Raw genomic sequence first — 113,140 nt, forward strand, 5'->3', positions numbered from 1 at the left:
GGAGTGAGGGACCGGGCCCGGCGCCGTCACGGCGCCGGGCCCCGGTCACGTCCCCCGTCGGCTCCCCGCCTCGCTCCGCGTCAGTTGTGGCCGAACTTTCGTTCCTTGCGGTGGGACGCGTGCTCCACCAGCGGCATCGTGGTCTCGCGCTTCGGAGCCGCCGCGGTCTGCTCCTTCGCCGCCGCCTCGGTGCGGTGCTCATGACCGCCGGTACGGGCTCCCCGGTTCGTCCGGGTCTGTTTCTTGCCCACGATCGTGCCTCCCGTGAGGGGTGTCGGACTGTGGTCCGTATCCCCTCAGCCTGGCACGGGGGCGGGAAAGCCGCATGTCAGGGCGTGCGGCCGAGGACGCGGGTGAAGGCGGCGAGCGTCCTGGTGCCCGCGGAGCGGTCGAGGACGGCGAAGACGATCTCGTCGAAGTGGCCGGCGAAGCGTCCGCCGCCGGTGAGCAGTGCCTTGAACGACCCGGCGACCTCAGCCGGGTCGTTCATGAAGACGCCGCAGCCCCAGGCGCCGAGCACGAGCCGGCGGTAGCCGGTCGCGGCCGCCGTCTCCAGGACCCGCTCGGCGCGGGAGGCCAGGGCCGCGGGCAGCTCGTGGGCGCGGTCGGGGGTGGTGCGGCGGACGACGCCCGCGTTGGGCGCCGGCGAGGTGAGGAAACCGACCGTGAAGGGTTCGGCGAGCAGGGCGCCGTGGTCGTCGCGGAAGACGGGCACGCGTGGGGAGTGGATGACGCGGTCGGTGTAGAAGGCGTCCCGCTCGGCGCGGTGGTGGGTGTAGTAGGCGGGGGCGCGCAGCAGGGTGGCGTGGAGGGCGGAGGAGCGGCACAGGGCCTCTTCCTGGGCCTGGGCGCCGTTGAGGTATCCGCCGCCGGGGTTGCGGGCCGAGGCGAAGTTGAGGACGGCCACGGGGCGGGAGGCGTCGGCCCCGGTCATCCTGCGGGCGGCCGCCAGGCTGCTCTCGCCGGTGACGTCGAGGGTGGGTGTGCGGTCGGTGTCGGGGGTGACGGCGACGGGGTCGGGGCCGTGGAGGCGGGTTCCCGACAGGGCCGCGGCCAGGTCTTCGGCGAGGGAGACGGTTCGTCCGTCGGGGGCCTGGTAGTGGCCCGCGGCCACGATCTCCTCGGTCTGCCGCGCGATCGCGCGCAGTCGTGCGCTCATGCCGTCAGGATGATCGTTTCGTCGGCGGTGGGGCAACGGGATTTCGCCGGGTGCGGGACGGGGCGGGCTCGGGCGGGGCTGGGCGGGACCCGCGAGGGAAGGGGTTTCGGACGAACAGGGGCACAGGGGGAGCACGCGGTGCCTTTGAGGCGCTCTTGCATGCCGGTCGGAGGTGGCTTTAGGTGGAAGCAGCGACTTCCCGGGGCGTGTCCCCATGACCTGGAGGTGCACGGATGGACCCGAGCGGCATACCGCGCGGCGGGCCCCCTCTCACCGAGGGAGAGGCGGAGGACCTGCTGCGATGTATCTGCTTCAAGACCGGCCCGCCCCGCACGGTGGGGGCGGAGCTGGAGTGGCTGGTGCACGATCTGCGGGACCCGCGGACGCCCGTACGGCAACCGAGGCTCGCGGCGGCGGTCGACACCGTGCGGACGCTGCCGCTGGTGTCGCTCCTGACCTTCGAACCCGGTGGGCAGCTGGAGCTCAGCTCGCGCCCGGCCGGTTCCCTCATGGAGTGCCTCGACTCCCTCGCGGCCGACCTGCGGGCGGTGCGGGGCGCGCTGGGGCCGCTCGGTCTGACGCTCAGCGGGTACGGGGTGGATCCGTGGCTCGCGCCGCGCGAGAGGGTGCTGCACGAGCCCCGTTACGACGCGATGGAGACGGCGCTCGGCCGGACCGGTACGGCCGGGCGGGCGATGATGTGCGACTCGGCCTCGGTGCAGATCTGCCTCGACGCGGGCGTCGAGGAGCCGGGGCCGCTGGGCTACGAGCGGCGCTGGCGGCTGGCCCATCTGCTGGGCGCGGTGCTGGTGGCGGCGTTCGCCAACTCGGCCGTGCACGGCGGCCGCCGGACCGGCTGGCGTTCGACGCGGCAGGCGCTGTGGGCGGATCTGGACCCCGTACGGGCGCTGGCGCCTCCGCCCGACGGCGAGCCGCGCACGGAGTGGGCGGCTCATGTGCTCGACACCCCGGTGCTGTGCGTGCGGGCCGACGAGGGTCCGTGGGCGGTGCCGGAGGGGCTGACGTTCCGGGAGTGGTTGCGGACGGGCCTGCCGCGCCCGGCCGACGCGGACGATCTGCGCTACCACGTGACGACGCTGTTCCCGCCGGTGCGGCCCCGCGGCCATCTGGAGCTGCGGATGGTCGACGCGCAGCGGGGTGCCGACGGCTGGATGGTCCCGGTGGCCGTGACGACGGCCGTGTTCGAGGACGCGGCGGCGGCGGAGACCGTCTACCGGGCGCTCGAACCCCTGGGGAAGCGGGCCGGTTCGGGGCCCGCTCCGCGCAATCCGCTCTGGTCCGCGGCGGCCCGTGACGGCCTGACCGATCCCGAGCTGCACGCCGCCGCGCGGACCGTGTTCGCGGTCGCGCTCGACGCGCTGCCGCGGGTCGGGGCGAGCGAGACGGTGCGGCGCGCGGTCGCCGCCTTCCAGGAACGGTACGTGATCCCCGGGAGCTGCCCGGCCGACGAGCTCCAGGCGGTGACGTCATGACCGAAGGAACGGATCCGGAGGCCCTGCGCAAACGTGCCCTCGACGCGCTGACCGTGGCGCGGGCGCGGACGGCGCTCCTCACGTCCTGCGTGGAGGACGGCGAACTGACGGCGCAGCACTCCCCGTTGATGTCGCCGCTGGTCTGGGACCTGGCGCACATCGGCAATCAGGAGGAGCAGTGGCTGTGGCGGGCCGTCGCCGGGCGTGAGGCGCTGCGGCCCGAGATCGACTCGCTCTACGACGCGTTCGAGCATCCGCGGGCCACCCGCCCGTCCCTTCCGCTGCTCGCTCCCCGCGAGGCCCGCGCGTACGCGGCGGACGTACGGATCCGGGTGCTCGACGTGTTGGAGAGCACGCCCCTGGAGGGTCGGCCGCTCCTCGACGCCGGTTTCGCCTTCGGGATGATCGCCCAGCACGAGCAGCAGCACGACGAGACGATGCTGATCACCCACCAGCTGCGGAAGGGGCCTGCGGCACTGTCCGCTCCCCCGCCGCCGGTGCGGCGGTCCGGGCCGCTGCCGTCCGAAGTGCTGGTGCCGGGGGGCCCGTTCACGATGGGGACCTCGGACGAGCCGTGGGCGCTGGACAACGAACGGCCGGCGCATCCCCGTCTGGTGCCCGCGTTCCACATCGACACCACGCCGGTCACGAACGGCGCGTATCTGGCCTTCATCGCCGACGGCGGCTACACGGAGCGGCGCTGGTGGCGGCCGGAGGGCTGGGCGCAGATCCGGGAGCACTCCATCGGCGCGCCGTTGTTCTGGCGGCGTGAGGGCGGGCAGTGGCTGCGCCGCAGGTTCGGCGTGGCGGAGCCGGTGCCGGAGGACGAACCGGTGCTGCACGTGAGCTGGTACGAGGCGGACGCCTATGCGCGCTGGGCGGGCCGCCGGCTGCCGACGGAGGCCGAGTGGGAGAAGGCCGCGCGGTTCGACCCGGTGTCCGGGCGTTCGCGGCGCTATCCGTGGGGCGACGCCGATCCGGGTCCCGAGCACGCGAACCTCGGCCAGCGGCACCTGCGTCCGGCCCCCGCGGGGAGCTACCCGGAGGGCGCTTCGCCGCTCGGCGTACGGCAGTTGATCGGCGACGTGTGGGAGTGGACGGCGAGCGACTTCCTGCCGTACCCGGGGTTCACGGCCTTCCCGTACAAGGAGTACTCAGAGGTGTTCTTCGGCCCCGAGCACAAGGTGCTGCGCGGTGGTTCGTTCGCGGTGGACCCGGTCGCCTGCCGGGGCACGTTCCGCAACTGGGACCTGCCCGTGCGGCGCCAGATCTTCTCGGGCTTCCGGACGGCGCGCAGCGCGGAGCTGGACTGATGTGCCGTCACATCGCCTTCGTGGGCGATCCGGTGGCGCTCGGCGAGCTGATCCTGCGGCCGGAGCACGCGCTGCTGCACCAGTCGTGGGAGCCCCGTACGCAGGCGAGCGGGGTCGTGAACGCCGACGGCTTCGGCGTGGGCTGGTACGCGGAGGGCGATCCGGTGCCCGCGCGGTACCGGCGGGCCGGACCGATCTGGGGCGACCTGTCGTTCGCGGACCTCGCCCGGGTGGTGCGCTCGGGGGCGGTGCTCGCCGCCGTACGGAGTGCCACGCTGCCGGGCGCGGACGGGGAGGCCGCGGCGGCGCCGTTCGCCGGCGGGCCCTGGCTGTTCAGCCACAACGGGGCGGTCGCCGGCTGGCCGGGCTCCATGGCCCCCCTGGCGGCCACGCTCCCGGCCGGGGAGCTCCTGTCCCTGGAGGCGCGGACCGACTCGGCGCTGCTGTGGGCGCTCGTGCTGCACCGGCTGCGGGCCGGGGACGCGCCCGGCCGGGCGCTCGCCGACACCGTGCGGGAGGCCGCCGCCGCGGCGCCCGCGTCCCGGCTGAACCTGCTGCTGACCGACGGCGCCACGATCGCCGCGACGACCTGGGGGGACAGCCTCTGGTACCTGACGGGTCCCGACCGGGTGGTCGTGGCCTCCGAACCGTACGACGTCGATCCGCGCTGGCGGGAGGTGCCCGGTCACACGCTCGTGACCGCCACCTGCACCGACGTCACCCTCACCCCGCTCAAGGAGCCGTCCGCGTGAGCCCGTTCCAGCTGACCCGTACCCTCGCCCACGACGCCGCCGGCGCCGACCTGCGCGCCGACGTCCTGCACGGGCTGACGCGCTTCCCCAAGGAGCTGCCCCCGAAGTGGTTCTACGACGCCCGGGGAAGTGAGCTCTTCGAGGAGATCACCCGGCTGCCCGAGTACTACCCGACGCGGGCGGAGCGGGAGATCCTGGCGGAGCGGGCCCCGGAGATCGCCGCCGCCACCGGCGCGAGGACCCTGGTGGAGCTGGGCTCCGGCTCCTCGGAGAAGACCCGGTTCCTGATCGACGCGCTGCTCCCCGGTCTGGACAGCTACGTCCCCGTGGACGTGAGCGAGTCCGCGCTGACCGGGGCGGCCGAGTCGCTGCTCGCCGAGCGGCCGGGGCTGCGGGTCCACGCGCTGGTCGCCGACTTCACCCGGGGGCTCGGGCTGCCCGGAACGCCGGGGCCGCGTCTGGTCGCCTTCCTCGGCGGCACGATCGGCAACCTGCTGCCCGAGGAGCGGCGGACGTTCCTCCGCTCGGTGCGGGCGATGCTCTCGCCGGGTGACGCGCTGCTCCTGGGCACGGACCTGGTGAAGGACGAGGCGACGCTCGTCGCCGCCTACGACGACGCGGCCGGGGTGACGGCCGCCTTCAACAAGAACGTCCTGTCCGTGATCGACCGGGAGCTGGGCGCGGACGCCGACCCGGACGCGTTCGACCACGTGGCGGTGTGGGACGCGGATCGCGAGTGGATCGAGATGCGGCTGCGCGCCCGCCACGCGCTCACCGTGAAGATCCCGGAGCTGGACCTCGTGGTGCCGTTCGCGGCGGGCGAGGAGATCCGTACGGAGGTGTCGGCGAAGTTCCGTCAGGCGGGTGTCCGGGCCGAGCTCGCGGAGGCGGACCTCGACCTGGACCGCTGGTGGACGGACGGTGCGGGCAGGTTCGCGCTGTCGCTCGCGACGGCGCGCTGAGCCGCGGCGGCGAGCGACTTCCGGTCCGGGTGCCGGGCGGCGGGTATCCGCTCCGGCAGCCGGACCTCCGCGGTGAGGCGGCGGGTGGTGACGACCCGCCACAGCGAGGCGCCGAGCGGGTCGTCGCCGACGTAGGCCGCCGCCCCGGCGGGCCGGTAGTCGATCCGTACCGGCTGGACGTCGGCCCCGCCGTCGAGCGCCGCCTGGAACGCGGCCGGCCGGAAGCGCCCGCCGGCCCGGCCGCACCAGGTCGACCCCTCGGGGAAGACGACGACCCGGCCGCCCGCCCCGAGCACCCCGGTCATCGCGCGTACGGCGCCGGGCAGGGCCCGGAGCCCGTCCCGGTCGAGGAACAGGGTGCCGCCGAGGGCGGCGAGCACCCCGAGGACGGGCCAGCCCCGCACCTCCGCCTTGGCGACCATCCGGCCGGGCAGCACGGCGGCGACCAGGGGGATGTCCAGCCAGGAGACGTGGTTGGCGACGACGAGGAGCGGGCCCGCGGCCGGTGCGTCGCCCGCGTACCGGACGCGTACGCCGAAGGCGCGGACCACGGCCCGCACCCAGGAGCGGACGAGGGCGAGCCGGGCGGCGGGCGGGAGCAGCGCGGTGCCGGGAGCGAGGAGCAGGCCGAGGAGGACGGTGCCGGTCCCGGCGGCCAGCCGCAGGACGGCGAGGGCGGCACCGGCGGCCTCGTGGTCGCCGCCGGTGTGCGGGTGGGCGGCGCAGCGGCCCGGGGTGCAGGGCGCCGTGGGGAGCCACGGCGAGGGTGCCGTGGGCCCGTTCACCGCGCCGGGGCGAGCGACAGGAAGTGCTGGAGGTAGCGCGGGTTGGTGCGGCGCAGTGAGAGCAGGACGTAGAGGTCGGCGACGCCGAAGTCGGGGTCGTGCGCGGGGGCGCCGCAGACCTGGGCGCCGAGGCGGAGGTAGCCGCGGAGCAGCGGCGGGAGCTCGGTGCGGCCTTCGGGTCGGGTGATGCCGTCGGGGCTCCACAGTTTGTGCGGGGTGACCCAGTACTCCTCGGGCGCGAGGTGCTTGGCCTTGACGGTGTCCCAGGTGGCGGCGGCGAGGGCGCCGCCGTCGGCGAGGGGCAGGGAGCAGCAGCCGGCGAGCCACTCGTGTCCGGTGTCGGTCATGTAGCGGGCGAGTCCGGCCCAGATGAGGGCGATGACGGCGCCGTTGCGGTGGGCGGGGTGGACGCAGGAGCGCCCGACCTCCACGAGGTCGTGCCGGATGGGCGCGAGCCGGGTGAGGTCGAACTCGGACTCGGCGTAGAGGCGGCCGGCGACGGCGGCCCGCTCGGGCGGCAGGATGCGGTAGGTGCCGACGACTTCGCCGGTGGTCTCCTCCCGGACGAGGAGGTGGTCGCAGTACGCGTCGAAGGCGTCGATGTCGAGGCCGGGCTCGGGCCCGTCGATCCGGGCGCCCATCTCGCCGGCGAAGATCAGGTGGCGCAGCCGCTGGGCGGCCCGTACGTCCTCCTGGTGGCGGGCGAGGCCGACGACGTACCGGGGGGTGGGTTCCTGCTGCTCGGCGGGGACCGCGGGCTGCGCGGGGACGGCGAGCAGGGGCGTCGGTGCGGGGACGGCGGGCGGGGGTGTCGGGGCGGAGACGGCGAGCAGGGGCGTCGGTGCGGTCATGGCGGGCTCCTCCGGCGGACGGAAGCGGACGGGGCGGGCCGGGCCGCTTGCGCGGTGGCCCGGCTCCCTACTTCTTCCGTGACCGGCTGGATTCGAGTTGACCGTCCGGGGGATCGCCGGTGTGCGAACGCTGAATGCTATTCGGCGAGCGTGTCCGTGATGGCGCCCGAGGCCTCCTTGGCGGCCTTCAGGGGGTCCTCGCCCATGAGGACGGCCGTCATGTACGGCTTGATGGGGTTGTCGCCCTCGACGCTGGCCCACTGCGGGGAGTTGGGGGTGGCCCGGCCGCGCACGGCGCCCTTGGCCATGACCGCGGTGGCCTCCTGGTTGGCGACGACGGAGGCGAGGCTCTTCTTGTTGGGCACGTACCCCATGGTGCGGGCGAGCTCGGACTGCCACTTCTCGCCGGCGAACGCCTTGACGACGTCGATGGCGGCGGTGCGCTGGGGCGCGTTCTCCGGGATGATCAGGTCGGAGCCGCCGGTGAAGACGGCGCAGGGCTGGCCGGCCTTGGCGCCGGGTATCGGGAAGTAGCCGAGCTTGTCCTTGAGCGCCGGGTTGGCCTTGAGGATGGCGGCGACGGCGCTGGGGGTGGCGATGAGCTGGGCCACGTCGCCCTTGGCGAAGACGTCGGCCTGCGGCGGGTTCTGCTCGTCGGCGTTCTTGGGGCCGGCGCCGAGGGACTGGAGCTCCTTGTAGTAGGCCATGCCGCGCCGGGCGGCCGGCGATTCGAGCGCGCCGGTCCATTCGCCGCCCTTGTCGACGGCGAGTTCGCCGCCCTCGTCCCAGATGAAGCCGGCGAGGGTGTACCAGTCCTGTCCGGCGAGGTAGATGCCCTGGTTGCCGTCCTGGTTGAGCTTCTCGGTGTCGGTGAGCCACTCGGCGCGGGTGGCCGGCGGCTCGTCGATGCCGGCGTCCTGGAAGAGGTCCTTGTTGTAGATGACGATGCGGTTGGCGGCGTACCAGGGGATGCCGTACTGGGAGCCGCCGATGCTGCCGGGTTCGGCGAGGCCGGGCACCCAGTCCTCGCTGCCGAGGTCGCGCACCGACTCCAGGGTGAGGTCGAAGAGCTTCTCGGTGTCGGCGTACTGGGCGACCTGGGTGTTGCCGACCTCGATGACGTCCGGTCCGCCGGAACCCTCGATGGCCTCGGTGACCTTCTTCCCGATGCCGGTCCAGTCCTGGATGGTGACGTTGAGCTCGACGCCGTCGTGCTCGTCCTCGTACGCCTCCGTGAAGCGCGTGAGGAAGTCCTCGCTGACGCTGTCCCTCATCAGCCAGATGTTGACGGTCTTCGTCTGGCCGCCTCCGCCCGGCAGCATCCCGCAGCCGGCGAGGGCGAGCGCGGTGACGGCTGCCAGGGGGCAGGCGAGATGGCGGTTCTTCACGTGGGTCACCTTCTGCGGTTCAGCACAGGGGCGTGCGGCATGGGGGGCTGACCCGACATGGGGGGACCGAACGGGGTGTTCGCGCGGGTATGTGGCCTGGATTCTGGTCTGGACCAACGGGATGGTCAAGTCCTGGACCATCCCGTTCCGACCCGAGGTCGGGCAGGCCGAGCCCTTACCTCCGGTAGCCCTCGTGCGCCGCCCGGCCCTCGTCGTGTCGCGGGCCGACGCACCCTGGGGCACCGTGGAGGGAACGCACCGAGAGGAGCTCCGCCCCCATGTCGAACCACACCTACCGCGTCACCGAGATCGTCGGCACCTCCACCGAGGGCGTCGACGAGGCCATCCGCAACGGCATCCACCGCGCCTCGCAGACACTGCGGGGCCTCGACTGGTTCGAGGTCACCCAGGTGCGCGGCCACATCGTCGACGGCGCGATCGAGCACTACCAGGTCGGCCTGAAGGTCGGCTTCCGCCTGGAGGACGAGGTGGCCTGAGAAGCCCCCTCCCCCGTCCGCCCCTCCACCCGACCGTCCGACCGACCGCCGGCGGCGGCCCCGCTCAGGTACGGCCCTCCTTCTCCTGGGCCTCCCGCAGCGTCTCGGAGGGCTCCGCCCACCGGGCGCGCACGACCCGGAAGCCGGCCGCCTCCGCCGCGTCGCACACCGCCGTGTCGTCGTCGACCAGCATCCTCACCGTGCGGTCGGCGGCGAGTCGGCGCAGGATCTCCACCTTGGTCACCCGGGCCGGCCGGAAGTCGCGGTTGCGCCGCATGTGGATCGCCCCCTCGGGGAGACCCTGCTCGGCGAGCCACGCCACGGTCGCCCGCCGGCACCGCTCCGGCCGCCCGGTCAGGTAGACCACCTCGCACTCCTCCGCCGCCTCGCGGCACAGCGCGACGCCCTCGTCGAGCGGCGGATCGTCCGGCGCCGCCGCGAAGAACGCCTCCCAGTCCTTGGGCCTGCGCTCCAGGAAGTGCTGGCGGTGCGCGGTGCCCGCCAGGGTGTTGTCGAGGTCGAAGACGGCCAGCGGCCTGTTGTCCGATGTCACGGGCCCCAGCGTAGGAGCCGCACGACGAGGGCGCCCCGGGATTCCGTGGCGGTCCCGCACCGGGTTCCCTGGCGGGTCCCGGTGCGGGTGCCCGGGGTCAGCGGGCGCGGGGGTAGCCGAAGAGCGGCAGGTCGGTGGTGAGGGCGTCGGCGAGGATGGTCGTGCCGAGCTCGTTGGGGTGGAAGGACTGCTGACTCACCAGCGGGTTGAGGCCGGGGAAGCCGCCCTTCGCGCCTTCGCCGCGGGTGGGCTTGGGAATGCCCGCGTTGACCGCCTCGGGGTTTCCGCACACCCCTCGGGAGCCGAACCGCTCGATCGGATCGGTGAAGTGGACGTCCATCCGGTCGGGCCACTCGCGGAGCTCCTTGACCACCGCCGCGAGCGTGTCGCGCAGGTGAAGGGTGATCTTCCCCATCCACTCGACCTCTCCGGCCTCCGGATTGTAGAAGGCGGTCTGACCGGGCTGGGGCGTCGTGTCACAGGAGGCGGTGAACAGCTTCACGTAGCCCATGAGGACGATCTTCGCGTTGGGCGCGGCCTGGGCGATCTGTTGCAGCGCCGTCTTCACGGAGGGCCCGACCTTGTCCGTGATCCGCTTCCTCGTCGTGGCGTCCAGGTTCAGGACGAGGTTCTCGTGACAGGCGTCCGTTGCGAAGCAGGTGGCGAAGATGTCCGCGAATCCGGCGTCGTTGCCGCCGATGGACAGCAGGACCAGCGTGGTGTTCTCGTCGAGGAACCCCTTGTCCAGCTGCGGGGGTTCGAGGTGCTGGCCCTCGGCCGCCAGTCCGAAGGCGTTGCGCACCGGCTCCTGACCGGGCGCGGCCGTCGGCAGGAGCATCTGCGTGCGGGCGCCGCTGCACGCCAGGAGGTGCGCGTCGACCTCGGGATCCCAGACGTCCGTCCGGTAGCCGAGGGTGTGCAGGCTGCCGGGCAGCCGTGCCTTGCGCGACCAGGCGGCGTACGAGCGGTGGCAGGCGTTGGCGTAGGGCGTCAGGCCCATGCGGTCGGACTCGGGGTAGTACTTCGCGCCGTCGATCGGCGACGCCCCCTCGCCGGCCGCGAAGGAGTCGCCGAGGACGACGACCTGGTGCCGCGGCTTGCCGGGAAGCGGCTGGAACGCGACCGCGTCGAAGGCGATGTCCTCCTTGCCGTCCGGCGCGCCGCCCGTGATCGAGGTCAGCTCGACGCGCGGCCGCCCCGTGAACCGGAAGGCTCCCAGCGGCACCCAGCGGTTCTCCTCCGTGCGCTGGAGCAACGTGCGGCGCTTGGGCCCGTCGGCCGTATGGACGGTGTACGCGGCCTGCTGCGTGTGGGCGCCGTGGTTCGGCATGTGGACCATGACCCGCGCCCAGCCGTCCAACTCGCGTCCGAGTTCCCAGCGTCCGGTCACCTTCAGGCGGTCGCCGAGGGCCCCGGCGCGGCTGTGGGTGAACCAGAAGTGCCCGCCGAATCCGCCGCCGATCTGGTGGAGGTCGGCCTTGGAGAGGTAGTCCCCGGTCTGTCCGTCCTTGGCGAAGTCGAAAGCGAAGGTGCCGTCGCTGCGCCGCGGGCAGGCGGTCGGCGTGATCGCGGGCACGTCGGCGGGGACGTCGTCCACGACGAGGACGCCCTGGGGCAGGTCCTCGGCCTGGCAGTTCGGCTGATGGACCGGCACGTCGGGCGGGTTGCCGTGCACTCCCGCGTCGAACCGGATCTTCTCGTTGCCGCACTCGGTGGCGCAGTCGTCCTTCCATTCCACCGACCCGTGCCACCAGCACTTCAGGTCGTACTTTCCTGTGGCGGGGTTGATGTGCCCGCAGTGGCTGGGCGGTTCCGGCTTCTCCCCCGGCTTCGAGGGCATCACCGACGGGTCGTCGGGCACGAACGTGCGGCGCTGGTCGCAGTCGTTGGCCTCCACCAGGCAGAACAGGAAGCGCGGCGGCTTGACCTGGGCGCGCTGCTCGGGAGTGTTCCACCAGGCGGGCTGGAACCCGGCCCCGTCGTTCCCGGTGGTCTTGCCGATGGAGTTCGCGGCCCAGCCCAGGACCTTCTCCGGGTAGGGCCAGTCCTGGGGGTGGGAGGCGTCGCTGGGTCGGCCGTCGAGGAACGGGTGCCGGTTCTCGGCGTAGTGGGCGTTGGCCGGGTTGTTCAACCAGCCGAGCCCCCAGGGGACGCCCGCTCCCTCCCTGGCGTAGAAGCCGCTGTTGTACGCCCAGACCGCCATGAACCAGTTCTCGGGGCGGGCCGGGTCCCCGTCGTGGACCTTCATGCCGTACGCGGCCTGCTCGTTCCACTTCTCGGCCAGGATGCGCGCGCCCGCCGCGAGGTTCGCGGCGTAGTCCACGGCGATGGCCCGCTGCTGGTCGGGCGGCAGGGCGACCTCGCCGGGCTTGGTGCGGCCGGCCATCCGCATGCCGTCGGTGACCTGGGTGATGCCGTAGCCGCAGTCCGCGTGCGTCCAGTCGACGTCCCACTTGTTCTCGTCGGCGGCGACCTTGAACGGGATGCCGTAGTAGTTCCCGATCAGCGGGTTGCCGGTCAGCCCTTCCACGGTGTGGCGGGACGCCTGCCACATGTTGGATTCCTGCGCGGTGATGCCGAGCAGGATCTGCGCCGGGATCCGTCCGCCGCCCGCGAGAGGGACGGGAGGGAACATGCGGTTCGGCGCGTACGCGGGCAGGCCGGAGCCCTTCCAGTTCGCCGGCCGCTCCAGGTCGAGGTGCCCCTGGGCGAGCATGTCGGCGGCCCACTCCACCTGGTGGGGGGTCGGCTGGTAGACCTGCGTGCGGACGTCGCCCCGGGGGACGGAGCAGGTGCGGTCGGCGTCGACGGGATCGTGCGGGTCCTCGGCCGCGCGCGGTCCTGCCATGGGACGCCCCGCGGGGCGGGGGGACGGGGCGTGTCCCTGTTCCGATCGGGCGGGGGTCCGCCGCTCCACGGGGACGTGGGCCACGCTCTGCCGTCCGGTGCCCACGGTCACCGTCGTGACGCGCGGCCCGTCGGCGGTCCGACTGCCCGGTCCGAGCTCCGTGTCGGTCACGGCGATCGCGCCGGTCGAGGAGGGCGTCGCCGTGGCCGGCACGGCGAGCCGGGACGCGGTCGCCGGCAGTGCCCCTTCCGTCTCCCCTGGTACCGCGGCGGTCTTCGGAGCGCGCGTTTCGCCGGGAAGTCCCGTGAGGAACACCCGGCCCCCGGCCCCCGGGGAGAGGCCGACGCGGCCGGTCGCGCCGAGCGCGTAGGAGTGGGTGCCGCCCTGGTGGTGCCGGCGGACACGCACCTGATCAGCCGTGTGGTCCATGAACCAGACGGCGCCCTCGCGGTCGGGGTGGAGCTCGAACGGCGTGCCCGTCGAACGGGCCAGGGTGTGCAGGGATCCGTCGGGGTCGACCCTCACCACCCGGGGGCCCGACGCCGCCACCAGCCCCTGCGAGGTCGGCACGGCGGACGTGACCTGACCGGCCGCCGTCACGGGATCGCCGAGGGTGCCCGAGGCGGTGTCCAGGCGCATCAGCCGGGTCTGCCCGAGGTCGGTGTCGCCCGCCTGCGTGAGCACGGCCTCCTCGCCCGCGCCGCATCCCGGGTTGTAGTACGCGAGGGTCGTCCGCACCGGCAGTTTGCGCACGGCGCCGGTGTCCAGGTCCACGACCGCCGAGAAGCCGCCCCGCAGGAAGAGTTCGGACCGGTTGGTGAACGCCCGGGGCGCGTAGACGACCACGAGTCTGCGTCCGGAGGCCGTCAGGCAGGCGTTGCCGATCCAACGGTCGGTGTCGATCCCGGGCTCGGAGAGGGAGGTGACGGTTCGCCAGGCATGCCCCTCCGACTTCCGGGCCACGAGGACGTGGAAGCCTTCCTCGTCGCCGACGCCGGTCCACGCGAGGTCGCCGCCGGGCTCCACGGCCGTCACGGAGACCGGCCGTGGGCTGGCTCCGGGAGCGGCTTCGGGGATCGAGGGCGCGACGAGTCCGATCGCGGCCGCGCACGCGAGAGCAGCGGCGAACAGGCGCATGGGGACCTCCAGGGACGAGCACTGTGATCACCCATGACGTTACGCAGCGTAATCATCCCTGGCCATCCTCCACAGGAGTGGCCGTGTGGCGAGTTCTCGCCGCGCTGCGGCGGCGCGCCTCCCGGGAGCCGGCCCCGGCCCGCCGGTGGCTCAGAAGTCCCAGCTCATGTGGTTCGGAACGATGTAGGGAACCTCCCACTGCTGCGCCCGGGCCCCGTTGGCCCGCGAGCCGTCGGCGATCTCCAGGGCCTTGCCGCTGTTCCAGTTGTAGATCAGCGTCCGCCGGTAGCTGGCGTACGGGAAGTCCCAGATCTGGGAGGCGACGTTGGCGCACGTCCACTGCTGCGCGCGGGCGCCGTCGGCACGCGAGAAGTCCGCGATCTCCAGGCACTTGCCGCTCTCGACGTTGATCAGACGGTAGTTGTGGCGCTCCTGCTGCCACTCGTCGTACCAGACCCCCCTGAGCTCCCACCGCCAGGACTGGTGCCGGACCCCCACGCAGTCCCACTGCTGTGCGCGGGCACCGTCCGCGTGCGAACCGTCCGCGATCTCCAGGCACTTGCCCGTTCCGACGTTCACGAGGCGCCCGACGTGTCCGTCGGGCGGGAAGATCGACGGGAGCGCCCTCCCGCTCCTCGCCGAGCCGGAGTCGACGGGCTCGGCCGTCGCCGGGGCGACGGAGAAGGCGGCGAGCAGGGCGGCGCAGGCGAGTGCGCGCAGCACTCTGGGCAGCCGGACACGATGCGACACGGTGACTCCTCGGAGAGGGGGAGGCAAGATCGGGAACGGCGAATGTACTGACGCGAGGCGAGAAGGGGCATCGGCCGTCCGTGTGGGACCGGCGCGCGCCGGAACGTCCGGTTCTCGACCGAACGGGAACCGTGCGCCCCCCCGACGCCGCCACCCGAGGTGAGGCGGAACGACTACCCGCGGTGACGGGAGGCGGTGTGCGGACCGTCCCGGCGCACCGGACGGCCCGGGCGGGAAAGTCATCTAAAATTGCCGCGGGCTGCGGCCGACCTCGATCAGGGAATCCCGGGGAATCGCGTGACCACCGTGTGTCACAGGGGTGCGGGACACCGTCTCCCCCGCCCACGAACAGAAGAACCCCGGGGAGAAGTGAGGTATGCCGGTGATCTGCGTCGGAGGCATGATCGGAATCGGCAAGACGAGTGTGGCCGAGCTGCTGGCCAAGGAATTGGGCAGCGAGGTCTTCTACGAGAGCGTCGACGACAATCCGATCCTTCCGCTCTTCTACTCGGCCAGCCCCGAGGAGATCCAGGCGAACCGCTATCCCTTCCTGCTCCAGCTCTACTTCCTGCAGACGAGGTTCGCCGCCATCAAGGAGGCGTACAAGCAGGGCGACAACGTGCTCGACCGGTCCATCTACGAGGACTGGTACTTCGCCAAGGTCAACCACGAGCTGGGCCGGATCAGCACCCTCGAGATGCGGGTGTACGAGGGGCTGCTCGAGGAGATGATGCGCGAGATCGACGGCCTGCCGTACCGCAAGGCCCCCGATCTCATGGTCTACCTCAAGGCGGACTTCGAGACGGTCATGCACCGCATCGGGCTGCGGGGGCGCGATTTCGAGCAGGACGAGAGCCTCGTCGAGTACTACCGGACGCTGTGGTCCGGTTACGACGACTGGGTGCACAAGCACTACTCGGCCAGCGACGTCCTCGTCGTCGACATGAACAACACGGACGTGGTGAACAACCCGGACGACGCGGCCCGTGTGGCGCGCGAGGTCAGGGAGGCCCTGGCGGAGGGCGGGCGCCGCGTCGTCTGACCGGCGCCCGCCGGGGTGACGTCGGCTATGCCGGGGGGAGCCCCAGGAGGAGCGGCGAGCTCAGCCGGGCGTCCGGGTGCATCCGCAGGAGCTGGTGGACCACGCCGGACAGCCCGGGGAGCAGTCCCGGCGCGAAGGCCTCCTTGGCGAGGCCGCCGACGGGGCCGCGCTGCTCGATGCCGGTGAGGAGCTCCGCGTCGGCCCGCGCGGCGGACGGCCCCTCGTAGCCGTTCAGGCCGCGCAGCCGGTGGAGGACCTCCCAGAGTCCGAGATCGCCGTGGCAGAGGGTGTGGCTCCAGCCGAATCCCTCGCGCAGGCCGGCCGGGCCGGAGCGGAGCGCGGTGTCCAGGTGGCGGGGGTCGCCGGTGCGCTCGTGGAGGTCGACGGCGGCCAGGCCTATGCCGGTGCTGCCGTGACACCACGCGGTGGGATGGTCGACCTCTCCCCCGACCCGTGCGTCGGCCCAGGCCCGTTCGGCGGGCGAGTACAGCGACTCCTCGAAGTCGTGGGCCAGGGAGCCGAGTTCGTACCACCGGCGCCGGTCGGACGTGCTGCCGGCGGTGGAGAGGGCGAGCCTGGTGAGCGCCCAGCCGGCGCCGGTGGCGCCGTGGGCGAATCCGCCGATGCCCTCCGGGAACATCACGGTGGACCAGCGGGCCCCGCGGTCGTCGAGGACCGCGGTCGCCTCCAGTCGCCGCCCGGCCTCGGCGGCGACGTCCACCCACCGTTCCTGGCCGGTGAGTTCGGCGAGGTCGAGCAGGGGGACGATCACACCGGCCACGCCACCGAGCACGTCGAGCGCCCGGTCCTCGGCGATGAGCTCGGGAGTCAGCAGCGCGGCCCTGGCCCGGGCGCGGTCGAGCGGTCCCGACGTGCCGAGGACCCGGTGGAGGGCCGCCCAGGTCCACACCTGCGAGGCGATCCCGGTGAATCCGCCGAGCTGGCGGGTGGGCGTGGTGTCCTCGGTGGCGGCCAGCACCTCCAGGGCGCCGGCGAGCACGGACTCGACGCCGTCCACCGGGTCGGCCCGCCCGGCCCGGTGCTCCCGCACGTACTCCGCGAGGGCGAGGGCGACACCGCCCTGGCCGGTGTAGAGGTCCGCGCCGAGCGGGCGGACGGCCCAGCCGTAGTCCGTGAGCACCGGACTGATCCACGTCGCGGTGGCGTCGGCACCGCGTACGGCCGCCGCGCAGACGGTCTCCACGGCCGCGGCCGCCAGGGCGCGGCGGCGCCGGTCCAGGTCCTCGGTGCCCGGCGACCGGGCGGGCGTCCGCACCCGGTCGGGAAGCTGCCGTTCGTTGAGGTAGGCGCCGACCAGCGCGCTGCGGATGGTGTCGCGCTCGCGGGTGAGGTCCGCCTGCCGCCATCCGGTCAGGAAGGCGGACAGCCGCTGTGCGTCCACCCGCTCGCCGAACACGGGGACGTCGCCGATCAGCAGGTCCGCGATCTCCCCGTCGATCACGGCGGGTTCGCGGGGCGCGCCGGGCGCGGCGAGGGCGTTGCGGTGGAGGATGTCCCGTGCCCGCGCGAGGCCGGCGTCGGGGTCGTGGAGCGAGGCCGGGTGCCAGAGCATCCGGCCGATGTCCGTGTACGCCTGCGTGGGCCGGCGGATCCTGCGGACGAGGCATCCGTCGAAGGCCTTCAGCAGCGTGCCGAGTGCCCCGCTCGCGTCGAGTTCCGCCAGCGTCCCGGTGAGCGTGTCGAAGCCGGTCAGCACCTGGTCCCAGTGGCGGATCAGGACCGGCTCGGGGCTGGGGTGGTTGCCGGCCGGCGGCAGGTCCACCACGCCGATCTCCATGCGGGCGGTGTCGAGCCCTCCGTCCGCGATGAGGGGGACGCGGATCCGCGGCTGCTGGCCGGGCAGGCCGCCCGCGGCCGACAGGTCCACGCCGGCGAGGGCGTAGCCGTCGGTGCGGAGCGGCAGGATGCCGGTGCGGAGCACGGTGGTGCGGATGGTGCGGGCCGCCCGGTCGACGGCGTCGCCGCGCCCGCTCGGCGGGACGTCGACGTCGGGTGTGAACAGGGCCTCGGCATCGACCACGGCGGGCACCGGGCCGTGGGCCACCAGGTTCTCGGCGTGCAGGTCGGTCCCGCCGAGGAGGCGCATCACCGCCAGCCATCCGCCCAGGGCGCGGTAGAAGCGGGCGAGTTCCGCCTCGTCCCGGCAGTAGTGGTGGCCGAGGTGCTCGGCCCAGCCGTAGCCGTCCCGCACCACCGTCCTCGGTACGCCCAGGTCCTCGGCGCCGGGGAGGGCGGCGACGAAGGAGCGCAGTGCGGCGTCCACCTCCACCGGCCGCGGCTTGTACATGACGCTGCCCCGCTCGAAGAGCACCCGGGCCACCGCCCGCCCTCCGTGGTGCGTGTCGCCGCGCGCGAGCTCCACGGCGCGCAGGGGGCCCTGGTCGTCGCCGAGCAGGCGGGCGATGGCCTCCCGGTCCGCGGCCAGCCGGGTGCCGAGTTCCAGCGCGCCTTCGATCAGGAGGCGCCCGGAGGCGAAGGCCCGTTCGCGCAGCGCCGGGTACCGCCGGTGCAGGGTCTCGGCGAACTCGGGTGCGGAGGCGTGCCGGACGAAGGCGTCCCAGCGGGCGGCCGGGTCCGCGCCGGGCAGTTCGCCGGCCAGGGCGGCGGCCCTCAGTTCCAGCAGGAGCACCCGGTTGAGCCGGAGCTGCAGCGTGCGGCCGAGGGCCTCGCGGGTCGCCTCGCGCAGGACCGTCCGCTCGTCGGCGGCCAGCCCGGTGAGCTGCGGGATCCGGTCCGCCAGCTCCGCGAACAGCGGGGTCGCGAACGCGTCCACGGGTGCCGCGAACCATCCCTCGGGCGGTGCCCCGTCGGCCGAGCTCGCCGCTGCCACCGGTTCCACCATGCTGGTCCTCTCCTGACGACGGGTGCACGTGATCCGGCCCGGGCCGGTGGTGCGTCCCCGCGAGCCGCCCCGGCCGGCCGTACGCGTCCGGTCGCGGTCGGTCGGACCCCGGCCGCGGCGGGCCGGGGCGGCGTCGCGGGCCGGGGAACCCGTCAGGGCTCCCCGGGTGGTGCGTGCGGTGCCGTACGGCGGTGCGTCAGCAGCAGTAGCTGTGCCACGAGCCGGTACAGCTGCTGCACCCGGTGAGCAGCGCCTCGGTGGCGTCGGTCAGCGCGGCCTCTCCGGCCGCCCCGCCCACGTAGAGCGGGCCGGCCGGGTTGTCGGTGCCGAAGGCCGTCTCGGCACCCTGGAGCCAAGCGGTGACGATCTCGTCGGTACGACTGGCGGACATGACGGGCATGCGGTTCCTCCTACGAATCGCAGGGAATGCGCGGAGCTACAGAATCCACCGGAGGAAGTCCGTCCGAGACCTGCCAGAACCGGTCATTCTTCCGTCAGGTGTGCGGACGCGTCCGGAGGCCTCCGTCTCGCCGCCAGGCCCGTGCCCACCGATCGGCGCGCCGGGGCGCGAGCCGAGGTGAGCGGCGGTGCCCACCCCCGCGCGCCCCGTCCGGCGGACCCGCCCGGACGAGGGCGCCTCGGAGGGCGAGCGCGCCCGTCAAGGGGTGCGGCCTTCGCACATTCGGCCATTCACCGTCCGCGGGCGGCGGTCCGGTCCTCAGCGATCGGAGCCGTGCGCGCGCTCCGTCCCGCCGGATCCGGTGCCGAGGTAGGCCTCGCGCACGGCGGGGTCGGCGTGGATCTCGGCAGGGGTGCCTTCGGCGAGGACGCGGCCGAGGTCGAGTACGACGACGCGGGAGCAGAGGTCCATCACGAAGGCCACGTTGTGCTCGACGAGGAGCACCGCGCAGTTCCTCTCGGAGGCCGTTCGGCGTATGAGGGAGGCGAGGCGCCGGCGCTCGTCGGGGGTGGTGCCGGAGGCGGGTTCGTCCAGGAGGAGGACGCGGGGCGGATCGGCGAGGGCGCGGGCCAGCTCGACCATGCGGGCCTGGCCGACGGGCAGGCCGCCCGCGTAGGCGTCGGCGAGTGAGTCGATCCCGCAGTCGTGGAGGACGGCGGCGGCCCGCTGCCGGTGGCGGCGCGCGGCGGGGCGTACGCCGCCGCGCCAGTCCTGCGCGACGACGAGGTTGTCCGTGACGGTCAGCTGGCCGAAGAGCTGCTGGCGTTGGAAGGTGCGGCGGATGCCGTGCCGGGCGCGCCAGGACGGCGAGCGGCGGGTGACGTCCGTGCCGTCGTACGCGATGGCTCCGGCGTCCGGTCGCCGGATGCCCGACAGCACGTCGAAGAGCGTCGTCTTGCCCGCGCCGTTCGGGCCGATGAGACCGCAGATCTCGCCGGGGCGCACGGAGACGGTCACGCCGCGCAGGGCGTGGACGCCGCCGAAGCGGACGTCGATCCCGCTCGCGTGGAGCAGAGGGTGGTTCATCGGCGGGCTCCCGTCCCCAGGTAGGCCTCGGCGAGCCGGTCGCGGTCCACTGCGGATCGCGGGCCGGACCAGGCGATCTCTCCCTGCGCGAGGTACGCGACGGTGTCGGCGACGTCGAGCGCCTCGGCGGCCTTCTCCTCGACGAGGACGAGCGCGGTGCCGTGGGCGCGGAGTTCGGTCAGGAGGTGGAAGACCTCGTCGACGACGCGCGGCGCGAGACCGAGGGACGGCTCGTCGGCGACGAGGACGGCCGGTGGCCGCTGGAGGAGCGGGGCGAGGGCGAGGAGCTGCTGCTCGCCGCCGGACAGGGACCCGGCGGCGACGGTGCGGCGGGCGGCGAGCGCGGGGAAGCGCGCGAACACGGCGTCCCGGTCCTCGGCCTCCGTCAGCTGCAGGGCCAGGTTCTCCTCGATCGAGAGGCCGGCGAACACGCCCCGGCCTTCGGGGGCAAGCCGCACCCCGCGGCGGGCCCGGGCGACGGCCGCGTCGCGGGTGGCGTCCTCGCCCCCGACCCGTACGACGCCGCCGGTCGGCCGGAGCAGTCCCGCCGCCACCCGGCAGAGGGTGGACTTCCCGGCCCCGTTGGGCCCGAGCAGCACCAGCACCTCGCCGGGGCGCACCGCGAGATCGACGCCGTGCAGCACGGGTGCGCCGCCGTACCCGGCGCGCACGCCGCTCAGCCGGAGCGCACTCGGCGTCTCGGCGGGGTCGCCGCCCTCTCCCGGGTCGGTGCTCCCGGGGCCGGCGGCGTACGCCTCGGGCGTACGTGCGCGGGGCGGCGCGGCCGGGCGGTGGCCCGCCGCCTTCGCGGCGCGGCGGGCCGCGCGTCTGGACGGCAGCGCGGCGCAGTACCCGTCCGGGTCGTTCGCCAGCGCGAGCCCCGCCAGGCCGAAGAGGATCACCGGGAGGTGCGCGGACTCCGTCACGTACGTCGTCATCAGGTGCGGGACCACGGCGAAGACCAGCCCCGCCACCACCGCGAACTGCGGCCTGCGCACGCCGGCGGCGACCACCACCGCCAGCCACACCAGACCGGTCATCGCGGTGAAGTCCGTGGCCGTGATGCGGGTGTTGTACGAGGCGTAGAGCACTCCTCCGAGGCCCGCGAGGCCCGCGGACACGGTGAACAGGAGGAGCTTGGTGCGCACCACCGACACCCCCGACGCCGCGGCGGCCTCGGGGGCGGAGCGGACCGCGAGCATGGCCCGGCCCCAGCGGGAGCCGCGCAACCGGGTCAGCAGCGCGACGAGCACCGCGCTGAGCAGCAGGAGGGCGAGCCCCATCGCCCGGTCGTCGGCCAGGTCCACGGGGCCGGCCACCGGCCGGGGTATCTCCCATCCGGTGTCGCCGTTGCGCAGCCGGCCGAGTTGGAAGAGCACCTGGTCCGCCAGGAAGGCGAGCGCGAGCGTGGCCAGGGCCAGTGATCGGCCGCCGAGCCGCAGGGCGGGCAGCGCGACGACCGCGCCGAGCAGCGCCGCCACCGCCGTGCCGGCCGCCGCGGCGGCCACGAAGGGCCAGCCGTGGCTCATCAGCAGCCCCGCGACGAGGGCGGCGGCGGTGACGAACGTGGCCTGGGCCAGGGACACCATCGCGCCGAGGCCGGTGACGACCGTGAAGGACATGAACACGATCCCGATCGCGAGCCCTTGGGCCAGGATCCCGCTCCAGAAGGGGGTGGTGACGGTGTAGAACGCCGTGCCGAGCAGCACGCCGGCGACGACCCAGGCGCCCCAGCGGCGGCCCCACCCCTTCCCCGCGAGGTAGTCGACCGGGGGTGGGTCCGCGGCCGCCGTGCCCGCCGCGCGCTGCCGCCGCACCAGGACGACGAGCCCGGCGAAGAGGATGAGGAACGGCACGGCCGTGCGGAGGCCGGTGATGTCGTCGGTGAACGACGCGTACCCCGCCACCAGGTTCTGGAGGACGCCGAGCCCGAGGCCGCCCGCGAAGGCGAGCGGCACCGAGACGAAACGCCCGAGGACCGCCGCAGTGGCCGAGACGAACAGGAACAGCGTGTAGTCGTGCGCGGAAAGGCCGAGGAGCGGGGTCGCGAGGACGCCGGCGAGGCCCGCGAGACCGGAGGACAGCATCCACGCGATCGAGGACAGCCGGTCCGCGCTGATGCCCCGCAGCTCGGTCAGCGTGCGGTCGTCGACCGCCGCGCGCAGCCGCAGGCCGAGCCGGGTGTGCCGCATGAGCACCCACAGGCCGGCGGCCACGAGGGCCGTGGTGATCCAGGTGATCAGCTGGTCGGAGTCGACGCCCACGCCGTCGATCGGCTGCCAGGACACGGCGGGGCTCGGCCCGACGCCCGGCAGTCCGAACTGGTTCTCGGCGGGCAGGACGGGGGCGCCGGCCCGCTCCAGGAGTTCGACCGTCCACCGTCCGGCCGCCGGCAGCGCGACCAGCAGGCCGATCGTGGCCACGATCTGCGCCGTCTGCCCGACCCCGGCCAGCTTTCTGAACATGAGCCGGTCCAGGACTCCACCGAGACCGGGCGCCACCACGCACACCAGCAGCAGCGCGGTGGGCACGGCCGGCCAGCCGAGACCGGAGTGGAGCTCGTAGAACGCCAGCGCGCACAGGTAGGCGGTGGAGCCGTGCGCGAAGTTGAACACCCCGGAGGCGGAGTACGACAGCACGAGGCCGGTCGCGAGCAGCGCGTACAGCGCGCCGGAGACCAGTCCGCTCAGGACGAAGCCCAGCAGGTCACCCACCTGACGCGCCCCTCAGCCGAAGGGGATCGGCGGGTAGCACGTGAAGGGCACCGCCACCTCGTACCGCCCCTTCTCCAGCCGGACGAGCGCCCCGCAGCCGAAGCTCTCCTTCTTCCCCTTGGGCTCGGCGCGGTCGCCCACGAGCGTGCCGCTGTCGGAGAAGCCGTCGGCGGCCTTCTGGAAGGACTCCGCGGTGAGGTCCTTGCCCGCCTTCCGGGCGATCGAGAGGAAGAGGTCGGCGCTCATGTACCCCGTCATCATGTGCATGTTCAGGGGTACGTCCTTGCCGCCGGCGGCCTTCCTGATGTCGTCCTTGAACTGCCGCATCGCGGGGCTGTCCGACTCGAAGGGCTGGAACTGCAGGAGCACGTGCACCCCGTCGAGGGCCTGTTTCGTGGCGTCCTTGGCGAGCAGCCCCGGGTCGTAGTCCGTCGGGTCGGTGATGAGCCCCTTGTAGCCGGACCGCTTGAGCGCGGTGAACAGGCCGATGTTGTACGGCGTCTGCATGACGGAGACCACGGCGTCGGGCGCGCCGCCGCCGGGGCCGGAGCGGAGGATCTCCTTGGTGTACGCGGACCAGTCGCTGGGCATCGAGGTCGCCGGGACCACGGCCTTGGCGTACGGGACCTGGAAGCCGGCCGCCTTGAAGCCCTGGGTGAAAGTGCGGATGCCGAACTTGCCGGCGTCGTTGTCGCCGGCGATCAGCGCAACCGACTTTCCGCGCGCGCCGCCGAGGACGGCCGCGAGGCTCTCGGGCCAGGTCTGGTTGAGCGTGCCGCCGGGGGTCGGGACGAGGCAGCCGTTGAAGCCGTAGATGTGCGCGGGCCCACAGAACGAGGGGAGTGTCCCCCAGCCCACGGTCGGGACCTTCCGGCCGTCGAGGAAGTCCGCGCCGGCGAAGGTGACCGAGCTCATGGGCGCGACCGCGAAGACCTCGTCCTGCTGGACGAGCTTGCGGGCCGCCGCCAGGTTCCTGGCCGGGTCCTGGCCGTCGTCCTCGGCCCCCAGGTACCGGATCTTCCTCCCGTTGACGCCGCCCTCGGCGTTGGCCCGGTCGTAGCGGGCCCGGGCGCCGAGATCGGTGTCCTTCTTGGAGTAGCCGCTGGCGGTCGTCATGGAGACGATGCCGCCGACCTTGATCGTGTCGGCGGTGACTCCGCGTACGGATGAGGGCGTACTTCCTCCGCTGGACGCGGAGTTGCAGGCGGTGACAAGGAGCAGGGTGAACGCGGCGGCGATGACGCGCAACGGTCGAGGCACGGGCGATCCCTCCGTCGGGTGACCGCATTCTGTGAGCGAACCCATGAACCGTCAATAACTGATACAGCATCATTTGATGATCCGTCAGAACTTCTGCGGCGGCGCCCGGGAATCTCTCCCGGCCCCACGCGGTTCACCCTGCGTGAGCACCTTCCCCGACGGCATCCGCTTCTCCGTCCTCGACCGCTCCCGCACCCGGGAGGGCGAGGACGCCCCTCGGGCGCTGCGCGCCACCGTGGACCTCGCCCGGGAGGTGGAGGCCCTCGGCTACCACCGGTTCTGGGTGTCGGAGCACCACGGCGTGCCCGGGGTCGCCGGTTCGGCGCCGACGGTGCTGGCCGCCGCGGTGGCGGCCGCCACGTCCGCCGTCCGGGTGGGCACCGGTGGGGTGATGCTCCCGAACCACCGGCCGCTGGTCGTGGCCGAGCAGTTCGGCGTCCTGGAGTCGCTGTTCCCGGGCCGGATCGACATGGGCGTCGGACGTTCGGTGGGCTTCACGGACGGTGTACGGCGGGCCCTCGGGCGGGACAAGGACGAGGTCGACCGGTTCGGCGAGCAGCTCGCGGAGCTGCTCGGCTGGTTCACCGGCGAGCAGGCGGCGCACCCGCAGGTGCACGCCCGGCCGGCGGAGGGGCTGCGGGTGCCGCCGTTCGTCCTGGCGACGGGCGAGGGCGCGTCCATCGCCGCGTCCTCGGGCCTGCCGCTGGTCATCGGGGACCTGCGGAACCGGGAGCGGCTGCTCGCCGCCGTGGACGCCTACCGCTCCGGCTTCCGGCCTTCCCCGTGGGCCGCCGAGCCGTACGTCGTCGTGGCCGGCACGGTCGCGGTGGCGGCGACGGAGGCGGAGGCCCGGCGGCTGCTCGTGCCCGAGGCCTGGTCCATGGCGTACTCGCGCACCCGTGGCGTCTTCCCGCCGCTCGACGCGCCCGAGCGGATCGAGGCCCTGTCCATGACGGAGAAGCAGCGCGGCTTCTACGAGGCGGGGCTGCGCGGCCATGTGCACGGCACGGAGGAGCAGGTGGCCGCGGCCCTCGCGGAGGCCGTGGCGGAGACCGGGGCGCAGGAGGTGCTGGTCACCACCAGCACCTACGACCGGGCGGCCCTGGGCGCGTCGTACCGGGGGCTCGCCCGTGCCGTCGGCCTGACGCCGCGAGCGTGACGCCGCGCCCCCACCCACCAGGGCAAACGGTCACCAGTGGCTAAAATCGGACCATGCACGACAACCCCCACGATCCGTACGTCCGCGTCCGCGGTGCCCGTGAGCACAACCTCGCCGGGGTGGACGTCGACATCCCGCGGGACGCGCTCGTGGCGTTCACCGGCGTGTCCGGCTCCGGCAAGTCCTCCCTGGCCTTCGGCACGATCTACGCGGAGGCGCAGCGGCGCTACTTCGAGTCGGTGGCGCCGTACGCGCGACGGTTGATCCACCAGGTGGGGGCGCCCGCGGTCGGCGAGATCACCGGGCTGCCGCCGGCGGTCTCGCTGGAGCAGCGGCGGTCCTCGCCGAACGCCCGCTCCTCGGTCGGTACGGTGACCACCTTGTCGAACTCCCTGCGGATGCTGTTCTCCCGGGCCGGGCGCTACCCGGAGGGCGCGGAGCGGCTCGACTCGGACGCCTTCTCCCCCAACACGGCGGCGGGCGCGTGCCCTTCGTGTCACGGCCTGGGGCTGATCCACGAGACCAGCGAGGAACTCCTCGTCCCCGACCCGGAGCTGTCGATCCGCGAGGGGGCCGTCGCGGCGTGGCCGGGTGCCTGGCAGGGGAAGAACCTGCGGGACGTGCTCGACGCGCTCGGCCACGACGTGGACCGGCCGTGGCGGGAGCTCGACGCGAAGGACCGGGAATGGATCCTCTTCACGGAGGAGCAGCCGGTCGTCACGGTGCATCCGGTGCGGGAGGCGGGTCGGATCCAACGGCCCTACCAGGGCACGTACATGAGTGCCCGCCGCTATGTCATGCGGACCTTCTCCGACTCGAAGAGCCCGACCCTGCGGGCGAAGGCCGAGAGGTTCCTGACCAGCGCGCCCTGCCCGGTGTGCGGCGGCGGGCGGCTGCGGCCGGAGGCGCTCGCGGTCACCTTCGGGGGCCGGAGCATCGCGGAGCTCGCGGCGCTGCCGCTGACGGCCCTGGCCGCGCTGCTGTCGGCGGCGGCGGCGAAGGAAGCGGACGGCACGACGGACGGCACGACCGTCGGCTCGGCGGTGGACGACGGGGAGACCGCGCGGGTGCTCACGGGCGACCTCGTCGCCCGGATGGCCACCGTCACCGAACTCGGCCTCGGCTACCTCAGCCTGGACCGGGCCACCCCCACCCTGTCGAGCGGGGAGCTCCAGCGGCTGCGGCTCGCCACCCAGCTCCGCTCCGGGCTCTTCGGCGTGGTGTACGTGCTCGACGAGCCGTCCGCCGGTCTGCACCCCGCCGACACGGAGGCGCTGCTCGTGGTGCTCGACCGGCTCAAGGCGGCCGGCAACTCCGTCTTCGTCGTCGAGCACCACCTCGACGTCGTACGGCACGCCGACTGGCTCGTGGACGTCGGACCGCGTGCCGGAGTGCACGGCGGGCGGGTGCTGCACAGCGGTCCGCCGAGCGGGCTCGCGGGCGTCGAGGCGTCCGCGACCCGGCGGTTCCTCTTCGACCGGGCGCCCGCGCCCGCGCGGGAGGTCCGCTCCCCCGCCGGCTGGCTGCGGACCGGTCCGGTCACCCGGCACAACCTCCGGGCGGTGGACGCGGCCTTCCCCGTCGGCGTCCTGACGGCCGTCACCGGGGTCTCGGGGTCCGGCAAGTCGACCCTGGTCGGCGCGCTGGCCGAGGAGGTCTCCGGCGCGGGCCGGCTCGTGACGGTGGACCAGCGGCCGATCGGCCGCACTCCGCGCTCGAACCTGGCCACGTACACGGGCCTGTTCGACGTGGTGCGGAAGCTGTTCACGGAGACGGAGGAGGCGAAGGCCCGCGGCTACAAGGCGGGGCGGTTCTCCTTCAACGTGTCCGGAGGGCGCTGCGAGACCTGCCAGGGCGAGGGTTTCGTCTCGGTGGAGCTCCTCTTCCTGCCGAGCACGTACGCGCCCTGCCCGGACTGCCGCGGCGCCCGCTACAACCCGGAGACCCTCCAGGTGCGGCTGCGCGGGCTGTCGATCGCCGAAGTCCTCGATCTGACCGTCGAGTCGGCCGCCGCGTTCTTCGCGGACACGCCCGCGGCCGCCCGGAGCCTGACGACGCTGCTCGACGTCGGCCTCGGCTATCTACGGCTGGGGCAGCCGGCCACCGAGCTGTCCGGCGGCGAGGCCCAGCGCATCAAGCTGGCCTCCGAGCTCCAGCGGCCGCACCGCTCCCCCACCCTGTACGTCCTCGACGAGCCGACGACCGGACTGCACCCGGCCGACGTCGAGGTCCTGATGCGCCAGCTCCACGGCCTCGTGGACGCCGGCCACTCGGTGATCGTCGTCGAGCACGACATGGACGTCGTCGCCACCGCGGACTGGGTCGTCGACCTCGGCCCCGGCGGCGGCGACGAGGGCGGCCTGGTGGTGGCGGCGGGTCCCCCGGACCGGGTGGCGCGGGCGGCGGGCAGCCGCACCGCGCCGTATCTGGCCCGTGCCCTGGGGTTCGACGGACGGTCGTGAGACCCCTGCTACGGGATCAGGCGGCCGTGTCGAAGGTGTAGTGGCGGGTGTGGTCCAGCATGTCCGCCGGGGTCACGTCGTTCCACGGGCGCATGGTGTCGCCGAGGTCGACGACGTTCGGGGTGCCGGCGGCCGGGAGGTACGTCGACCGGGGGTGGCGGGCCTGCCAGTCGGCCCACAGCTTGTCGACGAACGCGTGGTGCAGCCAGAACACCGGGTCGTTGGGCGAGACCCCGGTGCCCATCTGGCCGCCGACCCAGACGTGGACGCGGTTGTGGAGGTTCACTCCGCGCCACCCCTCCAGGTGGTTGCGGAACCCGTCCGACGAGCTGTTCCAGGGCGCCGTGTCATAGGTCTCCATGGCGAGGACGGAGTCCACTTCGGCGCGGGTGGGCAGCTGGCGGCCGCCCGCGCCGAGGTCGCGCCGGAGGAAGTCGCGCCCGTCCACCCGGACGTTGATCGTCCAGCCGTTGCCGGAGCGGGCGAAGGGGCCGTCCGTCACGCGGCCGTCGCGGGCCCGCCCGGTGCCGCCGAGGAAGTCGGGCGCCCAGAGGGACGAGCGGGAGGTGCGGTCGGCCGTCCAGTCCCAGTAGGGGAGGGTGACGGCCGGGTCGACGGACCGCAGCGCCTCCTCGAACTGTATGAGGAAGCGCCGGTGCCAGGGCAGGAACGAGGGCGACCGGTGGCCGACCCGGTCGCCGCTGTCGGTGTCGCTCATGATGAAGGCGTTGTGCGTGGTGACGAAGGTGTCGTACCGCCCGGAGCGCTTCAGCTCCAGGAGCGCGTCGACGAAGCGCCGCTTCTCGTCGGCGGTGAGGGTGGCCTGGTTCTTGCGTACGGTCATGCCGGTGCCGCTCCTGGATCGGATCAGGTGAGGGTGAGGGGTACGAGCGGGGCGCCCTGGAGTTCCCGGACGGCCGCGCGGGCCAGCGCCTTGGGCGTGGCGACGGGCTCGTAGTGGTTGATCACGCTGATCCAGGTGCCGTCGGCGTTCCGCATGACGTGCAGTTCCCGACCGTCGATCGTCACGGAGTAGCCGCCTCCGTGGTGTCCTCCGTGGTGGCCGCCGCTGTGCGAGGGGCCGCCCTGGATGCGGCGGCCCTGGTAGACCTCGTCGAAGGAGGCCGGGTCGGGGCCGGCCGCGGGAGCGGCGGCCCGGGGTGCGGCGGCGGCGTGGCCGGCCAGGGCGAGGCCCGCGGCGGCGCCTGCCGCGCCGGCCGCGACGCCGAGGGCCCGGCGGCGGGTGATGCTGGACATGAAACCCCCAAATGGTCTGCGCGACCGGGGGGACTGGTCATGTACCCCCCGGCGGTCCTCATCAGTACCCGGGGGTGTCGGCGCGGCGGAAATCCCGTACGACCGGTTGGCCGCGAAGTGGACAACATGCCACGGTAAGTACAGGTTTGAACGGAGTTGATCTTGCTGCCATGCGGAACAGGAGCACCCCGGAGCGAAGATCTTACGGAGAAGATGATCATTTTGTGAACGATCTTCGGTTCCGGGGTGCGCGGTGTGGGCCGGCCCACGCGGCCAGACTGTCCTGAAACGGCCTCAGCCCCGAGGGGCCTTCCGCCGCGCCCGCAGCCACTCCCTGTTCATCGCCGCGATCGACGGCAGGGGAATCCCCTTCGGGCACGCCGTCGCGCACTCCCCCGTCAGCGTGCAGCCGCCGAAGCCCTCGGCGTCCATCTGGGCGACCATGTCGAGGACGCGGGTCTCGCGCTCGGGCGAGCCCTGCGGCAGGACGTTGAGGTGGTTGATCTTCGCCGAGGTGAAGAGCATGGCCGAGCCGTTGGGACAGGCCGCCACGCAGGCGCCGCAGCCGATGCACTCGGCGTGCTCGAAGGCGGAGTCCGCGTCGGCCTTGGGGACGGGAGTGGCGTGCGCCTCGGGGGCGGCCCCGGTGGGGGCGGTGATGAAGCCGCCGGCCTGGATCACACGGTCGAACGCGCCGCGGTCGACGACGAGGTCCTTGACCACGGGGAAGGCGGACGCGCGCCAGGGCTCGACGTCGATCGTGTCGCCGTCGCGGAAGGAGCGCATGTGGAGCTGGCAGGTGGTGGTGCGCTCGGGGCCGTGGGCGTCCCCGTTGATGACGAGGCTGCACGCCCCGCAGATGCCCTCGCGGCAGTCGTGGTCGAAGGCCACGGGGTCCTCACCGCGCAGGATGAGGTCCTCGTTGAGGGTGTCGAGCATCTCCAGGAAGGACATGTCGGCGGAGATCCCGTCCACCTCGTAGGTGGCCATGGCGCCCTCGGCGCCGCCGTTCTTCTGGCGCCAGACGCGCAGGTTGAGCCTCATGCGTAGCTCCGCTGGGTGGGGTGGACGTACTCGAACGCGAGGTCTTCCTTGTGGAGGACGGGAGCGCCGGCGCCGCCGAACTCCCAGGCCGCCACATAGGCGAACTCCTCGTCGTCGCGGGCGGCTTCGCCGTCGGGGGTCTGGGACTCCTCGCGGAAGTGACCGCCGCAGGACTCGGCCCGGTGGAGCGCGTCGAGGCACATGAGCTCGGCGAGCTCCAGGTAGTCGACGATCCTGTTGGCCTTCTCCAGGGACTGGTTGAACTCCTGCCCCGTGCCGGGGACCTTGATCCGGCTCCAGAACTCCTCCCGGATCTTCGGGATCCGGTCGAGGGCGGTGCGCAGCCCCGCCTCGGTGCGGGCCATGCCGCAGAACTCCCACATGAGTTCGCCGAGTTCGCGGTGGAAGGAGTCGGGCGTGCGGTCTCCGTCGACGGCGAGGAGGAGGTTCAGCCGGTCCTCGGTCTCGGCGAGCACCTCCCGTACGGCCGGGTGGTCGTCGGTGACGGGCTCGGCGTGGGGGTGGCGGGCGAGGTAGTCGTTGATGGTCGCCGGGAGGACGAAGTAGCCGTCGGCGAGGCCCTGCATGAGGGCGGAGGCGCCGAGCCGGTTGGCCCCGTGGTCGGAGAAGTTGGCCTCGCCGACGGCGAAGAGACCGGGCACGGTCGTCTGCAGGTCGTAGTCGACCCAGAGTCCGCCCATCGTGTAGTGCACGGCCGGATAGATCCGCATGGGGACCTCGTACGGGTTCTCGGCGGTGATCCGCTCGTACATGTCGAAGAGGTTGCCGTACTTCTCCTCGACCGCTCCCCGGCCCATGCGCCGGACGGCGTCGGCGAAGTCCAGGTAGACGCCCTGGCCGCCGGGGCCCACCCCCCTGCCCTCGTCGCAGACGTTCTTCGCGGCGCGGGAGGCGATGTCACGGGGGACGAGGTTGCCGAAGGAGGGGTAGATCCGCTCCAGGTAGTAGTCGCGCTCGTCCTCGGGGATGTCGGCGGCGGGGCGGGTGTCGCCCTTGGCCTTGGGGACCCAGATGCGGCCGTCGTTGCGCAGCGACTCGCTCATCAGCGTCAGCTTGGACTGGTGGTCGCCGGTGCGCGGGATGCAGGTGGGGTGGATCTGGGTGAAGCAGGGGTTGGCGAAGTACGCGCCGCGCCGGTGGGCGCGCCAGACGGCGGTGGCGTTGGAGTTCATCGCGTTCGTCGACAGGTAGAAGACGTTGCCGTAGCCGCCGCTGGCGAGGACCACCGCGTCCGCGTAGTGGGTGGAGATCTCCCCCGTGACCAGGTCGCGGGCGACGATGCCGCGGGCCCGCCCGTCGACCACGACCAGGTCGAGCATCTCCGTACGGGCGTGCATCTCGACGTTTCCGGCGGCGATCTGCCGGGACAGCGCCTGGTAGGCGCCCAGCAGCAGCTGCTGGCCGGTCTGGCCGCGGGCGTAGAAGGTGCGGGAGACCTGGACGCCGCCGAAGGAGCGGGTGTCGAGGAGTCCGCCGTACTCGCGGGCGAAGGGCACTCCCTGGGCGACGCACTGGTCGATGATCTCGACGGAGATCTGGGCGAGGCGGTGGACGTTGGACTCGCGGGCGCGGAAGTCGCCGCCCTTGACGGTGTCGTAGAAGAGCCGGTGGATGGAGTCGCCGTCGTTGCGGTAGTTCTTGGCGGCGTTGATGCCGCCCTGGGCGGCGATGGAGTGGGCCCGGCGCGGGGAGTCCTGGAAGCAGAACTGGACCACCTGGTAGCCCTGTTCGGCCAGGGTGGCGCCGGCGGAACCGCCGGCGAGGCCGGTGCCGACGACGATGATCCGGTGCTTGCGGCGGTTGGCGGGGTTGACCAGCTTCGCCTGGAAGCGGCGGGTGTCCCAGCGTTCGGCGACGGGACCGGCGGGGGCGGCCGTGTCGACGACCGGTTCGCCGGTCGTGTAGTCGAGGAAGGTCATGTCAGCTCACCACTCCGGTCATGACGGCGACGGGTACGGAGACGAAGCCGGCGGTCAGCACGAAGGCGAGGCCGTCGGCGAGGGCCCGCAGCAGGCGCTCGCGGCGGGCGTTGCCGACGCCGAGGGTCTGGGCGGCGCTCCAGAAGCCGTGGCGGACGTGCAGGCCGACGGCGAGCATGGCGACGATGTAGACGACGTTGCCGTACCAGGTGGAGAAGGTGTCGACGACGTTCTGGTAGGGCTTGCCCTCCTCGAAGCCGCCGGCGTGGACGGTGCCGGTGGTCAGGTCGAGGATGTGCCAGACGATGAAGAGGGCGAGGACGATCCCGCCCCAGCGCATGGTGCGGGTGGCGTACGAGGCGCGCTTGCGGCGGTGGACGTACGCCGTGGGGCGGGCCTTCAGGTCGCGCCGACTGAGCTGGTACGCGGAGACGGCGTGGGCCACGACGGCGGCGACGAGCACGATCCGGACGATCCAGAGGGCCCACGCGTGGTGGAGGACGGGTGCGCCCATGACCCGCAGCCAGTGGCCGTAGGCGTTGAACTCCTCGGGGCCGAAGAAGACCTTCAGATTGCCGGCGACGTGCGCGACGAGATAGCCGAGCATGATCAGCCCGCTGACGGCCATGACCGTCTTCTTGCCGAGGGTCGATGACCAGAATCCGCGTGACGGGGCGGGGGACGGCGGGCGGCCCGTCGTCCGGTCCCTCGTGGGTGCCAGAGCCATGCCCACGACGCTAGGGCCGAAGGGCCCGAGAGGTCCAAGACATGGTCCGGCTGATCTCGATAGGCCGCGCCTATCCACATCGCCTACGCTGGGCACATGCAGTTCCAGCAGCTCCTCTACTTCGTCGCCGTCGCCGAGACCCGGCACTTCACCCGGGCCGCCGAGCGCGTCCACGTCTCGCAGCCCTCCCTCTCCCAGCAGATCAAGGCGCTGGAACAGGAGTTGGGCGCGGAGCTGTTCAGCCGGGCCCGGGGGAACATCACCCTCACCGACGCGGGCGAGGCGCTCCTGCCGCTCGCCCGCCGCATCCTCGCCGACACGGAGACCGCCCGCCTCGAAGTACAGGAGCTGGCCCAGCTGAAGCGGGGCCGGGTGCGGCTCGGCGCGACGCCGAGCCTGTGCACGGGGCTCCTCCCGGACGTCCTGCGGACCTTCCACGACCTGCACCCGGGGATCGAGCTGCTCATCGAGGAGGGCGGCTCCCACGACCTCGTACGGGAGCTGGCGCGCGGGGCGCTCGACCTCGCGCTCGTCGTGCTGCCGCTGCCCACCCCCTCACCGGCCCTCACCACCGTCGAGCTGCTCCACGAGGACCTGGTCGTGGTCTCCGCCGCCTCGGCCCCGCCGCCGCGCCGGCCCGTGCGGATCACCGACCTGCGCAACCAGCCCCTCGTCATGTTCCGCCACGGCTACGACCTGCGGGAACTCACCGTCGGGGCCTGCCGGGCCGCGGGCTTCGAGCCCACCTTCACCGTGGAGGGCGGCGAGCTGGACGCGGTCCTCGGCTTCGTACGGGCCGGGCTCGGCCTCGCCGTCGTCCCCGCGATGGTGGCGGCGCGTGCGGGGCGGGACCTACGCGTGACCGCGCTCGCCCGGCCGGGGCTACGGCGGACGATCGCCCTCGCACACCGCAGCGACGTGGCGCCCCCGAGAGCCGCGCGCGAACTCCAACGCCTCCTCCTCCACCGCAACGGCTGACCACCGAGCCCGCGGCGTCGTGGGCGTACCTCCACCCGTTGCGGGCAGGCGTTCCCCAAGGGGCGGTCCAGGAACTGCACCCCCGCCCGTTGTGGGCAGGCGTTCCTCCCCCAGACTTCGTCCGGGGGGACCCCCAGGGCGGAACGGGTGGGCACAACGGACGACGCCCCGCCCGTTGTGGGCAATCGTCCGCCAGGGGCGGGACGGGTGGGCACAACGGACGGCGCCCCTTGCCGGGCCTAGGCTTCCGCGCCTGAACCCGCACCGGATGCGCGCCGAGCAATGGGTGCGGGTCAAGGCACAAGGGGCGGAGGCGCCGCCGAGGGCGCCGTCCCGTGTGCCCACCCGTCCCGCCCTGGGGGTCCCCCGGACGAAGTCTGGGGGAGGGACGATTGCCCACACGGGCGGTGGGCGACGGCGAGCGGGCGGCGGGCGCAGCCCGCACAGGGGCGGGCGGTAGCGGGCGCGGCTCCACGGCGGTGGGCGGGGCGGGGTGAGCAGGGGGCGCGGGCCACACGGTGGCGGGTGCAGGTCGCGCGAGGTGCGGGCGCGGCCCGTGGGGCAGGTGGGTGTGGCATGGGCGAGCCCACGCGGGGTCGGTAGCGCTGCCTGCCCGCGTGGCGCGGGGCCCACCCGGAGGCTCACGCGGGGCGCACCGGAGGCCCGCTTGGTGCGGGTTCGGTGGAGGCTCGCGCAGCGTGGTTCGGCCGGAGGTGTGGACGGTGTGGGGCCGCAGGGGGGCCGCCCGGTGCGGGACCGGTACGTCGGGTGGTGTGGGGTCAGCGGGCCAGGTAGCCGCCGTCTACGGGGAGGATGGCGCCGGTGATGAAGGAGGCTTCGTCGGAGGCGAGGAAGAGGATGGCGGAGGCGACCTCGTCGGGGGTGCCGAAGCGGGCCATGGGGTGCCCGCGGACGACGTCGGCGAGGTACTCGGGCCCGCCGGGCTCGTGGCGCGCGGCGGCGACGCGTTCGGTCTCGATGGTGCCCGGGGCGACGGCGTTCACGCGGATCCCGTGCTCGGCCCATTCCACGGCGAGGTGTTTGGTCAGCCCGGAGGCGACGAACTTCGCGGGGCCGTAGACGGCCTGCCGGGCCTGCCCGGCCACGCCGGAGATGGACGAGGTGCAGACGATGGCGCCGCCGCCGGAGACGAGCATGGCCTCGATCGCGTATTTGCAGGTGAGGAACATGCCGCGGCCGTCGACGGCCATGACCGCGTCGAAGTCGGACGCTTCCGCCTCCGTGACGGAGAGCAGGGGGATGACGCCGGCGTTGGCGACGAGGACGTCGAGCCGGCCGAATCGGTCGACGGCGGTGGCGATCATGCGCCGGGCGTCGTCGGGGCGGGAGACGTCGCCGGTCACCGGGACGACTCCCGCCAGTGTGGCGAGGCGTTCCGCGTCGCGGTCGGCGGCCACGACGCGGGCCCCTTCGCGGAGGAACCGCTCTGCCGTCGCCCGCCCGATACCGCTCGCCGCGCCCGTGATCACGCACACCCGGTCCGCGAGCCGTCCCCGAGCCGTTTCCGCACCATGATTCGCCATGCTTCGCCAACGAGCGCGCCCGGCCGGAGTGTCGGTGGGCGACAGTAGGGTGGGGGGTATGGCAGACCCCTCCAGCTATCGCCCCAAGCCGGGTGAGATCCCCGACGAGCCGGGGGTCTACAAGTTCCGCGACGAGCACCGCAGGGTGATCTACGTGGGCAAGGCGAAGTCGTTGCGGCAGAGGTTGGCGAACTACTTCCAGCCGCTGACGAGCCTGCACCCGCGGACGGCGACGATGGTGACGACCGCCGCGTCCGTGGAGTGGACGGTGGTGTCGACCGAGGTCGAGGCGCTCCAGCTGGAGTACACCTGGATCAAGGAGTTCGACCCGCGGTTCAACGTGAAGTACCGGGACGACAAGAGCTACCCGTACCTCGCGGTGACGCTGAACGAGGAGTTCCCGCGGGTCCAGGTGATGCGCGGCCAGAAGAAGAAGGGCGTGCGGTACTTCGGGCCGTACGGGCACGCGTGGGCGATCCGCGAGACGGTCGACCTGATGCTGCGGGTGTTTCCGGTCCGCACGTGCTCGGCCGGGGTGTTCCGGAACGCCGCGTCGGCGGGGCGGCCGTGTCTGCTGGGGTACATCGGGAAGTGCGCGGCGCCCTGCGTCGGGCGGGTGTCGCCCGAGGAGCACCGTGAACTGGCCGAGGATTTCTGCGACTTCATGGCCGGTCGGACCGGCACGTACATCCGCAGACTCGAGAAGCAGATGACGATCGCGGCCGAGGACATGGAGTACGAGAAGGCCGCGCGGCTGCGGGACGACATAGAGGCGCTGCGCCGGGCCATGGAGAAGAGTGCCGTCGTCCTCGCCGACGCCACGGACGCCGACCTGATCGCCCTGGCGGAGGACGAGCTGGAGGCCGCCGTCCAGATCTTCCACGTCCGCGGCGGGCGCGTCCGCGGCCAGCGCGGCTGGGTCACCGACAAGGTCGAGGCCGTCGACACGGCGGGGCTCGTGGAGCACGCGCTCCAGCAGCTGTACGGCGAGGAGAGCGGCGAGGCGGTCCCCAAGGAGGTCCTGGTCCCGGCGCTGCCCGAGGACGCGGCGGCGGTGACCGCGTGGCTGTCGGGCCGCCGCGGGTCCAACGTCTCGCTGCGGATCCCGCAGCGCGGCGACAAGAAGGACCTGATGGAGACGGTGGCGCGCAATGCCCAGCAGGCGCTGGTGCTGCACAAGACGAAGCGCGCCAGCGACCTGACGACGCGCTCCCGGGCCCTGGAGGAGATCGCCGAGGCCCTGGACCTGGAGTCGGCGCCGCTGCGGATCGAGTGCTTCGACGTCTCGCACCTGCAGGGCGAGGACGTGGTGGCCTCGATGGTGGTCTTCGAGGACGGGCTGCCCCGCAAGAGCGAGTACCGCCGCTTCCAGATCAAGGGCTTCGAGGGCCAGGACGACGTCCGGTCCATGCACGAGGTGATCAGCCGCCGCTTCAAGCGCTACCTGGCCGAGAAGGACCGGACGGGGGAGTGGGGGCCGGCCGGCGACGGCGAGGTGCCGGACGGCGGGGAGGTGCCGGCCGAGGACGACGGGCGGCCGAAGCGCTTCGCGTACCCGCCGCAGCTGGTGGTGGTCGACGGCGGGCAGCCGCAGGTCGCCGCGGCCCGCCGTGCCCTCGACGAGCTGGGCATCGACGACATCGCGGTGTGCGGGCTGGCCAAGCGCCTGGAGGAGGTGTGGCTGCCGGGCGACGACGACCCGGTGGTGCTGCCGCGGTCGAGCGAGGGCCTGTATCTGCTCCAGCGGGTGCGTGACACGGCTCACGACTTCGCCATCCGCTATCAGCGGTCCAAGCGGACGAAACGCATCCGGACCAGCCCCCTTGACGCGGTGGCAGGGCTCGGTGACACCCGGAAACAGGCGTTGATCAAGCATTTCGGCTCGGTGAAGCGGCTCCGGCAGGCGACAATCGAGCAGATCTGCGAGGTCCCCGGCATGGGCCGGAAGACCGCGGAGGCGGTCGTCGTGGCCCTCGCAGCGGCGGCTCCGGCCGCACCCGCCGTGAACACGGCGACAGGAGAGATCATGGAAGACGACGGGGGCGGCACGGCATGACCGCGCACGAGCAGGACCGGAACGAACCGCAAGACCAGCACGACCGAGAAGACGGAGCAGGACACGTGAGTACGGGCACGAAGGAGACCCCCGGCGACAACGGCGCCGAGGCGGCCATTCCCGAGCTGGTGATCATCTCCGGCATGTCCGGAGCCGGCCGGTCCACCGCGGCGAAGTGCCTGGAGGACCTCGGCTGGTTCGTCGTGGACAATCTGCCGCCCGCGCTGATCCCCACCATGGTGGAGCTCGGCGCCCGCTCCCAGGGCAACGTCGCCCGGATCGCCGTCGTCGTGGACGTCCGCGGCCGGCAGTTCTTCGACAACCTGAGGGAGTCCCTCGCCGACCTCGACGCCAAGCAGGTCACCCGCCGGATCGTCTTCCTGGAGTCGTCCGACGACGCCCTCGTCCGGCGCTTCGAGTCGGTCCGCAGGCCGCACCCGCTCCAGGGCGACGGCCGCATCACCGACGGCATCGCCGCCGAGCGCGACCTGCTGCGCGAGCTGCGCGGCGACGCCGACCTGGTGATCGACACCTCCAGCCTCAACGTGCACGAGCTGCGCGCCAAGATGGACGCCCAGTTCGCGGGCGACGAGGAGCCCGAGCTGCGGGCCACCGTGATGTCCTTCGGCTTCAAGTACGGCCTGCCGGTCGACGCCGACCTCGTCGTCGACATGCGCTTCCTGCCGAACCCGCACTGGGTCCCCGAGCTGCGCCCCTTCACCGGCCTCAACGAGGAGGTGTCGAACTACGTCTACAACCAGCCCGGCGCCAAGGAGTTCCTCGACCGCTACACGGAGCTGCTCCAGCTGATCGCCGCGGGCTACCGTCGCGAGGGCAAGCGGTACGTCACCGTCGCCGTGGGCTGCACCGGCGGCAAGCACCGCTCCGTGGCCACCGCCGAGCGGCTCGCCGCCCGTCTGGCGGCCGAAGGGGTCGAGACCGTCGTCGTGCACCGGGACATGGGGCGCGAGTGAAGCCGTACCGCCGGCGTACGTCCACCCTCGCGGTGCGGCGTACGCTCCGCAGGCGGGGCACCCAGCCCAAGGTCGTCGCGCTGGGCGGCGGCATGGGCCTCTCGGCGTCCCTCGCCGCGCTGCGCCGGATCACCGGCGACGACCTCACCGCCGTCGTGACCGTCGCCGACGACGGGGGCTCCAGCGGGCGGCTCCGGGAGGAGCTCGGCGTGCTGCCGCCGGGCGACCTGCGCAAGGCGCTCGCCGCGCTCTGCGGGGACGACGACTGGGGCCAGACCTGGGCCCGGGTGATCCAGCACCGCTTCCAGTCCAAGGGCGAGATCAACGGCCACGCCGTCGGCAACCTGCTGATCGTGGCCCTCTGGGAGCAGCTCGGCGACCCCGTCCAGGCCCTGGACCTGGTGGGGCGGCTGCTCGGCGCCCAGGGCCGGGTGCTGCCCATGTCCTCGGTGCCCCTGGAGCTCCAGGCCCTGGTCAAGGGCCACGATCCGGCGCGTCCGGACGACGTGGACACCGTGGCCGGGCAGGCGACGGTGGCGCTCACCCCGGGCGAGGTGCAGTCCGTGCACCTCGTGCCGCACGACCCGCCCGCCGTGCCCGAGGCGGTCGCCGCGGTCCTCGACGCGGACTGGGTCGTGCTGGGTCCGGGCTCCTGGTTCTCGTCCGTGATCCCGCACCTCCTGGTCCCGGAACTCCTCGACGCCCTGGTCGAGACGAAGGCCCGGAAGGTGCTCTCGCTGAACCTCGCGCCGCAGCCCGGAGAAACAGAGGGCTTCTCCCCGCAGCGTCATTTGGAGGTTTTGGGACGACACGCCCCTAAACTCGCCCTGGACGTGGTGCTCGCCGACGAGGCGGCCGTGCCCGACCGCGAGTCCCTCGCCGATGCCGCCAAGCGGCTCGGTGCCGCGGTCGAGCTGGCGCCGGTGGCCGGGCCCGACGGCTCCGCGAAGCATGACCCGGAGCTGTTGGCCGCCGCGTACGACCGTATTTTTCGGATGCATGGAAGGATCGGCCCATGGCGATGACGGCAGCGGTGAAGGACGAGATCTCCCGGCTTCCCGTCACCCGGACCTGCTGCAGGAAGGCAGAGGTCTCGTCGATCCTGCGGTTCGCGGGCGGGCTGCACCTGGTGAGCGGCCGCATCGTGATCGAGGCGGAGCTGGACACGGCGATGGCGGCCCGCCGCCTCAAGCGGGACATCCTGGAGATCTTCGGGCACAGCTCCGAGCTGATCGTGATGGCTCCCGGCGGGCTGCGGCGCGGCTCGCGCTTCGTGGTGCGGGTGGTGGCCGGCGGCGACCAGCTGGCCCGCCAGACGGGTCTCGTGGACGGCCGGGGCCGCCCCATCCGGGGCCTCCCGCCGCAGGTGGTCTCCGGTGCCACCTGTGACGCCGAGGCGGCGTGGCGGGGTGCCTTCCTGGCGCACGGCTCGCTGACGGAGCCCGGCCGGTCCTCCTCCCTGGAGGTCACCTGCCCGGGACCCGAGGCGGCTCTCGCCCTGGTCGGGGCGGCGCGCCGGCTGTCGATCGGGGCGAAGGCCCGCGAGGTGCGGGGGGTGGACCGGGTCGTCGTCCGCGACGGCGACGCGATCGGCGCCCTGCTGACCCGGCTCGGCGCGCACGAGTCGGTGCTCGCCTGGGAGGAGCGGCGGATGCGGCGCGAGGTCCGCGCCACCGCCAACCGCCTGGCCAACTTCGACGACGCCAACCTGCGCCGTTCGGCCCGCGCGGCGGTCGCCGCGGGTGCCCGGGTGCAGCGCGCGCTCGAGATCCTCGCGGAGGAGGTGCCCGAGCACCTGGCCGCGGCCGGCCGGCTCCGCATGGAGCACAAGCAGGCCTCCCTGGAGGAGCTGGGCGCGCTCGCCGACCCGCCGCTGACGAAGGACGCGGTGGCCGGCCGGATCCGCCGGCTGCTCGCGATGGCCGACAAGCGGGCACAGGACCTGGGCATCCCCGGGACCGAGTCCAACCTGACCGAGGAGCTCGACGACAGCCTCGTCGGCTGACCGGATCGATCACCCGTACGGAACGGTGAACTCCGCGCTGCCGGTGCCTTTCTGAGGCACCGGCAGCTTTTTCGTACACCCGGTGAGGCACCCTTGACAGGCCCATGGGCGCCCATGAGCCTGGCGTCTGTTCACCTTCGTGGCAGACAACAGCAAGGGGGGCTCATGAGACGCAGAGCGAGATCGATCCTCGCCGCGGCTTCACTGCTGATCGCGGGAGTGGCGGCGGCACCCGTCGCCGGAGCGCAGCCGAACGACCGGGACGGCGGCGACGCCCTGTCCGTATGGCGCGCGGTGGTCACCAAGGAGCAGGTGCCCCTGCTCCTCGACGCCGGTGCCGACGCGCAGGAGCTGACCGAGCAGGTGCCCGCGAAGGGCTCCGCGACGGTCGAGCTCTTCCTCACCGGCCGGCAGGCCGGGCGGCTGCGCGGGCAGGGCGTCGAGCTCGCCGAGCACAACCTGACCGCCCAGGCCGAGAAGCGGGTCGCCGCCGCCGGGGACGGCGTCTTCCGCCCGTACGGCGGTCCGAACGGCCTCAAGCAGGAGATCCTGGACACCGCCCGGGCCAACCCCGGGATCACCAAGGTCGTCTCCATCGGCAAGACCGTGAAGGGCCAGGACATCCTCGCCCTCAAGGTCAGCAAGGGCGCCCAGCGCGCCAAGGACGGCTCCAAGCCCGCCACGCTGTACATGTCGAACCAGCACGCGCGCGAGTGGATCACGCCGGAGATGACCCGGCGGCTGCTCCACCACTACCTCGACGGCTACGGCAAGGACGAGCGGATCACCCGGATCGTCGACTCGACCGAGCTGTGGTTCGTGCTCTCCGCCAACCCGGACGGCTACGACTTCACGCACGCCGACCCGGAGAACCGGCAGTGGCGCAAGAACCTCCGCGACAACGACGGCGACGGGCGGATCACCTCCGGCGACGGCGTCGACCTCAACCGCAACTTCGCCTACAAGTGGGGTTACGACAACGAGGGTTCGTCGCCCGACCTGGCCGACGAGACCTTCCGCGGCAAGGGGCCCATGTCGGAGCCCGAGACCAGGGCCCTCGACGCGTTCCAGAAGCGGATCGGCTTCGCGTACGGCATCAACTACCACTCGGCCGCCCAGCTCCTGCTGTACGGCGTCGGCTGGCAGGTCGCCACCGACACCCCCGACGACGTGGCCCTCAAGGCCCTCGCCGGCACCCCGCAGAAGTCGGCCGTGCCCGGCTACCGGCCGCAGGTCTCCTCGGAGCTGTACATCACCAACGGCGAAGCGGACGGACACGCCGCCAACGTCAACGGGATGCAGATGTTCACCCCGGAGATGTCGACCTGCGCCACCGCCTCCCGGGTCGACCCGAACGACGCCTGGAACGCGGCCGACTGCGCCTCCGTCTTCACCTTCCCGGACGACGAGAAGCTGATCCAGGCCGAGTTCGCCAAGAACATCCCCTTCGCGCTCGCCGTCGCCGAGACCGCCGTCCACCCGGACCGGCCCGTCTCCCCGGTCGGCATCGACGCCCCCGACTTCACCCCGAAGGCCTTCGCCACCTCCTACGCCCGCGGCGGGGAGCAGGAGGTCGCGGTCACCGCGCGCAAGTCGCTGCGCGGCAAGACCCTGAAGTACCGGATCAACGGCGGCCGCACCCGCACCGAGGAGCTCGACGCCTGGCAGGGCGGCGAGACCTTCGGCGGCGAGGACAACCTCTACTTCGACGAGTACCGCGCCGAGGTCGAGGGCGCCCGCCCCGGCGACTCCGTCGAGGTCTGGTTCGCCGCCCGCACCAGGGAGGGCAAGGCCACCGCCTCCGCCCCCTTCACCTACAAGGTGGCCGAACGCCCCCGCGGCGACGTGCTCGTCCTCGCCGACGAGGGCGGGACCACCGCCGCCCGGCACGCCGCCGCGTACGTCAAGGCGCTGGCCGACAACGGCCGTTCCGCCGCCGTCTGGGACGTCGCCACCCAGGGCTCCCCGGACGCCCTAGGCGTCCTCTCCCACTTCCGCACCGTCGTCTGGTACACCGGCGCCGAGCGGCCCTCCGGGCCCACCCAGCTCGCCGTCCGGAGCTATCTGAACGAGGGCGGCAAGCTGGTCAACGCCGGCGAGAAGTCCGGCGGGCTCACCCAGATCGGCCGGGCCGAGTCCAACGACTTCGCCCAGTACTACCTCGGCGCGTACCACCGCGCGGGCCTCAAGACCCCGCCCGCCTTCGCCGGCAGCCGCGCCCTCGCCGGCACCGGCGCGGGCCTCGGCGCGGCCGCCGACAACCCGCTCGACAACGCGGGCGCGTACACGGTCACCTCGGACACCCTGAAGCCGAAGGAGTTCCCGCAGTTCGCGAGCAGCGCCGCCGCGGGTGACTACCCGGGCATCCGGACCCCGTTCGAGCCCGCCGAGGGCGCGTCGTTCGCCGCAGTCAAGCACGCCGACGACACCTGGGCCCGCCTCGCCAGGACCGTCGACCTCACCGGCGTCGTGGCCGCGCAGCAGCCCCGCCTCGACTTCCAGGTCAGCTACGACACCGAGCCCGGCTACGACAACCTCGTCGTCGAGGCCCACACCGTCGGCCAGGACGACTGGACGACCCTGCCCGACCTCAACGGCGGTACGTCCACCGAGCCTCCGGCCGACTGCGGCGAGGGCTACTACGTCCGCGGCCACCCCTTCCTCGCCCACTACCTCACCGTCGGCGAGGACGGCTGCGCGTCCAACGGCACCACCGGCTCCTGGAACGCCTTCACCGGCCCCTCCAACGGCTGGCGCCAGGCCTCCGTCGACCTGAGCGCCTGGGCCGGCAAGCAGGTCGAACTCTCCGTCTCGTACGTCTCCGACCCCGGTACGGGCGAGATGGGCGCCTTCGTCGACGACACCCGGCTCGTCATCGGGTCCACCACCGAAGCGGAGGGCTTCGAGACCGCCTTCGGCGCCTGGACCGTGCCGGGCGCCCCGGCCGGCAGCCCCGGCAACGCCGCCGACTGGACGCGCTCCGCGGCGCTCTTCCACTCCCAGGCCGCGGTCACCACGCGGGACACCGTCCTCCTCGGCTTCGGCCTGGAGCACGTGCCCGGCGAAGCCGACCGGGCGCGCCTCGTCGGCCGCGCCCTCGCGGTGCTCCGCCGCTGACGGAGAGTAGTGGGGACAAAGGTCCCATGGCGGCCCGTACCCGTTGGTAGGTACGGGCCGTCGGCCGTTCTCCCTCACGTTCCGGGCACGCCCGGCTGCGCGCGATGTCACCGGCGGGCCCCTGGGGGGGTAGGGTCGTAAGCGGTCGGGGACATCCCAAAAAACAAAATCTCGCCGGCGTCGAGAACACCGGCGTACCTAACGAGGAGATCGGTTCGTGACGATCCGCGTAGGCATCAACGGCTTTGGCCGCATCGGCCGGAACTACTTCCGCGCGCTCCTTGAGCAGGGTGCCGACATCGAGATCGTGGCTGTCAACGACCTGGGTGACACCGCGACCACCGCACACCTGCTGAAGTACGACACCATCCTGGGACGCCTCAAGGCCGAGGTCACCCACACCGCCGACACCATCACCGTCGACGGCCACACCATCAAGGTGCTGTCCGAGCGCAACCCGGCCGACATCCCCTGGGGCGACCTGGGCGTCGACATCGTCATCGAGTCGACCGGCATCTTCACGAAGAAGGCCGACGCCGAGAAGCACATCGCCGGCGGCGCCAAGAAGGTCCTCATCTCGGCTCCGGCCACCGACGAGGACATCACCATCGTCATGGGCGTCAACCAGGACAAGTACGACGCCGCGCAGCACCACGTCATCTCGAACGCGTCCTGCACCACCAACTGCGTCGCCCCGATGGCGAAGGTCCTCGACGAGAACTTCGGCATCGTCAAGGGCCTGATGACCACGGTCCACGCGTACACCAACGACCAGCGCATCCTGGACTTCCCGCACAAGGACCTGCGCCGCGCCCGCGCCGCCGCGGAGAACATCATCCCGACCACGACGGGCGCCGCCAAGGCCACCGCCCTGGTCCTCCCGCAGCTCAAGGGCAAGCTGGACGGCATCGCCATGCGCGTCCCGGTCCCGACCGGCTCCGCCACCGACCTGGTCGTCACCCTCGACCGCGAGGTCACCAAGGACGAGGTCAACGCCGCGTTCAAGAAGGCGGCCGACGGCGGCGACCTCAAGGGCATCCTCTTCTACACCGAGGACCCGATCGTCTCCTCGGACATCGTCAGCGACCCGGCGTCCTGCACCTTCGACGCCTCCCTGACCATGGTCCAGGAAGGCAACACGGTCAAGATCCTCGGTTGGTACGACAACGAGTGGGGCTACTCCAACCGTCTCGTCGACCTCACCGTCTTCGTCGGCGGCCAGCTCTAAACTTCAGGGCAGGCCATCGATGTGAGCAGGGCTCGGGCAGCGCAACGCAGCGCTGTGCGAGCCCTGTTTGTGTGCTCCACCGCGTACCAAGGAGTCTGTGACAGATGAAGACGATCGACGAGCTTCTCGCCGAAGGCGTCTCCGGCAAGCGGGTGTTCGTCCGCGCCGACCTCAACGTGCCGCTCGACGGCACCACCATCACCGACGACGGCCGCATCCGCGCCGTCGTCCCCACGGTCAAGGCGCTCGCCGACGCCGGCGCCCGCGTCGTGGTCGCCTCGCACCTCGGCCGGCCCAAGGGCGCCCCGGACCCGGCGTTCTCCCTCGCCCCGGCCGCCGCGCGCCTCGGCGAGCTGCTCGGCGCCGACGTGGCCTTCGCGACCGACACGGTCGGCGAGTCCGCCACCGCGACCGTCGCGGGCCTCGCCGACGGCCGGGTCGCCGTCATCGAGAACCTGCGGTTCAACGCCGGCGAGACGTCCAAGGACGACGCCGAGCGCGGCGCGTTCGCGGACCGGCTGGCCGACCTCGCCGACGTGTACGTCGGCGACGGCTTCGGCGCCGTGCACCGCAAGCACGCCTCGGTCTTCGACCTCCCGGCGCGCCTCCCGCACGCCGCGGGCTACCTCATCGCCACCGAGGTGGGCGTCCTGAAGAAGCTCACGGAGGACGTCCAGCGGCCGTACGCGGTCGTGCTCGGCGGCTCCAAGGTCTCCGACAAGCTCGGGGTCATCGACCACCTCCTGGAGCGTGCCGACCGCATCCTGATCGGCGGCGGCATGGCGTACACCTTCCTCAAGGCCCAGGGCCACGAGGTCGGCAGCTCGCTGCTCCAGGAGGACCAGATCCCGGCGGTGCTCGAGTACCTCAAGCGCGCCGAGGACAAGGGCGTGGAGTTCGTGCTCCCCGTCGACGTCGTGGTCTCCGCGCAGTTCCCGGACCTCAAGACCAAGGCCCCGACCGAGCACCGCACGGTGCCCGCGGACGCCATGCCCGCCGGTTTCATGGGCCTGGACAACGGCCCCGAGACCAACAAGCTGTACGCGTCGAAGCTCGCCGACGCCGCCACCGTCTTCTGGAACGGCCCGATGGGCGTCTTCGAGCACCCCGACTACGCCGAGGGCACCCGGGCCGTGGCCCAGGCCCTCGTCGAATCCTCGGGCTTCAGCGTCGTCGGCGGTGGTGACTCCGCCGCGGCGGTCCGCACCCTGGGCTTCGACGAGAACGCATTCGGACACATCTCGACCGGTGGCGGTGCCAGCCTCGAATACCTCGAGGGCAAGACGCTTCCCGGCCTCGCCGCACTGGAGGGTTAACCACCTTATGACCACGCGTACCCCGCTGATGGCGGGCAACTGGAAGATGAACCTCAACCACCTCGAGGCCATCGCCCACGTTCAGAAGCTCGCCTTCGCCCTGACCGACAAGGACTACGACGCCTGTGAGGTCGCGGTCCTGGTCCCCTTCACCGACCTGCGGTCCGTCCAGACCCTGGTCGACGGCGACAAGCTGAAGATCAAGTACGGCGCCCAGGACATCTCGGCGCACGACTCCGGTGCCTACACCGGCGAGATCTCCGGCCTGATGCTGTCCAAGCTGAAGTGCGCCTACGTCGCCGTCGGGCACTCCGAGCGCCGCCAGTACCACGCCGAGAACGACGAGGTCTGCAACGCCAAGGTGAAGGCCGCCTTCAAGCACGGCGTGACCCCGATCCTCTGCGTCGGCGAGGGCCTGGACATCCGCAAGGCCGGTCAGCAGGTCGAGTACACCCTCGCCCAGCTCGACGGCGGCCTGAAGGACGTCCCGGCCGAGCAGGCCGAGACCATCGTGATCGCGTACGAGCCGGTGTGGGCCATCGGCACCGGCGAGGTCGCCACCCCCGAGGACGCCCAGGAGGTCTGCGGGGCGATCCGCGGCCGTCTCGCGGAGCTGTACTCGCAGGAGCTGGCCGACAAGGTCCGCATCCAGTACGGCGGCTCGGTCAAGTCCGGGAACGTCGCCGCGATCATGGCGCAGCCCGACGTGGACGGCGCTCTGGTGGGCGGCGCGGCGCTGGACGCCGACGAGTTCGTCAAGATCGTTCGCTTCCGCGACCAGTGAGTATGCGGTAGCGGAGTTACGTCGTACCCTTGCGGGGGTCGGGCAGGCGCCCGGCCCCCGTCCGTATAAGTCCGAGGAAGTTGGTCCAGCCGTGGTTATGGGGTTCTCGATCGCCCTGATCATCTTCAGCGCGCTGCTGATGCTGCTCGTGCTGATGCACAAGGGGAAGGGCGGCGGCCTCTCCGACATGTTCGGTGGCGGTATGCAGTCCTCCGTCGGCGGCTCCTCGGTCGCCGAGCGCAACCTGGACCGGATCACCGTTGTGGTCGGTCTGCTCTGGTTCGCCTGCATTGTCGTACTCGGTCTGCTGATGAAGTTGGACGGGTAACTCCAATCACTGGACGCGCGTTGGGCCTTACGTAGACTGGGGCATCTTCGAGCACCATCACGCAGGGAGTTACGACCGTGGCAAGTGGCAACGCGATTCGGGGAAGCCGGGTCGGAGCGGGGCCGATGGGCGAGGCCGAGCGAGGCGAATCAGCGCCGCGCGCCCGCATCTCGTTCTGGTGCTCGAACGGGCACGAGACGCAGCCGAGCTTCGCCAGTGACGCGGCGATCCCGGAGACCTGGGACTGCCCGCGCTGCGGCTTCCCGGCAGGTCAGGACCGGGACAACCCGCCGGACCCGCCGCGCACGGAGCCGTACAAGACCCATCTCGCCTATGTGCGTGAGCGGCGCAGCGACGCCGATGGCGAGGCGATTCTCGCCGAGGCGCTCGCCAAACTGCGCGGCGAGATCTGAGCGTGGTGTGACAATGTGACGAAAGGGCCCCGCCCGCGAACTCGATTCGCGGACGGGGCCCTTTCGGCGTTCGCGCCCGCCTTCGCGTCACCCGTCCCTCTGATCAATTAGGTTTGGGGGTGCAGCGGGGCAGACAAGCAGTACGAGAAGAAGTGGGCGATGTCCGAGATGACTACCGAAGGCCGTACCAGGCTCAACCGGCTGCCCGAGTGGGCGGCCCTCGGCAAGCACCGTGAGCAGCTGGGCGAGACCCATCTGCGTGAGCTGTTCGCCGCCGAGCCGGCGCGCGGCACCGACCACACCCTGCGGGTCGGCGACCTCTACCTGGACTACTCCAAGCACCTCGTCACCGGCGAGACGCTGACCCTGCTGCGCGAACTGGCCGCCGCCACCGGCGTCGCCGAGCTCCGCGACGCCATGTTCCGCGGCGAGAAGATCAACACCACCGAGGACCGGGCGGTCCTCCACGCCGCGCTGCGCGCCCCCCGCGGGGCCGTGATCGAGGTCGACGGGGAGAACGTCGTCCCGGGCGTGCACGCCGTCCTCGACAAGATGGGCGCCTTCGCCGACACGGTCCGCGCGGGCTCGTGGACCGGCCACACCGGCAAGCCGATCAAGAACGTCGTCAACATCGGCATCGGCGGATCCGACCTCGGCCCGGCGATGGCCTACGAGGTCCTGCGGTCCTTCACCCAGCGGGACCTGACGTTCCGTTTCGTCTCGAACGTCGACGGCGCCGACCTCCACGAGGCCGTCCGCGACCTCGACCCGGCCGAGACGCTGTTCATCGTCGCCTCGAAGACCTTCACCACCATCGAGACGATCACCAACGCCACCTCCGCCCGCGACTGGCTGCTCGCCGGTCTCGGCGCCGGCCAGGAGGCCGTCGCCAAGCACTTCGTCGCCCTCTCGACCAACGCCGAGAAGGTCGAGGAGTTCGGCATCGACACCACGAACATGTTCGAGTTCTGGGACTGGGTCGGCGGCCGCTACTCCTACGACTCCGCCATCGGCCTCTCCCTGATGATCGCCATCGGCCCGGAGCGCTTCCGGGAGATGCTCGACGGCTTCCACCTCGTCGACGAGCACTTCCGCACCGCCCCGCCCGAGGAGAACGCGCCCCTGCTCCTCGGCCTCCTCGGCGTCTGGTACGGCGCCTTCTTCGACGCCCAGTCGCACGCCGTCCTGCCGTACTCGCACTACCTGTCCAAGTTCACCGCCTACCTCCAGCAGCTCGACATGGAGTCCAACGGCAAGTCCGTGGACCGCGAGGGCAACCCGGTCGACTGGCAGACCGGACCCGTCGTCTGGGGCACCCCCGGCACCAACGGGCAGCACGCCTACTACCAGTTGATCCACCAGGGCACCAAGGTGATCCCGGCCGACTTCATCGGCTTCGCCCGGCCCGTGGCCGACCTGCTGCCCGGCCTCGTCGCCCAGCACGACCTGCTCATGGCCAACTTCTTCGCCCAGACCCAGGCGCTCGCCTTCGGCAAGACGCCCGAGGAGGTACGCGCCGAGGGCGTCCCCGAGGAGCTCGTCCCGCACAAGACCTTCCGGGGCAACCACCCCACCACCACGATCCTCGCCGACGAACTCACCCCGTCCGTCCTCGGCCAGCTGATCGCGCTCTACGAGCACAAGGTCTTCGTCCAGGGCGCCGTCTGGAACATCGACTCCTTCGACCAGTGGGGCGTCGAGCTCGGCAAGGTCCTCGCCAAGCGGATCGAGCCGGTCCTGACCGACGGGGAGGGCGGCGAGCACCTCGACAGCTCGACCGCCGGACTCGTCACCGCCTACCGGTCGCTGCGCGACCGGGGCTGACCGCGTGACGGGGGAGGGCGCGGTGCGGCTCCGGCCGCCCAGGAACGCCGTGGACGAACGGGCCGTCGCCTGGTGGCGGTGGCAGCTCCTGATCACCACCGCCGTACCGGTCGTGGTGCTCGCCGTCCTCGGCGTGCTCATCGGGCCCGCCCGGTCCTGGCTGCTGCTCGCGGCCGGGGTCGTGGCGGCCCTGGGCCTCGCCTGCACCGCGTTCCTCCCCGCCTGGTGGTTCCGGGTCCACCGCTGGGAGGTCACCGACGACGCCGTCTACGTCCGCACGGGGGCCTTCCGGCAGGAGTGGCGGATCGCTCCGATGTCCCGGATCCAGACCGTCGAGACCGTACGCGGACCACTGGAGCAGTACTTCGAGCTCGCCACGGTCACCGTGACCACCGCCTCCGCCAAGGGCGCGATCCGCATCGAGGGCCTCGACCACGAGCTGGCCGCCGGACTCGCCGAGCGGCTCACCCTCATCACCCGGGCGACCCCCGGGGACGCCACGTGAACGAGGCGGCGGGTACCGAGGAAGCGGCGGGCACGGAGGAGGCCGCGGGTACGGAGGAGGCGGCGGGCACGGAGGAGGCCGCGGGTACGGAGGAGGTCGGCGGCGCAGAGGCGGAGTGGCTGCGCCTGCATCCCCGTACCGTCCTCGTCCGGGTCGTCCTCTTCGCCGGCGTCCTCGCCGGCGCCGCACTGCCCATCGCCTTCGGCCTGGCCGGCGACCGCCCGCTGTGGCAGGCCTTCGCCTGGGTCGCCGCCGGGGTCGCGCTCGTCCTCGCCGCCGACCTCGTCACCGAGACGGTCCGCTTCCGCCGCACCCGCTACCGCGTCGGCCCCGAGCGGGTCGAGCTCCACACCGGGCTGCTCGTCGTGCAGCGCCGCTCACTGGCCCGCGAACGCGTCCGCAGCGCCGACCTGAGCGCCAACCCCGTCCAGCGCGTCTTCGGCCTCGTCAAGGTCCGCGTCGGCACCGGCGAGCACACCGCCGGCGGCGAGTCGACCCTCGAACTCGACCTGGTCACCCGGGCCGAGGGCGAACGGCTCCGGCGTGAACTGCTCGCCCGGGCCGCCGCACCCTCCGGGGACCCGGACGGCGACGACGCCCTGGCCACCCTCGACCCGAGCTGGATCCGCTACGCCCCCGTCTCCTTCCTCGCCCCCGCGCTCGGCGGCGCCGCCGTCGGGGCCGTCCTCCAGGTCAGCGAGTGGTTCGGCGCACAGGGGAAGGTCATCCACTGGATAGGGGACCGCTTCCAAGGCGTCTCCCTCCCCTGGATGATCGTCGACCTGGTGCTCCTCGCCACCGTCACCGGAGCCGTCGGGGCCCTCGGCCTCTGGGTGGAGATGTGGTGGAACTACCGCCTGGAGCGCGAACCGGGCGGCACCCTCCGGGTCGCCCGCGGCCTCTTCACCGCCCGCTCGGTCTCCCTGGAGGAGCGGCGGCTGCGCGGGATCGAACTGGTCCAGCCGCTCGGCGTCCGGCTGTGCGGGGCCGCCCGCCTCGACGCCGTGGCCACCGGCCTCGCCCAGGACGACGGCGACAAGCACGCCGACCTCAAGAACCTGCTCCCGGCCGTGGACCGGGCCACCGCCGACCGGGTCGCCGCCCTCGTCCTGCGCGAGCCCGAGCCGCCCACCGGGGCACCCCTGACCGCCCACCCCCGGGCCGCCCGCACCCGGCGCGTGCGCTGGGCCCTGTGGAGCGTCCTCCCGATCGTCGCGCTCCTCGCCCTCCTCGGCCTCCTCCTCACCCCGGTCCTGCTCTACGTGGCCGGGGGCTGCGCCGTCGTCCTCACCCCGATCGCCGTCCTCTTCGCCCTCGACGCCTACCGCGGCCTCGGACACGGCATCAGCGGCGCCTACCTGGTCACCAGGTCCGGCACCCTCCGCCGCGCCACCGTCGCCCTCCAACGCTCCGGCGTCATCGGCTGGACCGTCAAGCAGTCCTACTTCCAACGCAAGGCCGGCGTCCTCACCCTCACCGCCACGACCGCCGCCGGCTCCGGCGCCTACGCCATTCCCGACGCCGACGCCTCCGAAGCCCTCACCTTCGCCACCACAGCCGTACCCGACCTCCTCGCACCCTTCCTGGAGCCCGTGCGGGGCGAAGGGGAAGCCGGTACCGAACGGGCGATCGGGGCCCCGTAATATGTGCGGCTGATTCGGGGCCCGACCGCGGTATACCGGGCTCCTGCCGGACCACGGTCGAACGGAGCCCTTTCTTGCCGACGCTCATACGCGATGCGCCGCTGCCCGAAGCCCCGGCCGTCACTTCGGCCGGACGCGCGGGCGGCATGCTGCCCTCGCTCACGGGCATGCGCTGGGCCGCGGCGTTCCTGGTCTTCGCGTTCCACACGTACAAGTTCGGATATTACGGACCCGCGGACGAGAAGGTGGTGGCCTGGGCCGCCCGCTCGGGCAGCGTCGGGGTCATGTTCTTCTTCGTCCTCTCCGGATTCGTGCTGACCTGGTCGGCCCGTCCGAAGGATCGGTTCTTCTCCTTCTTCCGGCGGCGGCTCGCCCGCATCTATCCGATCCACGTGCTCACCGCGGTCCTCGCCCTCGTCCTCGCCTTCACCGTGCTCCCCTGGCTGAGGGACGGCGAGCGGACCGCACCCGAGGCGATCGTGGCGAACCTGCTCCTGGTGAGCTCCTGGAAGTACGAGTGGTGGCAGGCGGCCAACCCGGTCAGCTGGTCCCTCGTCTGCGAGGCGTTCTTCTACGCGTGCTTCCCGCTGGTCTACGCGGTGCTGCGCCGCGTGGGACCGAAGCTCCTGACCGTGGTGGCGGTGCTGTGCGTGCTCTCCGTCGCCTTCCAGCCGGACGACTACCACCTCTACAGCCTCCCGCCGGCCAGGCTCCCCGAGTTCGTCCTCGGCGTGGCGGTGGCGCGGCTCGTCCAGCTCGGCAAGTGGCGCGGGCCCGGCCTCGAAGGCGCCGTCGCTCTGACGCTGATCGGCTACTTCGCCGTCCCGCTCGTGCCCGGAGACCAGTACTGGACCGCGCTCATCGGCCTCACCCTCCTGATCGCGGCCGGCGCCGTCGCCGACATCGACGGAGAGCCGTCCATGTGGCGCCGTCCGGTACTCGTGAGGCTGGGTGAGTGGTCGTTCGCCTTCTACATGATCCACCTGCTGGTGATGCACTCCCTGCGGCTGTGGGTGGGGGACAAGCCCAAGCTCGACACGCTGCCGGCGTTCGGCCTCGTCGGACTGGCCTTCGCGGTCTCCCTCGCGCTGGCGGCACTCCTCTACACGTACGTGGAGGAGCCCGGACGCCGGCTGGTCCTGGGGAAGACGCGCCTGACGCTCCGCCGGCGCCGCTGACCGCGCGGCGACCCGTGGAACGACGGAGGCCCGGTTCACCGAGGGGTGAACCGGGCCTCCGTCGTCGTGCCTCAGGCCGAAGCGGGGGGGTACATGCTTCGGGGGAGTTCGGAGGCGGCGGCCGTGTCGAGGAGCCAGAGGGTGCGGGAGCGGCCGTAGGCGCCGGCGGCGGGGGCTTGGACCTCGCCCGCGCCGGAGAGGGCGATGGCCGCGGCCTTCGCCTTGTCCTCGCCGGCCGCGAGCAGCCAGACCTCCTTGGCGGCGCGGATGGCCGGGAGGGTCAGGGAGACGCGGAGCGGCGGGGGCTTGGGCGCGCCGTGCACGCCGACCACCGTCCGCTCGGTCTCACGGACGGCCGGCAGCTCGGGGAAGAGCGAGGCCACGTGCGTGTCCGGGCCGACGCCCAGCATCAGCACGTCGAAGTCCGGCACCGCGCCGTGCTCAGAGGCGGCCGCCAGCTCCGCCGCGTAGGCGGCCGCGGCGGCGTCGACGTCGCCGTAGGGGCCGTCCGAGGCGGGCATGGCGTGCACCCGTGCCGGGTCGAGCGGCACCCGGTCGAGCAGTGCCTCACGTGCCTGGGTGACGTTCCGCTCGGGGTCGCCCTCGGGCAGGAAGCGCTCGTCACCCCACCACAGGTCGAGCCGCGACCAGTCGACGGCGTCCCGCGCGGGCGCCGAACCGAGCGCCGCGAGCAGGCCGTTGCCGTTGCGGCCGCCGGTCAGCACGACCGAGGCCGAGCCGCGGGTGGCCTGGGCGTCCACGATCCGGGTGATCAGCCGGGCCGCGGCGGCCTGCGCCATCAGCTCCTTGTCGCGGTGGACGACCAGCTGCGGGGTGCTCACTTGGCCGCCGCCTTCTTGGCCGTGGCCTTCTTCGCGGCGGGCTTGGCGGCCGGCTCGGGGGTCACGACGGCCTCGGCCGCGGGGGCCTCCTGCTCGGGAGCGACGATCGCCGCCTCCTCGGCGAGGCGCTCGAGACCGTACTTGAGCGCCGTCGCGTACGTGTCGTCCGGGTCGAGCCGGCGCAGCTCCTCCGCGATCAGCTCGGCCGTCTCGCGGCGCTTCAGCGCCACGGCACGGTCGGGCTGCCCCTGGATGGAGAGCGTCGCCAGCGAGCCGTCCGGCCGGTCGAGGACGATCGGTCCCGTGCTGGTCTCCATGCGGACGGAGGTCAGGCCGGGGCCGGTCGACTTGGAGCGCCGCACCGGCACCTTCAGCCGCTCCGCGAGCCACATCGCGAGCAGTTCGACGCTCGGGTTGAACTCCTCGCCCTCCACCTCGGCGGAGGTGACCTGGCACGCGACCTGGTCGAGCGCGGCGGCCAGCATCGAGCGCCACGGGGTGATCCGGGTCCACGAGAGGTCCGTGTCGCCCGGGGTGTACCGGTCCGCGCGCGCGGACAGCTCCTGGATGGGCTGCTCGGCGGCGTACGTGTCGGTCACCCGGCGCTGGGCGAGGGCGCCCAGCGGGTCGTTCGCCGGGTCGGTCGGCGCGTTCACCGGCCACCAGACGACGACGGGGGCGTCCGGGAGGAGCAGCGGCAGGACCACCGACTGGGCGTGGTCGACGACCTCGCCGTACAGCCGGAGCACCACCGTCTCGCCGGTGCTGGCGTCGGCGCCGAGGCGGACCTCGGCGTCGAGCCGCGCCTTGGCGCGGTCCCGCGGGGAGCGCGAGACCCGCTTGATGACGACGAGCGTCCGCGAGGGGTGCTCGCGGGACGCGTCGTTGGCCGCCTTGAGGGCGTCGTAGGCGTTCTCCTCGTCGGTGACGATCACGAGGGTGAGCACCATGCCGACGGCCGGCGTGCCGATCGCCCGCCGCCCGAGCACCAGCGCCTTGTTGATCTTGGAGGACGTGGTGTCCGTCAGGTCGGTCTTCATGGCCGGCGCCAGCTCCTGCCGTCTCGTGCGAGCATCTCGTCCGCCTCGACCGGACCCCAGGTCCCGGACTGGTACTGCGCGGGCTTGCCGTGCTTGTCCCAGAACTGCTCGATCGGGTCGAGGATCTTCCACGACAGCTCGACCTCCTCGACCCGCGGGAAGAGGTTCGAGTCGCCGAGCAGGACGTCGAGGATGAGCCGCTCGTACGCCTCGGGGCTGGACTCCGTGAAGGACTCGCCGTACGCGAAGTCCATGGACACGTCCCGGATCTCCATCTGGGTGCCGGGCACCTTGGAGCCGAACCGCATCGTCACGCCCTCGTCCGGCTGGACCCGGATGACGATGGCGTTGCGGCCGAGTTCCTCGGTCGCGGTGTGGTCGAAGATGGAGTGCGGGGCGCGCTGGAACACGACCGCGATCTCCGTGACGCGGCGGCCCAGGCGCTTGCCGGTGCGCAGGTAGAAGGGGACGCCCGCCCAGCGGCGGTTGTCGATCTCCAGCTTGATGGCCGCGTAGGTGTCGGTCTTCGACTGGGGGTCGATGCCGTCTTCCTGGAGGTAGCCGACGGCCTTGGCGCCGCCCTGCCACCCGGCCGCGTACTGGCCGCGGACCGTGGACGCGCCCAGGTCCTTGGGCAGCTTCACCGCGCCGAGGACCTTGGTCTTCTCGGCGGCGAGCGCGTCGGCGTCGAAGGAGGCGGGCTCCTCCATCGCGGTCAGCGCGAGCAGCTGGAGCAGGTGGTTCTGGATGACGTCACGGGCGGCGCCGATGCCGTCGTAGTACCCGGCCCGGCCGCCGATGCCGATGTCCTCGGCCATGGTGATCTGCACGTGGTCGACGTACGACCGGTTCCAGAGCGGCTCGAAGATGGTGTTGGCGAAGCGGAGCGCCAGGATGTTCTGGACGGTCTCCTTGCCGAGGTAGTGGTCGATCCGGAAGACCGCCTCGGGCGGGAAGACCTCGTGGACGACCTCGTTGAGCTCCTTGGCGGAGACCAGGTCGTGGCCGAAGGGCTTCTCGATGACCGCGCGGCGCCAGGAGCCGTTCTTCTGGTCCGCCAGGCCGTGCTTCTTGAGCTGCTGCACGACCAGGGGGAAGAACTTCGGCGGCACGGACAGGTAGAAGGCGAAGTTGCCTCCGGTGCCCTGCGCCTTGTCGAGCTCCTCGATGGTGTCCTTGAGCTGCTCGAAGGCGTCGTCGTCGTCGAAGTCGCCCTGGACGAATCGCATGCCCTGGATGAGCTGCTGCCACACCTCCTCGCGGAACGGGGTGCGGGCGTGCTGCTTGACCGCGTCGTGGACCTCCTGCGCGAAGTCCTCGTCCTGCCACTCGCGCCGGGCGAAGCCGATGAGCGAGAAGCCCGGCGGCAGCAGGCCGCGGTTGGCCAGGTCGTAGACGGCGGGCATCAGCTTCTTACGGGACAAATCGCCCGTGACGCCGAAGATCACCAGGCCCGACGGCCCCGCGATGCGCGGGAGCCGTCGGTCTGCGGCGTCACGGAGCGGGTTGGCTCCGTGGACTGCGCTCAAAGTGCTTACGCCTCCGAAGGTGCGAGGCGCTGAAGCTCCGCCTCGGTGGACTTGAGCAGGTCGTTCCAGGACGCCTCGAACTTCTCGACGCCCTCGTCCTCCAGGAGCTGGACGACGTCGTCGTAGCCGATGCCCAGCTTCTCGACGGCGGCCAGCTCGGCGCGGGACTGCTCGTAGGTGCCGCGGATGGTGTCACCGGCGACCTCGCCGTGGTCGGCGGTGGCCTCCAGGGTGGCTTCCGGCATCGTGTTGACGGTGCCGGGGGCGACCAGGTCCACGACGTACAGGGTGTCCTTGTACGCCGGGTCCTTGACGCCGGTCGAGGCCCACAGCGGACGCTGCTTGTTGGCCTGCGCCTTGTCGAGGGCGGCCCAGCGCTCGGAGGAGAAGACCTCCTCGTACGCCTCGTAGGCCAGGCGGGCGTTGGCCAGCGCGGCCTTGCCCTTGAGCGCCTTGGCCTCGTCGGTGCCGATGCCGTCCAGGCGCTTGTCGATCTCCGAGTCCACGCGGGACACGAAGAAGGAGGCCACCGAGTGGATCTTGGAGAGGTCGAGGCCGCGCTCGCGGGCCTTCTCCAGGCCCGCCAGGTAGGCGTCCATGACCGCGCGGTAGCGCTCCAGCGAGAAGATCAGCGTCACGTTGACGCTGATGCCGAGGCCGATGACCTCGGTGATCGCCGGCAGACCCGCCTTGGTGGCCGGGATCTTGATGAGCGTGTTGGGCCGGTCCACCAGCCAGGCCAGCTGCTTGGCCTCGGCGACGGTGGCGGTCGTCTCGTGGGCGAGACGGGGGTCGACCTCGATGGAGACCCGGCCGTCCTGGCCGTCGGTCGCGTCGAAGACCGGCCGCAGGATGTCGGCGGCGTCGCGGACGTCCGCCGTCGTGATCATGCGGATGGCCTCGTCGACGGTCACCTTGCGGGCGGCGAGGTCGGCGAGCTGCTGCTCGTAGCCGTCACCGGACGAGATGGCCTTCTGGAAGATCGACGGGTTCGTGGTCACACCGACCACGTGGCTCTGGTCGATGAGCTCGGCCAGGTTGCCGGACGTGATCCGCTTGCGCGAGAGATCGTCCAGCCAGATCGCGACGCCTTCGTCGGAGAGGCGCTTGAGAGCGTCTGTCATGAGAGTTGCATCTCCATTAAGTCGTACGTATGGGCGTCAGCGTGCGGCGGCGTCGATCGATTCCCGGGCGGCGGCGACGATCGCCTCGGGCGTGAACCCGAACTCGCGGAAGAGGACCTTCGCGTCCGCCGAGGCGCCGAAGTGCTCCAGGGAGACGATCCGGCCGGCGTCACCGACGTACTTGTGCCAGGTGAGGCCGATGCCCGCCTCGACGGCGACCCGGGCCTTGACCGACGGCGGCAGGACCGAGTCCTTGTACGCCTGGTCCTGCTCCTCGAACCACTCGACGGACGGCATCGAGACCACGCGGGTCGGGACGCCGGCGGCCTGGAGCTGCTCGCGGGCCTCGACGGCCAGGTGCACCTCGGAGCCCGTGCCGATCAGCACGACCTGGGCATCGCCGCCTTCGGCGTCGAAGAGCACGTAGCCGCCCTTGACGGTGTCCTCGTTCGGCGTGTACGTCGGCACGCCCTGGCGGGTGAGCGCGAGGCCGTGCGGGGCGCCCTTGCCGAAGACCTTGGTGTGGCGCTGCATGATCTCGCGCCAGGCGATCGCCGTCTCGTTGGCGTCGGCCGGGCGGACCACGTTCAGACCCGGGATCGCGCGCAGCGAGGCCAGGTGCTCCACCGGCTGGTGCGTCGGGCCGTCCTCGCCCAGACCGATCGAGTCGTGGGTCCAGACGTACGTCACCGGGAGGTGCATCAGGGCGGACAGGCGGACGGCGTTGCGCATGTAGTCGGAGAACACCAGGAAGGTGCCGCCGTAGATGCGCGTGTTGCCGTGCAGCGCGATGCCGTTCATCTCCGCGGCCATGGAGTGCTCGCGGATGCCGAAGTGGATCGTGCGGCCGTACTTGTCGGCCTCCGGCAGCGGGTTGCCCTCGGGCAGGAACGACGAGTCCTTGTCGATCGTCGTGTTGTTGGAGCCGGCGAGGTCGGCCGAGCCGCCCCACAGCTCCGGGATGACCGCGCCGAGCGCCTTGAGGACCTGGCCCGAGGCGGCACGGGTGGCGACACCCTTGCCCGGCTCGAAGACCGGGAGCTTCTCGGCCCAGCCGGCCGGCAGCTCGTTCGCCTGGATGCGGTCGAACTCGGCGGCGCGCTCCGGGTTGGCCGTACGCCACTCGGCGAGCGACTTCTCCCACGCGGCACGGGCCTCGCGGCCGCGGTCACCGAGCGAACGGGTGTGCGCGATGACCTCGTCGGTGACCTCGAAGGTCTGCTCCGGGTCGAAGCCGAGGACGCGCTTGGTGGCCGCGATCTCCTCGTCGCCGAGCGCCGAGCCGTGCGCGGCCTCGGTGTTCTGCGCGTTCGGGGCGGGCCAGGCGATGATCGAGCGCATCGCGATGAACGACGGCCGCTCGGTCTCGGCCTCGGCGGCCTTGATCGCCGTGTACAGCGCGGCCGGGTCCAGGTCGCCGTTGGCCTGCGGCTCGACGCGCTGGACGTGCCAGCCGTACGCCTCGTACCGCTTCATCGTGTCCTCGGACACGGCCGTCTCGGTGTCGCCCTCGATCGAGATGTGGTTGTCGTCCCACAGCAGGATCAGGTTGCCGAGCTTCTGGTGGCCGGCCAGCGAGGACGCCTCCGCGGAGATGCCCTCCTGGAGGCAGCCGTCACCGGCGATCACGTAGATCCGGTGGTCGAACGGGGAGGTGCCGGTCGTGGCCTCCGGGTCGAACAGACCGCGCTCGTAGCGGGCGGCCATCGCCATGCCCACGGCGTTCGCGACACCCTGGCCCAGCGGGCCCGTGGTGGTCTCGACGCCGGCGGTGTGGCCGTACTCCGGGTGACCGGGGGTCTTCGAGCCCCAGGTGCGGAAGGTCTTCAGGTCGTCCAGCTCAAGACCGAAGCCACCCAGGTAGAGCTGGGTGTACAGGGTCAGGGACGAGTGGCCCGCGGAGAGGACGAACCGGTCGCGCCCGACCCACTCGGGGTCGGCCGGGTCGTGCCGCATCACCTTCTGGAAGAGGGTGTACGCGGCGGGCGCCAGGCTCATCGCCGTACCGGGATGGCCGTTGCCGACCTTCTGTACGGCGTCCGCGGCCAGGATGCGGGCGGTGTCGACGGCCCGCTGGTCCAACTCGGTCCACTCGAGGTCTGTGGTGGTCGGCTTAGTGCTCACCCTGGGTCAGGGCTCCTCTCCACATGTCTTGGGCCGGTGACTGAGGGTGTACCGGCGTTGTCGAGCCTACCCCCGCCGGAACGCCCCTCTTTTCGTGTGCATGCCCCTCAAATGAGCAGACACAGCAAGACTGCCGCCGGGTGTGGGACTTCGCCTCCCGAACGGCGTCCACCCCTTGGGACGTACCCCTCCAACACGACCCCACCCCCGCGAAGATCGGCGTCTGGGCAACGTCTACAGTGGCGTGGTACGCGCAAGCTTCACCCCGCCTTCATCCGGGGAGCTTGCTGGGAATTTCTCTGTCAGGGGTGTGCGTGACGGCCGTCGAGTCCCGACCCGCAGGGGTCGTCTTGACTCCCAGCCCGGGGGGCCATCGGCCGTTCGGGGCCCGCGTCAAGGCATTCGTGGCGCTGACCAAGCCGCGGATCATCGAGCTTCTGCTCATCACCACCGTCCCGGTGATGTTCCTCGCCGAGCAGGGCGTGCCCGACCTGTGGCTGGTGCTCGCCACCTGCTTCGGCGGCTATCTGTCGGCGGGCGGCGCGAACGCGCTGAACATGTACATCGACCGCGACATCGACGCACTGATGGACCGGACCTCCCAACGACCGCTGGTCACCGGCGTGCTCACGCCCCGCGAGGGACTGGTCTTCGGACTCACCCTCGCGGTGGTCTCCACGCTCTGGTTCGGCCTGCTCGTCAACTGGCTGTCCGCCGCCCTCTCGCTGGGCGCCCTCCTCTTCTACGTCGTGATCTACACGATGATCCTGAAGCGGCGCACCGCCCAGAACATCGTCTGGGGCGGCATCGCGGGCTGCCTGCCGGTCCTCATCGGCTGGTCGGCCGTCACGAACTCGATGTCGTGGGCCGCGGTCATCCTCTTCCTCGTCATCTTCTTCTGGACGCCGCCGCACTACTGGCCGCTGTCGATGAAGGTGAAGGACGACTACGCACGCGCGGGCGTGCCCATGCTTCCGGTGCTCGCCTCCAACAAGGTCGTCGCCAAGCAGATCGTGCTCTACAGCTGGGTCATGGTCGCCGTCTCGCTGCTGCTCACCCCGCTGGGCTACACGGGCTGGTTCTACACCGCCGTGGCGCTGCTCACCGGCGGCTGGTGGCTCTGGGAGGCGCACGCCCTGCTCAACCGCGCCAAGAACGGCGCCACCGGCGCCAAGCTCAAGGAGATGCGCCTCTTCCACTGGTCCATCACCTACGTGTCGCTGCTCTTCGTGGCGGTCGCGGTGGACCCGTTCCTGCGCTAGCGCGCTCCGCTCGTTTGAGATCTCCGGTCGACGGCCGGGTCACGTGGGATAGGCCACGTGGCCCGGCCGTCGCCACTCGATCTACCCCTCGGTAGCATCCCTGTCATGGCAGAAACGAAGCAGGCAGAGCGCAAGGCGGCCAAGCTCGCCAAGGAGATCCAGGCCTTCTCCAAGGAGCACGGCGGCTCCGAGGGACACCTCGCGCACATCGGCCAGGCCGGCACCCGGATCGTCCTCGTCGGCACCGACGGCGGCTGGGGCGACCTGGTGGCACCGACCTACGAGGTCGCGCGACAGGCCGCCGAGAAGGCCGGCCTGACCCTCCACGAGGAGTTCGACGGCGAGTTCGCCGCGAAGGTCGCCACCGGCCCGTACGAGTGGACCCGGATGGCCGGTATCCAGATCGGCGGACCCTCCAACAGCTGAGGCAACAACCTCGCGCGGGGCTCACCCGTTAGGACGTGTGGAGACACGTCCACACAGGGAGCCCCCCGAGATGATCGACACGCCGAGCCTGGTCGACCAGTACTGCCACGGGGTGCTCCGCACCGAACTCGGCCTCGGCACCTTCGAGGCCCGGCTCGGCGCCCAGCACGGCGGTACCGCCGTGCTGCCCGCCGCCGGCACCACCTTCTTCGACACCCAGACCGGGTTCGCCGTACGCCGCTGGTGCCCGCCGCTGCTCGGCCTCGAACCGCACTGCCCGCCCGCCCGCTACCTCGCCCGGCGCCGCGAACTCGGCGCCGCCGAAGCGGGCCGCCGGCTCCTGCGCGCCTCCGGGATCACCACCTACCTGGTCGACACCGGGCGCCCCGGCGACCTCACGGGGCCGGCCGAGATCGCCGCCGCCGGCGCCGCCGAGGCCCACGAGATCGTCCGCCTCGAACCCCTCGCCGAACAGGTCGCCGACACCTCGGGGACCGTCGAGGCCTTCCTCGCCAACCTCTCCGAGGCCGTCCACGGCGCCGCCGCCCACGCCGTGGCCTTCGCCTCCGGGACGGGCGTGCGCCGAGGGCTCGCGCACACGCCCGAAGCGCCGGGCCCCGGCGAGGTGCGCGGCGCCGCCGGCCGCTGGCTGGCCGGGCGCGCCGCCGGCGACCGCCTCACCGACCCCGTGCTGCTGCGCCACCTGCTCTGGATCGCCGTCGCCGCCGGGCGCCCCCTCCAGCTGCACACCGGGGAGCGGGACCCGTCCGTCGTCGACGGCTTCGCCGCCGCCACCGCGGGGCTCGGCGCCGACCTCGTGCTGCTCCACGCGTACCCGTACCACCGCGAGGCGGCGTGGATGACCGGCGTCCACGCGCACGTGTACGCGGACCTCGGCCCCGTCCTCGCCCACACCGGGGCCAGGGCGGCCGCCGTGCTCGCCGAGGTCCTGGAACGGGCGCCGTTCGGCAAGCTGCTCTTCTCCAGCGGCGCCCACGCGCTGCCCGAACTCCACGTGGTCGCCGCGAGCGCCTTCCGGTCCGCGCTCTCCCGGGTGCTCGGCGAATGGGTCGCCGACGGCGCCTGGTCCCGGACGGACGCCCGGCGCGTCGCCGGCATGATCGCCGCCGACAACGCCCGCCGCGTCTACCGGCTGGGCCCCGCTGTCAGCCCCCGTTGGTAGCGTGCGCGGCAGATGGAAACGATCATGGGGGAGGCGGCAGCCGTGGGAGAGACGACCGTGCACGAGGTCGACGGGGCGAGGATCGAGCGGGCGCTCGACGGCATCAGGAGGCGGACCTTCGGCCGCTGGCACGACCTCCGGTACGGCAGCGGCATGTCGCTGACCGGCCTCGCGGAGGCCCGCGACGAACTCCTCGACCACGTCGGGGCGAGCACCCTGGAGGACCCCGAGCTCGCCGCGGACCCGTCCCGCGCGGCGCTGCTCACCGCAGCCGAGTGCGCCCTCGGCATCCTGGGCATCGGCTGCTTCCCCGAAGGCGACTGGGACGTCCCGCTGCCCCTCGCCGGGGAGACCCTGAGCAGCGACGACCAGCTCTTCGACGAGAGCTGGGACCGGGGACACCGGGTGCCCACCGCGCGGACCTGGGTGGACGCGTTCGCGCTCTGCCTGATCAGCGGGCTGGCCTGGGAGCGCCGCCGGGTGATCGGGCCGCTGCTCCACGAGGACTACGCGCCCGCGATCCGCTCCGGCGTTCCGTACTCGCGCTTCGACTCGGTCTCGGAGCCGGCGGACCTCGCCGAGATGGACGCCCTGTGCGCCTACCTCACGGTGGAGCACGGCCCGGTGCCCGGTGCCGTGCCCGGCGAGGTGCCGCTGCGCCGGCCCGGTGCGGAGGAGCTGGCGGCCGCGGCGGCGCGACTCGACGCGGCCGGGGCGCTGAGCCCGGACCAGCGGCTGCTGCGCGTCCTGCTCGACGACGACCGCGCGGCCTTCGACCGGGCCCTCGCGGAGCGGCTCGACGCGCACCGGGCGGGCGTCGGCGCCGATCCCGAGCCGAGGAGCCTGCTGCCGGTGGGGACCGTCGCCCTGGCCGCCCTCGCCCACCTGGCGCACGGCTGGGAGCCGGCCGTCCGCTCGGGCTACCTGCCGGGGGCGCTGCTCCGCGCGCCGGTGTCCGCATAGCCGAACCGCCCGGACCCCGAAGCCGAACCGCCCGGACGCCCGCCGGTGGGGCGGGGGTCCGGGCGGTCCGGGGGGTTCTCAGGCGCTCGCGAGTGCGGAGTCGGCCTGCGCCGGGATCTCCGGGGTGGGGACCGGGCGCTCGCGCAGGCTCAGGGCGAGCCGGACCACCGCGATCCACATCAGCGAGGAGCCGAGCATGTGGACGGCGACGAGCAGCTCGGGGACGCCGGTGAAGTACTGGACGTATCCGATGGCGCCCTGGGCGAGCAGCACGACCAGCAGGTCGCGGGCGCGGGCCCGGGTGTCGTCCGGGGCGTCCACCACGCGCAGGACCAGCCACATGGCGAGCGCCAGCGCGCAGACGACCCAGGCGGCGATCGCGTGGACGTGGGCGGCGTTCGTCCAGTCCCACGGCATGCGCGGGACGTCGCTGCTGTCGCCGGCGTGCTTGCCGGCGCCGGTCACCGTCGTGCCGAGCACGATCAGCAGACCCGCGGTGATCGTGATCGCCCAGGACAGCTTGCGGACCGGGCGCGGCACGCGCGGCCGCGGGGCGGTGTCGCCCTCGCCGGCCCGGTGCCAGGTGATGACCGCCACGGTGAGCAGCGAGTTCGCGGCCAGGAAGTGGCCGGCCACCGTCCACGGGTTGAGGCCCATCCACACCGTGATGCCGCCGATCACGGCGTTGCTCATCACGATCCAGAACTGCGCCCAGGCCCAGCGGGTCAGGTTCCGGCGCCACGGCTTGGTGGACCGGGCGGCGACGATCGCCCAGCCGACGGCCGCCGACAGGACGTACGTCAGCATCCGGTTGCCGAACTCGATGGCGCCGCGGTAGCCCTGCTCGGGCGTCACGATGAGGCTGTCGTCGGTGCACTTCGGCCAGGTGTCGCAGCCGAGACCGGAACCGGTCAGCCGGACCGCGCCACCCGTGACGATGATGAGGACGCTCATCACGACGGCGGAGAGCGCGGCGCGCCGGAGCGTCCGGGGGGACGGCGTCCAGCGCCGGGCGATGGAGGCGAGGGGGGTCAGCACGGGCTCCATCGTAGGCCGGGGCTTGTGCACGCTTTCACGAGGGGGTGCCTTGTCGGGAAACGTCACCCTCTGAGCCGCTTCGGCTACTCCCAGCGGAAGAACTTCGCCGCCGCGCCGAGGCCGAGGACCGCCCAGACGGCCAGGACCAGCGCGTCGCCCCAGGGCATCGCCGCGCCGTTCTGGAGGACGTCCCGCAGGCCGTCCGAGAGGGCGGAGATCGGGAGCAGCTCCAGGACCGAGCGGGCCGGCTCGGGGAACCTGTCCAGCGGCACGATGACCCCGCCGCCCACCAGGAGCAGCAGGAAGACCAGGTTGGCGGCGGCCAGCGTGGCCTCCGCCTTGAGGGTGCCCGCCATCAGCAGGCCGAGGCCCGAGAAGGCGGCCGTGCCGAGGACCAGGAGCAGCAGGACGGAGGCGGGGTTGCCCTCCGGGGACCAGCCGAGGGCCAGGGCGATCGCTGTCAGGAGCGCTACCTGGAGGACCTCGGTGACCAGGACGGCGAGCGTCTTGGACGTCATGAGGGCCCAGCGGGGGAGCGGGGACGCTCCGAGGCGCTTGAGGACCCCGTACCGGCGCTCGAAACCGGTCGCGATGGCCTGGCCCGTGAAGGCGGTCGACAGGACGGCGAGGGCGAGGACGCCGGGGGCGAGGAAGTCGACGGCCTTGTCGGCGCCCGTGTCGATGATGTCGACCGTGGAGAAGAGGACGAGCAGCAGCGAGGGGATGATCACCGTGAGGAGGAGCTGCTCGCCGTTGCGCAGCAGCATCCGGGTCTCCAGGGCCGTCTGCGCCGCGATCATGCGGCCGACGGGCGCCGCGCCCGGCCTGGGGGAGTAGGTGCCCGTGCTCATGACCGCAGTTCCTTGCCCGTGAGTTCCAGGAAGACGTCTTCGAGGGTGTGGCGCTCGACGGAGATGCCGTCGGGCATGACGCCGTGCTGGGCGCACCAGCTGGTGACCGTGGCGAGCAGCTGCGGGTCGACGGAGCCGGTGATCCGGTACGTGCCGGGGAGCGGCTCCGCCGCGGCGGAGCCGTCGGGCAGCGCCTTGAGCAGGGAGCCGAGGTCGAGGCCGGGGCGGCCGGTGAAGCGCAGGGTGTTCTCGGCGCCGCCGCGGCACAGCTCCTCGGGGCTGCCCTGGGCGGCGACCCGGCCGGCGTCGATGATGGCGACGTCGTCGGCGAGGTCCTCCGCCTCCTGCATGAAGTGGGTGGTGAGGACCACGCTCACTCCGTCGGCCCTGAGCTCGCGCACGAGGTCCCAGGTGGCGCGTCGGGCCTGCGGGTCGAGGCCGGCGGTGGGTTCGTCGAGGAAGACGAGTTCGGGGCGGCCGACGACGGCCATGGCGAGCGCGAGGCGCTGCTGCTGGCCGCCGGAGAGGCGCCGGTAGGCGGTGCGGCCGCAGGATCCGAGGCCGAGCCGCTCGATCAGGGCGTCGACGTCGAGGGGGTGGGCGTGCAGTTTCGCCATGTGGCGGAGCATTTCGTCGGCGCGGGCGCCGGAGTAGACGCCGCCGGACTGGAGCATCACGCCGATCCGGGGGCGCAGCGCGGCCGCGTCGGCGATCGGGTCGAGCCCGAGGACGCGGACGGTGCCGGCGTCGGGACGTCGGTATCCCTCGCAGGTCTCGATGGTGGTGGTCTTGCCGGCCCCGTTGGGGCCGAGGACGGCGGTGACGGTGCCCGCCCGCACGTCGAGGTCGAGGCCGTCGACGGCGGTCTTGCTTCCGTACCGCTTGACCAGGCCACGTACCTGGACGACGGACTCATTTCCCATGGGCGGAAGTCTAGAGAGGGGGTGGGGGTCCTCCTGGCGCGGGGCCGTCCATTCGTCCTACGAATGATCGTTTTCGCAGGTCAGGTAAGCCTTACCTGAGTGATGCACGGCACCGTCGTCGATTCGGGCGCGGCTTGTCAGTCCCTGATTAATTACGCAACAATGGCGTTGTGAAAAACGTTGGCGCGGCTCCGGTGGAGGAACTCGCGACCCGAGAGCGTTCGACGCGCAACCGGGTCGCGCGGTCGATCCTGGACCATGGTCCCTCGACCGTCGCCGACCTGGCCGAACGGCTCCGCCTCACCCAGGCCGCCGTCCGCCGCCACCTCGACTCGCTGGTCGCCGAGAGCGTCGTCGAAGCCCGGGAGAAGCGCGTCTACGGGACCCGCGCCCGCGGCCGCCCGGCGAAGGTCTTCGCGCTCACCGACGGCGGCCGCGACGCCTTCGACCAGTCGTACGACTCCCTCGCCGTCGAGGCGCTCCGCTGGATCGAGCGCAACGCCGGAGGGGAGGCGGCCGTCGCCGCCTTCGCCCGCGACCGGATCGAGGCCCAGGCGGGCGCCTACCGCGAGGCCGTCGAGTCGGCCGAGCCCGCGCAGCGGACCGAGGCGCTGGCCAAGGCCTTGACGGCGGACGGGTACGCTGCCACTGCGCGGAACGCGCCGGTCGGCGAGCAGCTCTGCCAGCACCACTGCCCGGTCGCCCACGTCGCCGAGCAGTACCCCCAGCTGTGTGAGGCGGAGACGGAATTCTTCTCCCGCCTCCTGGGAACGCACGTCCAGCGTCTGGCCACCATCGCGCATGGTGACGGCGTCTGCACCACGTTCATCCCGCACAGCACCCCACAGACCAGTTCATCAGCATCTGTCAGCACGGCCGGGAGGAACCCCGCATGACCACCGAGATCAGCCACCCCGAGCTTGAGGGCCTGGGTCGGTACGAGTACGGCTGGGCCGACTCCGACGCGGCCGGTGCCACCGCCAAGCGTGGACTCAACGAGGACGTCGTCCGCGACATCTCCTCGAAGAAGAACGAGCCCGAGTGGATGCTGAAGCTCCGTCTCAAGGGTCTGCGGCTCTTCGACAAGAAGCCCATGCCGACCTGGGGCTCCGACCTCTCCGGCATCGACTTCGACAACATCAAGTACTTCGTCCGGTCCACCGAGAAGCAGGCCGAGTCCTGGGAGGACCTGCCGGAGGACATCAAGAACACGTACGACAAGCTCGGCATCCCCGAGGCGGAGAAGCAGCGCCTCGTCGCCGGTGTCGCGGCCCAGTACGAGTCCGAGGTCGTCTACCACCAGATCCGCGAGGACCTGGAGGAGCAGGGCGTCATCTTCGTCGACACCGACACCGCGCTGAAGGAGCACGAGGAACTCTTCCGCGAGTACTTCGGCACCGTCATCCCGGTCGGCGACAACAAGTTCGCCTCCCTGAACACCTCCGTGTGGTCCGGCGGCTCGTTCATCTACGTGCCGAAGGGCGTGCACGTCGAGATCCCGCTCCAGGCCTACTTCCGCATCAACACGGAGAACATGGGCCAGTTCGAGCGGACGCTGATCATCGTCGACGAGGACGCCTACGTCCACTACGTCGAGGGCTGCACCGCCCCGATCTACTCCTCGGACTCGCTGCACAGCGCCGTGGTCGAGATCATCGTCAAGAAGGGCGGCCGCTGCCGCTACACGACCATCCAGAACTGGTCGAACAACGTCTACAACCTGGTGACCAAGCGCGCCGTCGCCTACGAGGGCGCCACCATGGAGTGGGTCGACGGCAACATCGGCTCCAAGGTCACCATGAAGTACCCGGCCGTCTACCTGATGGGCGAGCACGCCAAGGGCGAGACCCTCTCCATCGCCTTCGCGGGCGAGGGCCAGCACCAGGACGCCGGCGCCAAGATGGTCCACATGGCCCCGAACACCTCCTCCAACATCGTCTCCAAGTCGGTGGCGCGAGGCGGCGGCCGCACCTCCTACCGCGGTCTCATCGAGATCGGCGAGGGTGCCCCCGGCGCCAAGTCGAACGTGCTCTGCGACGCGCTGCTCGTCGACACCATCTCCCGCTCCGACACGTACCCCTACGTGGACGTGCGCGAGGACGACGTCTCCATGGGCCACGAGGCCACCGTCTCCAAGGTCTCCGAGGACCAGCTCTTCTACCTCATGAGCCGCGGCCTCACCGAGTTCGAGGCGATGGCGATGATCGTTCGAGGCTTCGTCGAGCCCATCGCCAAGGAGCTGCCGATGGAATACGCCCTGGAGCTCAACCGGCTGATCGAGCTGCAGATGGAAGGCGCGGTCGGCTAGCAGCCCCGCCCCACCCACGCAGCGACTGATTTTCTTTTACGCAGGAAGAGAGCAACACGACAGCCATGGCTGAGGCTCAGAACATCCCCGCGGGCTCGACCACCGCGGGCTCGATCGCGGTGGCCGCAGAGTCCACCGTCGCCACGCGCATGAGCGCGCCCCCGTCCTTCGACGTCGCGGACTTCCCCGTCCCGCACGGCCGTGAAGAGGAGTGGCGCTTCACGCCGCTGGCGCGCCTGCGCGGCCTCCACGACGGCACCGCGGTCGCCTCCGGCGAGGGCGTCAAGGTCGAGATCGAGGCCCCCGAGGGCGTCACCGTGGAGACCGTCGGCCGCGACGACGAGCGGCTCGGCAAGGCCGGCACGCCCGTCGACCGCGTCGCCGCCCAGGCGTACACGTCCTTCGAGAAGGCCTCGGTCGTCACCGTCGCCAAGGAGGCCGTCCTCACCGAGCCGATCCGCATCGCGGTGCACGGCGTCGGCGGGGTCGCCTTCGGCCACCAGGTGATCGAGCTCGGCGCCTTCGCCGAGGCCGTCGTGGTCATCGACCACACCGGTGACGCCGTCCTCGCCGCCAACGTCGACTACGTCCTCGGCGACGGCGCGAAGCTCACGGTCGTCTCCGTCCAGGACTGGGACGAGAACGCCGTCCACGTCGCCCAGCACAACGCGCTGGTCGGCCGCGACGCCTCCTTCAAGTCGGTCGTCGTCACCTTCGGCGGCGACGTCGTCCGCATCCACCCGCGCGTCTCCTACGCGGCTCCGGGCGGCGAGGCCGAGCTCTTCGGTCTGTACTTCACCGACGCGGGGCAGCACCAGGAGCACCGCCTCCTGGTCGACCACAACACCCCGCACTGCAAGTCCAACGTGGCCTACAAGGGCGCGCTGCAGGGCCAGGACGCGCACGCCGTCTGGATCGGCGACGTGCTCATCCAGGCCGCCGCCGAGGGCACCGACACGTACGAGCTCAACCGGAACCTGGTCCTCACGGACGGTGCCCGGGTCGACTCCGTGCCGAACCTGGAGATCGAGACCGGCGAGATCGCCGGCGCCGGTCACGCCTCGGCCACCGGCCGCTTCGACGACGAGCAGCTCTTCTACCTGATGGCCCGCGGCATCCCGGAGGGCGAGGCCCGCCGCCTCGTCGTCCGCGGCTTCTTCGCCGAGCTGGTCCAGCAGATCGGTCTGCCCGACGTCCAGGAGCGCCTGATCGCCAAGATCGAGGCCGAGCTGGAGGCCTCCGTCTGATGGCCTTCGTCCGAGTCTGCGCGCTGAGCGAGCTGGAGGCCGACACCCCGAAGCGGGTCGAGGTCGACGGCACGCCGATCTCCCTCGTGCACACCGAGGGCGAGGTGTTCGCGATCAACGACATCTGCTCGCACGCGAACGTCTCCCTCTCGGAGGGCGAGGTGGAGGACTGCGCCATCGAATGCTGGCTGCACGGGTCCAGCTTCGACCTGCGCACCGGCAAGCCCTCCGGCCTTCCCGCGACGCGCCCCGTCCCCGTATACCCCGTACAGATCGAAGGGGACGATGTGCTCGTCTCCGTCACCCAGGAGTCCTGAGTCACCCATGGCTACGCTTGAAATCCACGACCTGCACGTCTCCGTCGATGCGGAGAACGGCCCCCGCGAGATCCTCAAGGGCGTCGACCTGACCATCAAGCAGGGCGAGACCCACGCCGTCATGGGCCCCAACGGCTCCGGCAAGTCGACCCTGGCGTACTCCCTGGCCGGCCACCCGAAGTACACGGTCACCGGCGGCACCGTCACCCTCGACGGTGAGGACGTCCTGGAGATGTCGGTCGACGAGCGCGCCCGCGCCGGCGTCTTCCTCGCCATGCAGTACCCGGTCGAGGTCCCCGGCGTCTCGGTCTCCAACTTCCTGCGCACCTCCGCCACCGCCGTCCGCGGCGAGGCCCCCAAGCTGCGCACCTGGGTGAAGGAGGTCAAGTCCGCGATGGAGCAGCTCCAGATGGACCCGGCCTTCGCCGAGCGCAACGTCAACGAGGGCTTCTCCGGCGGTGAGAAGAAGCGCCACGAGATCCTGCAGCTGGAGCTCCTCAAGCCGAAGATCGCGATCCTCGACGAGACCGACTCCGGCCTGGACGTCGACGCGCTCCGCATCGTCTCCGAGGGCGTCAACCGCGTCCGCGAGACCGGCGAGGTCGGCACCCTGCTGATCACCCACTACACGCGCATCCTGCGCTACATCAAGCCCGACTTCGTGCACGTCTTCGCGAACGGTCGCATCGCCGAGTCCGGTGGCGCCGAGCTCGCCGACCAGCTCGAGAACGAGGGCTACGACAAGTACGTGAAGGGTGGCGCGTCCGCGTGACTTCTGCCCATCTGGGGCTCTCCGGCCTCCTCGACACCGAGGCGATCCGCAAGGACTTCCCGCTCCTGGATCGCGTGGTCCACGACGGCAAGAAGATCGTGTACCTCGACTCCGCGGCGACCTCGCAGAAGCCGCGGCAGGTCCTCGACGCGCTCAACACGTACTACGAGCGCCACAACGCCAACGTCCACCGCGGCGTCTACACGGTCGCCGAGGAGGCGACGGCGCTGTACGAAGGCGCCCGTGACAAGGTCGCGGCCTTCATCAACGCGCCGAGCCGCGACGAGGTGATCTTCACCAAGAACGCCTCGGAGTCGCTCAACCTCGTGGCCAACATGCTGGGCTGGGCCGACGAGCCCTACCGCGTGGACCACGAGACCGAGATCGCCATCACGGAGATGGAGCACCACTCCAACATCGTGCCGTGGCAGCTGCTCTCGCAGCGCACGGGCGCGAAGCTGAAGTGGTTCGGCCTCACCGACGACGGCCGTCTCGACCTCTCGAACATCGAAGAGGTCATCACCGAGAAGACCAAGATCGTCTCGTTCACGCTGGTCTCGAACCTGCTGGGCACGATCAACCCGGTGGAGACGATCATCCGCCGCGCCCAGGAGGTCGGTGCGCTCGTCTGCATCGACGCCTCCCAGGCGGCCCCGCACATGGTCCTGGACGTGCAGGCGCTCCAGGCCGACTTCGTGGCCTTCACCGGCCACAAGATGTGCGGTCCGACCGGCATCGGCGTGCTGTGGGGACGGCAGGAGCTCCTGGAGGACCTCCCGCCCTTCCTCGGCGGCGGCGAGATGATCGAGACCGTCTCGATGCACTCCTCGACGTACGCGCCGGCCCCGCACAAGTTCGAGGCGGGTACGCCCCCGATCGCCCAGGCCGTCGGCCTCGGCGCGGCCGTGGACTACCTGTCGGCGATCGGCATGGAGAACATCGCGCGCCACGAGCACGCGATCACCGAGTACGCCGTCCGGCGCCTCCAGGAGGTGCCCGACCTGCGGATCATCGGCCCCACCACGGCCGAGGACCGCGGCGCGGCGATCTCCTTCACGCTGGGCGACATCCACCCGCACGACGTGGGCCAGGTCCTCGACGAGCAGGGCATCGCGGTCCGGGTCGGCCACCACTGCGCGCGGCCGGTCTGCCTGCGGTACGGAATTCCTGCGACCACGCGGGCGTCGTTCTATCTGTACTCCACCCCGGCCGAGGTCGACGCCCTGGTCGAGGGTCTGGAGCACGTACGGAACTTCTTCGGCTAGGGGACGGCTCGTGAAGCTCGATTCGATGTACCAGGACGTCATCCTGGACCACTACAAGCACCCGCACGGGCGCGGTCTTCGGGACGGCGACGCCGAGGTGCACCACGTCAACCCGACGTGCGGCGACGAGATCACGCTCCGCGTGAAGTACGACGGCTCGCGCATCGAGGACGTGTCGTACGAGGGCCAGGGCTGCTCGATCAGCCAGGCCTCGGCGTCCGTCCTCAACGAGCTGCTCGTCGGCAAGGAGCTGGCCGAGGCGCAGAAGATCCAGGGCACCTTCCTGGAGCTGATGCAGTCCAAGGGCCAGATCGAGCCCGACGACGCGATGGAGGAGATCCTGGAGGACGCGGTCGCGTTCGCCGGAGTCTCCAAGTACCCGGCCCGTGTGAAGTGCGCGCTGCTCAGCTGGATGGCGTGGAAGGACGCGACGGCCCAGGCGCTGGGCGACGCGGAGAGGAAGTCGGCATGACCGAGAACGCCGAGGCCACGATGAAGCCGGCCTCCGAGGAAGAAGTCCGTGAGGCGCTGTACGACGTCGTCGACCCCGAGCTGGGCATCGACGTCGTCAACCTGGGCCTGATCTACGGCATCCACATCGACGACTCGAACGTCGCGACGCTGGACATGACCCTGACGTCGGCGGCCTGCCCGCTGACCGATGTGATCGAGGACCAGGCGAAGTCCGCGACGGACGGCATCGTCAACGAGCTGAAGATCAACTGGGTCTGGATGCCCCCGTGGGGCCCGGACAAGATCACGGACGACGGTCGCGAGCAGCTGCGCGCGCTCGGCTTCAACGTCTGACCCGTCCGCGGGTGAACGGCCGTGCCCTTCGGGGCACGGCCGTTTCGCGTGCTCAGAGGAGTCCGGCGGCCCGGGCGAGCTCCGGGGCGAGGTTCTCCTTGCGGATGCGCTGGTCGACGTAGAGGAGGCCGGTGACGAGCGGCGGGAACAGGGAGACGATCGCCTGGCTGACGAGCTGGCCCACGGCGAGGAAGACGAAGAGGACGGCGAAGGCGGCGATGAGGGCGCCGGGGTCGTCGCCGGAGAAGTCGAGGGCCGCCATGGGGACCGAGAGCAGCAGGGAGAGCAGCTGCTGGATCACCCAGCTCGCCACGGACGCCATCAGGCCGACGAGGAGCAGTGTGCCGAAGATGCGCCACCAGGAGCCGCGGACCAGGAACGAGGAGCGGCGCATCGAGGCGATGGCGCCCTGACCCTCCATCACCGCCGCCGCCGGGGCCAGGCTGAACTTCACCCAGATCCAGAGCGCGAGCGGGGTGATGAGCAGGGCCGCGACGACGGCGACCACGGGGATGATCCACAGCCCGTTCTCGGGGTTGTCCGAGGAGTCGGCGGCGGTCGCGAGGAGCGCGGCGAACGTGCCGACGAAGGCCACCACGACGAGTGCGACCGGGATCGCCACGGCCAGGCTCGTCAGCAGTACCGTGCCCAGGACGGACGGCATCCGGGCCCAGGAGCGGCGCCAGAGCGTGCCGAAGGCGAGGGGCCTGCCGAGGACGGCCTCCTGGAGCACGGCCGGGACGGCCGCCGCCACGACGCCGTTGGCGCAGACCATCACGAGCATCGCGACGAGCCAGACGCAGACGAAGGCGACGATCAGCGGGCGGACGTCGTCCCAGTGCGGGTCCTGGCCCGACGGCACGTCGAACACGGCCGAGAAGAGGTCGCCGACGGCGGCGTACGCGATGCCGAGCGCCGCCCCGACGACCAGCAGCGCCGCGCCGTAGACGGCCCCGGTCACGCCGAGCAGCTGCTTCCAGTGCCGGCCGAAGGTGGCGAAGGCTCCGGACAGGATGGTCCCGAGGGAAAGCGGCGCCAGGGGTATCACGCCGGGCTTCGGCGGCGGGGGCGGCGGCGGGTAACCGTAGCCGTAGGGCGGACCTGGGGGATACGTCATGCGGGACACCGTATCGGTCCCGTGCGCACGCCCGTGCGAATAAATGCGTACGGGCGTACGCAGCGGTGTGTACGGTCGTCCACATGGGATACGGACTGCTGGCGGGCGCCATCGTGGCGGAGATCCTCGCCACCACCTCGATGAAGTACAGCGACGGCTTCACCAAGCTCTGGCCCTCGCTGGTCACCGGCGCGGGCTACGTGATCGCCTTCGCGCTCCTGGCGCAGGCGCTCAAGACGCTCCAGGTCGGCACCGCGTACGCCATCTGGTCCGGCGTCGGCACCGCCGCCGTCGCCGCCATAGGCTTCCTCTTCCTCGGCGAGAGCCTCACCCCGGCCAAGATCGCCGGACTCGTCCTCATCATCGCCGGGGTCGCCGTCCTCAACCTCGGCGGGGCGCACTGATGGCCCGCGCGCGGCGGTACGATCCCGAGCGGCGCGAGCGGATCGTGGACGCGGCCCTCCGGGTCGCCGGACGGTCCGGCATCGCCGGTCTGAGCCACCGCACCGTGGCCGCCGAGGCCGACGTGCCGCTCGGCTCCACCACGTACCACTTCGGCTCCCTCGACGAACTCCTCGTCGCCGCGCTGCGCAAGGCCAACGAGGGCTTCGGGCGGCTGCTGCGGGAGAGCCCCGGCATCACCGCGCCGGACGGGGACCTCGCCGCCGCCCTCGCCCGGCTCCTCGGCGAGTGGCTGGGCGGCGAACGCGCGCGCGTGGAGCTGGAGTACGAGCTCTACCTCGCCGCCCTCCGCCGGCCCGCGCTGCGCCCGGTCGCCGCCGAGTGGGCCGAGGACGTCGCCGCGGCCCTGGCCCCGCGCACCGACCCGGTCACCGCCCGCGCCGTCGTCGCGCTCATGGACGGCATCGGCCTCCAGGTGCTGCTCACCGACCGCGCGTACGACGAGGCCTTCGCGCGCGAGATGCTGGCGCGGGTCCTGAACGAAGACCCGAAAGGCGTCGCGGGGGGTTCGTCGGAACCCCCCACGCGCTCGACCGACACCTGAGACCGGTTGGCCCGGGCGGGGGCCCGACGGTTAGGTTTTCCGTCATGACCACTGCTCCTCGTACCACCGGCGCCGTCGCCGCCGGCCTCGCCACCATCTCCGGCGACGGCACCGTTCTCGACACCTGGTTCCCCGCTCCCGAGCTGACCGACGCGCCCGGCCCCGCCGGCACCGGGCGGCTCACCCCCGACGAGGCCGTCAACGCCCTCGGCGAGGGCGCCGCCAAGGCCCTCGGCGTGGACGCCCGCCGCGGCGTCGAGGTGGTCGCCGTCCGCACCGTGATCGCCTCGCTCGACGACAAGCCGCTCGACGCCCACGACGCGTACCTGCGTCTGCACCTGCTCAGCCACCGGCTGGTCAAGCCGCACGGCCAGAGCCTGGACGGCGTCTTCGGCCTGCTCGCCAACGTCGCCTGGACCTCGCTCGGCCCGGTCGCCGTCGACGACATCGAGAAGGTGCGCCTCAACGCCCGCGCCGAGGGCCTGCACCTCCAGGTGACCTCGATCGACAAGTTCCCGCGCATGACCGACTACGTCGTGCCCGCCGGCGTCCGCATCGCCGACGCCGACCGCGTCCGCCTCGGCGCCCACCTCGCCGCCGGCACCACCGTCATGCACGAGGGCTTCGTCAACTTCAACGCCGGCACCCTCGGCACCTCCATGGTCGAGGGCCGGATCTCCGCCGGTGTCGTCGTCGGCAACGGCTCCGACATCGGGGGCGGCGCCTCCACCATGGGCACCCTCTCGGGCGGCGGCAACGTCGTCATCTCGATCGGCGAGCGCTGCCTGATCGGCGCCGAGGCGGGCGTCGGCATCGCGCTGGGCGACGAGTGCGTCGTCGAGGCCGGCCTGTACGTCACCGCCGGCACCCGGGTCAGCATGCCCGACGGCCAGGTCGTGAAGGCCCGCGAGCTCTCCGGCGCCTCGAACATCCTCTTCCGCCGCAACTCGGTCACCGGCGCCGTCGAGGCCCGCCCGAACAACGCGGTCTGGGGCGGCCTGAACGACATCCTCCACAGCCACAACTGACGCAGGTGACTCTGCGTCGACGGAGGTCGTTAGGCATGACGCAGAGTCACTGCACGCAGACAAGGCGAGGAGTCGACATGAGGACGAAGCCCACGGTCGTCGGGGTGCTCACGATGGCGGCGGTCCTGCTGCCGGCCGGTACGGCCCTGGCGGACGAGACGCACACGCACCACGGGCCCACCGTGACGAACGGGCCCAGCCTCTCGCTCCACACCGGGCAGATCGACGACCCGCTGGAGGACGTCCTGGAGCACGCCGCGATCCTCGGCAGGACCTACACCACCGACTCCGCCTGAACCAGCGCCTCGTACGCCGCCCGCAGCCCGTCGACCGCCTCCCGGTCGGCGGGCTGCAGCGGTTCCCGCACCGGGCCGCCGAGCAGCGCCTTGGCGGTGACCGTGCCCGGCAGGCCCGCGTTCATCATCAGCTCGGTGAGCGGCAGGAGCCGGGCGTTGAGCCGGGCCGCCCCCGCGGTGTCGCCCGCGTCGAAGGCGTCCAGGACCGCCCGCAGCTGACGCGGCACCACGTTCGCCACCGTGCTGACGTAGCCCGCGCCGCCGACCGCGTACAGCGGCAGGTTGAGCTCCTCGGAGCCCGAGTAGTACGCGAGCCCGCCCTCCGCGATGACCCGGGCCGAGCCGAGCAGGTCGTACGCGCAGTCCTTCACCGCCACGATCCGCGGGTGCGCGGCGAGCCGCAGCATCGTCGCGGGCTCGACGCGGGTGCCGGTGCGGCCGGGGATGTCGTAGACCATCACCGGCAGGCCGGTCGCGTCCGCCACCTTCAGGAAGTGCGCCTCGACCGCCGCCTGGGGCGGGCGGCTGTAGTACGGGGTGACGACGAGCAGCCCGTCCGCCCCGGCCCGTTCGGCCTGCCGGGCCAGTTCGGCGGTGTGCCGCGTGTCGGAGGTGCCGACGCCCGCGACGAGCGACGGGCCGGGACCGACCGCCGCCCGGACGGCCCGCACCAGCGCGGCCTTCTCGGCGTCGCTCGTGGTCGGCGACTCGCCGGTGGTCCCGCTGAGGACCAGCCCGTCGCAGCCCTCCGCCACGAGCCGCACGGCCAGCTCGCCCGCGGCGTCGAGGTCGAGCGCGCCGGAGGGGGCGAACGGGGTGATCATCGCGCAGAGGGCGCGGCCGAAAGGACGTGCAGGAGTCATGCGACCAGTCTGGGCACACCCGACCGTGTAGGTCCACTTAGACCTTCTTGGTTCGAGGAGTAAGCACTGCTGAAGGACGGTGGGGCGGGTCATCGGTGTCGGCGAGGTGCTCCTGGTGGACGGCGGCGGACGCCTCCTCGGCCGGCGGGGGCTCAGAGCGCCCGCTTGAATCCGTCGTGGCTCGGGGCGAAGCCCAGGGAGGCGTAGAAGCGGTGGGCGTCCGCCCGCCGCTTGTCGCTGGTCAGCTGGACGAGCGCGCAGCCGCGCTCCCTCGCGCGCGCCACGGCCCGCTCCATCAGCTCCCGGCCGAGACCGCCGCCGCGCCGGTCGGCCCTGATCCGGACCGCCTCGATCAGGGCCCGTTCGGCGCCGCCCTTGCCGAGACCCGGGATGTACGTGGCCTGGAGGCAGCCCAGGACGAGGCCGTCGTCCGTCAGGACCAGCATCTCGTTGCGCGGATCGGCCTCGATGTCGGCGAAGGCCCGCTCGTACGCCTCGGTCACGGTGATCGACGCGGGGTCCACGACCGCCTCCTCGTCGGCGAGGAGGGCGAGGACGGCGGGGAGTTCGGCGCGGGTGGCGGGGCGAAGGATCACGGGGTCGAGTCTCGCACGGAGGACTCCCTTGACCTCAAGCATGGTTGAGGGAGGAGGGTCGGACCATCCGCACCGAGCAGGAGGAGACCCCCCCATGAACGCCGTCGCACGCCCCGATGCCCGTCCCGACCTCCACCGCCCCGGAGTCGGCGCCGTCCTCGTCAGCACCTGGCGGGTCGGCACCCCCGAGCGCCAGCGCGCGGCCGTCGAGGCCATCAGGACCGCCTGGGAGAGCCGAGGGTGGCCGGACCTCGGCCTGCTGTCGTACAGCGTCGCCGTCGGGACCGACGGGGACACGCTGCTGCACTACTCGCAGTGGACCGAGCAGCAGGCCTACGACGACTTCGTCCGCACCTACCGAGACGACCGGAACGCCGAGATCGACGCCGCCGTGCCCGGCATCGAGCGGGTGGAGCTCCGCCGCTACGGGCCGATCCATCGTTCCGCCGTCCGCGGCGGGACGGGCACGGGGGAGCTGCCCGGGGTCGTCGTGATCGTCGAGGCCGACTTCGACGGGCCCGCGGAGGGGCGCAGGGAGGACTGGGTGGACAGCGTGTTCACCGCCCTGGACGAGGACGCGGCGGCGGGGCGGGTGTCCGGCGGGATCGGCGGCCGGTTCCATCTGTCGGTCGACGGCGGCCGGGTCCTGAACTACGCCGAGTGGGAGAGCGAGGAGGCCCATGAGGAGTGGCTCGCGGACGACGGCCGGCAGAGCGGGGCCTGGAAGCGGGTGCACGCGTACCCGGGGCTCGTGGGCGCCCGGGTGCGGCGGTACACGCCCGCGCTCAGCCTGAGCGCGGGCGTGTGACCGGTCGGGCCGTCAGGGACGGAAGCGCAGGACCTGCGGGTCGTGGTCGCTGTCCTGGTCGGCGAACTCGGCGTTGATGTGCACGCTGTCGTACTCGAAGTGGTGCACGCCCGGGCTCGTCAGGATCTGGTCGAGGACCTGGCTGTTGCCCTGGTAGACGTACGAGTAGCGCTCGCTGAGGGGCAGCGACTTCACGGCCGGGTACAGCGCGCCGCCGTCGGTCAGCGCCTGCGTCGTCCCGGAGAACTCGAAGTCGTTGATGTCGCCGACGACGAGGACGTCCGCCTGCTTCTCGACCGCGACGATGTCCTTCACGAAGGCGTTGACGGCCTGCGCCTGGAGGAGTCGCTTCGCCTCGGAGGAGCGGTTCGGCGGCTGGTGGTGCGAGACGATGGACTCGTCGCCGCCCTTCGAACCGAAGTGGTTGGCGATCACGAAGACCGTACGGCCGCGGAAGACGAACTCGCCCGCGAGCGGCTTGCGGCTGGCGTCCCAGGCGGCGTTCGCCGGGTCGATGCGGCCGGGGGAGAGGGTCAGCGCGGCGCGGCCCTTGGTGCCCGTCACGGCGGTGGCGGTGGTCGCGTCGCCGCCCGCGCGGTCCGTGAAGGAGACCCGCTCGGGGTTGAAGAGGAAGACCTGACGGATGTTGCCGCCGGGCTCGCCGCCGTCCTTGCCGTTCTCCGGGTCGATCGAGCGCCACTCGTACGCCGGGCCGCCGGCGGCCACGATCGCGTCGGTGAACTTCTTCACCGTCACGTCGGCGGCGACCGTGCCGTCGTTCTTGGCGCCGTTGTTGTCCTGGATCTCCTCCAGGGCGACGATGTCGGGCGAGGCCAGGTTGTCGACGACCGCCTTCGCGAGCGCGTCGAACTTCTTCTGCGGGTCGGTCGGGTCGAGGTTCTCGACGTTGTACGTCGCCACGGCCAGCTCGTTCTTGTGCTGCTTGTCCGTGCTCTCGCGCTCCAGGCCCTCGTCGACGACCGTGCCCAGGGTGCGGGCCGTCAGCGTGTAGCCGCCGAACTGGTTGAAGTCGAGCGGGCCCTCGGTGGTGCCGGTCAGCCGGTCGCCGACGTTCGCCTTGGGGAACGGCTGCTGGGCGAGCGGGGTCAGCGACTGGATCTGGAGCCGGCCGGTGTTCTGCGACTCGTACGAGCCGTAGACCGTGCCGCCGCGGCGGTTGTCGTTCTCCCAGGGCTTCACCGTCACCCAGAGCTCCGCGTACGGGTCGGTGGCGCCGACCACCCGCGAGGAGCCGATCCGGACGTTGGTGCCCTCCAGGGACTCGTAGTAGTCCAGGGCGTACGTCTCGGGGTCCAGCGTCAGGCCGTTGATCGAGCCGCCCGCGGCCGGGTCGCCCTCGGGCGCGTACTCGTCGGGGACCGACCAGGGCGAGATCGTGACGGGGGCCGGGACGGCGTTGCCCTTCGAGACGACCGTGACGACCGGCTTGGAGATCTGGGTCAGCGACTGGTTCCCGGAGTTCAGACCGCCGGGGACGTACTCCGTGACCGTGCCGTTCACGCTGACCGCGTCGCCGACGGCGACGGTCGGGACGGAACTGGTGAAGACGAAGACGCCCTCACTGGTCGCCGGGTCCGCGTCGGCCTCGGGGTCCTGGATCCAGAAGCCGCGCGAGCCGTACGTGCGGACGCCGGTGACGATGCCCGTGACGCCCGCGACCTGCTTGCCGACGAGAGGCGAGACGCGCGTCGTGCCCTGGATGTCGTGGATGCGGACGCCGGCGGCGGCGTCCTCGGCGGCGGCGCTCGACGAGCTCGCGAGCAGACCGGCGGCGAGGGCGGCGGCGACGACGGCGGAGACCGCGGCGGATCTCGGTATGGAGGAAGACATCAGAGGACTCCGAGGGTGCTTGGACGATCGGCAGAAAGATCTACGCGCGTCAATCTCTTGCGAGAGCGGTGGACTTGTCAAGAGTCGACGGGTGTACGAAGGCTGACGGATCCGTGAACCGGCGGACGGCGCCCCGGATGCGTCTACGCTGAGGACCGCTCTTTGAGCCCTTTCGCCTTCACCCACGCACGCGTCGAGGAGACCCCCCAGATGTCAGCGGAGCACCCCACCCTTCCCCCCGTTCGGCTCCGTGCGGACGCGGAGCTGGCGCGGGACGCCCTGGCCGCCCCCCTCCTCGTCCAGGCCGTGCGGCTCGCCCGCTGGGCCGGGCCCGACACCCGGGTCGACGCCGGCGGCGAACTCGTCGACGAGCAGCTCCCCGAGGCCGTCGAGCTCCTGGGCCTCACCGGCGAGGAGGACGCCGGGATCCTGGCCGGCGACGCCTGGCGGCTCGCGGTCGACACCGGTCTCGTCGACGTCGAGGACGGCGAGGAGGACGCGGAGGGGGCGACCGCCGGGCGCGCCGCCGCCGGCGAGAACCTGGCGCTCGTCACCGGCGGTTCGCCGCAGGACGTCCTCGCGCTCTGGCTGGACGGCTTCGACGCGGTCTTCGCCGACGCCGTCGCCCCCGTCCTCGACGACCTCGACGCGGTCGTCGGCGACGACGGCGAGATCGACTTCGAGGCGCTGGACTGGGACCCCGAGGTGGAGGCCGACTTCCTGGAGGGCGTCCTCGGCAACCTCTACCTGCTGACCGTCAGCGAGGGCGGCGCCGGCGAGGGCCCGGTGCCGCTGCCCGCGCTCGCCGCGTCCATGGTCGTCCCCGACGACATGGGCGAACCGACCGACGACGTCCTGGAGCAGGTCTCCGACGCGATGATGCGGCTCGACGAGCAGTTCCGGCTCCTGGAGCCGATCGGGCTCGTCGAGTACCAGCCCGTCGACGAGGCCCTGATGGCCGAGGAGGGCGAGGAGCCCGCCCCGCCGGTCGACGACGAGGACGTCTCCCGGTACGGCATGGTGCGGCTCACCCCGCTCGGCCTCTACGGCGTCCGGGCCCGCATGCTGGAGGCCGGCGTGGACGCGCCCGCCGTCGGCGACCTCGCCGAGAAGGGAGCCGACGCGCTCCTCGACGGCATCGCCGGCTACCCGGAGGGCGCCGCCCGCGAGGAGACCGCCGCCTGGCTGGCCGGCCGCGACGCGCTCACCGCCGCCCGCGAGCTGCTCGCCGCCGCCCGGGGCGCGGACGCCGGCTCGCCGCTCCGCCGCCTGCACTGCCAGCAGACGCTCTCCCTGGTGGGCGCCGAGGCGGAGCCCGCGGTGCGGGAGGTGCTCGACGATCCGGAACTCGGCGGCCTCGCCCGGGTCTGGCTGGCCGAGCGGGGCGCGGCGGACGTGCCCGCGCCCTCCGAGACGATGATCTTCTGGCTGGCCATCGACACGATCGCGGCCCAACTCGGCGCGGACGGCGACCTGGAGGAGCTCCAGGAGCTGATCGAGGGGCTGACCGGACGCCACAGCGGCTTCTTCGAGACCGCCTGGCGGGTCGAGCACCCGGCGACCGCGGAGGTCCTGGAGGCGATGGGGCGCCTGCACCCGGACAAGGCCGCCGCCAAGGACGCCCGCAAGGCCGCCTTCAAGGCCCGCTCCCGGTCGGGCTCCTGACACGGTGCCGGGTGCGCGGCGGCGCGGCCGTCGCGCACCCGGTGGCACCCGCCGCGTGAGACCGGCGGACGGTGGTCCCGTGGTGTGAGGCGCGGGGCCGGTGTTCCCGTGGCGTTCAGCCGCCGTTCGCGGGGGCGCGCAAGGGTGGCCCGCGAGATCAGGCCACCACAGGGAGACGCCACGCCATGCCCCTCAACCGCAGAGAGTTCACCAAGCAGTCCGCCGCCGCCGGCGCGGGCCTCGCCCTCACCGGTGTCGTCGGGGCTCTCGCCACCGCGCCCGAGGCGCTCGCGTCCGACGAGCCGGAGGCGTACGGTGCCGGCCACGGCCACGGCCACGGTCACGGTCACGCGCTCGGGTACGGGCCGCTCGAAGCCGACCCCGAGGGCATGCTCGCCCTGCCCGCCGGGTTCTCCTACCGCGTCGTCACCCACAGCGGCGTGACCCGCCTGGAGAGCGGTGAGTTCACCCCGTCCAACCACGACGGCACGGCCGCCTTCGCCGGCCCGCGCGGCAGCACGTACCTGGTCAACAACCACGAGCTCAAGGGCCCCCGCGCCAAGTGGGCCCACCCCGTGCCGCTCGTCGAGGGCCTCGTCTACGACCCGGCCGCCGCCGGTGGCTGCACGGTCGTCGAGGTGCACCGCGACGGCACCGTCGCCGAGTGGGTCGGCGTGGCCGGCACCTCCACCAACTGCGCGGGCGGCCGCACCGCCTGGGGCACCTGGCTGACCGGCGAGGAGAACTCCGACCGCGCCGGCGTCAACGGCATGACCAAGGACCACGGCTACATCTTCGAGGTCGACCCGCGCGACCGCCGCGCCAACCTCGACCCCAAGCCGGTCAAGGCCTTCGGCCGCTACGACCACGAGGCCGTCGTCGTCGACCCCAAGCGCGGCCACGCCTACCTCACCGAGGACGCCTCCAACCCCAACGGACTGCTGTTCCGCTGGACGCCGCCGGCGGGCTTCGAGCACGGCCGCGGGAAGCTCCGCACCCTCGCCGACGACGCCGGTGTGCTCCAGGCCTTCAAGTGCACCGACTCCGCGGGCCGGTTCGTGGACGACCTCTCCCGGGCCACCCGGATCGGCACCGTCTACGGCGTGGACTGGGTCGACGTCCCCGACCGCGACGGCCGCACCACCGCCGTCCGCAAGCAGTTCGCGGACGGCCAGGTCACCCGCGCCCGCAAGCTGGAGGGCATGTGGTGGGCGGACGGCGGCACCTACGTCGTCTCCTCCTACGCGCGCGAGGAGAGCCCGGGCGCCGCGCACGACGGCCAGGTCTGGTTCTACGACCCCAAGCGCCGCACCCTCACCCTCAAGGTGCTGCTCGGGGTGAACGCGGCCCCCGGTGAGGACGGCGCGTTCGACGGCCCCGACAACATCACCGTCTCGCCGTACGGCGGGCTCGTCATCGCCGAGGACGGCGAGGGGGTCCAGCACCTCTTCGGCGCCACGGACTCCGGCCGGACGTACCCGATCGCCCGGAACGACTTCAACGACAGCGAGTTCACCGGTGTGACCTTCTCGCCCGACGGTGACACGCTGTTCGCCAACATCCAGGACCCGGGCATCATGGTGGCGATCACCGGTCCCTGGCGCCGCCAGCCCCGCGGCTGAACGCCCCCGGGCCGAAACTGATCCCTGGTCGGTGCCATGGGTTGACATCTAACATGTCAACCCATGGACGCACTGAGGCCCGTGGGCCGGACCCTGCTGCGTGACCGGGCGTACGAGGCGCTGCGCGAGGCCATCGTGCGCGGCGAACTCGCACCCGGCGCCCCGCTCAAGGACGCCGATCTCGCCGAGCGGCTCGGGCTCTCGCGCGCACCCGTGCGCGAGGCCCTGGCCCGGCTCGGCGACGAGGGACTCGTCGAGTCCAAGCCGCAGAGCTACACCCGCGTCACCCGGCCGGTCAGCCGGGTCGTCCGGGACGCCGCCTCGGTGGTCCGGGTGATGCACGAACTCGCCGCCAGGACCGGCGTGCCCCTCCTCGGCCCCGAGGGCATCCGGGCGATGCGCGAGGCCAACGAGCGCTTCGCCGCCGCCGTCCGCGTCTCCGACGTGGAGGCCGCCCTCAGCGCCGACGACGAGCTGCACGAGGTCCTCGTCGTCGCCAGCGGCAACCACGCCGCGGCCGCCACCATCGCGCGGTACACCCCGCTCATCCGCCGCGTCGAGCGGAGGCTCTTCGGCGACGCCGGGAGCTGCGGCTCGGCCGAACTGCACGCCCGGCTCATCGAGGCGTGCGCGGCCGGCGACGCGGAGGAGGCGGTCCGGGTCACCACGGAGATCTGGGCGGCCCTCGAACAGCTCGCCGACGACGCCATCGAGGTCGCCGAGGTCACCGGCATCCCCGCGCCGCCCACCGAGGGCCCGACGCCTGCCGAGAGCTCCGCGTCCGGTCGGGTCGAGTGCCCGGCGCCTGCCGAGAGCTCCGCGTCCGGTCGCGTCGAGGGCGCCGAGCCCGCCGGGATCCCCGCGCCGCCCGTACCGTCCGGACGTCCGTAGCGCGTCCCGGACCGCCGATCCGTCGCCGTCACCCACCGGGAGCCGCTTTGCCGATCACCGATTTCGACCGCTATCCGCTCCTCTTCGGGCCGTCGCCGGTCCATCCCCTGGAGCGGCTCACGCATCACCTCGGGGGCGCCACGCTGTGGGCCAAGCGGGAGGACTGCAACTCGGGGGTGGCGTACGGCGGGAACAAGACGCGCAAGCTGGAGTACCTGGTCGCCGACGCGCTCGCGCAGGGCTGCGACACCCTCGTCTCCATCGGCGGTGTCCAGTCCAACCACACCCGCCAGGTCGCGGCCGTCGCGGCGCGGGCCGGCCTGAAGTGCGTCCTCGTCCAGGAGAGCTGGGTCGACTGGCCCGACGCGGTCTACGACAAGGTCGGCAACATCCTCATCAGCCGCCTCGCCGGCGCCGACGTGCGCCTGGTGAAGGCCGGTTTCGGCATCGGCTTCAAGGAGAGCTGGGAGCAGGCGCTGCGGGAGGTCGAGGAGGGCGGCGGGAAGCCGTACGCGATCCCGGCCGGCGCCTCCGACCACCCGCTCGGCGGCCTCGGCTTCGCGAACTGGGCGTACGAGGTGGCCGAGCAGGAGCGCGCGCTCGGCGTCCTCTTCGACACGGTCGTCGTCTGCTCGGTGACCGGCTCCACCCAGGCCGGCATGGTCGCGGGCTTCGCCGCGCTCGCCGAGGAGGGCGGCCCGGCCCGCCGGATCATCGGCGTCGACGCCTCCGCGAAGCCCGGACCGACCCATGAGCAGATCACCCGGATCGCCCGGAACACCGCCGCCCTCATCGGCGTCGAGCGCGAGGTGACGGCGGCCGACGTCGAGCTGGACGAGCGCTACCACGGCGGGGTGTACGGCATCCCGGACGAGGCCACCCTCGACGCGATGCGGCTCGCCGCCCGCACCGAGGGCATGGTCACGGACCCCGTCTACGAGGGGAAGTCGATGGCGGGGCTGGTCGACCTGGTGGACCGGGGAGAGATCGGCCGGGACTCGACCGTGCTCTACGCCCACCTGGGAGGCCAGCCCGCCCTCAACGCCTACAGCGCCCTGTTCTAGGGGTCCCCGGCCGGTCGCTCAGAGTGCCTGGGCGGCCGGCTTCACCATGCCGCGGACGGTGCGGGACTTCACGAACTCGCCCATCGCCGTCATCTCCCACTCGCCGGAGAACTGCTTGATCAGCTTGGCCATCATCACGCCGGTCTGCGGCTCGGCGGTCGTGAGGTCGAAGCGGACCAGCTCCTCGCCGGTCGCCGCGTCGATCAGCCGGCAGTAGGCCTTGGCGACCTCGGTGAACTTCTGGCCGGAGAAGGAGTTGACCGTGAAGACCAGGCCGGTGGCGTCGGCCGGCAGCCGGCCCAGGTCGACGACGATGACCTCGTCGTCGCCCGCGCCCTCGCCGGTGAGGTTGTCGCCGGAGTGCTTCACCGAGCCGCCCAGGATGGACAGCTTGCCGAAGTAGCAGCTGTCCAGGTGGTTGCGCTGCGGGCCGTACGCGATGACGGAGGCGTCCAGGTCGATGTCCTTGCCCCGGTAGGCGGGCTCCCAGCCGAGGCCCATCTTGACCTGGGACAGCAGCGGGCGGCCGCCCTTGACCAGGGACACCGTCTGGTTCTTCTGGAGGCTGACCCGGCCCTTGTCGAGGTTGATCTTGCCGGTGGAGACGGGGGCGGCCGGGGCGGCGGGGGGAGCGGGCGGCGCCGGCGGGGCGGCGAGCCGCGGGTCCACCGGGGCGGCGGCCGGCGCGGGCGGGGCCGGCGGCGCGACGGCGGCCGGTGCCGGGGCGGCGGCCGGCTCGTCGTCCACCGAGACGCCGAAGTCGGTCGCGATGCCGGCCAGGCCGTTCGCGTATCCCTGGCCCACGGCGCGGGCCTTCCAGGCGCCGTTGCGCAGGTAGATCTCGACGACCACCAGGGCCGTCTCGGTGGCCAGGCGCGGCGGCGTGAAGGTGGCGAGGACGCTGCCGTCGTCCGCGTTGCGCAGGGTCGCCGTGGGCTCGATGCCCTGGAAGGTCTGGCCGGCGGCGTCGGGGCTCGCCGTGACGACGATCCGCTCGATGCCGGCCGGGAGGGCGCCGGTGTCCACCAGGATGGCGTCGGGCGCGGTCCCGCCGCCGGAGCGGTAGGTGACGCCGGGCCCGGCCGGCTGGTTGTAGAAGATGAAGTCGTCGTCCGAGCGGACCTTGCCGTCGGCGCCGAGCAGCAGGCCCGAGACGTCGAGCCGCACCGGGGCGGCGACGTCCACCGCCACGCGCGCGGCGGTGAGAGGGATGTTCGAGCCGGGGGTCATAGCGGTCATGCCAGGGCTAACGATCCGAGCCCCTTTGCCGTTCCCTTACCCGCGCCGGGTTCGGCCACCCTGGTTACGCGGATGGTTCCTGGCCTGCCGTTCGTTGCCGAAGCGGTACGAGCCCGTCCAGCGGGCCATGACCAGCTGGGCGTCGCCGGCCTCCACCTCCGCGAGGAACTTCTCGGCCCGCCCGCCGCGCAGCACGCCCGCGGCGCGCCCCTGGTGGGTGAGGACGACGGTGCCGTCGCGGCGTTGCTCGTACGCGAATCCCTGAGGTCGTGGCATGCCGCGCATCCTGCCGTTCCCGGTCAGATCCGTCATATGAATATTCTTTCGGTCCATGGGTGCAGTGCGGTCCGCGGGTGCGGTGGGTGGGAGTTCGTTCCGTACGGGGGACGTGGACGAGGCGCGCGTGGAGCTCGACGCCCGCTACTACGCGAACCGGATGGACGTGCTCGACGGGGAGCGGCGGCCCTTCGCGGCCCGCTTCGACACCGTCGTGCTCGGGCCGCTGGTCATCGGCGACCTGAGCTGCGGCGCCGACGTGCGGATGAGCTTCGGCGAGCTCGGCGCCTACCACCTGAACGCGCCGCTGAGCGGGACGATGGAGATGCGCCAGGGCGGCGGCCCCACGATCGTCGCGACGCAGGCCGAGGCGCTGCTGCTCGATCCGGCGGGGGACACCTTCCTCGACCGCTGGAGCGGCGACTGCCGGACCCTGTCGGTGAAGGTGGGGGCGGCCGCGCTGCGCGACCGGCTGGGGGAGCTGACCGGCCGTCCGCCGGGCGGCCCGCTGGCCTTCGCGCCCCGGCTGGACATCACGCGCGGCCCCGGTCTGAGCTGGGTGCGCTTCGCCCGGCAGGTCGCCGCGGAGACGCTCGCCGGGGACGGGCTCGCCCGGCACGAACTGGTGGCCCGACCCTTGCAGGAGGCCCTGCTGAACGGGCTGCTCCTGGCCGCCGACCATCCCTGGCGTGAGGCCCTCGCCCACCCCGCGGAGCCGCGCCGCCCTGCGCCGGTGAAGCGGGCGATGGACGCGGTGCGGGAGCGCCCCGAGCACCCGTTCACCAGCACCGAGCTCGCGGCGCTGTCCCGGGTGAGCGTGCGACGCCTCCAGGAGTCCTTCCGGGAGTACGTGGGGATGTCGCCGATGGCGTACGTGCGGGAGGTGCGCCTCGACCGGGTGCGGGAGGAGCTGCGGGCCGCGGGCCCGGACGAGGTGAGCGTGAGCGAGGTGGCCTGGCGCTGGGGCTTCGCCCACCAGGGCCGGTTCGCGGCGCGCTACCGCGAGAAGTTCGGGGAGTCGCCGTCCCGGACGCTCCGGGCGGCCCGCTGACCGGGTTCCGGGCCGGGGCCGGGTCGGGTCCGGGGGCGGGGCAGCGTCCCGCCCGCTCACCGGGTCCAGGCCGGGGCCGGGTCGGCGGGCCGCCGCTCACCGAGTCCAGGCCGGGGCCGGATCGGCGGGTCGCCGCTGACCGGGGTCCGGGCCGAGGTCGGGCCGGGGCCGGGTCGGGTCCGGAGTCGGGGTTTCAAGCCAGAGTTCGGGTCGGCACGCCGGGCGCGTGCGGGCGGGCTCGGGGGCGTGTCGTGCGCCGGGCGTGCGCCGGGTGCTCGCCTCCGTGCGTCGACTCGTCGCGCATTCCGGACAGGCGTCGCGTTCCGCGGCTCGCGATGATCTTCGCCCGGGCCTACGGTGAGGAGGTCCGGTCTGCCAGCGCGCGCCGTGACCCGGGCCCCGGCCGGCTCCCCCGTATCAGTCCGGCCGGGTCCTGCGTATCACCGCACCCCCGTCCCCCCGGTCGGTGCCCCGTGGGCCCGCCCCCGGTCGCTCAGTGCGGCCAGCGGGGCGGGTCCACGCAGAAGTGGCCGCCCAGGTAGAGGTCGTCGGCGCTGCCCTCCGGCGGGACGCCCTTGTCGGCGACGAGCTTCTCCGCGTACGCCTCCGAGTCGTCCCGCGGATCGAAGCCGAGCGCGCGGGCCGTGCCGAGGTCCCACCACGCGCGCGTGTTGGCGGAGGAGCCGTACACGACCGTGTGGGCCACGTCCGGGGCGGTGAGCGCGGCGTGCAGGAGGCGGGCGCAGTCGGCGGGGCTGAGCCACATCGAGAGCATCCGCACGGAGGTGGGCTCGGGGAAGCAGGAGCCGATGCGGACGGAGACGGTCTCGACGCCGTGCAGGTCCCAGTAGAGCTGGGCCAGGTCCTCGCCGAAGCACTTGGAGAGGCCGTAGAAGGTGTCGGGGCGGTGCGGGGTGTCGACCGGGACGAGGGGTTCGCCCTCGCGCGGGCGCCGGGTGAAGCCGACGGCGTGGTTGCTGGAGGCGAAGACCACGCGCCGGACGCCCTCCTCGCGGGCGGCCTCGTAGAGGTGGTGGGTGCCGGCGATGTTGGCGGCCATGATCCTGTCGAAGTCGGCCTCCAGGGAGATGCCCGCGAGGTGCACGATCGCGTCGACGTCCCGGACCGCCTCGCGCAGCGCCGCGCGGTCCGCGAGGTCGGCGACGATCGCGTCCGGTTCCCCGGGCACCGGGACGGCGTCCAGGAGGCGGAGGTCGTAGCCGTACGGGGGCAGCAGCTCCCGCATCAGCGTGCCGACGCCCCCGGCGGCGCCGGTGAGCAGGACGGTGCGGGGTGCGGCCATGGAGCGGGTCTCCTCCGTCGAGTGCCATGCGGCTGAGTGTCGTTCACAACCATGGACACGCTAGGGAGCGGTCCGACGGAGCGTCAAGGGTCGGTGGTGCGGCGGGCTTTCTCCTTGACCCGTGTTCCGGGCTGATCTAGCGTGCGTCACGGCATCGTTCAAGAATATGGATGACAGTCAGAACTGTGCACAGCGTGTCTGTGTGCGACGGACTTCCCTGGGAGCCCCCGTGACCCCTGCCCCGCTCGCCGGCCGGCTCGACGGCCTGCTCTTCTTCCCCGTCACCGCCTTCGCGCCGGACGGCTCCGTCGACCTCGACGCCTTCCGCGCCCACGTCCGCGCCGGCGTCGACGCGGGCGCCGCGGCCGTGTTCGCCTGCTGCGGCACCGGCGAGTTCCACGCCCTCGCCCCCGAGGAGTTCCGGGACTGCGTCGCCGCCGCCGTCGAGGAGGCGGCCGGCCGCGTCCCCGTCGTCGCCGGCACCGGATACGGCACCGCGCTCGCGATCCGGTACGCGCGCCTCGCCGAGGAGGCGGGCGCGGACGGGCTCCTCGCCATGCCCCCGTACCTCGTCGTCGCCGACCAGGCCGGACTCCTCCGCCACTACACCGAACTCGCCGCCGCCACCTCGCTCGACGTCATCGTCTACCAGCGGGACAACGCCATCCTCACCCCCGCCACCGCCGTCGCCCTCGCCCGCACCGACGGCGTCATCGGCCTCAAGGACGGCCACGGCGACCTCGGCCTCATGCAGCGGATCGTCAGCGCCGTCCGCGCCGAGGGCCTCGACCTGCTGTACTTCAACGGCCTGCCGACCGCCGAACTCACCGGCGCCGCCTACCGCGCCATCGGCGTCACCCTCTACTCCTCCGCCGTCTTCTGCTTCGCCCCCGACCTCGCCCTCGCCTTCCACCGCGCCCTCGCCGCCGGCGACGACGCCACCGTCGACCTGCTCGTCGACGGCTTCTACCGGCCGCTCGTCGAACTCCGCGACCAGGGAAGGGGATACGCCGTCTCGCTCGTCAAGGCGGCGGTGCGGATGGGAGGCCTGGACGTCGGCGCGGTACGGCCGCCGCTGAGCGAGCCCGCACCCGGACACCTCCGCGAACTCGCCCTGCTCGTCGAGCGCGGCCGGGCCCTCCTCAAGGAGGCCGGCGCGTGAGGGCGGGCGCCTTCGCCTACCCGTGGGACGTCGACGGCGACCCCGCCGCGCCCGGACTCCTCGCCGGCCTCGGCCTCGCCCAGGTCACCCTCGCCGCCGCCTACCACTCCACCCGGGCGCTGAGCCCCCGGCACCCCGCCCACCGGATCGTCACCGCCGAGCACGCCGCCGTGCTCTACCCGCCGGACCCCGACCGCTGGGCCGGCCGCGCGCTGCGCCCGTACCCGGCGGGGGAGTGGGCGCCCGGCGACGCCTACGGGCGGGCCGCCGACGCCCTCGCCGGCACCGGCCTCGACGTGCACAGCTGGGTCGTCCTCGCGCACAACTCCCGCCTCGGCGCCGAGCATCCGGAGACCTCCGTCGTCAACGCCTACGCCGACCGGTACCCCTGGGCCCCCTGCGTCGCCCGCCCGGACGTGCGCGCGCTGCTCGTCGACCTGGCGGCCGAGGCCGCCGTCCGGCCCGGCGCGGCCGGCACCGAGCTGGAGTCCTGCGGCTGGTACGGCCTCGCGCACCTGCACGCCCACGACAAGACCGGCGGGATCGCCCTCGGCGAGCGGGAGCAGTACCTGATGTCGCTCTGCTTCTGCCCCGCCTGCCGGCAGGGATACGGGGACCGTGGCGCCGACCCCGACGAGCTGGCCGCCGCCGTGCGCGCGGCCCTGGCGCCCGTCTGGGCGGGCTCGGGACCGGCGGGCGGCCTCGGCGCCCTGGAGGCCCCGGCCCGGTCCCACCGCGCCGGGACGGCCCGCGCCTTCCAGGAGGCCGCCGTGGCCGCCGTACGGGCCGCGGCCCCGCCCGGCTTCCGGATCCTGCTGCACGCCGACCCCGACCCGTACCGCTGCGGCGCCGACGCCGGCACCGACCCGGCGCACGTCCTGGGGCTCGCGGACGGCGTCGTCGCCCGCCCGCCGAAGGTCGCCGCCTTCGCCGCCCACGCCCGCCCGGAGACCGTCGTCGCCGCCAACCTCTCCGTCGTCGGCGGCATGGGCGGCGCCCCCGCGCACCTCGCCCGGGACGCCGGCTCGGCCCGTGACGCGGGCGCGACCGAACTGCGGCTCTACCACGCCGGGCTGGCCTCGGACGAGGACCTGGACGCGGTGCGCACGGCGCTGCGGAAGCTCGGCTAGGCCGTTTCCTTCGGATCAGGACCGGGGGCCGTGGCGGCGGCTCCCCGGTTTGCCCGGTCGGCCGGGTCGGCCGCGTCCGCCGTCCGCCGCTCCGCGCGCCGGCGTCGCCACGCGAGCGCGAAGCCGACCGCCGCGACCAGGGCGGGGGCGGCGGACTGCGCGGTGAGGGAGGCCAGCCACTCGGGAGTGAGCAGCGACGTCGTGCCGCTGGTGTAGCGGCAGGTGGCCTGGGGCGGGAAGAAGGAGTACGCCACCGTCGTGGGCGCGTTCTCGCCCCAGTCGCCGCCCGTGGAGCAGGCCGACGAAGGGCCGGCGAGCAGCTTCCAGCCGGCCAGCGCGTACAGCATCGCGAACATGGAGCCGGTCACGAAGAGGGCCGTTCCCGTCCGGTTCAGCTTCTCGGCCCGGGACATCGGCCGCACCCAGGGGGCGCCGACGCGCGGTTCGAACCACTCCGCGAGCAGCGCCGCGAACAGGCAGACGACCAGGACCGCCAGGGCGAGCCAGAGCAGCGGGCCGAGGACGCTCCAGTCGTCGAGCGAGGAGACCTCCCCGCGCGCGAACTCGCAGACCGTGGCCGGGGGAAAGGCCTCGTTCCGCGTCCGCAGCAGCGGACCGGGACCCGCGACCATCCCCTGCATGCACCGCTCGTCGTACTCCAGCATGCCGAACGCGGCCACGCCCGAGCCGATCACCACCACGCCGAACGAGATCCCCGCCGCGGCCCACAGGCCGCCCGTCCGGTAGCCGCCGTGCGCACGTGTGTCCGACATCCGGCCAGGCTAGTGGGTGTCCTCGTCCGGCAGGGCGGCCAGCAGGCGTTCCGTCGAGGCGCGGGTGTCCGCGACGTGGGCGCGCGCCAGCGTCTCGGCGCCGTCCTCGTCGCGGTCGCGGACCGCCGCGTAGAGCCGCTCGTGGGCCCCGCACATCGGTTCGCCGTCGGACTGGGCGGAGGTGAGCCGGAAGAGGCGGCGCAGGCGGGAGTCGAGCGGGGCCATCAGGTCGGCCAGGAGCGGGTTGCCGGAGAGTTCGACGATCCGCCGGTGGAAGTCGGCGTTGAGGGAGACCGCCTCGCGCAGGCGCCCGGACTCGGCCGCCGTCCTGGCACGGGCCAGGAGGCCCTCCAGGTCGCGGAGTTGCGCGGGAGTGGCGTGCCGGGCGGCGAGGCGGGCGGCCAGGCCCTCCAGGTTCTCCCGGACGTCGAAGAGGTGGGCGGCGTCGCGCGGGCCGAAGTCCGCGACCACCGAGCCCCGGCGCGGCCGCACCGAGAGGAAGCCCTCCGATTCGAGCCGCTGCATCGCCTCGCGCACCGGCACCCGGGAGACCCGCAGCTCCTCGGCGATCTCCCGCTCCACCAGCCGGGTGCCCGCCGGGTACTCCGCCTCGATGATCCGCTCGCGCAGCTCCACGTACACGCGCTCGCGCAGGGACGGGTGGCCGTCCCCGATGGCGGAGCTGCCGGCGGCGGGGCGGGGCGTGGTCATGGGGACGGCTCCAGTCGGGAGGTGCGGGGCGGTGGTCCTCCGATCTTCGCAGACCCCGTCGGCCCCGTCGGCGGAGCAGCTCGCCGCCGTCCGGACCGGCGCCTTCCCCTCGTCGCCCTGCGCATCCGGCGCAGGGACCCGGTGCGGTACGCCTCGCTGACGACGGTGGACGCGGAGCGCGACCGAGGGCGTACGGGGGTGTGTACGGGGGCGGGGTTCGGCCCCGCCCCCGTACGTCACACCAGGCGGCCGTCCCGGGCCACCACCCGGCCCGCGCGGACCACGAGGTCGCGGGCGGGCAGGTCCACCACGGCCTGGGGGAGGCACTCGCCGTCGAGGAGCATGAAGTCGGCGGGGGAGCCCGGTCGCAGGTCGGCCGCCGGGAGGCCGAGCAGCTCGGCGCCCCCGTCGGCGGCGAGCCGGAAGCAGGCCTCCAGCTCCTCGTCGAGCCGCAGGTCGAGGGCCCAGGCGGCGAGCCAGGCGCGGTGCAGCATGTCCGCGTTGCCGAACGGGCTCCAGCTGTCCCGCACCCCGTCCGAGCCGAGTCCGACCCGCACCCCGCGCTCGGCCAGCCGGCGGAAGGGCAGGATCGTGGTCACCGAGAGGGCGACCGTGGTGAGCGCGATCCCGGCGTCCGCGAGCAGGTCGGCCGTCTCGTCGAGCTCCCGGCCGTCCAGGCCCGCGACGGCGAAGGCGTGCGCCACGCTCACCCGGCCCCGGAGCCCGAGGGCCCGGGTGCGGGCGGCGATGTCCCGCAGCGGGGCGAGGCCCTGTTCGCCCCGGTCGTGGAGGTGGATGTCGAGCCCGAGCCCGTGCCGCTCGGCGAGGGCGAAGACCGTGCCCAGCTGGTCGCCGTCGTGGTCGCCGGCCGCGTCGAAGCCGGCCGGGTCGATGCCGCCGATGTGGGTGATCAGCCCGCTCGCCGCCGCCTCCGCGAGGAGCCCGGCCACCTCCGGGGTACGGACCACGCCGTGCTGCGGGAAGGCGACCAGCTCCACGTCGAGGACCCCGGCGAGCTTCCCGGCGGCCTCGGCGACGCCCTCGATCCCGGCGAGCCCGTACGCCGGGGCCACGTCCGCGTGGGCGCGCATCGCCCGGGTGCCCCGCGTCACCGCGTGGGACATCAGCCGCAGCGCCCGTTCGCCCACCGGGGTCGGCAGGGCGCGGGCGAGCTCCACGTCCCCGGCGACGTACTCGGCGATGCCGCGCGCGGGGCGCCTGCTGTGCCAGGGCTCGCCCCAGGAGGTCTTGTCGGGGTGGATGTGCGCGTCGACCAGGGTCGGCAGGGCCAGCCGCCCGCCGCCGTCGATCCGCTCCACGACGGCGCCGTCCGGGACCTCCGCGGCCAGCAGTCCGTCCACCGCGATCAGGTCGCGGGCCGGGCCGCCGTAGGGCCGGACGTCGTGGAACAGGGTCGCGGTGCGGGGCGGCGGCGGGGTCACGGGGTCTCCTCGGATGCGGACGGGGTACGGGAACGATGCGAAGATCTGGTATACCACGGACTTCCGAGGGGCCCGCCGCACCGCCCCTCACCAGCCCAGGTCCTCCAGCGCGTCCAGGTCCGGCACCGCCACCGCCACCGGCTCCGCGTCGTCCGTGCCCACCCGCAGCTCGGCCCAGATCGTCTTCCCCCGCCGGGCGTACCGGGTGCCCCACCGATCCGCGTACTGGGCGACCAGGTACAGCCCGCGCCCGCCCTCGTCCGTCGTCGCCGCGTGCCGCAGGTGCGGAGACGTACTGCTGCCGTCCGACACCTCGCAGATCAGGGACCGGTCGTGGAGCAGCCGGACCCGCACCGGATCCGCCCCGTACCGCACCGCGTTGGTGATCAGCTCGCTGAGCACCAGCTCCGCGGAGAAGGCCAGCCCGTCGAGCCCCCACTCCGCCAGCTTCGCCGCCGCCGCGTTCCGCACCGGCGAGACCGCCGACGGGTCCCGCGCCACCTCCCACTCCGCGATCCGCTCCCGGTCCAGCAGCCGGGTCCGCGCCACGAGGAGCGCGATGTCGTCGCGGGGTGCCGGCGACAGCAGCGTCGCGAGGACGTCCGCGCAGGTCTGCTCCGGACTCCGGTCCGGACGGGCCAGCGTGGACCGCAGCAGCCCGATCCCCGCGCCCAGGTCCCGCCCGTGGTCCTCCAGGAGCCCGTCCGTGAACAGGACCAGCTTGCTCCCCTCCGACAGCCGCAGCTCCGTCGCCTCGAACGGCACGTCGCCGAGCCCGAGCCCGAGCGGCAGCCCCGGCGCCAGCTCGGGGAACTCGACCCGCCCGTCCGGACCCACCAGCGCCGGCCCGGGATGCCCCGCGCTCGCCACCGTGCACAGCCCCGACGCCGGATCGTAGATCGCGTACAGGCAGGTCGCGCCCGTGATGCCCTCGTCGCGCCGCCGCCCCTCGGCGTCCGGCTCCTCCGGCTCCCGGTCGTCGATCCGGCCCGTCAGCTCGTCGAGATGGCCGAGGATCTCCTCCGGCGGCACGTCCAGGGTCGAGAAGTTGTGCACCGCCGTCCGCAGCCGCCCCATCGTCGCCGCCGCGTGCAGCCCGTGCCCCACCACGTCGCCCACCACGAGCGCCACCCGCGCCCCCGGCAGCGGGATGACGTCGAACCAGTCGCCGCCGACCCCCGCCTTCGCCGGGAGGTAGCGGTACGCCACGTCCACCGCGCTCAGCTCCGGCAGCCCCCGCGGCAGCAGGCTCCGCTGGAGCGTCACCGCCATCGCGTGCTCCCGGGTGAACCGGCGCGCGTTGTCGATCGCCACCGCCGCCCGCGCCGCCAGCTCCTCCGCGAACGACAGGTCCTCCTCCCCGAACGGCTCCGGGGTGTCCGCCCGCCAGAAGTTCGCCATCCCGAGGACCACCCCACGGGCCAGCAGCGGCACCGTGAGCAGCGAGTGCATCCCGTACGCCAGCGCCCGCGCCGCACCCTCCGGGTCCTGCGCCCGCCAGCCCTCCGCCGACGCCAGCTCCGCCTGCACCACCGCGTGCCCGGCGTTCAGGGCCTTCGCCATCGGCGTGCTCGGCACGTCGAAGTGGATCGTGTCCCCGACCGCCTGGAGCGGCTGGTCGGGCCGCAGCCCGTTCATCGCCGTCCGCCGCAGCTCCGTGGTCACCACCCCGGCCTCGGGCGGCTCCTCCCCGCGCAGCACCGGCTCCAGCAGTTCCACCGTGGCGAAGTCCGCGAACCGCGGCACCGCCACCTCCGCCAGCTCCTCCGCCGTCCGCACGACCTCCAGCGTCGTCCCGATCCGCACCCCCGCCTCGTACAGCAGCTGGAGCCGGCCGCGCGCCACCGCCGCCCGGCCCGTCAGCGCCGCCAGCTCCGTGGTGTCCCGCATCGTCATCACGCACCCGGACTCCGCCCCGCCCGCGACGGTCGGCCGCACGCTCACCGCGAGCAGCCGGTCGCCCGCCCGGTGCACCTCGTCCGTCGCCGACCGCCCCGACTCCAGGAGCTCGACCGTACGGGGATCGAGACCGAGCTCCGAGACGTGCCGCCGCTCCGCGTCAGGACCGAGCCCCAGCAGCCGGCGGGCCTCGTCGTTGGCGAGCAGCAGCCGGCGGTCGGCCCCCACGATCAGCACCCCTTCGCGGACCGCGTGCAGCACCGCCTCGTGGTGCTCCTTCATCCGGGTCATCTCGGCCGGCCCGAGCCCGTGCGTCTGCCGCCGCAGCCGCCGGCTCACCAGCGCCGCCCCGCCGACCGCCAGCGCCAGCGCGCCGCCCGCCGCACCGATCAGCAGCGGCAGCCGCCCCTGCACCGCGTGCGTGATGCTCTCCACCCCGATACCGCTGCTGACCATGCCGACGACCCGGCCCCGCTCGTCCACCACCGGGACCACGGCCCGCACCGCGTCGTTCGGCTCGCCCCGGAAACGCTCGGTGAACGACTCGCCGTCCACCGCCGCCCGCGACAGGTCTCCCGTCACCACCTGGCCGATCAGCTCCGGCCGCGGGTCGGTGTACCGCAGCCCGGACGGGCTCAGGACCGCGATGAAGTCGACGCCCGTGGCCCGCCGGGTCGCCTCCGCCCGGCTCTGGAGCGCCGCCGTCGGATCGGGCGACGTCAGCGCCGCGTCGATGCCCGGGGCGTGCGCGAAGCCCTCCGCGACGGCGAGCGAGCGGATCCGGGCGTCCCGCTCGGTGTCCGCCTGCGCCTGGTGGAACGTCACGAACACCGCCGCCGCGATCACCAGGAGCGCGATCAGGGCCTCCAGGGCGAACACCTGCCCGGCGAGGCTCCGCAGCCCCGTCGCCCGCTCGCCCGGCCCCCGTCCGCGCGCCCCGCCCCGCCCCCGGTTCCTCCACCGGCCCGCACCGGAGCCGTTCCGGGCCGTCATCCCGTGCTCCGTGCGATGAGCAGCGCCACGTCGTCCGGCGCACCCGGCCGGCGCAGCGCCCGCAGCAGCAGGTCGCAGGTCTCCTCCAGGGGCCCGCGCGCCTCGTCGAGCAGGCCCACCAGCAGCGCGAGCCGCTCGTCGATCCCCTCGTCACGGGTCTCGATCAGACCGTCCGTGAACAGCACCAGCCGGTCCCCGGGCCGGAACGGCACCCGCGCCGTGTGGAACGCGCCGCCGCCGACCCCCAGCGGCACCCCCGTCGACAGCCGCACCAGCTCGGCCGGCCCGTCCGCCGGGACCCGTACGGGCGGCAGATGGCCCGCGTTCGCGATCCGGCACCGGTCGCGGACCGGGTCGTGGACGGCGAACAGGCACGTCGCGATGTAGTGCTCCAGGCCCGCCGTGATCCGGTCCAGATGCCGCAGCACCTGCGCGGGGGACAGGTCCAGGTCGGCGAAGGCGCACGTGGCGGTGCGCAGCCGGCCCATCGTCGCCGCCGCGTCGATCCCGCTGCCCATCACGTCCCCGACGACCAGCGCCGTCTTGTCGTCCGGCAGCTGGATCACGTCGTACCAGTCGCCGCCGACCTCGCTCGACGCCTGCGCCGGCTGGTACCGGGCGGCGATCTCCAGCCCCGGCAGATCGGGCGGCGCGCCCGGCAGCAGACTGCGCTGGAGCGTCACCGCCGAGTTCCGCACGCTCTGGTACCAGCGCGCGTTGTCGATGCTCACCGCGGCCCGCGCGGCCAGCTCCGTGGCGAGCAGCACGTCGTCGCCGTCGAACGGCAGCGCGTTCCGGTCCCGCTTCAGGTCGAGCGCCCCGAGCACCTCGCCGCGCGCGATCAGCGGCACCGCCAGGTACGAGTGCACCCCGGCCCGCGCGAGCAGCTCCGCCGCCTGCGGGCTCCGGGCGATCCGGGACAGGTCCCCCGGGCCGACGTGCTCCACCAGGACCGGCAGCCCGGTGTGCACGCACCGGGTGACCAGCCGGTCCGCCCCGTACATGGCGACCGCCCCGGGCGGGTCGGCGGCCGGCAGCGCCTCCGTCCGGCCCGCGGCCTTCACCGCGAGCGCGCGGAACAGCTCGGGCCCCTCCTCGGGCGCGCCCGGCCTGCGCAGCGCGAGGACCGAGTCCAGGACGTCGACGGCGGCGATGTCCGCCAGCTCCGGCACCACCACCGCGGCCAGCTCGTCGGCGGTCCGCTCGACCTCCAGGGTGGTGCCCACCCGGGCCGAGGCGTCCGCGATGAGCGCGAGCCGCCGCCGGGACCGGTCCGCCGCCGCGTCGGCCCGGTGCCGCTCGGTCACGTCGATCACCGAGACCGCGACCCCCAGGACCCGGCCCTCGGTCCCCTCCAGGCGGGAGAGCGACACCGACCAGGCGTGGTCGTGGTCCGGGTCGGCGGGGGTCCGGCCGGTCGTGGCGTGGTCGAGCAGCGGCTCTCCGGTGGCGAGCACGGCGCGCAGCGCCGCCTCGAGCCCTCCGGTGTCGAGCATCGGCAGCATGTCGCCGATCCGCCGCCCCACGTGCAGCGCGGCCGGGATGCCGTTGATCCGTTCGAGGGCCGGGTTCACCAGGACGTACCGCAGCTCGGTGTCGAGCAGGGCGAGGCCGATCGGCGACTGGGTGACCAGCCGGTCGGAGAGGGCGAGCTCGGTCTCGACCCGCTCGACGGCGGAGCGGTCGGCGGCGATCCCGAGCGCGTACAGCGACCCCCGGTCGTCGGTGAGCCGCATGTTCCGGAACTCCACCTGCCGGTCGGTGCCGTCCTTGTGCCGTACGGGAAAGGTGCCCGACCAGGTCGTGCCGCCGCGCAGCACCTCGCCGAAGAGGCGCATCGCCTCCTCCCGGTGCTCCGGGCCGACGATCAGCCGGGCCACGTACCGGCCGAGCGCCTCGTCCGCGCGGAAGCCGAAGAGGTCCTCCGCCTGGGGGCTCCACAGCACGATCCGGCCCCGCGCGTCCACCACGACGGCCGCCACCCCGAGGACGTCAAGGAGTCCCTTGCCGTCCAGGGGCACGCCGACCGGCCCCGTCGTCCCCGGAAACGAACCGGCCGTCACCCTGCCCTCCTCCCGCCGGGCCCGCACGTCTCCCTCCATGCTCCCCGTCCCCCGGTTCGGCCGCGCGCCGAGCCCGCGCGGCGAGGCCCGCGGCCCATGCCAGGCCCGCCAGCGCGAGCAGCGGCAGCAGGACCCGGACGTCGACCACCGCGACCAGGCCCGCGCCGAGCGCGAGGGCCACCGCGTTGGGGGCGAGGACGAGGGTGTGCGCGGTCGCGGCGACCCGGCCGACGGCCTCCGCGGGGGCCTCCCGCTGCACTGCGGTCACCACGGCGACGAGCACCCAGGGAAGACCGATCCCGATGACCGCGCTCGCCGCCAGGGCCGTCGCCCCGTACGGCAGCGCCCGTACTCCGACCGCCACCGCGAAGAGCGCCAGGCCGGCGGCGGCGAGCGTCCGCTCCGGGATCCGGCGGAGCAGCGGGCCGGTGACCAGGCCGGCGAGGACCGACCCCGCGCCCTGGACCGCGTACAGCACACCGGCGTACGCGGGCGCGTGCCCGAGCCCGCGGTCGACCACGGCGTAGATCGCGGCCCCGTTCACCCCGGCGAGCAGCATCGTGACGGCGCCCGTCGCCACCAGTGGCCGCAGCACCGGCGACGCCCGCAGCAGTCGGACGCCCTCGGCCGTCTCGCGCCACCAGTGGCGGGCCGCGGGCCGCGCGGGCCTCGGCTCGCGCACCGGCATCAGCGCGAACACCCCCGCCGCGACCGCGAAGCTCGCCGCGTCCAGGAGGGCGACGGGGCCGCCCCCGTACCGGGCGAAGATCCCCGCCGCCACCAGCGGCGCGACCAGCTTCATCGACTCGTTCGCGGTCATCCGCAGCCCGTTGAACGTGCCGAGCCGCCCCTCGTCGAGCACGGTCGCCACCAGCGCCTGCTCCGCCGCCTCGTGCACGGCGCCCTGCGCCCCGTAGAGCACGAGGACCGCGAACAGCAGCCACACCCGGTCCGCCGACTCGACCCACAGGAGCAGCGGCAGCAGGACCGCCATCGCCGCGTTCAGGACGACCAGGAGGGGCCGGCGCCGCACCCGGTCCGCGACCGTGCCGAGCAGCGGCCCCAGCAGTACCGGCGCCCACAGGGCGAACGCGGTCAGGGCCGCCAGACTGTCCGACCCCGTCAGGGACTTCACCCAGATCCCCGAGACCAGCCACATCGCCGTCGTCCCGAATCCGGACACGACCACACCTGTCAGATACCAACGCATGCCCGCAGCCTGACCTCTGAGGAGGCCCCCGCGGATCGGTCGACCTCCCTAGGCCGGGTCGGCGGATCGGGGCGGATGCCCTACGTCGGGCCCGCGGATCGGGGCGGATGCCCTACGTCGGGCCGGCGGTTCCGGAGCGGACGTCCTCAGGCGGTGTCCGACTCGGGTCCGACGCCCGTGAGGGCCGTCCCCCGACGCTCGTACCGCAGCGCGGCCCCCGTCACCACCGCGCCGAGTCCCTCCCACAGGCCGACGCCGAGGAAGCCGGTGGGGGCGCGGCCGGTGACGACGGCGAGGGTGAAGACCGCGCAGGTGAGGAGACGGAAGGGGACCGTCCACCGGAAGAAGGGCTTCCAGTCGGCGAGGGCGGCCAGCACGTAGTAGACGCCCATGTTGAGCGCCGCCATGGAGGAGGCCGTCAGGAAGACCAGGGTGTGGTCCCCGTCCGCGCGTCCGCCCTCGGGCACCGGCTCGAAGCCCATGACGGTGAGCAGGGCGTCCGGGGCCACCAGGCCCACCACCCCGAGCGCGGCGGCGAGCACGCCGAAGACCGCCATGGTCCAGCCGGACAGGGAACGGGGCAGGCGCACGGCGGTCCTCCGTGGGGACGGGAGCAGGGGCACGCCCCGCGATGCGAACGCGTGCTCGGATCGCGGGGTGTGCCCCTGCATATCGTGTGACGGGGTCCGGCGGCCAATCGGCTCCCGTCCCCCGTCACTTCAGCGCCGCCGCCATCATCTTCTGCGCCACCGGGGCCGCCAGGCCGTTGCCGCTGACCTCGGAGCGGGCGGCGCCCGAGTCCTCGATCATCACCGCGACGGCGACCTGCTTCCCGGTGGACGGGTCCTTGGCGTAGGAGGTGAACCAGGCGTACGGCGTCTTGCTGTTGTTCTCGCCGTGCTGCGCCGTGCCGGTCTTGCCGCCGACCTCGGCCCCGGCCACGGCCGCGTTGCCGCCCGTGCCCTTCTCGACCACGGTCACCATCGCGCTCCGCAGCTGCTCGGCCGTCGAGGAGGAGACGATCCGGCGGGTGTCCCCGTCCTTGTACGAGGTCAGCGCGTCGCCGTCGGAGTCGACGACCTCCGACACCATGTGCGGGGCCGCGAGGAGGCCGTCGTTGGCGATGGCGGCCGACACCATGGCCATCTGGAGGGGGGTGGCCGTGACGTCGAACTGGCCGATGCCGGTCAGCGCCGTCTGGGCCTTGTCCATGCCGGAGGGGTACACGCTGGCGTAGGCGCGGACCGGTACGTCGAGCGCGTCGTCGTTGAAGCCGAACTTCTCCGCCATCGCCTTCACCTTGTCCTGCCCCAGGTCGACGGCCATCTTCGCGAAGACGTTGTTGCAGGAGTACCGGAGCGCCGTGCGGATCGTCGCGTTCTCGCAGGGCGCGGACGCGTTCTCGTTGGGCAGGACCCTCCGGGTGCCCGGAAGCGTGTACGGGTCCGGGCTCTCCGTCGCCGTGTCCACCGAGCCGTAGAGCCCGTCCTCCAGGGCCGCCGCCGCGACGACCAGTTTGAACGTCGAGCCGGGCGGCAGCGGCTGCCGCAGGGCCCGGTTGACCATCGGCTTGTCCTCGTCGGCGGTCAGCGCCTTCCAGGCGTCCCCGCCCGTCGTCCCGGCGATCTTCGACGGGTCGTAGGACGGGGTGGACGCCATGGCGAGGATCCGGCCGGTCACCGGGTCGACGGCGACGGCCGCGCCCTTCTTGCCGCCGAGCGCCCGGTAGGCGGCCTTCTGCACGTCCGGGTCGATCGTGGTGACGACCGTGCCCGGCGCCTGCTGCTTGCGGGTGACGGCGTCCAGCGGGTTCTTCAGCCGGTCGTCGGTGCCGTCGAGGACGCCGGAGTAGATGCCCTCCAGCTGCGTGGCGCCGTACGCCTGCGAGCTGTAGCCCGTGACCGCCGCGTACAGCTCGCCGTCCGTGTAGGTGCGCTGGTAGGCGAGGTCCCCTCCCTTCGTCTTCTTCGAGCCGGTGACCGGCGAGCCGGCCACGACGATGTTGCCGAGCGGCTGCGCGTACTGCGCGATGGTCTTCCGCCGGTTCTTCGAGTCGTCCGCGAGCGCCTTGCCTTCGTACGCCTGCACCCAGGTGGCCCGGCCCAGCAGGGCCAGCACCAGGATCAGCACGAAGACCGACGTGTGCCTGATCGTCTTGTTCATCGCACCTGTGGGGACGAACGAACCGGTGACGGACGTTCCGGATGTGCCCCGTTTCTCAGCGAACCTTCATGTCGGGCCCCTCCGCCGGGTGTGTGATCATGCGGGGGCCCCGGGGGAGGGGCCGAAGACACGCAGGGTGGGGAGTGGGTCGTGGGCAAGGGCGGGGAGCACGGCGGTCCGGACGTGCCGGACGAGGTGTGGGAGCAGTTCCTGCGGACCTCGGCCGACGGTACGGCGGACGCCCCGAAGGAGCCGTCGGCGCGGGCCCGCGAGGTGGCGGCCCGGCTGAGGACGGCGCCCGCGGAGCCGCCGGCGTGGCGTGCGCACCCGCCCGCACGCCGCCGGCGGAGCAAGGGCTGGTACGTGGCGGGGTTCGTGGCCGCGCTGGCCCTCCTCGTTGTGGCCGTGGACCCGGGAGGGTTCGTCGGGTGGTCGTCCGGTGACGACGGCGGGGCCGCACGGCCCCTGGCGCAGGAGACGGAGCGGCCGGACCAGGCGCCTCCCGCGGAAGGGGGCGGGCGGGCCACGCTCGCCGAGCCGTTCCGCGGGTCTCCCGCGGTCCGCTGGGCGGACGGCACGGCCGGCATCAGCGTGCCCGCCGCCCGGGCGACCGGGTGGATGACGAAGGAGGAGGTCGCGCGGGCGCTCGCGCGGACCCGCGACTTCCTCGCCGCCGCCAGCCTGGACCCGGCCGTGCTGCGGGGCGGACACCCGGACAAGGCGGTCGCCCTGATCAACCCGCACCAGCCGGACATGAGGTCCTTCGTGTCGACCGCGCTGCGCACACCGGGCGAGGACCACGACCCGCTGTCGCTCTTCAGCCGCTTCGACCCGGCGCAGGCCCGCCTCGTCGGGGACGTGGTCAAGAGCCGCGGGCGCCTCACGTACCGGGAGGGGGAGCGCGGGGCCCTGGAGGTGACCGCCGACGTCACCTACGTCTACCCGGTCGCCCCGGCGGGCGGCGGCGACGAGGTCGTGCGCGTGATCGTGCGGCGGGCGACCGTGGTGAGCTGGGACGACCCGGCGAAGGTGATGACCGAGAAGGGGACCCTCACCCTGCTCTCGTACCGGGCCGAGGCGACCAACGGCGGCTGCGACAACCTCACCGGCTATCTCCGGCCGGAGTTCGGCGGCGGCGGCGGAACGGACGCCGCCAGGAGCGACCGGACGGTCGACCCCTTCGACCGCACGCGGCCGATGACCGACGACCACGACGGCTGCTGGAACGCCACGAGGTCCTGAACACCACGAGGTCCCTACGGGAAGTCCCCGGTGACCGGACCGGAGCGGACCGGACCGGGCCCGGCCGCCTCGCCTCAGCCCGCCCGCACGAACCCCGACTCGTACGCCAGGATCACCGCCTGGGTGCGGTCGCGGGCGCCGAGCTTCGCCAGGACCCCCGCGACGTGCGTCTTCACGGTGGCGGGGCCGACGCCGATGCGCTCGGCGATCTCGGCGTTCGTGAGGCCGGTCGCCACCAGCCGCAGGACCTCGGACTCCCGGTCGGTGAGCCGGGCGACCCAGGGCGGGGCGGCCGGCGGACGGTGGCGGGCGTGTTCGGCCGCCAGGCCCCGGACGGCGGCCGGATAGAGGAGCGAGTCGCTGCGGGCGACCAGGCGGACCGCGCTCACCAGCTCCTCCGCCGCCGCCCGCTTGAGCAGGAAGCCGGCGGCGCCGACGCGCAGCGCGTCGTACACGTAGGAGTCGTTCTCGAAGGTCGTGACCACGACGATCCGGGGCGCCCGGGCCATCCCGGCGAGGATCTGCTCGGTGGCCCGGATGCCGTCGATCTCCGGCATGCGGACGTCCATCAGGACGACGTCCGGCTCCTGGGCCCGCACCACCGAGACCGCCTCGGCGCCGGTGGCCGCCTCGCCGACGACCTCCAGGTCGGGCTCCGCGTCGAGGATCACCCGCAGGGCGGTCCTCACCATCCGCTCGTCGTCGGCGAGCACGACCCTGATCGGGGCGCTCACCGGGGAATCCTGACCGCGAGGCGCCAGACGCCGTCCACCGGGCCCGCCTCGGCGGTGCCGCCGAACAGCCGGGCCCGCTCGCCGACCCCGCGCAGGCCCCGCCCGCCGTGCGGGCGGGCGACCGGGGGTCGCTCGGGCAGGGGGTTCTCCATGGTGATCTCCCACTCCTCGGTCCGTGCGTCGAGCCGTACGGCGACGGGCTCGCCGCCCGCGTGCCGGGCCGCGTTGGTCAGCCCTTCCTGGACGATCCGGTACGCCTCGCGGGACAGCGCCTCCGGTACGGGGCCCAGGTCCCCGGAGACGGTCAGGGTCACGCGCGGTCCCGCGCCCCGCACCAGGGCCTCCAGGGAGTCGAGCCCGGGGCCGGGGCCGGGCCGCTCCGCCTCCCCGTCGTCCCGCAGGACCCCCAGGACCCAGTCCAGCTCCCCGACCGTGCGCCGGGTGGTCTCCTCGATGGCGGTCAGCGCCTCCCGTACGAACTCCAGGTCGGCCCGGTCGCCGTCCAGGACCCGGCGGGCCGCGCCCGCCTGGAGGGTGACCGCGCTCAGCGCGTGGCCGACCGAGTCGTGCAGCTCGCGGGCGAGGCGGTTGCGGGACTCGGCCTCCGCCGCGCGGCGCTCGGCCGCCGCGAGCAGGTCCGCGGGGCTCGGCCCGAGCAGCCGGGGCGCCTGCCGGGCGAGCAGGGTCCCGGTGGCGGCGGCACCGGCGGCCAGCGCGAGCAGCATGAGCAGCCCGGCCGGGATCCCCGCCCAGACCCACCCGGGCCGGTCGAGCCCCCAGATCCGGCCGAGTTCGGACTCCCGGAGCGCCGGGGAGAACGGCAGCGCCATCACCGCCGCCGCGAACGGCGGCAGCGCCAGGCTCGCCCCGCTGATCAGCGCGCCGGCGCCCAGGTGCAGGCTGAACCAGCCGGCCGTCCTGGCCTTCTCCGTCCGGCCGTGCGCCGGACCGTCGGCGAACCGGTCCGCGGGCACTCCGCACAGCGCCCGCGCCGCCGCCACCGACATCGGCCGGGCCAGTGGGAAGAGGGCGGTGACGGCGGCGAGCGGCAGCCCCGCCGCGTACGCCCCGAGCTGCACCCCGAGGTCCCCGGTGAACAGGCCGCCGCCGCCGAGCAGCGGCGCCGCGACGAGCGAGCCGACCATCCAGAAGGGCATGAACAGGGCGCCGCCCAGGATCAGATGGAGCCAGCGGAGCCTGGCCCGCTGCCCGAACAGGGCCGCGACCGGTCTCACGCCTCGGCGCTCCGCCGCCGCAGGAACAGCGCCACGCACGCGGCGAGAAGGAACCCGGTGATCATTTCGCCAGCGTAGGACAGTTGTACGAGTTCGGGGACGCGCTTGGTCGGATCGGGGTCCGGCAGCAGCGCGACGAGCGACAGGTAGGCGCCCCAGCAGCCCATGGTGCCCGAGGCGGTCCAGGCCAGCGCCAGCGTGGTGCGGACCCGGAGCCGGGCGGGCCGGCGCAGGACGAGGAAGAGCGTGAAGGTGACGGCGACGGCGAGGAAGGCGAGCCACTGCGCTTCCAGGACGTAGAAGTCGGAGTCGCGTTCGGCGATGCGCCGGGCGGACAGGCCGGTGGTCGAGCCGGACACCCACAGCAGGTGGAGGGAGGCGGGCAGGAGCGCGACCACCGCGCCGGCGGCGGCGAGGGCCCGTGCCCCGGGTCCGGACGTGCGGGCGGACAGCTCGCCGAGCCGGCCCCGCCAGACGTGGCCCCAGCGGTCCCGGGAGTACAGGGCGAAGAGGGTGCCCAGGGCGAGGCCCTGGAGCATGAAGCCGCCGTAGACCACGGCGAAGACCCAGTCGTCCAGGAAGGGTTCGCTCGGCGCGGCGGCCTTCTCGTCGCCGGTGAAGAGGGCGACCGCGAGCTGCACCGGGTAACCGGTCATGATCGGGGCGAGCAGTCCGGTCGCCGCCCACATGGGGAGGGCGAGCAGCCAGGCGGGGAACCGCCGGCCCCAGTCCTGGGTGAGCAGCAGGGCGAGGACGACGACGAGGACGTCGGCGACCACGGAGACCGAGTTGGCGATGGCCATCATCTGCCGGTGCTCCAGGAGCGCGCTCCCGGCCGGGATGCCGATCTCGCTGCCCGCCACCCAGGCGATCTTCAGCGTGATGTACGGGAGGCAGGCGAGGATCGCGAGGGCGCGCAGCGTCCGGCGGAGGGTGCCGGGGCGGCGGTCGGTGCCGGGTGCGGGGGCGGGGTGGTGAGCGGTCCGTGTCATGGCTCCACGCTCCCGTGCGGGCCGGGTGCCCCACCTCCTGCCCGGTGGTGAACCGCCTCCGCCGCGCGGCGGAGGGGCGCTCATCCCCGGGCCGTCCGGGCGGGGCGCCGGGTTCCCGTCCGGGGTGTCGGGCGATCGGAATTGACCGGCTTTTTTGATGATCGATTGACCCCTGTCGAGGGGTCAATGGCGCTCTAGAGTAGTGATCATGAACGAGAACGCGACCTTCGCCCCGCTCCTGACCCGCGCCGCCACCGCCGAGACCACCGCCGACCCGAGCAGCGTGATGACCCTGCTCGCCGACTCCGACACCACCGGCGGTCAGCTCACCAGCTACCGCTCCTCGTTCGCGAAGGGCGCGGTCGGGGCGCCGGCGCACTTCCACACCAAGGCCTCCGAGATGTTCTTCGTGCTCGGCGGCTCGCTCCAGGTCCTGGTCGGCGAGGAGCTGACCGTCCTGGAGCAGGGCGACTTCCTCCTCGTCCCGCCGCACACCCCGCACGCCTTCGCGGCGGCGCCCGGCGCCGAGGCCGACGTGCTCTTCGCCTTCACGCCCGGCATGGCCCGCTTCGACTACCTGCGCCTCCTCGGCCGGGTCATGCGCGGCGAGGCGAGCTTCGAGGAGATCAAGGCGTCCTCGGAGCAGTACGACAACCACTACGTCGACAGCCCGGTCTGGCAGCAGGCCCTCGCCGACCGCGCGTGATCAGAGGCGGCGGGTCGCGAGCGTCAGCCGGTCCCGGGCGTCGAACAGGGCGTCCTTGATCATCTGCTCGTGGGCCGGGGTGAGCCGCGCCACCGGCACCGAGCAGCTGATCGCGTCCCGGGCCGGGGTCCGGTACGGGATCGCGACGCCGAAGCAGCGCAGGCCCAGGGTGTTCTCCTCGCGGTCCACCGCGTAGCCCTGCTCGCGGATGACGTGCAGCTCCTCGATGAGCTGCTCGCGGTCGGTGAGCGTGTGCTCGGTCAGCGCCGGCAGGGTCTCCGGGAGCAGCTTGCGCACCTGCTCGTCGCTGTGGGTGGCGAGCAGCGCCTTGCCGAGCGAGGTCGAGTGCGCGGGCAGCCGCCGCCCGACCCGGGTGAAGGGCCGCAGGTAGTGCTGGGACTGGCGGGTCGCCAGGTAGACCACGTTCGTGCCGTCGAGGCGCGCCAGGTGGATGGTCTCGGTGGTGTCGTCGGAGAGCCGGTCCAGGGTGGGCCGGGAGGCGGCCACCACCTCGTCGCCGTCGATGTACGAGGTGCCCACGAGCAGCGCCCGCACCCCGATGCCGTACCGGGTGCCGGTGGAGTCCGTCTCCACCCAGCCGAGCTCGACCAGGGTGCGCAGCAGCATGTACAGGCTGGACTTGGGATAGCCGACGGCCTCCTGGACGGCGGCGAGCGAATGCATCCCGGGGCGCCCGGCGAAGTACTCGAGCAGCTCCACGGTCCGCACGGCGGACTTCACCTGTGCCCCACCCGCGTCGGCAGTCGCCATGACCCTCGCCCCTTTTCCGTTGTCCGGCCGCCCACCCCGTCGCCCTCCGGCCGTCCCGGCCGATCGGAGCCCTTGTGGAGACGCCCGGGCCGTCAATAGAGTCCCGCCCAGATGCGTTCATCTACGGGAACTGTGTTCAGAATAGCGAACAGGGGCGTGGCGGTGGCGGCAGAACCAGTGTGGAGTGTGGACCCCCGGACGGGGAAGCCGCGCGAACAGGTTGCGGTGGAGGCCACAAAGGAGGAGGTCGACCGGGCCGTCCGGGCCGCGCACGCCACCCGCGAGGCGCTCGCCGACCGCGCCGTGCGGGCCGCCTTCCTCCGTGCCGCCGCCGACCTCCTCGACGGGGCCGGCGCGCAGATCGCCGAGGCCGCCGACGCCGAGACCGCCCTCGGGCCCGTTCGCCTCACCGGCGAACTCACCCGCACCACCGCCCAGTTGAGGGCCTTCGCCGAGGTCGTCGAGGAAGGCTCCTTCCTCGACGCGCGGATCGACCTCCCCGACCCGGCGGCCACCCCGCCCCGGCCCGACCTGCGCCGCTGGAAGATCCCGCTCGGCGTCGTCGCCGTCTACGCCGCCAGTAACTTCCCGCTCGCCTTCTCCGTCCCCGGCGGCGACACCGCCAGCGCCCTCGCGGCCGGCTGCCCCGTCGTGGTCAAGGCCCACCCCGACCACCCGGCCACCTCCGAACTCTGCGCCACCCTGCTGCGCCGGGCCGCCGCCAAGGCCGGCCTCCCCGAGGACGTCCTCGTCCTCGTCCACGGCTTCGACGCGGGCGTCGAACTCGTCCGCCACCCGCTCGTCGCGGCCGCCGGCTTCACCGGCTCCGTCCGCGGCGGCCGGGCCCTCTTCGACGCGGCCGCCGCCCGCCCCGTCCCCATCCCGTTCCACGGCGAACTCGGCTCCCTCAACCCGGTCGTCGTCACCCCGGCCGCCGCCGCGGAGCGGGCCGAGGAGATCGGCGGCGGCCTGGCCGGCTCCATGACCCTGGGCGCGGGCCAGTTCTGCACCAAGCCCGGCTTCGTCCTGGCCCCCCGAGGCGAGGACGGCGACCGCTTCCTCGCCGCGCTCACCGCCGCGGTCAGCGAGACCGAACCGGCCGTGATGCTCGACCACCGGATGCGGGACGCCTTCGTCTCCGGCGTCGCCGAGCGGGCCGCGCTCGGCGGGGTGCGCACCACCGTCACGCCCGGCGCGGGCGGCGAGCACACCGTCAGCGCAGGCGTCCTCGACGTCGACGCCGACCGGCTCACCGAAGGCGGCCACCACCACCTCCTCCTGGAGGAGTGCTTCGGCCCCGTCACCGTCGTCGCCCGCTACTCCTCCCGCGAGGAGGTCACCGCCGTCCTCGGCCTGCTGCCCGGCAACCTCACCGCCACCCTGCACATCGCCACGGAGGGCACCGGGGACCCCGACGCCGCCCCGCTGCTCGCCGAACTCACCCCGCTGGCGGGCCGCGTCCTCGTCAACGGCTGGCCCACCGGCGTCGCCGTCGCGCCCGCCCAGCACCACGGCGGCCCCTATCCGGCCACCACCTCCACCGGCACCTCCGTCGGCGCGACCGCGATCGAGCGCTGGCTGCGCCCGGTCACCTACCAGTCGACCCCCGGCCACCTCCTCCCGCCGGAGCTCCGCGACGGCAACCCGCTGGGCGTGCCGAGGCGCTGACCGTCAGTGGTCCACGCGCACCACGATCCGTCAGTGGTCCACGCGCACCACGATCTTCCCGAAGTGCGTGTTCGACTCCATCAGCCGGTGGGCGTCGGCGATCCGCTCCAGACCCTCGAAGGTCTCGGCGATCACCGGCGCCAGGGAGCCGTCCCGCAGGCCCGCGCCGATGAAGCCGGCCGCGCGGCGGCGCCCCTCCTCGGTCCTGGCCAGGGCCCCGTTGGCGTAGGTGTGGACCGTCTGCGGCCAGTTGGCCGACAGCTCGACCGGACGCGGGTCGAGCCAGCCGTACAGCACGGCGGTCCCGCCGGGGCGCAGCGCGTCGCCGAGCCGGGCGAACCCGGGCCCGCCGACGGCGTCGAAGACCAGCTCCGCGCCCGCCCCGCCGGTGATCCGCCGCACCTCGGCGACCAGGTCCTCCGTGTCCGTGGCGATCACGTGCGGCGCCCCCAGCTCCAGGAGCCGCTTCCGCTTGCCCTCGCCGCGCGTGGCGGCGATCGGCACCGCCCCGATCCGCAGCGCCGTCCGGATCGCGGCCGTCCCCACCCCGCTCGACGCCCCCGTGATCACCACGTGGTCGCCGGCGCGCAGTCCGCCGGTCAGCACCATCCCGCCGTACGCGGTGAAGTGGGTCAGCCACACCGCCGCCGCCGTCACCGCGTCCACCCCCTCGGGCCGGGCCACCACGTACTCCTCCGGCAGCACCACCCGCTCCGCGTACACCCCGTACTTTCCGAAGTCGAAGTTGGCCGCCGCCATCACCGGGTCGCCCGGGGCGTACTCGGTGACCCCCGCGCCGACCGCCTCGACCACCCCCGCCGCCTCGTAGCCGAGCCGCGAACCCGGCAGGGTCGCCGGGTAGTAGTAGGTGCCCGTGCGGAACAGCGCCTCGGCGCGGTTGAGCCCGATCGCCTCGACCCGTACGCGCACCTCCCCGGGCCCGGGATCCGGCAGCGGCACCTCCTCCACCGTCAGCACCTCGGGTCCGCCGGTCTCGTGGAAGAGAACCGCCCTGGTCGTCCTGCCTGTTGCCGTGGTCGTCGTCATGCACTCGACCGTAGGAGAGTGCTGCGAGACGATCCATATCCTCGTGGCTTCCGAACATGTCCGATCGTCTCGCCCCGGTGGGCAGGGGGTACGGAGTACGGTGCCGGGATGGACGTACTGAGCGATGCCATCGCCGCCATGCGCACCGGGCGGCCCCACTCCTCCCGCACGGTCCGCTTCGCGCCCTGGGGCATTCGATTCCCCGAGGGCAAGGGCGCCGGATTCCACGTCGTCCTCCAGGGCACCGCCTGGCTGCTGCCCCCGGACGACGGCGCCCCCGTCCGGCTCGGCCCCGGCGACGTCGTCCTCCTCGCCCACGGCACCGGCCACGGCCTCGCCGACCGGCCCGGCACCCCGCTCGTCGACGCCCTGCCCGCACCCGACGGCTCCTGGCCCACCCCGCCCGACCGGGGCCCGATCGGCGCCGAGGAGACGCTGCTGCTGTGCGGCTCCTACCAGCTCAGCCGGGCCCGTGCCCATCCGCTGCTCACCGAGCTGCCCCCGTACGTCCACCTGCCCGCGCGGGTCGGCGCCCACCCCCGGCTGCGGGCCGCCGTCGACCTGCTCGGCGCCGAACTCGCCGAGCCCCAGCCCGGATCCGACGCCATCGTCCCCGCCCTCCTCGACACCCTGCTCCTGTACCTGCTCCGCACCTGGTGGCTCACCGAACGCGCCGACCGCTCCACCGGCTGGTCCGCCGCCCTCGGCGACCCCGCGGTCGCCGGCGCCCTCCGGGCCCTCCACGACGACCCCGCCCGACCGTGGACGGTCGAGGAGCTCGGCGCCCTCACCGGACTCTCCCGCGCCCCCTTCGCCCGCCGCTTCACCGCCCTCGTGGGCCGCGCCCCCCTCGCCTACCTCACCTGGTGGCGCATGACCACGGCCGGCCGCCTCCTCCGCTCCGACGACCTCCCGCTCCGCGTCGTGGCCCAACGCTCCGGCTACTCCTCGGAGTTCGCCTTCGCCAAGGCCTTCAAGCGCGAGTACGGCGTGGCACCAGGGCAGTACCGCAAGGGCGCGTGACCCGCCCCGGCCGCCGCGGGGGCGTCCGCCCGCTCAGCCCCGGCGGCCCGGCAGGCGCAGCGACGCCAGGGTCGCCAGGGCGGCACTGACGAGCAGGCCGGTCCGCGCGACCACCCGGCCCACCACGATCGGGACCTTCGCCCCGTACCGCGCCGCCACCCGCGCCGAGAGGACGTTCACCCCGGCGAGCAGCCCACCGCGGACTCCCCGCGCGGCCACCTCGTGCGCCGCACCGGCCTCACCCCGAGCGCCTACCGCGCCTCGTTCGACCGGCTCGCGGGAGCCCGAGCCGTCCGACCGGGCCCCGGCCGGAAACGTCCCGCGGGGCCTCCACCGGAACCGGCGCCGTGTCCGCCGCGTCCTGAGAGGGCGTGATCAGACTCGCCACCGCAGACGACGTCGACGCCGTCGTCGCCCTCCACGCCGAGGCCCGCGCCACCTACTACCGCGGCCACGTCCCCGACGCCGACTTCGAGGGGCCCGAGGAGCTGGCGCGCTCCCGGGCGGCCTGGGCGGCGGCCGTCGACGGCGGCCGGGTGCTGTGCGCCGAGCGGGACGGCCGGGTCGTCGGCGTCGCCGCGTCCGGCGTCAGGGACGGCGTCATGACCCTCTCCCAGCTCCACGTCCTGCCCTCCCGCTGGCGCGCCGGCGTCGGCGCCGAACTCCACGCCGCCTGCGTCGACGCCTGGCGCGCGGCCGGGGCGACCGGCGCCCGCCTGGAGGTCTTCGAGAAGAACGAGCGCGCCCAGGCCTTCTACGCCGCCCACGGCTGGACCCCGGACCCGGAGCACCCGCGCGACGGCGACCACCTCGTGCTCCGGCTCACACTGGGGCCGGACGCGGAATGAGGGAGGCCGGCCGGGGCGTTCGACCGTACGGAACACCCCACCGGCAACCCTCGGAGAGAAGTCACATGCGCGTCGAGATCTGGAGCGACATCGCCTGCCCCTGGTGCTACATCGGCAAGGCCCGCTTCGAGAAGGGGCTCGCGGCCTTCGCCCACCGCGACGACGTCGAGGTCGTGCACCGCTCCTTCGAGCTCGACCCGAACAGCCCCAAGGGCGACCGGGCACCCGTCCTCGACATGCTGGCGAAGAAGTACGGCCGCACCCTCGACGAGGCCCGCGCCATGGAGGCGCACGTC

Annotated in this window: 100 protein-coding genes and 2 pseudogenes (1 of these 102 cut by a window edge); 54 read left to right on the plus strand and 48 right to left on the minus strand. The window is 73.0% G+C overall.

Going from position 1 to position 113,140, the window contains the following annotated elements:
* Positions 1-80 precede the first annotated feature (80 nt).
* Together ACFCY7_RS02010 and ACFCY7_RS02015 are read right to left on the minus strand one after the other, a co-directional pair.
* Complete coding sequence (locus tag ACFCY7_RS02010; protein ID WP_367827039.1) at positions 81-251, minus strand: hypothetical protein; 171 nt, start codon at positions 249-251, stop codon at positions 81-83.
* Between the two features lie 77 nt (positions 252-328).
* Positions 329-1,159: a TIGR02452 family protein gene (locus ACFCY7_RS02015; protein WP_376480512.1), complete on the minus strand. Its 831-nt coding sequence runs from the start codon at positions 1,157-1,159 to the stop codon at positions 329-331.
* 233 nt (positions 1,160-1,392) lie between these two features.
* On the opposite strand from ACFCY7_RS02015, the gene egtA reads away from it, so the two are divergent.
* Genes egtA through egtD form a run of 4 tightly spaced genes read left to right on the plus strand, consistent with a single transcriptional unit; the run spans position 1,393 to position 5,679 of the window.
* Positions 1,393-2,652: an ergothioneine biosynthesis glutamate--cysteine ligase EgtA gene (egtA, locus tag ACFCY7_RS02020; RefSeq protein WP_376480513.1), complete on the plus strand. Its 1,260-nt coding sequence runs from the start codon at positions 1,393-1,395 to the stop codon at positions 2,650-2,652.
* On the plus strand, positions 2,649-3,965 hold the full coding sequence (gene egtB / locus ACFCY7_RS02025; protein WP_376480514.1) for an ergothioneine biosynthesis protein EgtB: 1,317 nt from the start codon (positions 2,649-2,651) through the stop codon (positions 3,963-3,965). The genes egtA and egtB overlap by 4 nt, the downstream gene beginning before the upstream one ends.
* Positions 3,965-4,717 (plus strand): ergothioneine biosynthesis protein EgtC, encoded by a 753-nt coding sequence (egtC, locus tag ACFCY7_RS02030; protein ID WP_376480515.1) that lies wholly within the window; start codon positions 3,965-3,967, stop codon positions 4,715-4,717. The genes egtB and egtC overlap by 1 nt, the downstream gene beginning before the upstream one ends.
* Entirely contained in the window at positions 4,714-5,679 is a 966-nt protein-coding gene (gene egtD / locus ACFCY7_RS02035) for an L-histidine N(alpha)-methyltransferase (RefSeq protein ID WP_376480516.1), read from the plus strand. Before egtC ends, egtD begins: the two co-directional genes overlap by 4 nt.
* Here egtD and ACFCY7_RS02040 read toward each other — a convergent pair.
* The 3 genes from ACFCY7_RS02040 to ACFCY7_RS02050 form a co-directional block, all read right to left on the minus strand.
* Positions 5,574-6,464, minus strand: coding sequence for a lysophospholipid acyltransferase family protein (locus ACFCY7_RS02040; protein WP_376480517.1), 891 nt, complete (start codon positions 6,462-6,464; stop codon positions 5,574-5,576). The two genes, egtD and ACFCY7_RS02040, sit on opposite strands and share 106 nt — an antisense overlap.
* Complete coding sequence (locus ACFCY7_RS02045) at positions 6,461-7,315, minus strand: GNAT family N-acetyltransferase (protein ID WP_376480518.1); 855 nt, start codon at positions 7,313-7,315, stop codon at positions 6,461-6,463. Before ACFCY7_RS02045 ends, ACFCY7_RS02040 begins: the two co-directional genes overlap by 4 nt.
* 137 nt (positions 7,316-7,452) lie before the next feature.
* Positions 7,453-8,703 (minus strand): extracellular solute-binding protein, encoded by a 1,251-nt coding sequence (locus tag ACFCY7_RS02050; protein ID WP_376480519.1) that lies wholly within the window; start codon positions 8,701-8,703, stop codon positions 7,453-7,455.
* 278 nt (positions 8,704-8,981) lie between these two features.
* On the opposite strand from ACFCY7_RS02050, the gene ACFCY7_RS02055 reads away from it, so the two are divergent.
* The gene (locus ACFCY7_RS02055; RefSeq protein ID WP_376480520.1) at positions 8,982-9,200 is read left to right on the plus strand and encodes a dodecin; all 219 of its coding nucleotides are present in this window, start codon (positions 8,982-8,984) and stop codon (positions 9,198-9,200) included.
* Between the two features lie 64 nt (positions 9,201-9,264).
* Here the strand turns inward: ACFCY7_RS02055 and ACFCY7_RS02060 are convergent, their stop codons facing one another.
* The 3 genes from ACFCY7_RS02060 to ACFCY7_RS02070 all read right to left on the minus strand — a co-directional run bounded on the left by ACFCY7_RS02060 (position 9,265) and on the right by ACFCY7_RS02070 (position 14,488).
* The gene (locus ACFCY7_RS02060; protein ID WP_376480521.1) at positions 9,265-9,753 is read right to left on the minus strand and encodes a hypothetical protein; all 489 of its coding nucleotides are present in this window, start codon (positions 9,751-9,753) and stop codon (positions 9,265-9,267) included.
* A gap of 97 nt (positions 9,754-9,850) precedes the next feature.
* A complete protein-coding gene (locus ACFCY7_RS02065) occupies positions 9,851-13,738 on the minus strand; it encodes a GDSL-type esterase/lipase family protein (protein WP_376480522.1) in 3,888 nt (1,295 codons plus the stop codon).
* 150 nt (positions 13,739-13,888) lie between these two features.
* On the minus strand, positions 13,889-14,488 hold the full coding sequence (locus ACFCY7_RS02070) for an RICIN domain-containing protein (protein WP_376480523.1): 600 nt from the start codon (positions 14,486-14,488) through the stop codon (positions 13,889-13,891).
* 376 nt (positions 14,489-14,864) lie between these two features.
* Between ACFCY7_RS02070 and ACFCY7_RS02075 the strand changes: the two genes are divergently transcribed.
* Entirely contained in the window at positions 14,865-15,530 is a 666-nt protein-coding gene (locus ACFCY7_RS02075) for a deoxynucleoside kinase (RefSeq protein ID WP_376480524.1), read from the plus strand.
* A gap of 25 nt (positions 15,531-15,555) precedes the next feature.
* On the opposite strand, the gene ACFCY7_RS02080 is transcribed toward ACFCY7_RS02075, so the two are convergent.
* From ACFCY7_RS02080 to ACFCY7_RS02100, 5 genes are all read right to left on the minus strand, one after another.
* On the minus strand, positions 15,556-18,393 hold the full coding sequence (locus tag ACFCY7_RS02080) for a type 2 lanthipeptide synthetase LanM family protein (protein WP_376480525.1): 2,838 nt from the start codon (positions 18,391-18,393) through the stop codon (positions 15,556-15,558).
* A 196-nt stretch (positions 18,394-18,589) separates the two neighbouring features.
* Positions 18,590-18,793 carry a DUF6229 family protein gene (locus ACFCY7_RS02085; protein ID WP_367827027.1) on the minus strand — a complete coding sequence of 68 codons (204 nt, stop codon included), beginning with the start codon at positions 18,791-18,793 and terminating at the stop codon, positions 18,590-18,592.
* 318 nt (positions 18,794-19,111) lie between these two features.
* On the minus strand, positions 19,112-19,879 hold the full coding sequence (locus ACFCY7_RS02090) for an ABC transporter ATP-binding protein (protein ID WP_376480526.1): 768 nt from the start codon (positions 19,877-19,879) through the stop codon (positions 19,112-19,114).
* A complete protein-coding gene (locus ACFCY7_RS02095; protein ID WP_376480527.1) occupies positions 19,876-22,593 on the minus strand; it encodes an ATP-binding cassette domain-containing protein in 2,718 nt (905 codons plus the stop codon). Before ACFCY7_RS02095 ends, ACFCY7_RS02090 begins: the two co-directional genes overlap by 4 nt.
* 12 nt (positions 22,594-22,605) lie before the next feature.
* Entirely contained in the window at positions 22,606-23,853 is a 1,248-nt protein-coding gene (locus ACFCY7_RS02100) for an ABC transporter substrate-binding protein (RefSeq protein ID WP_376480528.1), read from the minus strand.
* 142 nt (positions 23,854-23,995) lie between these two features.
* Here ACFCY7_RS02100 and ACFCY7_RS02105 point away from each other — a divergent pair, with 142 nt between their 5' ends.
* Together ACFCY7_RS02105 and ACFCY7_RS02110 are read left to right on the plus strand one after the other, a co-directional pair.
* Positions 23,996-25,012 carry an MsnO8 family LLM class oxidoreductase gene (locus ACFCY7_RS02105; protein WP_376480529.1) on the plus strand — a complete coding sequence of 339 codons (1,017 nt, stop codon included), beginning with the start codon at positions 23,996-23,998 and terminating at the stop codon, positions 25,010-25,012.
* 53 nt (positions 25,013-25,065) lie between these two features.
* Positions 25,066-27,474, plus strand: a complete 2,409-nt coding sequence (locus ACFCY7_RS02110) for an ATP-binding cassette domain-containing protein (RefSeq protein ID WP_376480530.1) — start codon at positions 25,066-25,068, stop codon at positions 27,472-27,474.
* Between the two features lie 16 nt (positions 27,475-27,490).
* Here ACFCY7_RS02110 and ACFCY7_RS02115 read toward each other — a convergent pair whose 3' ends face one another.
* The 5 genes from ACFCY7_RS02115 to ACFCY7_RS02135 form a co-directional block, all read right to left on the minus strand.
* Positions 27,491-28,318 carry a tyrosinase family protein gene (locus ACFCY7_RS02115; protein WP_376480531.1) on the minus strand — a complete coding sequence of 276 codons (828 nt, stop codon included), beginning with the start codon at positions 28,316-28,318 and terminating at the stop codon, positions 27,491-27,493.
* Positions 28,319-28,341: 23 nt separating this feature from the next.
* The gene (locus ACFCY7_RS02120; RefSeq protein WP_376480532.1) at positions 28,342-28,731 is read right to left on the minus strand and encodes a tyrosinase cofactor; all 390 of its coding nucleotides are present in this window, start codon (positions 28,729-28,731) and stop codon (positions 28,342-28,344) included.
* A 294-nt stretch (positions 28,732-29,025) separates the two neighbouring features.
* Entirely contained in the window at positions 29,026-29,775 is a 750-nt protein-coding gene (locus ACFCY7_RS02125; RefSeq protein ID WP_376480533.1) for a succinate dehydrogenase/fumarate reductase iron-sulfur subunit, read from the minus strand.
* On the minus strand, positions 29,772-31,715 hold the full coding sequence (locus tag ACFCY7_RS02130; RefSeq protein WP_376480534.1) for a fumarate reductase/succinate dehydrogenase flavoprotein subunit: 1,944 nt from the start codon (positions 31,713-31,715) through the stop codon (positions 29,772-29,774). The genes ACFCY7_RS02125 and ACFCY7_RS02130 overlap by 4 nt, the downstream gene beginning before the upstream one ends.
* A 1-nt stretch (position 31,716) precedes the next feature.
* Positions 31,717-32,442, minus strand: a complete 726-nt coding sequence (locus ACFCY7_RS02135) for a succinate dehydrogenase (RefSeq protein WP_376480535.1) — start codon at positions 32,440-32,442, stop codon at positions 31,717-31,719.
* A gap of 96 nt (positions 32,443-32,538) precedes the next feature.
* On the opposite strand from ACFCY7_RS02135, the gene ACFCY7_RS02140 reads away from it, so the two are divergent.
* Positions 32,539-33,420, plus strand: coding sequence for a LysR family transcriptional regulator (locus ACFCY7_RS02140; protein WP_376480536.1), 882 nt, complete (start codon positions 32,539-32,541; stop codon positions 33,418-33,420).
* A 779-nt stretch (positions 33,421-34,199) separates the two neighbouring features.
* Here ACFCY7_RS02140 and ACFCY7_RS02145 read toward each other — a convergent pair.
* Positions 34,200-34,964 carry an SDR family NAD(P)-dependent oxidoreductase gene (locus tag ACFCY7_RS02145; RefSeq protein ID WP_376480537.1) on the minus strand — a complete coding sequence of 255 codons (765 nt, stop codon included), beginning with the start codon at positions 34,962-34,964 and terminating at the stop codon, positions 34,200-34,202.
* 58 nt (positions 34,965-35,022) lie between these two features.
* Between ACFCY7_RS02145 and uvrC the strand changes: the two genes are divergently transcribed.
* The 14 genes from uvrC to ACFCY7_RS02215 all read left to right on the plus strand — a co-directional run bounded on the left by uvrC (position 35,023) and on the right by ACFCY7_RS02215 (position 52,335).
* Entirely contained in the window at positions 35,023-37,020 is a 1,998-nt protein-coding gene (uvrC, locus tag ACFCY7_RS02150) for an excinuclease ABC subunit UvrC (protein WP_376480538.1), read from the plus strand.
* The gene (gene rapZ / locus ACFCY7_RS02155) at positions 37,017-37,994 is read left to right on the plus strand and encodes an RNase adapter RapZ (RefSeq protein WP_051787300.1); all 978 of its coding nucleotides are present in this window, start codon (positions 37,017-37,019) and stop codon (positions 37,992-37,994) included. The genes uvrC and rapZ overlap by 4 nt, the downstream gene beginning before the upstream one ends.
* Positions 37,991-39,019, plus strand: coding sequence for a uridine diphosphate-N-acetylglucosamine-binding protein YvcK (gene yvcK, locus ACFCY7_RS02160; RefSeq protein WP_376480539.1), 1,029 nt, complete (start codon positions 37,991-37,993; stop codon positions 39,017-39,019). Before rapZ ends, yvcK begins: the two co-directional genes overlap by 4 nt.
* Positions 39,010-39,999 carry a DNA-binding protein WhiA gene (gene whiA / locus ACFCY7_RS02165; RefSeq protein WP_351212932.1) on the plus strand — a complete coding sequence of 330 codons (990 nt, stop codon included), beginning with the start codon at positions 39,010-39,012 and terminating at the stop codon, positions 39,997-39,999. Before yvcK ends, whiA begins: the two co-directional genes overlap by 10 nt.
* Positions 40,000-40,164: 165 nt before the next feature.
* On the plus strand, positions 40,165-43,116 hold the full coding sequence (locus ACFCY7_RS02170) for a M14 family zinc carboxypeptidase (RefSeq protein ID WP_376480540.1): 2,952 nt from the start codon (positions 40,165-40,167) through the stop codon (positions 43,114-43,116).
* 217 nt (positions 43,117-43,333) lie between these two features.
* Positions 43,334-44,344, plus strand: coding sequence for a type I glyceraldehyde-3-phosphate dehydrogenase (gene gap, locus ACFCY7_RS02175; protein WP_376480541.1), 1,011 nt, complete (start codon positions 43,334-43,336; stop codon positions 44,342-44,344).
* A 104-nt stretch (positions 44,345-44,448) separates the two neighbouring features.
* Positions 44,449-45,660: a phosphoglycerate kinase gene (locus ACFCY7_RS02180; protein ID WP_376480542.1), complete on the plus strand. Its 1,212-nt coding sequence runs from the start codon at positions 44,449-44,451 to the stop codon at positions 45,658-45,660.
* Between the two features lie 7 nt (positions 45,661-45,667).
* The gene (tpiA, locus tag ACFCY7_RS02185; RefSeq protein WP_376480543.1) at positions 45,668-46,444 is read left to right on the plus strand and encodes a triose-phosphate isomerase; all 777 of its coding nucleotides are present in this window, start codon (positions 45,668-45,670) and stop codon (positions 46,442-46,444) included.
* Positions 46,445-46,541: 97 nt separating this feature from the next.
* Entirely contained in the window at positions 46,542-46,772 is a 231-nt protein-coding gene (gene secG, locus ACFCY7_RS02190) for a preprotein translocase subunit SecG (RefSeq protein WP_376480544.1), read from the plus strand.
* Positions 46,773-46,849: 77 nt separating this feature from the next.
* On the plus strand, positions 46,850-47,185 hold the full coding sequence (locus ACFCY7_RS02195; RefSeq protein WP_071891222.1) for an RNA polymerase-binding protein RbpA: 336 nt from the start codon (positions 46,850-46,852) through the stop codon (positions 47,183-47,185).
* 159 nt (positions 47,186-47,344) lie between these two features.
* Complete coding sequence (pgi, locus tag ACFCY7_RS02200; protein ID WP_376480545.1) at positions 47,345-49,009, plus strand: glucose-6-phosphate isomerase; 1,665 nt, start codon at positions 47,345-47,347, stop codon at positions 49,007-49,009.
* 4 nt (positions 49,010-49,013) lie between these two features.
* Positions 49,014-49,514: a PH domain-containing protein gene (locus ACFCY7_RS02205; RefSeq protein WP_376480546.1), complete on the plus strand. Its 501-nt coding sequence runs from the start codon at positions 49,014-49,016 to the stop codon at positions 49,512-49,514.
* 119 nt (positions 49,515-49,633) lie between these two features.
* Positions 49,634-51,157 carry a PH domain-containing protein gene (locus tag ACFCY7_RS02210; RefSeq protein WP_376480604.1) on the plus strand — a complete coding sequence of 508 codons (1,524 nt, stop codon included), beginning with the start codon at positions 49,634-49,636 and terminating at the stop codon, positions 51,155-51,157.
* A gap of 74 nt (positions 51,158-51,231) precedes the next feature.
* Positions 51,232-52,335 carry an acyltransferase family protein gene (locus ACFCY7_RS02215; RefSeq protein ID WP_376480547.1) on the plus strand — a complete coding sequence of 368 codons (1,104 nt, stop codon included), beginning with the start codon at positions 51,232-51,234 and terminating at the stop codon, positions 52,333-52,335.
* Between the two features lie 71 nt (positions 52,336-52,406).
* On the opposite strand, the gene pgl is transcribed toward ACFCY7_RS02215, so the two are convergent.
* The 5 genes from pgl to tkt are packed head-to-tail and all read right to left on the minus strand — an operon-like array spanning position 52,407 to position 58,994.
* A complete protein-coding gene (pgl, locus tag ACFCY7_RS02220) occupies positions 52,407-53,177 on the minus strand; it encodes a 6-phosphogluconolactonase (RefSeq protein ID WP_376480548.1) in 771 nt (256 codons plus the stop codon).
* Complete coding sequence (opcA, locus tag ACFCY7_RS02225) at positions 53,174-54,217, minus strand: glucose-6-phosphate dehydrogenase assembly protein OpcA (protein WP_376480549.1); 1,044 nt, start codon at positions 54,215-54,217, stop codon at positions 53,174-53,176. Before opcA ends, pgl begins: the two co-directional genes overlap by 4 nt.
* Positions 54,214-55,746 (minus strand): glucose-6-phosphate dehydrogenase, encoded by a 1,533-nt coding sequence (zwf, locus tag ACFCY7_RS02230; RefSeq protein ID WP_376480550.1) that lies wholly within the window; start codon positions 55,744-55,746, stop codon positions 54,214-54,216. The genes opcA and zwf overlap by 4 nt, the downstream gene beginning before the upstream one ends.
* Before the next feature lie 5 nt (positions 55,747-55,751).
* Complete coding sequence (gene tal, locus ACFCY7_RS02235) at positions 55,752-56,870, minus strand: transaldolase (protein ID WP_376480551.1); 1,119 nt, start codon at positions 56,868-56,870, stop codon at positions 55,752-55,754.
* A gap of 36 nt (positions 56,871-56,906) precedes the next feature.
* A complete protein-coding gene (gene tkt / locus ACFCY7_RS02240; protein ID WP_376480552.1) occupies positions 56,907-58,994 on the minus strand; it encodes a transketolase in 2,088 nt (695 codons plus the stop codon).
* 314 nt (positions 58,995-59,308) lie between these two features.
* Between tkt and ACFCY7_RS02245 the strand changes: the two genes are divergently transcribed.
* The 4 genes from ACFCY7_RS02245 (at position 59,309) to ACFCY7_RS02260 (ending at position 62,828) form a co-directional block, all read left to right on the plus strand.
* Complete coding sequence (locus ACFCY7_RS02245) at positions 59,309-60,256, plus strand: heme o synthase (protein ID WP_033208848.1); 948 nt, start codon at positions 59,309-59,311, stop codon at positions 60,254-60,256.
* A gap of 105 nt (positions 60,257-60,361) precedes the next feature.
* Positions 60,362-60,682, plus strand: a complete 321-nt coding sequence (locus tag ACFCY7_RS02250) for a hypothetical protein (protein ID WP_376480553.1) — start codon at positions 60,362-60,364, stop codon at positions 60,680-60,682.
* Positions 60,683-60,752: 70 nt separating this feature from the next.
* Positions 60,753-61,865, plus strand: coding sequence for an amidohydrolase family protein (locus ACFCY7_RS02255; RefSeq protein ID WP_376480554.1), 1,113 nt, complete (start codon positions 60,753-60,755; stop codon positions 61,863-61,865).
* A gap of 12 nt (positions 61,866-61,877) precedes the next feature.
* The gene (locus ACFCY7_RS02260) at positions 61,878-62,828 is read left to right on the plus strand and encodes an immunity 49 family protein (protein WP_376480555.1); all 951 of its coding nucleotides are present in this window, start codon (positions 61,878-61,880) and stop codon (positions 62,826-62,828) included.
* 78 nt (positions 62,829-62,906) lie between these two features.
* On the opposite strand, the gene ACFCY7_RS02265 is transcribed toward ACFCY7_RS02260, so the two are convergent.
* The 3 genes from ACFCY7_RS02265 to ACFCY7_RS02275 form a co-directional block, all read right to left on the minus strand.
* On the minus strand, positions 62,907-63,875 hold the full coding sequence (locus tag ACFCY7_RS02265) for a heme A synthase (RefSeq protein WP_376480556.1): 969 nt from the start codon (positions 63,873-63,875) through the stop codon (positions 62,907-62,909).
* A 74-nt stretch (positions 63,876-63,949) separates the two neighbouring features.
* Complete coding sequence (locus ACFCY7_RS02270) at positions 63,950-64,717, minus strand: ABC transporter permease (protein WP_376480557.1); 768 nt, start codon at positions 64,715-64,717, stop codon at positions 63,950-63,952.
* The gene (locus tag ACFCY7_RS02275) at positions 64,714-65,640 is read right to left on the minus strand and encodes an ABC transporter ATP-binding protein (protein WP_376480558.1); all 927 of its coding nucleotides are present in this window, start codon (positions 65,638-65,640) and stop codon (positions 64,714-64,716) included. The genes ACFCY7_RS02270 and ACFCY7_RS02275 overlap by 4 nt, the downstream gene beginning before the upstream one ends.
* A 170-nt stretch (positions 65,641-65,810) precedes the next feature.
* Between ACFCY7_RS02275 and ACFCY7_RS02280 the strand changes: the two genes are divergently transcribed.
* From ACFCY7_RS02280 to ACFCY7_RS02315, 8 genes are all read left to right on the plus strand, one after another.
* Positions 65,811-66,536: a helix-turn-helix transcriptional regulator gene (locus ACFCY7_RS02280; RefSeq protein WP_376480559.1), complete on the plus strand. Its 726-nt coding sequence runs from the start codon at positions 65,811-65,813 to the stop codon at positions 66,534-66,536.
* Entirely contained in the window at positions 66,533-67,948 is a 1,416-nt protein-coding gene (gene sufB / locus ACFCY7_RS02285) for a Fe-S cluster assembly protein SufB (protein ID WP_376480560.1), read from the plus strand. Before ACFCY7_RS02280 ends, sufB begins: the two co-directional genes overlap by 4 nt.
* 65 nt (positions 67,949-68,013) lie before the next feature.
* Positions 68,014-69,195 (plus strand): Fe-S cluster assembly protein SufD, encoded by a 1,182-nt coding sequence (gene sufD, locus ACFCY7_RS02290; protein ID WP_376480561.1) that lies wholly within the window; start codon positions 68,014-68,016, stop codon positions 69,193-69,195.
* Positions 69,195-69,512: a bifunctional 3-phenylpropionate/cinnamic acid dioxygenase ferredoxin subunit gene (locus tag ACFCY7_RS02295; protein WP_017238624.1), complete on the plus strand. Its 318-nt coding sequence runs from the start codon at positions 69,195-69,197 to the stop codon at positions 69,510-69,512. Before sufD ends, ACFCY7_RS02295 begins: the two co-directional genes overlap by 1 nt.
* Before the next feature lie 7 nt (positions 69,513-69,519).
* Positions 69,520-70,284, plus strand: a complete 765-nt coding sequence (sufC, locus tag ACFCY7_RS02300) for a Fe-S cluster assembly ATPase SufC (protein ID WP_365218980.1) — start codon at positions 69,520-69,522, stop codon at positions 70,282-70,284.
* Positions 70,281-71,549, plus strand: a complete 1,269-nt coding sequence (locus ACFCY7_RS02305) for a cysteine desulfurase (RefSeq protein ID WP_017238622.1) — start codon at positions 70,281-70,283, stop codon at positions 71,547-71,549. Before sufC ends, ACFCY7_RS02305 begins: the two co-directional genes overlap by 4 nt.
* 10 nt (positions 71,550-71,559) lie before the next feature.
* A complete protein-coding gene (gene sufU, locus ACFCY7_RS02310; protein ID WP_017238621.1) occupies positions 71,560-72,021 on the plus strand; it encodes a Fe-S cluster assembly sulfur transfer protein SufU in 462 nt (153 codons plus the stop codon).
* A complete protein-coding gene (locus ACFCY7_RS02315; RefSeq protein ID WP_017238620.1) occupies positions 72,018-72,356 on the plus strand; it encodes a metal-sulfur cluster assembly factor in 339 nt (112 codons plus the stop codon). Before sufU ends, ACFCY7_RS02315 begins: the two co-directional genes overlap by 4 nt.
* 52 nt (positions 72,357-72,408) lie before the next feature.
* Here the strand turns inward: ACFCY7_RS02315 and ACFCY7_RS02320 are convergent, their stop codons facing one another.
* Positions 72,409-73,473: an oxidoreductase gene (locus ACFCY7_RS02320; RefSeq protein WP_376480562.1), complete on the minus strand. Its 1,065-nt coding sequence runs from the start codon at positions 73,471-73,473 to the stop codon at positions 72,409-72,411.
* Positions 73,474-73,556: 83 nt separating this feature from the next.
* On the opposite strand from ACFCY7_RS02320, the gene ACFCY7_RS02325 reads away from it, so the two are divergent.
* From ACFCY7_RS02325 to ACFCY7_RS02340, 4 genes are all read left to right on the plus strand, one after another.
* The gene (locus ACFCY7_RS02325) at positions 73,557-73,877 is read left to right on the plus strand and encodes a DMT family transporter (RefSeq protein ID WP_376480563.1); all 321 of its coding nucleotides are present in this window, start codon (positions 73,557-73,559) and stop codon (positions 73,875-73,877) included.
* Positions 73,877-74,479: a TetR/AcrR family transcriptional regulator gene (locus ACFCY7_RS02330; RefSeq protein ID WP_376480564.1), complete on the plus strand. Its 603-nt coding sequence runs from the start codon at positions 73,877-73,879 to the stop codon at positions 74,477-74,479. The genes ACFCY7_RS02325 and ACFCY7_RS02330 overlap by 1 nt, the downstream gene beginning before the upstream one ends.
* Positions 74,480-74,523: 44 nt before the next feature.
* Positions 74,524-75,507, plus strand: a complete 984-nt coding sequence (gene dapD / locus ACFCY7_RS02335) for a 2,3,4,5-tetrahydropyridine-2,6-dicarboxylate N-succinyltransferase (protein ID WP_376480565.1) — start codon at positions 74,524-74,526, stop codon at positions 75,505-75,507.
* 77 nt (positions 75,508-75,584) lie between these two features.
* Positions 75,585-75,803, plus strand: coding sequence for a hypothetical protein (locus ACFCY7_RS02340; RefSeq protein ID WP_376480566.1), 219 nt, complete (start codon positions 75,585-75,587; stop codon positions 75,801-75,803).
* On the opposite strand, the gene dapA is transcribed toward ACFCY7_RS02340, so the two are convergent.
* Together dapA and ACFCY7_RS02350 are read right to left on the minus strand one after the other, a co-directional pair.
* On the minus strand, positions 75,782-76,666 hold the full coding sequence (gene dapA, locus ACFCY7_RS02345; RefSeq protein ID WP_376480567.1) for a 4-hydroxy-tetrahydrodipicolinate synthase: 885 nt from the start codon (positions 76,664-76,666) through the stop codon (positions 75,782-75,784). The two genes, ACFCY7_RS02340 and dapA, sit on opposite strands and share 22 nt — an antisense overlap.
* 152 nt (positions 76,667-76,818) lie before the next feature.
* Entirely contained in the window at positions 76,819-77,304 is a 486-nt protein-coding gene (locus ACFCY7_RS02350; RefSeq protein WP_376480568.1) for a GNAT family N-acetyltransferase, read from the minus strand.
* Between the two features lie 52 nt (positions 77,305-77,356).
* Here ACFCY7_RS02350 and ACFCY7_RS02355 point away from each other — a divergent pair, with 52 nt between their 5' ends.
* Positions 77,357-78,070, plus strand: coding sequence for an antibiotic biosynthesis monooxygenase (locus tag ACFCY7_RS02355; protein ID WP_376480569.1), 714 nt, complete (start codon positions 77,357-77,359; stop codon positions 78,068-78,070).
* Between the two features lie 12 nt (positions 78,071-78,082).
* Here the strand turns inward: ACFCY7_RS02355 and ACFCY7_RS02360 are convergent, their stop codons facing one another.
* Positions 78,083-79,921, minus strand: a complete 1,839-nt coding sequence (locus ACFCY7_RS02360; RefSeq protein WP_376480570.1) for an endonuclease/exonuclease/phosphatase family protein — start codon at positions 79,919-79,921, stop codon at positions 78,083-78,085.
* Between the two features lie 210 nt (positions 79,922-80,131).
* Here ACFCY7_RS02360 and ACFCY7_RS02365 point away from each other — a divergent pair, with 210 nt between their 5' ends.
* The 4 genes and pseudogenes from ACFCY7_RS02365 (at position 80,132) to ACFCY7_RS02380 (ending at position 85,163) form a co-directional block, all read left to right on the plus strand.
* The gene (locus ACFCY7_RS02365; protein ID WP_376480571.1) at positions 80,132-81,586 is read left to right on the plus strand and encodes a hypothetical protein; all 1,455 of its coding nucleotides are present in this window, start codon (positions 80,132-80,134) and stop codon (positions 81,584-81,586) included.
* 185 nt (positions 81,587-81,771) lie between these two features.
* Positions 81,772-83,208 (plus strand): alkaline phosphatase PhoX, encoded by a 1,437-nt coding sequence (locus ACFCY7_RS02370; protein ID WP_376480572.1) that lies wholly within the window; start codon positions 81,772-81,774, stop codon positions 83,206-83,208.
* Between the two features lie 63 nt (positions 83,209-83,271).
* Positions 83,272-83,910: pseudogene (locus ACFCY7_RS02375) on the plus strand (GntR family transcriptional regulator); the annotation flags it as partial.
* A 236-nt stretch (positions 83,911-84,146) separates the two neighbouring features.
* Positions 84,147-85,163, plus strand: coding sequence for a 1-aminocyclopropane-1-carboxylate deaminase (locus ACFCY7_RS02380; protein ID WP_376480573.1), 1,017 nt, complete (start codon positions 84,147-84,149; stop codon positions 85,161-85,163).
* 18 nt (positions 85,164-85,181) lie between these two features.
* Here ACFCY7_RS02380 and ACFCY7_RS02385 read toward each other — a convergent pair whose 3' ends face one another.
* Both ACFCY7_RS02385 and ACFCY7_RS02390 read right to left on the minus strand, forming a co-directional pair.
* Complete coding sequence (locus ACFCY7_RS02385; RefSeq protein WP_376480574.1) at positions 85,182-86,402, minus strand: TerD family protein; 1,221 nt, start codon at positions 86,400-86,402, stop codon at positions 85,182-85,184.
* Between the two features lie 36 nt (positions 86,403-86,438).
* Positions 86,439-86,678 carry a hypothetical protein gene (locus ACFCY7_RS02390; protein WP_376480575.1) on the minus strand — a complete coding sequence of 80 codons (240 nt, stop codon included), beginning with the start codon at positions 86,676-86,678 and terminating at the stop codon, positions 86,439-86,441.
* 55 nt (positions 86,679-86,733) lie between these two features.
* Here ACFCY7_RS02390 and ACFCY7_RS02395 point away from each other — a divergent pair, with 55 nt between their 5' ends.
* The gene (locus tag ACFCY7_RS02395) at positions 86,734-87,729 is read left to right on the plus strand and encodes an AraC family transcriptional regulator (protein ID WP_376480576.1); all 996 of its coding nucleotides are present in this window, start codon (positions 86,734-86,736) and stop codon (positions 87,727-87,729) included.
* A gap of 493 nt (positions 87,730-88,222) precedes the next feature.
* On the opposite strand, the gene ACFCY7_RS02400 is transcribed toward ACFCY7_RS02395, so the two are convergent.
* Complete coding sequence (locus tag ACFCY7_RS02400) at positions 88,223-89,032, minus strand: NAD-dependent epimerase/dehydratase family protein (protein ID WP_376480577.1); 810 nt, start codon at positions 89,030-89,032, stop codon at positions 88,223-88,225.
* Positions 89,033-89,261: 229 nt separating this feature from the next.
* On the opposite strand from ACFCY7_RS02400, the gene ACFCY7_RS02405 reads away from it, so the two are divergent.
* Complete coding sequence (locus tag ACFCY7_RS02405) at positions 89,262-90,194, plus strand: 5-dehydro-4-deoxyglucarate dehydratase (protein WP_376480578.1); 933 nt, start codon at positions 89,262-89,264, stop codon at positions 90,192-90,194.
* Positions 90,191-91,324, plus strand: coding sequence for a hypothetical protein (locus ACFCY7_RS02410; protein ID WP_376480579.1), 1,134 nt, complete (start codon positions 90,191-90,193; stop codon positions 91,322-91,324). Before ACFCY7_RS02405 ends, ACFCY7_RS02410 begins: the two co-directional genes overlap by 4 nt.
* On the opposite strand, the gene ACFCY7_RS02415 is transcribed toward ACFCY7_RS02410, so the two are convergent.
* From ACFCY7_RS02415 to ACFCY7_RS02450, 8 genes are all read right to left on the minus strand, one after another.
* On the minus strand, positions 91,321-92,097 hold the full coding sequence (locus ACFCY7_RS02415) for a hypothetical protein (RefSeq protein ID WP_376480580.1): 777 nt from the start codon (positions 92,095-92,097) through the stop codon (positions 91,321-91,323). The genes ACFCY7_RS02410 and ACFCY7_RS02415 overlap by 4 nt on opposite strands.
* 9 nt (positions 92,098-92,106) lie before the next feature.
* Complete coding sequence (locus ACFCY7_RS02420; RefSeq protein ID WP_376480581.1) at positions 92,107-92,808, minus strand: GntR family transcriptional regulator; 702 nt, start codon at positions 92,806-92,808, stop codon at positions 92,107-92,109.
* Positions 92,809-93,044: 236 nt separating this feature from the next.
* Positions 93,045-94,265, minus strand: a complete 1,221-nt coding sequence (locus ACFCY7_RS02425) for an amidohydrolase (protein WP_376480605.1) — start codon at positions 94,263-94,265, stop codon at positions 93,045-93,047.
* Between the two features lie 72 nt (positions 94,266-94,337).
* Positions 94,338-97,142, minus strand: a complete 2,805-nt coding sequence (locus ACFCY7_RS02430) for a SpoIIE family protein phosphatase (RefSeq protein WP_376480582.1) — start codon at positions 97,140-97,142, stop codon at positions 94,338-94,340.
* The gene (locus tag ACFCY7_RS02435; RefSeq protein WP_376480583.1) at positions 97,139-99,205 is read right to left on the minus strand and encodes a SpoIIE family protein phosphatase; all 2,067 of its coding nucleotides are present in this window, start codon (positions 99,203-99,205) and stop codon (positions 97,139-97,141) included. Before ACFCY7_RS02435 ends, ACFCY7_RS02430 begins: the two co-directional genes overlap by 4 nt.
* Positions 99,135-100,415 (minus strand): MFS transporter, encoded by a 1,281-nt coding sequence (locus tag ACFCY7_RS02440; RefSeq protein WP_376480584.1) that lies wholly within the window; start codon positions 100,413-100,415, stop codon positions 99,135-99,137. The genes ACFCY7_RS02435 and ACFCY7_RS02440 overlap by 71 nt, the downstream gene beginning before the upstream one ends.
* A 146-nt stretch (positions 100,416-100,561) precedes the next feature.
* Positions 100,562-100,972 (minus strand): hypothetical protein, encoded by a 411-nt coding sequence (locus tag ACFCY7_RS02445; RefSeq protein ID WP_376480606.1) that lies wholly within the window; start codon positions 100,970-100,972, stop codon positions 100,562-100,564.
* 157 nt (positions 100,973-101,129) lie between these two features.
* A complete protein-coding gene (locus tag ACFCY7_RS02450; RefSeq protein ID WP_376480585.1) occupies positions 101,130-102,578 on the minus strand; it encodes a peptidoglycan D,D-transpeptidase FtsI family protein in 1,449 nt (482 codons plus the stop codon).
* 150 nt (positions 102,579-102,728) lie between these two features.
* Here ACFCY7_RS02450 and ACFCY7_RS02455 point away from each other — a divergent pair, with 150 nt between their 5' ends.
* On the plus strand, positions 102,729-103,820 hold the full coding sequence (locus ACFCY7_RS02455) for a hypothetical protein (protein WP_376480586.1): 1,092 nt from the start codon (positions 102,729-102,731) through the stop codon (positions 103,818-103,820).
* 74 nt (positions 103,821-103,894) lie between these two features.
* Here ACFCY7_RS02455 and ACFCY7_RS02460 read toward each other — a convergent pair whose 3' ends face one another.
* The 3 genes from ACFCY7_RS02460 to ACFCY7_RS02470 are packed head-to-tail and all read right to left on the minus strand — an operon-like array spanning position 103,895 to position 106,781.
* The gene (locus ACFCY7_RS02460) at positions 103,895-104,542 is read right to left on the minus strand and encodes a response regulator (RefSeq protein ID WP_376480607.1); all 648 of its coding nucleotides are present in this window, start codon (positions 104,540-104,542) and stop codon (positions 103,895-103,897) included.
* Between the two features lie 8 nt (positions 104,543-104,550).
* Positions 104,551-105,789, minus strand: coding sequence for a sensor histidine kinase (locus tag ACFCY7_RS02465; RefSeq protein WP_376480587.1), 1,239 nt, complete (start codon positions 105,787-105,789; stop codon positions 104,551-104,553).
* The gene (locus tag ACFCY7_RS02470; protein ID WP_376480588.1) at positions 105,786-106,781 is read right to left on the minus strand and encodes a hypothetical protein; all 996 of its coding nucleotides are present in this window, start codon (positions 106,779-106,781) and stop codon (positions 105,786-105,788) included. The genes ACFCY7_RS02465 and ACFCY7_RS02470 overlap by 4 nt, the downstream gene beginning before the upstream one ends.
* A gap of 208 nt (positions 106,782-106,989) precedes the next feature.
* Here ACFCY7_RS02470 and ACFCY7_RS02475 point away from each other — a divergent pair, with 208 nt between their 5' ends.
* Positions 106,990-107,487, plus strand: a complete 498-nt coding sequence (locus tag ACFCY7_RS02475) for a cupin domain-containing protein (RefSeq protein WP_367828267.1) — start codon at positions 106,990-106,992, stop codon at positions 107,485-107,487.
* On the opposite strand, the gene ACFCY7_RS02480 is transcribed toward ACFCY7_RS02475, so the two are convergent.
* On the minus strand, positions 107,488-108,258 hold the full coding sequence (locus ACFCY7_RS02480; RefSeq protein WP_376480589.1) for an IclR family transcriptional regulator: 771 nt from the start codon (positions 108,256-108,258) through the stop codon (positions 107,488-107,490). It lies immediately after the preceding gene.
* 162 nt (positions 108,259-108,420) lie between these two features.
* Between ACFCY7_RS02480 and ACFCY7_RS02485 the strand changes: the two genes are divergently transcribed.
* Complete coding sequence (locus ACFCY7_RS02485; protein WP_376480590.1) at positions 108,421-109,926, plus strand: aldehyde dehydrogenase (NADP(+)); 1,506 nt, start codon at positions 108,421-108,423, stop codon at positions 109,924-109,926.
* A 30-nt stretch (positions 109,927-109,956) separates the two neighbouring features.
* Here ACFCY7_RS02485 and ACFCY7_RS02490 read toward each other — a convergent pair whose 3' ends face one another.
* Positions 109,957-110,973 (minus strand): zinc-dependent alcohol dehydrogenase family protein, encoded by a 1,017-nt coding sequence (locus ACFCY7_RS02490; RefSeq protein ID WP_376480591.1) that lies wholly within the window; start codon positions 110,971-110,973, stop codon positions 109,957-109,959.
* A gap of 108 nt (positions 110,974-111,081) precedes the next feature.
* Here ACFCY7_RS02490 and ACFCY7_RS02495 point away from each other — a divergent pair, with 108 nt between their 5' ends.
* The gene (locus ACFCY7_RS02495) at positions 111,082-111,996 is read left to right on the plus strand and encodes an AraC family transcriptional regulator (RefSeq protein WP_376480592.1); all 915 of its coding nucleotides are present in this window, start codon (positions 111,082-111,084) and stop codon (positions 111,994-111,996) included.
* Positions 111,997-112,029: 33 nt separating this feature from the next.
* On the opposite strand, the gene ACFCY7_RS02500 is transcribed toward ACFCY7_RS02495, so the two are convergent.
* Positions 112,030-112,215: a hypothetical protein gene (locus tag ACFCY7_RS02500; protein ID WP_376480593.1), complete on the minus strand. Its 186-nt coding sequence runs from the start codon at positions 112,213-112,215 to the stop codon at positions 112,030-112,032.
* On the opposite strand from ACFCY7_RS02500, the pseudogene ACFCY7_RS02505 reads away from it, so the two are divergent.
* From ACFCY7_RS02505 to ACFCY7_RS02515, 3 genes and pseudogenes are all read left to right on the plus strand, one after another.
* Positions 112,192-112,371, plus strand: a pseudogene (locus ACFCY7_RS02505) (hypothetical protein); the annotation flags it as partial. The gene ACFCY7_RS02500 and the pseudogene ACFCY7_RS02505 overlap by 24 nt on opposite strands.
* Positions 112,368-112,844: a GNAT family N-acetyltransferase gene (locus ACFCY7_RS02510; RefSeq protein ID WP_376480594.1), complete on the plus strand. Its 477-nt coding sequence runs from the start codon at positions 112,368-112,370 to the stop codon at positions 112,842-112,844. The pseudogene ACFCY7_RS02505 and the gene ACFCY7_RS02510, both read left to right, overlap by 4 nt.
* A gap of 65 nt (positions 112,845-112,909) precedes the next feature.
* Positions 112,910-113,140, plus strand: the beginning of a protein-coding gene (locus ACFCY7_RS02515) for a DsbA family oxidoreductase (protein WP_376480595.1). It continues 477 nt past the right edge of the window; only the first 231 of its 708 coding nucleotides appear in the window; the start codon lies at positions 112,910-112,912; its stop codon lies off the right edge, out of view.

The sequence above is a fragment of the Streptomyces sp. NPDC056361 genome (genome assembly GCF_042262805.1).
Taxonomy (GTDB): Bacteria; Actinomycetota; Actinomycetes; order Streptomycetales; family Streptomycetaceae; genus Streptomyces.

Bases quoted from the DNA above. Each gene is read 5' to 3' on its own strand.
- ACFCY7_RS02480 (WP_376480589.1), bottom strand. From the start codon at position 108,258: ATGGCGACTGCCGACGCGGGTGGGGCACAGGTGAAGTCCGCCGTGCGG.
- ACFCY7_RS02180 (WP_376480542.1), top strand. From the start codon at position 44,449: ATGAAGACGATCGACGAGCTTCTCGCCGAAGGCGTCTCCGGCAAGCGG.
- ACFCY7_RS02355 (WP_376480569.1), top strand. From the start codon at position 77,357: ATGAACGCCGTCGCACGCCCCGATGCCCGTCCCGACCTCCACCGCCCC.
- ACFCY7_RS02170 (WP_376480540.1), top strand. From the start codon at position 40,165: ATGAGACGCAGAGCGAGATCGATCCTCGCCGCGGCTTCACTGCTGATC.
- ACFCY7_RS02055 (WP_376480520.1), top strand. From the start codon at position 8,982: ATGTCGAACCACACCTACCGCGTCACCGAGATCGTCGGCACCTCCACC.
- sufB (WP_376480560.1), top strand. From the start codon at position 66,533: ATGACCACCGAGATCAGCCACCCCGAGCTTGAGGGCCTGGGTCGGTAC.
- ACFCY7_RS02145 (WP_376480537.1), bottom strand. From the start codon at position 34,964: ATGGCGAATCATGGTGCGGAAACGGCTCGGGGACGGCTCGCGGACCGG.
- ACFCY7_RS02330 (WP_376480564.1), top strand. From the start codon at position 73,877: ATGGCCCGCGCGCGGCGGTACGATCCCGAGCGGCGCGAGCGGATCGTG.
- ACFCY7_RS02295 (WP_017238624.1), top strand. From the start codon at position 69,195: ATGGCCTTCGTCCGAGTCTGCGCGCTGAGCGAGCTGGAGGCCGACACC.
- secG (WP_376480544.1), top strand. From the start codon at position 46,542: ATGGGGTTCTCGATCGCCCTGATCATCTTCAGCGCGCTGCTGATGCTG.
- whiA (WP_351212932.1), top strand. From the start codon at position 39,010: ATGGCGATGACGGCAGCGGTGAAGGACGAGATCTCCCGGCTTCCCGTC.
- ACFCY7_RS02075 (WP_376480524.1), top strand. From the start codon at position 14,865: ATGCCGGTGATCTGCGTCGGAGGCATGATCGGAATCGGCAAGACGAGT.
- rapZ (WP_051787300.1), top strand. From the start codon at position 37,017: ATGACCGCGCACGAGCAGGACCGGAACGAACCGCAAGACCAGCACGAC.
- ACFCY7_RS02325 (WP_376480563.1), top strand. From the start codon at position 73,557: ATGGGATACGGACTGCTGGCGGGCGCCATCGTGGCGGAGATCCTCGCC.
- ACFCY7_RS02270 (WP_376480557.1), bottom strand. From the start codon at position 64,717: ATGAGCACGGGCACCTACTCCCCCAGGCCGGGCGCGGCGCCCGTCGGC.
- opcA (WP_376480549.1), bottom strand. From the start codon at position 54,217: ATGAAGACCGACCTGACGGACACCACGTCCTCCAAGATCAACAAGGCG.
- ACFCY7_RS02015 (WP_376480512.1), bottom strand. From the start codon at position 1,159: ATGAGCGCACGACTGCGCGCGATCGCGCGGCAGACCGAGGAGATCGTG.
- ACFCY7_RS02250 (WP_376480553.1), top strand. From the start codon at position 60,362: ATGGCAGAAACGAAGCAGGCAGAGCGCAAGGCGGCCAAGCTCGCCAAG.
- egtA (WP_376480513.1), top strand. From the start codon at position 1,393: ATGGACCCGAGCGGCATACCGCGCGGCGGGCCCCCTCTCACCGAGGGA.
- ACFCY7_RS02360 (WP_376480570.1), bottom strand. From the start codon at position 79,921: ATGTCTTCCTCCATACCGAGATCCGCCGCGGTCTCCGCCGTCGTCGCC.
- ACFCY7_RS02135 (WP_376480535.1), bottom strand. From the start codon at position 32,442: ATGGCTCTGGCACCCACGAGGGACCGGACGACGGGCCGCCCGCCGTCC.
- pgi (WP_376480545.1), top strand. From the start codon at position 47,345: ATGTCCGAGATGACTACCGAAGGCCGTACCAGGCTCAACCGGCTGCCC.
- egtB (WP_376480514.1), top strand. From the start codon at position 2,649: ATGACCGAAGGAACGGATCCGGAGGCCCTGCGCAAACGTGCCCTCGAC.
- ACFCY7_RS02140 (WP_376480536.1), top strand. From the start codon at position 32,539: ATGCAGTTCCAGCAGCTCCTCTACTTCGTCGCCGTCGCCGAGACCCGG.
- ACFCY7_RS02365 (WP_376480571.1), top strand. From the start codon at position 80,132: ATGTCAGCGGAGCACCCCACCCTTCCCCCCGTTCGGCTCCGTGCGGAC.
- ACFCY7_RS02340 (WP_376480566.1), top strand. From the start codon at position 75,585: ATGAGGACGAAGCCCACGGTCGTCGGGGTGCTCACGATGGCGGCGGTC.
- ACFCY7_RS02085 (WP_367827027.1), bottom strand. From the start codon at position 18,793: ATGCCCGTCATGTCCGCCAGTCGTACCGACGAGATCGTCACCGCTTGG.
- ACFCY7_RS02395 (WP_376480576.1), top strand. From the start codon at position 86,734: ATGGGTGCAGTGCGGTCCGCGGGTGCGGTGGGTGGGAGTTCGTTCCGT.
- ACFCY7_RS02315 (WP_017238620.1), top strand. From the start codon at position 72,018: ATGACCGAGAACGCCGAGGCCACGATGAAGCCGGCCTCCGAGGAAGAA.
- ACFCY7_RS02080 (WP_376480525.1), bottom strand. From the start codon at position 18,393: ATGGTGGAACCGGTGGCAGCGGCGAGCTCGGCCGACGGGGCACCGCCC.
- ACFCY7_RS02475 (WP_367828267.1), top strand. From the start codon at position 106,990: ATGAACGAGAACGCGACCTTCGCCCCGCTCCTGACCCGCGCCGCCACC.
- ACFCY7_RS02045 (WP_376480518.1), bottom strand. From the start codon at position 7,315: ATGACCGCACCGACGCCCCTGCTCGCCGTCTCCGCCCCGACACCCCCG.
- ACFCY7_RS02275 (WP_376480558.1), bottom strand. From the start codon at position 65,640: ATGGGAAATGAGTCCGTCGTCCAGGTACGTGGCCTGGTCAAGCGGTAC.
- egtC (WP_376480515.1), top strand. From the start codon at position 3,965: ATGTGCCGTCACATCGCCTTCGTGGGCGATCCGGTGGCGCTCGGCGAG.
- ACFCY7_RS02490 (WP_376480591.1), bottom strand. From the start codon at position 110,973: ATGACGACGACCACGGCAACAGGCAGGACGACCAGGGCGGTTCTCTTC.
- ACFCY7_RS02120 (WP_376480532.1), bottom strand. From the start codon at position 28,731: ATGTCCAGCATCACCCGCCGCCGGGCCCTCGGCGTCGCGGCCGGCGCG.
- ACFCY7_RS02065 (WP_376480522.1), bottom strand. From the start codon at position 13,738: ATGCGCCTGTTCGCCGCTGCTCTCGCGTGCGCGGCCGCGATCGGACTC.
- ACFCY7_RS02320 (WP_376480562.1), bottom strand. From the start codon at position 73,473: ATGACGTATCCCCCAGGTCCGCCCTACGGCTACGGTTACCCGCCGCCG.
- ACFCY7_RS02115 (WP_376480531.1), bottom strand. From the start codon at position 28,318: ATGACCGTACGCAAGAACCAGGCCACCCTCACCGCCGACGAGAAGCGG.
- ACFCY7_RS02420 (WP_376480581.1), bottom strand. From the start codon at position 92,808: ATGACCACGCCCCGCCCCGCCGCCGGCAGCTCCGCCATCGGGGACGGC.
- dapA (WP_376480567.1), bottom strand. From the start codon at position 76,666: ATGACTCCTGCACGTCCTTTCGGCCGCGCCCTCTGCGCGATGATCACC.
- ACFCY7_RS02440 (WP_376480584.1), bottom strand. From the start codon at position 100,415: ATGCGTTGGTATCTGACAGGTGTGGTCGTGTCCGGATTCGGGACGACG.
- ACFCY7_RS02130 (WP_376480534.1), bottom strand. From the start codon at position 31,715: ATGACCTTCCTCGACTACACGACCGGCGAACCGGTCGTCGACACGGCC.
- dapD (WP_376480565.1), top strand. From the start codon at position 74,524: ATGACCACTGCTCCTCGTACCACCGGCGCCGTCGCCGCCGGCCTCGCC.
- ACFCY7_RS02265 (WP_376480556.1), bottom strand. From the start codon at position 63,875: ATGGAGCCCGTGCTGACCCCCCTCGCCTCCATCGCCCGGCGCTGGACG.
- ACFCY7_RS02260 (WP_376480555.1), top strand. From the start codon at position 61,878: ATGGAAACGATCATGGGGGAGGCGGCAGCCGTGGGAGAGACGACCGTG.
- ACFCY7_RS02350 (WP_376480568.1), bottom strand. From the start codon at position 77,304: ATGCTTGAGGTCAAGGGAGTCCTCCGTGCGAGACTCGACCCCGTGATC.
- ACFCY7_RS02495 (WP_376480592.1), top strand. From the start codon at position 111,082: ATGGACGTACTGAGCGATGCCATCGCCGCCATGCGCACCGGGCGGCCC.
- ACFCY7_RS02470 (WP_376480588.1), bottom strand. From the start codon at position 106,781: ATGACACGGACCGCTCACCACCCCGCCCCCGCACCCGGCACCGACCGC.
- ACFCY7_RS02430 (WP_376480582.1), bottom strand. From the start codon at position 97,142: ATGACGGCCCGGAACGGCTCCGGTGCGGGCCGGTGGAGGAACCGGGGG.
- tal (WP_376480551.1), bottom strand. From the start codon at position 56,870: ATGACAGACGCTCTCAAGCGCCTCTCCGACGAAGGCGTCGCGATCTGG.
- ACFCY7_RS02090 (WP_376480526.1), bottom strand. From the start codon at position 19,879: ATGAACCACCCTCTGCTCCACGCGAGCGGGATCGACGTCCGCTTCGGC.
- uvrC (WP_376480538.1), top strand. From the start codon at position 35,023: ATGGCAGACCCCTCCAGCTATCGCCCCAAGCCGGGTGAGATCCCCGAC.
- ACFCY7_RS02400 (WP_376480577.1), bottom strand. From the start codon at position 89,032: ATGGCCGCACCCCGCACCGTCCTGCTCACCGGCGCCGCCGGGGGCGTC.
- ACFCY7_RS02450 (WP_376480585.1), bottom strand. From the start codon at position 102,578: ATGAACAAGACGATCAGGCACACGTCGGTCTTCGTGCTGATCCTGGTG.
- sufC (WP_365218980.1), top strand. From the start codon at position 69,520: ATGGCTACGCTTGAAATCCACGACCTGCACGTCTCCGTCGATGCGGAG.
- ACFCY7_RS02385 (WP_376480574.1), bottom strand. From the start codon at position 86,402: ATGACCGCTATGACCCCCGGCTCGAACATCCCTCTCACCGCCGCGCGC.
- ACFCY7_RS02370 (WP_376480572.1), top strand. From the start codon at position 81,772: ATGCCCCTCAACCGCAGAGAGTTCACCAAGCAGTCCGCCGCCGCCGGC.
- tpiA (WP_376480543.1), top strand. From the start codon at position 45,668: ATGACCACGCGTACCCCGCTGATGGCGGGCAACTGGAAGATGAACCTC.
- ACFCY7_RS02125 (WP_376480533.1), bottom strand. From the start codon at position 29,775: ATGAGGCTCAACCTGCGCGTCTGGCGCCAGAAGAACGGCGGCGCCGAG.
- sufD (WP_376480561.1), top strand. From the start codon at position 68,014: ATGGCTGAGGCTCAGAACATCCCCGCGGGCTCGACCACCGCGGGCTCG.
- ACFCY7_RS02415 (WP_376480580.1), bottom strand. From the start codon at position 92,097: ATGTCGGACACACGTGCGCACGGCGGCTACCGGACGGGCGGCCTGTGG.
- ACFCY7_RS02255 (WP_376480554.1), top strand. From the start codon at position 60,753: ATGATCGACACGCCGAGCCTGGTCGACCAGTACTGCCACGGGGTGCTC.
- ACFCY7_RS02390 (WP_376480575.1), bottom strand. From the start codon at position 86,678: ATGCCACGACCTCAGGGATTCGCGTACGAGCAACGCCGCGACGGCACC.
- ACFCY7_RS02445 (WP_376480606.1), bottom strand. From the start codon at position 100,972: ATGGCGGTCTTCGGCGTGCTCGCCGCCGCGCTCGGGGTGGTGGGCCTG.
- ACFCY7_RS02110 (WP_376480530.1), top strand. From the start codon at position 25,066: ATGCACGACAACCCCCACGATCCGTACGTCCGCGTCCGCGGTGCCCGT.